Genomic DNA, 115,343 nt, shown 5'->3' on the forward strand with positions numbered 1-115,343 from the left:
TCACCCTTACCTGTGCACCGTTCCGAAAAACGGGCCATCGGCGGTTTGCTCTCTGCTGCACTGGTCGTAGGCTCGCGCCCCCCAGACGTTATCTGGCACCCTGCCCTATGGAGCCCGGACTTTCCTCCCCTTCGCCAGTCTCCCAAGGGACATCAACGAAGCAGCGGTTACCTGGCCAACTCAGGCGGCAGATTGTATAGAACTTACTTCACAGTTACCAGTGAAAATTCTTACAACCTGTCAAGATGGTGGAAAATTAATCCAAGTTCTCCAAACCCCACTTATAAAGCGCGTTTTTCTTCACGCCGTGGATCTCCGCCGCCAGCGCCGCCGCCTTCTTCAGCGGCAGCTCTGCCACCAACAGGGCCAGCGTCCGCAGGGCATCTGCCGGCAGATCGTTCTTCTCGGCACGATGACCGGCCACCAACACCACCATCTCGCCACGGATCCGGTTGCTATCCCCGTTAAGCCAATCGATCAACTCCCCCAGAGGTGCACCGTGGAACGTCTCGTAGGTCTTGGTCAGCTCGCGAGCCAGTACCACCTGACGATCAGGGCCGAGTACCGCAAGCATATCCGCCAGCGAATCCATGATCCGGTGCGGTGATTCGTAGAAAATCAGGGTGCGCTCGTCATCCGCAAGCGCTTGGAAGGTATCGCGTCGGCCTTTGCTCTTCGGTGGCAGGAAGCCCTCGAAGCTGAAACGGTCCGACGGCAGGCCAGAGGCACTCAACGCCGTAATTACCGCACATGGGCCCGGCAATGGGACAACTTTAACACCGGCCTGACGACAACGATTCACGAGATGGTATCCTGGATCGCTGATCAGCGGCGTACCGGCATCTGACACCAAAGCAATACTGGTACCGGCCTGAAGCTTCTCGATCAAGTAGTCGGCTTTTTGCTGCTCGTTGTGATCGTGAAGCGCAAAGGTGCGGGTCGAGATCGAGAAGTGAGTCAGCAAGCGGGATGTGTGGCGGGTATCTTCTGCCGCAATCAGATCGACATTCGTCAGGACATCCAGCGCACGCTGTGTGATATCTGCCAAGTTACCGATCGGAGTTGGGACGATGTACAAAGTTGCGACATCTACCGTGCATGAATTCGTATCACTCATTTGTCTAAGATCTCATCTGCAATTAATATAGAGAGTAATTTGTCACAGTTGAATGAATTCAATGATCAATTTTACCCACAAGCGTAAAAGTGTATCACGACTGTTAGCCCCTGTAGCCCTTGCCGTGCTCTTGGCTGGCTGTAGTACCCCTAACCAGCAACACGTCGTGGCCACCGATATCACAGCAACAGCAACGGACACCGCTGCCAATTACCTGATCAGAGCCGAGTCTGCAGAAGGTGTTGAGAGCATTAATTGGCACATTCTTGCCCTCAAAGCCTTCATCAAAGACGGCCAATGGAGCCAGGCAGAAAAGCAGTCCGAGCGCCTTAGCCGCATGAACCTTGACCCGCTGCAAATGGCAGAATGGCAACTAGCCCGTGCAACATTGCGCTACCAGCAAGGGCAGCCCAAGGCCGCTCTCGATTCATTGAATTTCCAGCCATGGTGGACGCTGGCCGACAGCCAGTACCGTCGCTACCACATGCTGCGCGCCGAACTGCTGCGCCAGAATAACCAGTATCTGGACGCCGCACGCGAGCGCACCCAGCTCGATCGCTTCCTTACCGGCGACAAAAAAGCAGCCAACTGGCAAAGCCTGTGGAACGACCTGTCCAACCTCAGCAACAACCAGCTCCAGCGCGCCGCCATCGGTAGCGACGAAACGGTACTGCGCGGCTGGGTACAACTGACAGTGCTGAAAAACACCTACTCCCAGAATCCCGGCAAGCTAAAAAGCATGGTTGAGGACTGGCTGGCACAGAACCCTTACCACCCGGCCAACCAATACCTGCCTGCCGACCTCGATGCGATCATGTCGCTGGAAATTGCCGAGCTCAACAATGTCGCTCTGCTGCTACCGCTGACAGGACGCTTCGAGTCATCGGGCAAAGCAGTGCGTGACGGCTTCATCAATGCCATGCTCGATGATAGCAGTCGTGACGCCAATACCGAACTGACCGTTTACGATACCGAAGCTGAGCCGATGGCCAGTATTCTGGCCAAAATGGAACGAGACGGTGTCGAGCTGGTGATTGGCCCACTACGCAAGGAAAAAATCACCGAGTTCCAACGCGCTAACAGCAGCAAAATTACTCAACTGGCCCTTAACGAGCCAGATGAAACGAACATGATCCAAAGCAACGCCTGCTATTATGCATTGTCTCCGGAACAAGAAGCCGAGCAGGCTGCTCGTCACCTGTTTGCCAAGGGGCACCAGTTCCCTATGGTTCTGGCCCCCGCGAACAGCTATGGCCAGCGCGTCAGCAACGCGTTTATCGAACAATGGCAGCAACTGACCGGTAAAACACCGACAACGCGCCAGTTCAGCTCGCGTAAGCAGATCCAGCAGGAGATCGCAGCCGTCTTCGGCCTGACCGACAGCCAAGCCCGGATCGATCAGATGAAGCAGGTACTCCGGATGGATCTCGAGGCACAACCTCGCAGCCGCCGTGATACCGATGCTGTCTACCTGATCGCCAACAAAAATGAGCTGACCTTGCTAAAGCCATTCATCGAAGTGGCCGTCAACCCGGGGATCACGCCGCCTAAGCTATATGCCAGCTCACGCAGCTACCCGACCCGCACCGGCAATACCAACGAACTGCGCGGGATCGAGTTCAGCGATATCCCGCTGCTGGTCGACGCCAATGCCGGCTTCATGGCTAAGTTTGACGAGCTGTGGCCCAACAGCTCCAATACCAACCTACGCCTGCATGCCTTCGGTATGGATGCCTACAAAATGATCCACGAGCTGCCGCAGATGCAAGTCGTCGACAACTACACCACCCAGGGGACCACCGGCCAGCTAAGCCTCGATGACCAATGTGTCGTCCAGCGCCAGCTAAGCTGGGCGATCTTCTCCGGCAATGGCATTGAACCCGTTCAATAAGCGGCAACAAGGCCAAGCCTATGAAACCATGGCGGAGCAATTTCTGCGCCGCCATGGCCTTTCCCCCATCCAGCGTAACTTCCAGTGCCGTAGCGGCGAAATCGACCTAATCATGAAGCAGCAGCATTGTCTGGTCTTCGTCGAGGTCAAATTCCGTCAGCGAACCCATTACGGTTCAGCCGCAGAAGCGGTAAACTGGCGCAAGCTACAGCGACTCAAGCGAGCTGCGCTTTTTTGGCTGCACAAGAACGGCTATCCTATTGAGCATACAGAGTTTCGATTTGATGTCGTCAGCCTTGAAGGCACACCACCCAAAATCGAATGGCTTACCAATATCCTAGTTGAAGGTTGATCCATGCTAGAGAGCATCAAAGAAAGTTTTACCGAAAGCATCCAAACCCAGATTGCAGCAGCCGAAGCCCTGCCTGATGCTATTTCCCAAGCCGCCCAAGTCATGGTGCAGAGCCTGCTAAATGGCAACAAGATCCTATGCTGCGGCAACGGGGGCTCGGCAGCCAATGCCCAGCATTTTGCCTCCTGCCTGATCAACCGCTTCGAGACAGAGCGCCCAAGCCTACCTGCGCTGGCACTGACCGCAGACACCACGACCCTGACAGCGGTCGCCAACGACTACAGTCTCGATGAAGTATTTTCAAAGCAAATCAGGGCGCTGGGCCAAGGTGGGGATATCTTATTGGTGATCTCAACCAGCGGAAACAGCAAGAACATCATCAAAGCAATGGAAGCGGCACTGACCCGCGACATGACCATTATCGCCCTGACCGGTATGGACGGTGGTGAAATGGCGGGTCTACTGGGCACTCAGGACGTCGAGATCAGGATCCCGTCTCAGCGTACCGCCCGTATCCAGGAAGGCCACCTGCTGACCGTACACTGCCTGTGTGACCTGATTGACAAGGTGCTGTTCCCGCACCACGACGTATAACGCAAAGCAAGGATACGGGATATGCGTAAATTGTTTCTTCCCCTACTGCTAGCGGTATCGATCCTCAGCGGCTGCTCCATGCTCAATCCCGATGATCCCCGCACTGCCGGACAGCAGTGGCAGGATCAGAACATCGAGATGGAAATAGCAGGACTTATCACCAAGCCGCCATTCAGGCACCAAGCCCGGGTTAATGCCATCTCTATCTCGGGGAGGGTCCTGCTGATCGGCCAGGCCGTCGACGCCCAGACCAGCCGCCAGCTCGAGCGGCAGGTCCGCGATCTCGCCCATGTCACGCAGGTTTATAACCAACTGCAAATCCGCCCGCTGCCGGAGCTGGGAGAAGTGAGCCAAGACAGCTGGCTGACAACCAAAGTCAAAGCCCAGCTGGTCGCCAGCAAGCAACTGCGCGATGTCAGTATCATTGTCGCCACGGAAGGGCAGCACGTTTACCTGCTCGGCTTCGTTACGCCGGCGCAGGCGAACATTGCCGCCGATATTGCCCGCAATGTGGCAGGGGTCAAGCAAGTGATAAAGGCCTTTGAATACCCATAGCCAAGCGTAATCAACACGCATAAAAAAACGCAGCCTTGGCTGCGTTTTTTATTATTTGACGACCCGGAGACTTGGGCGACCACGAGGACGTGGCGGCTCATCATCAGGTTCGATATCAGTCACCGTCTCGTCATCATCGCTTACTGCGCTTAGCATATCGGCCGGCATATCATCATCGAGTTCTTCTTCGACAATCATCTCCGACATATAGGCAGGCTCAGGCTCGAACATCGTGCCAGCACCATTTTCGCGGGCATAAACCGCCATCGCCGCATACAGCGGTACGATCACAGAATGCGGGCGGCCGCTGAAGCGGGCACTGAAACTAATTGCTTCGTTGCCCAGTTCTAGATTGCCAACCGCACGCGGCGCAATATTAAGCACAATCTGGCCGTCACTGACGAACTCCATCGGGACTTTAACCCCTGGCAGAGTTGCATCTACAACCAAATGTGGCGTCAGATCGTTATCCACCAACCAATCATAATATGCACGAAGCAAATATGGTCGACGCGGTGTCATGCGATCCATATCCATTACTTACCTGCCAGGCGCATTTCGCGCTCTGCTTCAGTCAGTGATGCAAGGAACGAATCACGCTCGAATACACGAGTCATGTAAGCCTTCACTTCCTTCGCGCCAGGGCCAGTCAAATCAATACCCATTGAAGGCAAACGCCATAGCAGCGGTGCCAGGTAGCAATCAACAAGGCTGAACTCTTCGCTCATGAAGTATGGGAACTCTGCAAACACAGGGGCCAGAGCCAACAGCTCTTCACGCAGCTGCTTACGCGCTTTGTCTGCGTCGTCTGCAGTGCCTTTCTGTACTTTCTCGGCCAATGTGTACCAGTTACGCTCGATACGGTACATCATCAGACGGCTGTTACCACGGGCAACCGGGTAAACAGGCATCAGCGGCGGATGAGGGAAACGCTCATCCAAGTATTCCATGATGATATTAGCCTGATAAAGCGCCAACTCACGGTCAACCAGAGTAGGCACAGAATTGTACGGGTTGAGTTCAAGTAGATCTTCTGGCAGATTGTTTGGGTCAACCAGTTCAATCTCAACACTTACACCTTTTTCTGCTAGTACGATACGCACCTGATGGCTGTAGATGTCAGAGGCATCAGAATACAGAGTCATCACAGAGCGTTTATTGGCAGCAACAGCCATCAACCCCTCCAGTATATAGCAATACACAAAAAGCAACGGAGGCCCTAGCCCCCATTGCGAGATTCTAACCCACTAGATTACCTGATCAGTGGACATCACGCCAATACTCTTTCTTCAACAATAATGTTAGTACAAAGAATACCACGATAAAGCCCATCACCCAGTAGCCCAAACGCTGGCGTTCCAGCTTCATCGGCTCGGCAGAATATTCAAGGAAATTGACCAAGTCACGTACGGCCTCGTCGTACTCCTCGTCGTTCAACTCCCCGGTGCCATCCGAGCGGATCCCGACATACTCCTCGATCTCCACCCCGTCCACCAGCCGTGTTTCGTACACCTTGCTCGGAACCCCCTGCAGCTCTTCGAGGACATGGGGCATCCCCACACTCGGGAAGACGATATTGTTAACCCCAAACGGGCGGGTGGGATCGGCATAGAACGAACGCAGGTAGGTATAGAGCCAGTCACTGCCGCGCACCCGGGCAACCATCGTCAAATCAGGAGCAGGCGCGCCAAACGAGGCTGCGGCGTAATCGGCCGGTATCGCATTGACCATCAAATCGCCAATTTTGGCATTGGGATCGAAAATCAGGTGCTCCTTCATCAGATCATCGGGGATCCCGAGATCCTCCGCCACCCGTCCGTAGCGCTGGTACTGTGTCGCATGACAGGCAAAGCAGTAGTTCATGAAGATCTGGGCGCCTCGCTGGAGCGATGCCTTGTCTGACAAGTCATTGTTCGCCGCGTCGAGCGGGACAGATGGACCCGCCGCCATAGCCAGAGCAGGCAACAGGGAAAAAAGTATCACTATCAACTTTTTCATTTGAATGTCACCCTCTCTGGTAGCGGTTTGGTCGCTTCGTTCTTGCTGTAGAAAAACAGCAGGACAAAGAACATGAAATACGCAAAGCTGAAGATCTGCGCCAAGATGGTATAGGTCGGTGTCGCTGGCAATGCGCCGAGGATCCCCAGAGCCACAAAGCTCACGGTGAACTGGGCGATATTGAACAGGTGCAACTTACTGCGATAACGGTAAGAGCGCACCTTGCAGCGATCCAGCCACGGCAACAAGAACAACGCCACAATCGATGCCCCCATCGCAATAACCCCAAGTAGCTTGTCAGGCACCGCCCGCAAAATCGCGTAGAACGGGGTGAAGTACCAGACCGGGGCGATATGCTCAGGTGTCTTGAGCGGGTTGGCCGCCTCGAAGTTAGGCGGCTCAAGGAAGTAACCGCCCATCTCTGGGTTGAAGAAAATTACATAGCTAAACAGGAAGGCAAACACGGCCACCCCGACCAGATCTTTCACCGTGCCGTATGGGTGGAACGGGATCGAGTCGATGATATCGTACTTCTTGCTGTAATAGCTGTGGAATGGGAACTGGGTCTTATACCCCTCACCCTTGCTGCCTTTGGGCAGCTTCGTCTCGATACCATCCGGGTTATTCGAGCCTACCTCATGCAGAGCCAGTACATGAAGCACGACCAGCAGCAGCAGGACAATCGGGAGAGCTATCACATGCAGGGCGAAAAAGCGGTTAAGCGTGGCACCGGAAATCACGTAGTCCCCGCGGATCCACAATGTCAGATCATCACCGATCACCGGAAGCGCACCGAACAGCGAAATAATCACCTGCGCGCCCCAATAGGACATCTGGCCCCAAGGCAACAAATAGCCCATGAAGGCTTCGGCCATCAATACCAGGAAGATCAGCATCCCGAACAGCCACAGCAATTCACGCGGTTTCTGGTAGGAGCCATAAATCAACCCGCGGTACATATGAAGGTAAATAACCACGAAAAAGGCCGAAGCACCCGTGGAGTGCATATAACGCAACAACCAGCCATATTCGACATCACGCATGATGTACTCGATAGAAGCAAAGGCCCCGTCGCCTGACGGCACATAGTTCATCGTCAGCCAAATCCCCGTCAGGATCTGGTTCACCAGGACCAGCATCGCCAGCGAGCCGAATAGATACCAGAAGTTAAAATTTTTCGGCATCGGGTATTCAGATAAATGCTTGCGGTAGGCATTCATCACCGGCAGGCGTTTTTCAAACCAATCTACTATCCCTTGCATCAGACAGCCTCCTCATCAACACCGATCAGAATGGTCCCGTCATCCAAAAACGTATGTGGCGGAACCACCAGATTCAGCGGGGCCGGTACGCCAGAAAAGACCCGGCCGGCCATATCGAACTTGGAACCGTGACACGGGCAGAAAAAGCCCGCGGAGATACCGCTGACCTGCTCACTGAAGGTATTGGGCAGGTAGGTAGGGGAACAGCCGAGGTGGGTGCAGATCCCTACGGCCAAAAAGATTTCCGGTTTAACAGAACGATATTCATTCTGGGCGTAGCCTGGCTGCTGCGGCTCCGCGGACTGCGGATCCCGCAGTTGGCCGTCATGGCTACCCAATTCACTCAAAACCGCATCGCTACGGCGGACAACCCAGACCGGCTTGCCGCGCCATTCGACGCGAACCATCTGGCCATCTTCCAACTTACTGATATCAACCTCAACCGGCGCCCCGGCTGCTTTGGCTTTGGCGCTCGGATTCCACGATTTGATAAAAGGTACGGCTACAGCGGCGGCACCTAAGCCCCCAACAACCGAAGTCGTCGCGGTCAGGAAGCGGCGTCGGCCGTTACTTACTGGCGCATTGCTCATCCAACATTCTCCCATGTGCTCCCGCGCTGGATTATTATTATTTCCTTATGCGTCCTTGGAGCTTGCGGCTAACTTTCTACGGATAGAAAACAGTAGACCTCCACCGACCCTGGTGGAGCAAGCCTGCTTAAAAAGCACTGGCTTATCACACCAAATGATAAATAAAATGACACTTTGTGACAAGATAAAGCTACTTTTTCGCAACAAATGTGAGAGGTATGTTCTTTTTGTTTTCTGAGATGATACAGAATGCTGTGATATTAAGGATTTAGAAGGGTATAACGGGCTACAAACTGCGGTGACGATAGCACATCAATGGATAGGTTGTTGCTTATATGTGACAAGAAAATCAATAGATATAAAAAAAGCCCAACCCGTAGGTTGAGCTTTTTGTGCACAGTAACCAGATAAATCTGGTGCGTAAAATTAACGCTTAGAGAACTGTGGACGACGACGTGCTTTACGTAGACCCACTTTCTTACGTTCAACTTTACGTGCATCACGAGTAACGTAACCCGCAGCGCGTAGTGCTGGACGTAGAGTCTCATCGAACTCCATAAGAGCACGAGTGATACCGTGACGGATTGCGCCTGACTGACCAGTGATACCACCACCTTTAACAGTGATGTATAGGTCTAGTTTCTCAGTCATTTCAACTAGCTCAAGAGGCTGACGAACAACCATGCGAGCTGTTTCGCGACCGAAGTACTCTTCGATGCTGCGCTTGTTGATTACGATGTTGCCAGTACCCGGTTTAATGAAAACACGAGCAGCTGAGCTCTTGCGACGACCAGTGCCGTAGTATTGATTCTCTGCCATTGTCATAATCCCCAATTAGATGTCTAGTACTTTAGGCTGCTGTGCAGCGTGGTTGTGCTCAGTACCTGCGTAAACTTTCAGCTTACGGTACATTGCACGGCCTAGAGGACCTTTAGGAAGCATGCCTTTAACAGCAGTTTCAATAACCATTTCTGGTTTCTTAGCGATCAGCTTGTCGAAGCTGATTGACTTAAGGCCGCCGATGAAGCCAGTGTGGTGGTGGTACATTTTATCTGTACGCTTAGCACCAGTTACTGCTACTTTCTCAGCATTGATAACTACGATGTAGTCACCAGTGTCAACGTGTGGAGTGTACTCCGGCTTGTGCTTACCACGTAGACGAGATGCGATTTCAGTTGCTAGACGACCAAGAGTTTTGCCTTCAGCGTCAACAACATACCAGTCACGTTTTACAGTTTCTGGTTTAGCAACGAAAGTTTTCATGCTAATTATTACCCAAAATTAAATAGTTTCACTTTACGGGAGCCAATGCTCCCCTCTGTACAGAGCCCAGTCATCACCCCTTCGAGTGGTTGGCACTCCCGGCTTTTGCCGTTACAGGTACGGTGGGTCGCAAGATTATAGGGAAGGGTGGAGAAAAAATCACCTTTTTTTGAAAAAAAATTGCGATTTTTTCTGAACCTCAGTTTTCGCCCTATAATTAGCAGTTTTCCCTCGCCTATCCGTAGATTCTCCCATCTTTTCTTGGTTTAAACCAGATGGGCGCGTGCCAGATATTCATGGCTCTGCATTTCACTCAAGCGCGAACAGCAGCGTTGAAATTCAAAGGCCAGCTTATAACCCTGATAAAGATCATTCCACGCCACCTCCGCGGAAATAATCAAAGTCACATTGCGCTCATAAAATTCATCAACCAACGCAATAAAGCGCCGTGCCGCATCATTGTGCTCCTCCCCCATAACCGTGACCCCTGAGAGCAAGACAGTATGGTAAAGCCGGGCTATCTCCATATAGTCGCTCTGGCTTCTTGGCCCTAGGCACAAGGTCGAAAAGTCAAAATGCACCACCCCGTCATGCTCCTGGCTGGCCACCAGCGGCCGCTGATTTATAACGAGGGATTTAGCCGACGCCCCTACCGTACCGGCTAATTGATTAAAATACCGGGTCATATTGTCCTTAGCGGCACCGTCTAGCGGGTAATGGTAAATTTCAGCCAACTCGAGTGTCCGGAGCCGATAATCAACGCCGCCATCAAGATTCACCACCTCGCAATGCGCCTTAATAAGGGCGATGGCAGGCAAGAAGCGCGAACGTTGCAAGCCGTTTCGATACAGTTCATCAGGCGGAATGTTGGACGTGGCAACCAAGGTGATCCCTCGCCTGAACAGCGCCTCGAACAAGGTACCCAGCAGCATCGCATCCGTAATATCAGACACAAAGAACTCATCAAAGCAGATCAGGTCTGCTTCTTCGCAAAAACGGTCGGCCACCATCTCGAGGGGATCGGACTGGGCGCCAAGCAAGCGAAGCTCATCGTGGACCCGCTGCATAAATCGATGAAAGTGCACCCGCATCTTGCGTTTTAGCGGCAGGCACTCAAAAAAGGTATCAACCAGATAGGTCTTGCCTCGGCCGACACCGCCCCAGAAATAAAGCCCCCGGACAGGCGGAGGCGACGGAGGGGCCTGGCGGAGTACGCGCTGCCATAGTGACGGGGATGGGGTTGCTCTTGGGGCCATGAGGCGATGGTAGAGCTCATCAAGGTGACGTACCGCCTCCGCCTGCGCCGGATCTGCAATGAACCCCTCTCGGGTGAGATCCTGTCTGTATTTCTGCTGTGGTGTCATCCTTTCCTTGTACTTAATCGTTTTCCTTCCATGCCCAAGATAGTAACATGACCACCAGTGAGCATGTACAGAACGCCAATCGTGGCTATACTGAAGCTCGGCCTTGCAGTTTGTAAAAGCCGACGGGTGCTTACCTTAAATCATGCAAATGATTCAGCGGCAATTCATCTTATTACTCTAGAACAGATGAACATGGCAGTCCTGCTACTGCCATCCGCCGGGCACCATCCCCAAGATTCGGGAGGTAGCCTGTCGCAGTCCCTTTACCTGAAGTCAAAAGGAGTATTTCATGGCTTGGATTTATGCGCTTCTTATCTTTATTGCCGGGGCGATTGTCGGGGCCTTCGCTGCCCGTCTGGGAAACAAAGGCCTCAAACAACAAAAAGAGCTCAAGAAAGAGCTCGACAAATCAAAATACGAACTGGAACAGTTCCGCCAGGAGTTGGTTGACCATTTTGCCCAAAGCTCGGAACTACTAGACAATATTGCCAAAGACTACAGCAAGCTCTATGAGCACATGGCAAAAACCTCAACCGAGTTGATGCCAAACCTGCCAGAGCAGGACAATCCGTTTTCCCGTCGCATCAGCACGCTAGAGTCAGTGAAAAAAACTGACGAAGCTCAAGGCCAACCTCGTGACTATGCCAATGGCGCAACCGGCCTCCTAAAAGGTGAACGGGAGCAGGTGAGCGAGACCCCTAAAGCCAGCTAAACCCTGCAATTATCCACAAAACAGCATGCTCCCTCTGGGGCATGCTGTTTTTTTATTGTACAAATTTTGGAACTAACCCGCAGTTATCGAGTCTTAGGGTTGGCAGGATTATCCCATTAATTAGACACCTGCTTAGACTTGAATCTCGGAGTTATAGTAATAATGAAAAAACCTTTGCTTGTATTAAGTGCCCTTGCACTCGGCATCAGTTCTGTTATTACCCCAATCACTGCAACGGCCGCACTGCCCCATTCCGTCAACGGCCAGCAAGTTCCAAGCCTTGCCCCGATGCTGGAGCAGGTCACCCCGGCCGTTGTCAGTATTTCAGTCGAAGGCACGCAAGTATCAAAGCAGCGCCTGCCTGAAACATTCCGTTTCTTCTTTGGCCCAGAGTTCCCCGAAGAGCAGATCCGCGAGCGTCCGTTCCGCGGCCTTGGCTCAGGGGTTATCGTCGATGCCGACAAGGGCTATATCGTCACCAACCACCATGTTATCGGGGGCGCCGACAAGATCCTTGTCCAGCTCCATGACGGCCGCGAAGTCAGCGCCGAGCTAATTGGCAGCGATGAGATGTCCGACATCGCCCTGCTCAAGCTGAGCAACACCAAAGATCTCACCGAAATCAAGCTGGCCGATTCAGACCAGATCAAAGTCGGTGACTTTGCGGTTGCCATCGGCAACCCGTTCGGCCTTGGCCAGACGGTTACCTCCGGCATTATCTCTGCGCTGGGACGCAGCGGCCTGAACATCGAGAACTTCGAAAACTTCATCCAGACCGATGCTGCTATCAACAGCGGTAACTCCGGCGGTGCACTGGTCAACCTCAATGGTGAACTGGTCGGGATCAATACGGCAATCCTCGGCCCGAACGGCGGCAACGTCGGTATCGGCTTTGCCATCCCGGTCAACATGGTGAAAAACCTAACCGAGCAGATTATTGAATACGGCGAAGTCAAACGCGGCGTACTGGGCGTACAAGGTGGGGAGCTAACCTCGGAGCTGGCTGAGGCATTCGGCTACGAAACCAACCACGGGGCATTTATCAACCAAGTTATGCCGGATTCTGCCGCAGCCAAAGCCGGGCTAAAAGCCGGCGATATCATCACCTCGGTCAACGGCAAGGAAATCCAGACCTTCGGCGAACTGCGGGCCAAGATAGCCACTATCGGCGCCGGCAAGACGGTCAAACTGGGCATTGTCCGCGACGGCAAGGAAAAGACCGTCAAAGTGACCCTACAAGGCGCAAGCCAAAACAAGGTCAAAGCCGATAACCTCCACCCGGGACTGAGCGGCGCGGAATTTGCCAACACCACCGCCAGCGACGGTATCAAGGGCGTCAAGGTCACCAATCTGCAAGAGAAATCCATGGCGGCTCGCTACGGCCTGCAGCAGGATGACATTATTCTGGGCGTCAACCGCCAGCCGGTCCGCAACCTCGGCGAGCTGCGCAAGGCACTGGAAAGCCACAGCGGCGTGTTGGCACTGGAAATCAAGCGCGGCGACGCGGTCCTCTACCTCATCATCCGCTAACCCTCACCATCAAGACAGGCAGCCCTTGGGCTGCCTGTTTCTTCACGCCGTTAATATGCTACGCCATTCTCAAAATAACGCTGAAATTTGGTATCTTGCTACGGTAATGGTAATCTCGTCGGCTATATTTAGCGGTATTCGTTTTCAAGGGAGCATACATGCTGGCGTTCTTAGGTCGATCCATATTGCTGGGTGTCGTCACGGCCATTGCCCTATTGCTCGCATTCCCTGATCTGCGCACTCAAATGCTGGCGCCAACCACCGTCCTGCCGGCCCAGCCAGACCAGACCCAACTCTCATTCAACTATGCGGTACGCCGAGCATCGCCTGCCGTCGTCAACATCTATAATCGTCGCTACAACGCCAACGACCGCCTCCAGCTCAGCACCCAAGGGCTAGGCTCCGGCGTGATCATGAGCGACAAAGGCTACATTGTTACCAATTACCATGTGGTTGCCGAGGCCGATCAGGTCATTGTCGCTCTGCAGGATGGTAGGATCCTAACCGCCCAGTTAATCGGCAAAGACCGCCGCACCGATCTCGCGGTACTCAAAATCCCCGCAGACAACCTGCCGGTGATCCCACTCAATGCCCGTTACAAACCCGCTGTAGGCGATGTGGTTTTGGCTATAGGCAACCCGTACAACCTAGGCCAAACCACCACCTACGGAATCATCTCGGCAACGGGGCGAGCAGGAATGAGCTTCTACGGCCGTCAGGATTTCCTTCAAACTGATGCCGCGATCAACGACGGCAACTCCGGCGGGGCGCTGGTCAACACCCGCGGCGAGTTAGTAGGCATTAACACCGCCTCATTCCAGCAGGCGACCGATATCGAGACCTACGGGATCTCTTTTGCGATCCCTTATGAGCTCACCCAAACCATCATGAACAAGCTCATTGCTGACGGCCGGGTGATCCGTGGCTATATCGGCCTCGAAGCGCGGGATATCAACCCGGTCATGGCCCGCCTCTATGATGCCGACCAAGTCAGCGGGATCATCGTGATGGGTATGGATCCCAACGGCCCCGCAGCCAAGGCCGGATTCAAAGTCCAGGATATCCTGGTCGAAATCGACGGCAAGCGTGTCACCGACCGACGCAATGTGCTCGATATCGTAACCGACCTTCGTCCGGGTACGCAGGTTGCCATGAAAGTCCTGCGCAACGGCCAACCCAAGACCCTCAGCGTCCTGATTGGCGACGAGCCTGAAGTCTGAGCGGCATCCAGTAATGCATTGACCAACAGTAATGCATTAACCAAATAGCAGGCATAAAAAAAGCGAGGAATCATCCTCGCTTTTTTTCATCTATCGTCAGCAATTTAGTCGCTAAAGCGCTCGATGTTCATACCCAGCGCACGGAACTTGTCTTCGATATGTTCGTAGCCGCGATCAATATGGTAGATACGATCGACGATCGTCTCACCCTTGGCAATACTGCCTGCAATCACCAAGCTAGCCGATGCACGCAGGTCTGTAGCCATTACCTGAGCGCCGCTCAGGCCGTCGGTATCACCACAGATAACCGTGTTGCCTTCAATCTCGGCACGCGCACCCATCCGGATAAGCTCAGGAATATGCATGAAACGGTTTTCGAAAATCGTCTCGGTAATAATCCCCGTCCCCTTCGCAATCAGGTTCAACAACGAGAACTGCGCCTGCATATCGGTTGGGAACCCCGGATGCGGGGCGGTACGGATATTTACAGCGGTCAGCTCGCGATCCGTCATGTCCAGACTGATCCAATCGTCGCCGGTTTCAACCTTGGCACCCGCTTCTTCAAGCTTAGCCAACGCCGCTTCCATCAATGACGGACGCGTATTGCGACACACAATCTTGCCGCCAGATACCGCAGCGGCAACCAAGAAGGTGCCAGTTTCGATACGATCTGGCAGCACTTCGTGGTAACCGCCACCTAGACGCTCAACACCTTCAATAGTAATGGTATCGCTGCCTGCGCCGCTGATCTTCGCCCCCAGCGTATTGAGGAAATCTGCCGTATCGACAATTTCAGGCTCACGCGCGGCATTTTCGATCACGGTCGTACCTTCGGCCAAAGTCGCCGCAGACATAATGGTCACTGTCGCACCGACACTAACCTTGTCCATCACGATATGGGCACCTTTCAGGCGACCATCAACGGTGGCTTTCACATAGCCTTCATCCAAGGTAATTTCGGCACCCAACTGCTCCAGGCCGTGGATATGCAAATCAACAGGACGGGCGCCAATCGCACAACCGCCAGGCAGGGAAACCTGACCTTGCCCGAAACGAGCAACCAATGGGCCGAGCGCCCAGATAGACGCACGCATGGTCTTCACCAAATCGTACGGCGCACAGTACTCGTTCACGCTACCAGCATCGACATGGACTGAACCATTGCGTGACACCTTGGCACCTAGACGGCTCAACAGCTCCATGGTCGTATCTATATCACGTAGCTTAGGTACGTTAGCGACCTCTACCGGCTCTTCTGCCAACAACGCGGCAAACAAGATTGGCAGAGCGGCATTTTTTGCACCCGAAATGGACACTTCACCACACAGCGGGCCACCGCCCTGGATTCGAAACTTTTGCATCATAACCTCTTAGGACAGCGACATTAGCTTTTTGTCACGTGCCCACTCCTCAGGAGTGTACGTCTTAATACTCAATGCATGGATTGCATTGGTCGCAATGTGCCCCATCAGCGGGCTGTAAATGGCCTGCTGTTTTTTCACGCGGTTCATTCCCTCGAACATGGCACCAACAGCGATCACTTCGTAATGGCTGCCATCACCCTTGACAATCACTTCGTCAAGCTCAAGGGCACTTTCCAGAATTTGTTTAATTTCAGAAACTTCCACAAGCATTCCTCTTGACTGCTTACGTTTTGCAAGCAGAGAACATTGATTCTACATGGCTCAGGCGAAGCAGCGTATTAAGCTGTTCCGGCACATTCAACAAGTGAAGCTCAGCCCCTTGTTGCCGGAGTTGCTGGCAAAGGTGAAGCAACATCACCATACCGGCAGAATCCACCCGGGTAACAGCGGCCAAATCCAGCGTCACCGCAGAGTCTGCGGGCATCCATTGCTGTCGCTGCTGCCAAAAAGCTGGAACTGTGTCACGTTCCAATGCCCCTGACAAGCAGTAATGGCCATTTTCCTGAACTCGCCACTCAATCTTTCGCTTACTCATTGATTTTGGGCCTCGCGGCGAATTGGCTTGGCTGCCAGTGCCTTGAGATCCTGAGTTACTGCATCAACACCTTGGCTGCGAAGCTTGCCGCTCCACTCACTCTGCTTGGTCGAAATCATACTGACGCCCTCGGCGACCATATCAAAAGCCTGCCACTGTGACGTCTTGCTGTTCTTGCGCAATTTAAAATCCAACCGGATTGGCGGACGCTGGTTATCTAGAATATCCACTCGGACAGAAACGACTTTGCGATCTGCCGGTACCGCTTTGGCCGATTCAATCTTAATATCCTGATCCGTATACTGAGTCAGCACCTGGGCATAAGAGGCCACCAAATACTCGGTAAATGCCGCAACAAAGGCGTTACGCTGCTGCGCCGTCGTCTTTTTCAAATTGGGCCCAAGCACCTTGAAGGCCGCATAGCGCGCATTGACGTAAGGTAGCAACTCCTGGCGAACAACCGTACGCAGCTGCTCAGGATTACGCTGGATCTGTACTTGTTCTGCCTTAAGGCGCGAAAACGTCTGCTTTGCGACTTGATCAATCAGGCGATAAGGGTTGCTCTGATCAACCGCCGCCAGAGTGATGCCCGGAATCATCACGATTAGCCACAAAGCATGTCTCAACCACTTCATTGTTTTCTCCCTTACTTATTTGTCACCGCCAATGCTGTAGAGCACTTGGCCAATCATATCTTCCAGTACCAACGCTGATTTTGTATCTTCAATCAGGTCGCCATCATGCAACATCTCGATATCCTCATCGACAAAACCCGGCTTAATCCCCAGGAACTGCTCGCCCAGCAGGCCTGATGTCAGAATAGCTGCTGAACTGGTTTCTGGGAAATAGCCATATTTCTTATCAATCGACAATGTTACGACCGGGACATACGTCTCGGTATCTAGCGTGATGTTAGCAACCGTACCGACGGTTACACCACCGACCTTGATCGGTGAACGCACCTTGAGCCCGCCGATATTGTCAAAATGTGCTTTTAGGGTGTAGGTTTCTGTACCACCGATGCTCTGTACGTCGGCGACTTTGAAGATCAGCACCAACAATGCTGCAATTCCAGCCAAGACAAAGCTGCCTACCCATAATTCTAGTTTTCTTGTTTGTTGCATCAGAAAATTCCTGTTGTCGTCCCTGCTGGCACTTACTGGCCCCTAAACCCTTTCTGCGGGGACCAATACGTCATATTTGTTTTTAGCTGAACATCAGGGCGGTAAGAACAAAGTCCAAGCCCAATACTGCCAATGATGAATGAACCACTGTCTGGGTCGTTGCCCGGCTGATCCCTTCGGAAGTCGGTACCGCATCGTAACCATTGAAGACCGCAATCCAGGTCACCGTCACGGCAAAAACCACCGACTTGAGCACACTGTTGCCAATGTCATAGCCCAGCTCGACAGAGGACTGCATCACCGACCAGAAACTGCCGTGGTCGATACCTTTCCAGTCAACACCGACCAGCTCGCCGCCCCAAATGGCCGCAGCGATAAACAGCATCGCCAGCAGCGGCATCGAAATAACCCCAGCCCAGAAACGCGGGGCAATCACCCGCCGTAGCGGATCCACCGCCATCATTTCCATGCCGGACAGCTGTTCGGTTGCCTTCATCAGGCCAATCTCTGCCGTCAGCGCCGAGCCTGCCCGGCCAGCAAACAGCAAGGCCGTCACGACGGGGCCGAGTTCACGGAGCAACGACAGAGCAACCATCTGGCCAAGGCTGGTTTCGGCACCAAAGTCCACCAGCACGATATAGCCCTGCAGGCTGAGCACCATCCCGATAAACAACCCCGACACCAGGATAATAGCCGCCGACATCACCCCCACCGAATACAGCTGGCGAACCAGCAGCGGGAACATTTTGCGGGGCTGGGGCTTGCTGACCACCGCGCCGTAAAGCATCAGGGTCGCTCGGCCAATCGAGCTACACAAGGCCAAGGCCCGTTGGCCTTGGCGGGCCACTAAATCCAACACCATGCCTATCGATCTCCCAAAGAGGACAAAAACAACTCATCAGCCATCGGCTTGGCTGGGTACGTAAAAGGCACGGGGCCGTCAGCATCACCGTCGAGGAACTGGCGGATCCGCGGATCCGGATCGGCGGACAGCGCCTGTGGGCTTCCCTGACCGATAACCTTACCACCGGAAAGTAAATAGACATGATCGGCAATGCTCATCACCTCGGGCACATCATGCGACACAATGATCGATGTGATCCCCAAGGCCTTGTTCAAATCGCGGATCAGCTTCACCAGTACCCCCATGGTAATGGGGTCTTGGCCAACGAATGGCTCGTCATACATAATCAACTCAGGATCCAACGCAATAGCGCGCGCCAGAGCCGCTCGGCGGGCCATACCGCCGGATAGCTGGTTAGGCATCAGCTGGGCCGCGCCACGCAGGCCGACGGCTTCCAATTTGAGCAATACCAGAGTATGCAGCAAATCGGCGGGTAACTGGGTGTGCTCGCGCAGCGGGAAGGCGACATTGTCATACACCGTCATATCGGTAAACAGCGCCCCTGACTGGAACAGCATGCTCATCTTCTTACGGGCCTGATACAGCGCCTGCCGCTTTAGAGCCGGTATATTTTCCCCTTCGAACCAGACCTCGCCGCAATCAGGCAGCAACTGGCCGCCAATCAAGCGCAGCAAGGTCGTTTTGCCGATCCCTGACGGGCCCATAATGGCCGTGATCTTGCCTTTTGGGACGTCTAGGGATACATCATCGAAAATTTTACGTTCTCCTCGAGAGAACGTCATCTGGCGGATCGACACCAGCGGTTGGCTCTGCTCCATCACGCTATCAACAAGGCTCCCCTGCCGTTCTGGGTCACCCTCGGTGCCACAACTAACAGTAATATATGAATAGAATTAGATATTTAAATTTTACGCCTTGATGATAGGTACATTATGATGCCAACTCAAGGCTATAACTGTAAGAACTCTGTTATTTATCCCGCCCACCTCGCTCGCCAAACCGCGTATTTATGCGCCAATTGCGACCTATAGCTAGCATTTTGAGTCACCAATGACATCAAACAGCGCTCTCTGTGAGCAACCTACAACACATCTGACAAGGCGGTTAATTTCTCTCTGCTTACGCTTTCTTTTTACAGGCTGAACCGTCAAAATTAACCACCTATATCTTTGGTGACGGCGTTCAACCCAACGGGCTAAGAACACCGCCACAAGATCTGTCTATTTAAATACAACAAAAGGGATAACCATGCTCGAAGCCATCGTGTTGCTTTGTATCGGTCTGACGTTACTGGTATGGAGTGCTGATCGACTTGTTTTTGGTGCGGCCGCACTTGCGAAAAACCTCGGCGTAACTCCATTGGTCATCGGTATGACTATTCTTGCGATGGGCTCTTCCGCGCCGGAGATGATGGTTTCGGCCACCGCTGCCCTTGATGGCAAAACCGATACCGCCGTTGGTAACGTACTTGGCTCCAATATCGCCAATATCGCCCTGATCCTCGGCATCACCGCACTGATCAAGCCTCTTTCGATCAGCTCCGAGATCATCCGCCGTGAATTACCGCTGATGATGGTCGTCACCCTGATTGCCGGCGGCCTACTCTGGGACAACCACCTCGGCTTCTACGAAGGTGTATTGCTGGTCATCCTGTTTGTGATTTTCTTGCTAGCCATGCTGAAAATCAGCCGCAATGCCAAGAGCAGCGGAGATCCTCTCGTTGATGAGCAAGAGTCGGAGATCCCGGAAGGCGTCAGCAACACCGCAGCCACCATCTGGACAGTGATCGGCCTGGTACTGCTGCCGTATGCCGCCAGTATGCTGGTTGACTCTTCTGTAACTATCGCCAAGCATTTTGGCATGAGCGATCTGGTGATCGGCTTGACCATCATTGCTGTCGGTACCAGCCTGCCGGAGCTGGCGGCATCGGTTGCCAGTATCTTCAAGGGCGAGGACGACATGGCTGTCGGCAACATTATCGGCTCCAATGTCTTCAACATCCTCGCTGTCATGGGGCTTCCGGGATTGCTCAACCCTTCAGAGCTCAGCCCGCTAGCGATGGATCGCGACTATTTGGTTATGCTCGGCGTATCGGTACTGCTTGTTTTGATGGCGCTGGGCAAACGCCGCCGCATTAACCGCGTTGAAGGTGCAATTCTCCTGGCTACCTTTGTCGCCTATCAAGGTTATCTCCTTTATAATCTGGCGGCCTAACGGAGATCTAAGCTATGTCAGAAACGTTTGATTATTGTGAAATTGGCCGTCGAGTGATCGATATCGAGGCCCAATCCCTGCAGCGGCTAACCCAATACATCAATGGTAGCTTTACTGCTGCCTGCGAACTCATTGCCAATGCCAGCGGCAAAGTCATCGTGATGGGAATGGGCAAATCCGGGCATATCGGCAACAAAATTGCCGCGACCCTTGCCAGCACCGGCACACCGGCATTCTTTGTTCATCCGGGCGAAGCCAGCCACGGTGATCTGGGCATGGTTGCCAAAGGGGATGTGTTATTGGCCATTTCCAACTCCGGCGAAGCATCAGAGATCCTGACCCTGCTTCCGGTAATCAAGCGCTTGGGCATCCCGCTAATCAGCATGACTGGCAAGCCCGCCTCAAGCATGGCCAAGTTGTCGCAGATCCACCTGCAGATCACCGTCGACAAAGAAGCCTGCCCGCTTGGGCTGGCTCCCACCTCCAGCACCACCGCAACGCTGGCGATGGGAGATGCAATCGCCATTGCCCTAATGGAAGCCCGCGGCTTCACCGCCGATGATTTCGCCCTGTCCCACCCGGGTGGAGCACTAGGCCGCAAACTGCTGATGCGGATCAGCGACGTAATGCACTGCGGCGAGGCCCTGCCTGTGGTACAGGAAAATGCGACCATCAAAGATGCGTTGCTCGAAGTCTCTCGCAAAGGCTTGGGAATGACAGCTATCATAGATCAGGATCAGACCCTGCTCGGGATCTTCACCGATGGCGATCTGCGCCGCCTGCTGGACAACCATGTCGATATCCACAATACGGAAATCGGTGAGGTAATGACCCGCAGCCCAGCGACCATCACGTGTGACGTCTTGGCCGCTGAGGGACTGAAGCTGATGGAAGACAAAAAAATCAATGGCCTGCTGGTCACCGATAACGGCAAACTGGTTGGGGCGCTTAATATGCATGACCTCTTGAAAGCCGGAGTGATGTAATGCAAATTGGAGCGCTTGGCTGCCCTGTATGCCATACACTGTATAATGAAACATTAGAGACCCGGCTGCTGATTTGTGATGTAGGTGCGGCCTTTTCTTATAAGTATGAGACTGTGTACAACCTGCTCCTTGAAGCCAACGGCAAATTAGATAAACATAAAGGTTTAAGCATATGACCTTACAAAGGCTACTCTCTGCCTTGCTACTGGTAGTTTGTGCATGGACCGGCTACTACCTGCTGGACAAACACTGGGAAGAAGACGTGCAGGTTGCTCCTGATGCCGAGAAGCCTCTGTTTACCGGTAATACGGTAACCAATACCTCGTATAACGAAGCGGGCCTGCGCAGCTATCAGATAGATGCCAGCTACCTAGAGCACTTCAACCAGAGTGGCAATACCGACTTTGTCGACCCCGTCCTGTGGGTCTACCGAGACGGAGATGAAACCGAATGGCGGATCAGTGCCGACAAGGCCCGCCTTGACAAGGATCACGTACTGCAGATGACCGGCCACGTTAGGGTATTCAACCTGCTGCCACAATCTGCACTCAAGGTCATCCAAACCGACAACCTGCGCCTCGATTTGATCAGTAAGGATTTCGACACCCCGGATCCGGTCAAGATTACCGGTGAACACTTCGAAAACGAAGGCATCGGCCTGAAAGGGAATATGGATCGTAGCATCGCTACCCTGTTGAATAATGTAAAAGGTAGATATGAAGCACTTTAAACTTACTACCCTGCTCTGCCTGCTGCTCTCTAGCCCTACATGGGCATTGAGCAACGATACCGAGCAGCCTATCTATATCAACTCCGACAATCAGGAACTTGATATCCAGAACAATATCGTCACCTTTACTGGCAATGTAATCTTGCGTCAGGGCAGCATTGACATCCGCGCCGACAAAGTCGTCGTGACCCGGCCTAGCGGTCAAGAGGGCAAAGAGACCATTGATGCCTACGGTGCCCCTGCGACGTTCCACCAGTTGATGGACAACGGCAAGCCAATCGACGGCGCGGCAAAGAAAATGCGCTACGAGACATCAACGGAATTCCTCAAGATGACCGATGATGCCATCCTGATCCAAGAAGGCAGCGAAATTCAAGGCAAGGTGATTAGCTACAAGATCGACGAGCAAAAACTGGTCGCCGAAAGCGGAAAGAAAAAACGCGTTACCACTATCTTGCAGCCTAACCAGCTAAACCAAAATAAGAAGTAAGCTCGACATGGCAGTATTGAAAGCACAAAACCTGGCCAAAAGTTACAGCGGGCGCAAAGTTGTTTCCGATGTCAGCCTTGAGGTTCAATCCGGCAAGATTGTCGGCCTGCTAGGCCCCAACGGTGCCGGCAAAACAACCTCCTTCTACATGATCGTGGGCCTAGTCGCCCGCGATGCCGGCTCGATCACTATCGATGACGTCGATATCAGCCTGCAACCCATGCACAACCGTTCACGGATGGGCATTGGCTATCTGCCCCAGGAGGCCTCAATCTTCCGCAAGCTGTCAGTCCACGACAACCTGATGGCAGTATTGCAGACGCGTAAGGAGCTCAGCAAAGCCGAGCGGCAGGACAAGCTGGAAGAACTGCTCGACGAGTTCAATATCCAGCACATCCGCAATAGCTTGGGGATGGCGCTCTCTGGTGGTGAAAGACGCCGGGTAGAAATTGCCCGCGCCCTGGCCGCCAACCCTAAGTTCATCCTACTCGATGAACCTTTTGCCGGTGTCGATCCTATCTCTGTGATCGATATCAAGAAAATCATCGAGCATTTACGCGATCGTGGGCTAGGCGTACTGATCACCGACCATAATGTTCGAGAAACTCTGGATGTCTGTGAACAAGCGTACATCGTCAGCCAAGGGCACCTTATCGCCCACGGCACACCGTCTGAAGTACTCAACGACGAGCACGTGAAACGAGTCTATCTGGGCGACCAGTTCCGTCTATAGTTAGTAGTAAGGACGTACCGAAGCGGACACCCTGCAGGCACGGACCAACAGTGTTGCTGGGTGTACTGCCAATAGCAAAGATAACAATTAAGGTACATAAATAACGATGAAAACCTCGCTTCAGCTCAAACTTGGTCAACAGTTGGCAATGACGCCCCAGCTTCAGCAGGCGATCCGTCTCTTGCAGCTATCGACTCTGGATCTCCAACAGGAAATCCAAGAGGCTCTTGATGCCAACCCCCTGCTTGAGCTTGAAGAGAGTGCCCATGAAACCCTCACCGGCGAAGAGCACAAAGATCGCGACAACGACGACAGTCGCGATAGCAGCGAGGCCGACTATTCAGACAGCGATGCCGAGAGCTTCGATACCTCCGAAGCCATCGAGAAGCGTGAAATGCCCGAAGATCTGCCCGTCGACACCACCTGGGACGACGTCTACAGTGCAGGCACAGGCAGTACCGGCATTGCTCTCGACGACGACATGCCCGTCTATCAAGGCGAAACCACCGAAAGCCTGCAAGATTACCTCACTTGGCAGCTAGAACTGACGCCGTTTAGCGAGACTGACCGCACCATTGCCACCGCCATCATTGATGCCATTGACGAGAAAGGCTACCTGTCTTGCTCGACAGACGACATTCTGGAGAGCCTCGGCGATGACGAAGTCGAGCTTGACGAGGTCGAGGCGGTTCTCAAACGCGTCCAGCAGTTCGACCCTCTCGGCGTAGCGGCCCGCAACCTGCAAGAATGCCTGTTGCTGCAATTGGCCACCTTCAAACCCGAGACACCATGGCTGGCAGAAGCAAAAATGCTGCTGACCGACTACATTGACCTGTTGGCCAACCGAGACTTCCGCCAGCTGATGCGCGATACCCGGCTCAAGGAAGCTGAGCTGAAACAGGTCATGCAGCTGATCCACGGACTTGACCCGCGCCCGGGTAACCGGGTGGTAAATAGCGAAACGGAATACGTCGTGCCCGATGTATCGGTATTCAAGGATCACGGACAGTGGGTCGTCACCATCAATCCAGACAGCGTACCGCGGATCCGGGTCAACGAACAGTACGCGGCGCTGAGCAAGAGCACCCGCAACACGGCCGACAGCCAGTTCATCCGCACCCACCTGCAAGACGCCAAATGGCTGATAAAGAGCTTGGAAAGCCGCAACGAAACCCTGCTCAAGGTCGCCCGCTGTATTGTCGAACATCAACAGGACTTTTTCGAATATGGCGAGGAAGCCATGAAGCCGATGGTGCTCAATGACATCGCGCTGGCTGTCGACATGCACGAGTCCACCATTTCACGGGTCACGACCCAAAAATACATGCATACCCCACGCGGTATCTTCGAACTTAAATACTTCTTCTCCAGTCACGTCAGTACCGATAACGGCGGTGAATGCTCATCGACCGCTATCCGGGCTCTGGTGAAAAAGCTGGTCGCGGCCGAGAACCAGGCCAAGCCACTGAGTGACAGCAAAATAGCGACATTATTGGCGGAACAAGGGATTATGGTGGCACGACGTACCATCGCCAAATACCGAGAATCCCTCGGGATCCCGCCGTCTAATCAGCGAAAACGCCTACTCTAAGGCGAACAAGAAGGAAGATGTCTATGCAAATTAATCTTACTGGGCACCATATTGAAATCACCCCATCCATGCGTGAATATGTGGAAACCAAGTTCGACAAACTCGAACGTTTTTTCGATAAGATTAACAATGTCCATGTCATCTTGAACGTGGAGAAGCTCCAGCAGGTCGCCGAAGCCACCCTCCATATCAACGCTGGGGAAATCCACGCCAAGGCGGATTCTGAAAATATGTATGCCGCGATTGATGCTTTAACTGATAAACTGGTACGTCAACTAAACAAACACAAAGATAAACTCAATAGTCATTAATCATGCAACTGAGTAACGTATTGAGCCTGGACTGCACCAAGAGTGCAGTCCCTTGCACCAGCAAGAAGCGCGCTCTCGAGATCATCAGCGAAATCGCGGCCCAGCATCTGGACCAAAACCCCCAGCCATTATTCGAATGTATGCTCAATCGAGAAAAGATGGGCAGTACCGGCATTGGCCACGGCATTGCGATTCCCCATGGCAGGATCAACAACAGCGATGAAGCCATTGCGGTTCTGATCCAGTGTCAGGATCCCATCCAGTTCGATGCCATCGACAACCAACCGGTCGATCTGCTCTTCGCACTGCTGGTACCTGAAACCCAATGTCAGGAACACCTAAAAACACTCGCCAGCATGGCTGAAAAACTCAACGACAAACACATCTGCAAACAGCTCCGTACCGCGCAAAGCGACGAAGAGCTTTATCAAATACTCACCTGTGATTCATAATGATCACCCTCTTTCGCCCCAACCCTGAGGAATAACAGCCATGATGTTAATGGTCGTAAGCGGTCGTTCCGGCTCGGGAAAATCTATTGCCCTTCGCGTATTGGAAGATCTCGGTTATTACTGTGTCGACAACCTGCCTGTTAACCTTTTGCCGGAATTCGTCCGAACTCTGGCTGGCAGCCAACAAAATATCGCCGTCAGCATTGATGTGCGCAACCTGCCATCCCAACCCGATGAAATCCGACATATCCTCGAGTCTCTGGGCGATGATATCGATGTCAACGTGCTTTACCTTGATGCCGACGACAAGACACTGGTAAAACGCTATAGCGAAACCCGCCGCCTACACCCACTGTCACGCTTCGATCTCGGACTGGAACAGGCAATCCTGTCGGAAAATGCCGTACTGGCACCCATCAAGGAGCGGGCCGATCTGGTTATCGACACCACCCATAAGTCAATCCATGACCTGAGCGAGATGGTCCGATCCCGAGTTCTCGGACGCGATGCGCGTGAGTTGATCATGGTATTCGAGTCTTTTGGCTTCAAATACGGGCTGCCAACTGATGCCGATTATGTGTTTGATGTTCGCTTCCTGCCCAATCCCCATTGGGTACCGGAGCTAAAACCCCTGACAGGCCTCGATCAAGGTGTCAAAGACTACCTCAGCAGCCACCCCGAAGTCGGCCAGCTGACCAATCAGATCCGCAATTTCATCGAAACTTGGCTACCGATGCTGGAAAAAAACAACCGCAGTTACCTAACCGTAGCCATCGGCTGTACCGGCGGCCAGCACCGTTCTGTCTACGTTGCCCAGCAGCTTGCCGAATACTTCCGCTATGAAGGGCACCAAGTCCAGATTCGCCACCGAACATTGGAAAGTAAGCAATGAGTAGCCTGAGCCGCGATCTGTTTATCAAGAATCGCCTCGGCCTCCATGCCCGGGCGGCAATCAAACTGGTCGAGCTAGCCCAGAGCTTCGAGGCAACCATCACCATCAGCAACGGTATCAAAACCGCCACCGCCGATAGCGTGATGGGCCTGCTGATGCTCGAGTCAGCCCAAGGGCAGCGGGTGGTCGTATCAGCTGAAGGCCATGATGCCGCCACGGCACTGGCCGCAGTCAGCGAGCTTATCGAAGCGGGCTTTGACGAGGAAAACTAAGCCACTTAGCACATCGCTCGCCCCTCTTGGTGATGAATTGATCATTTCCTCTCATATCTGATGAGACAAGCCACCTCCTATTGCGTTAAAATTCAGCTTATTGCATCGTTATACCTCATAGTCATAGCTGGCATCGGGCAGAGGACTCCTCGCGGTATAACGTCTCAGAGTCATTTGGGGTACTGCTGGCCATGGCTGACATTATTGAACAAGACAACACGCACCAAACATTACAGGAAGTCAACCAGGCCCTAGAAAACGGGATGTTTGTCCATGTCCGCCGCATGCTGCAGGAAATGGAGCCGGAAGACATCGCCCACCTGCTTGAAGCCTGCCCCCCAAAAGAACGTCAGGTCCTGTGGCAACTGACCGATCCCGAAGAGCAGGGTGATATCCTCGACGAGCTTTCCGAAGACGTCAAAGACGGTATCGTTGCCCAGATGGCACCGGACAAGCTGGCCGCCGTTACCGAAGGGATGGAGTCGGATGACGTTGCCTACGTCCTGCGTAGCCTGCCCGACGACAAATACCAAGAAGTGCTGGCGCAAATGGATGCGACCGACCGTCACCGAGTCGAAAAAGCACTGGCCTATCCGGAAGATACCGCCGGCGGCATCATGAGCACCGACTTCATCACCATCCGTGGTGATGTCAGTGCCGACGTGGTTCTGCGCTACCTGCGCATGAAGGGCGAATTGCCGGAAGCGACCGATACCCTGTACGTGGTTGACCTCAACGAAATACTGATCGGCTACCTCAGCTTGGCCACCCTCATCACCACCCAGCCCGATGTCGAGATCCATGATGTGATGGAAGATGCCGACGATGCGATTCCGGTCGACATGGACGATGGTGAGGTCGCCAACCTGTTCGAGCGCCGCAACTGGCTGTCGGCACCGGTGGTTGATGCCAACAACCATCTCGTCGGCCGTATCACCATCGATGACGTGGTCGATATTATCCGTGAAGATGCCGAGCACTCGATGATGAGTATGGCGGGTATGGACGATGACGAGGACACCTTTGCCCCCGTCGTCAAATCCGCCAAGCGCCGCAGTATCTGGCTCGGGGTCAACGTCCTTGCCGCCTTGGCTGCCGCCTCCGTCTCCAATATGTTCGAGGAAACCCTCGCACAAATGGCCTCAATCGCTATTTTGATGACCATCGTACCGTCAATGGGCGGGGTGGCGGGCAACCAGACGGTCGCCCTGGTGATCCGCGGCCTAGCCGTCGGCCACATCGGTGACAGCAACACCCGCTGGCTGCTAAGCAAAGAAGCGCGTGTCGGCCTGATCAACGGGATCCTGTGGGCGATTATCATTGGCTCCGTCGTCGTCTTGTGGAAGGGGAACTTCCTGCTCGGGGCCATTATTGCCGGGGCCATGCTCACCAACCTGCTGGTCGCTGGTATCGCTGGGGTCTGCGTCCCGATCATGCTCAAGAAAATGGATATCGACCCGGCGCTGGCAGGGGGCATGGCTCTCACCACCATCACCGATATTGTCGGCCTGTCGGTTTTCCTCGGACTAGCGACCCTCTTTTTGGTCCAATAACTAGGCCGGATCGAACCATAAAAAAAGCGAGAGCACCGGCTCTCGCTTTTTTGTATTTTCAGCTACCTCGACAGGTATTACTCACCGGCAATCTTCATCCGGTCGAGCAAAATAGAGCCGGTCTGGATCTGGCTGCGCATTTCGGTGTCGCTGCCGATAGCAACCATATTGGCCATCATATCCTTAAGGTTGCCAGCAATGGTGATCTCGCTGACAGGATACTGGATCTCGCCGTTTTCCACCCAGAAACCCGCCGCACCACGAGAATAATCCCCCGTGACAATATTAACGCCCTGGCCCATTAGCTCTGTCACCAAAAGGCCACGATCCATCTTGCGCAGCATCTGCTCGAAGCTCTCGCCGGTCGAGCTGACCAGCCAGTTGTGGATCCCGCCGGCATGGCCGGTCGGCTGGCTGCCCAGTTTACGCGCCGCATAGCTGGTCATCAGGTATGTCTGCAAAGTGCCGTCCTGAATAATCTCGCGATCATGGGTTGCCAGACCCTCACTGTCAAACGGCGTACTGGCCATCCCGCGCAGAACATGTGGACGCTCGCTGATATTCACCCAGTCAGGGAAAATTTGCTTACCTAGGTGATCAAGCAGGAAAGAGGACTTACGGTAAAGGTTGGAACCGCTGATCCCCATCACCAAATGGCCGAACAGGCCTGTTGCAATATCGGCGGCAAACATCACCGGCGCTTCGCGGGTTGATAGCTTACGAGGGTCGATTCGGCCAACGGTGCGCTCGGCGGCATGCAAGCCCACCGCTTCCGGTGTCCATAAGTCCTGAGCTCGACGGGCGCTGGTATAGCTGTAGTCGCGCTCCATCTCGCCGTTCTTGCCCTCGGCAATCACGCAGCAGCTGGTGCTGTGGCGGCTCGAGGCATAACTGGCTAGCATCCCGTGGCTGTTGCCGTATACCCGGATCCCGTAATGGCTGTCATAGCTTGCCCCGTCGCTCTGCTTGATCCGTGGATCGTAGTCCAGCGCGGCCTGCTCAGCACGAGCGGCGATCTCACCGGCATGATCCGGTTCCGGCTCGTCAGGGTGGAACAGATCAAGATCAGGAATATCCCTCGCCATCAACTCTGCCGGGCCAGGGCCGGCAAATGGGTCTTCCGAGGTATAACGGGCAATATCCAACGCTGCCGCCACAGTTTGGGCGATCGCCTCTTCACTGAGGTCCGATGTTGATGCGCTGCCTTTGCGCTGGCCACGATATACAGTGATCCCCAACGCGCCGTCGCTGTTGAACTCGACATTTTCGATTTCACACATCCGCGTCGATACACTGATCCCGGTGGTTTTGTTAATGGCCACTTCTGCGGCATCAGCCTGCATACCAGCCAGCTCAAGCGCCCGGGCTACTGCAGCTTCCAGCTGAACACGCTGCTGGGCGACCTGTTCTTTCACGTCCATCATCTAATTATCTCACCACGGACTTGCCAGCATCACAGATGTGCCACAAGCCTCTGAAAAAGGTATTACTATTAGGATAACACTGGCAGGGTGTTTTTTGCGCCCCAAAAGATGATTAAACTGGTAAAATACCCCAAAATGCAAAAGCGATGAGCCCATTATGAGCCGTAAAAACCAAAAAGCCCCTTGGGAAGAAGAAGAAGAAATCATCTGGGTAAGTAAATCCGAGATGAAGCGCGATATGGAAGCCCTACAAAAAATGGGCGAAGAGCTGGTTGAACTAAAACCAGGTGCGCTGGCAAAAATCCCGCTGGACGAAGAGCTGCTAGAAGCGGTGAAAGACGCTCAGCGCTTCAAAAACGAAGCCCGTCGCCGTCAGCTGCAGCGTATCGGCAAACTGATGCGTCAGGTTGAGATTGAGCCAATCCAGACAGCACTGGACAAACTTAACAACAAGCACTCACAAACCACTGCCCAACTGCGCAAGCTAGAGCAGAAGCGCGACAAGCTGATCGAAAACGGTGACAGCATGATCAATGCCATTATGGTTGATCACCCTGACGCTGACCGTCAGCACCTGCGCCAGCTGGTTCGTCAGGCCAAGAAAGAAAAAGAGCAGAGCAAGCCAGCCAAGGCTTACCGCGAAATCTTCCAGTACCTCAAAGAGCTGTACATCGAAGACTAAGCGTTCTGTTCGCCGTCAAAAAAAATGCCAGCATCTTCGCTGGCATTTTTTATCACTGTCGATCGGCGCTTACTGAGTACCGCCAACCGTCATCGACTCAATTTTCAGGGTCGGCTGACCGACACCGACAGGCACGCTCTGCCCTGCCTTGCCACAGACACCGACGCCGCGGTCGATATCGAGATCGTTACCGACCATCGACACCTGCTGCATTGCCTCGATACCGCTACCGATCAGGGTCGTACCCTTGATTGGCCGAGTAATCTTACCGTCTTCAATCAGGTATGCCTCAGACGCAGAGAAAACGAACTTGCCCGAAGTAATGTCCACTTGGCCACCACCAAAGTTCGGCGCGTAAACACCACGCTTCACGCTGGCAATAATCTCTTCAGGGCTGTGCTCGCCCGGCAACATGTAAGTGTTGGTCATACGCGGCATCGGCAAATGCGCATACGACTCTCGGCGACCATTGCCCGTCGGTGCTACGCCCATCAAGCGGGCATTGAGCTTATCTTGCATGTAGCCCTTAAGCTTACCCTTCTCGACCAGCACATTGTATTGGCCCGGCGTGCCCTCGTCATCGATATTGATCGAACCACGGCGATCAACCAAGGTACCGTCATCGACAATCGTACATAGGCTGGATGTCACCTGCTCACCCATCTGCCCCGAGAACATTGACGAGCCCTTGCGGTTGAAATCCCCCTCAAGACCATGACCCACAGCCTCGTGCAGCAATACGCCCGGCCAACCCGCGCCAAGAACAACGGGCATCGTACCCGCAGGTGCCTCGTCGGCATCAATATTGACCAATGCCTGACGGATAGCCTCATCGGCATAAGTCAGGGCCACGCTCTTGCCGCCGGTTTCAGTGAGGAAGTACTCGTAACCAAAACGGCCACCGCCACCCGCGCTACCGTGCTCACGCTTATCACCCTTCTCAATCAAAACACTGATCGATAGTCGAACCAACGGACGGATATCCGCAGCATACGTCCCATCGAGAGCGGCGACCAATACTTGCTCATACACACCGTTGAGGCTAACCGACACCTCGGTCGCCAATGGCTCCTTGGTCCGGATATAACGGTCGATCTCTTCTAGCAAAGCGATCTTCTGGTGCTTGTCGAAACCGTTCAGCGGATTGACCGCGGCATAGTATTCTGTCGGTACGACCGGAGTGAATGCTTTGACCTTGCCGTCGCCACCACTACGGGTGATCCCGCGCGCCGCCTTGGCACTTTGGGTCAGAGCCAGTTGGTTGATCTGATCGGAATAGGCAAAACCGGTCTTCTCGCCAGACACCGCCCGCACCCCAACACCGCGATCGATATTGAATGATCCATCCTTGATGATGCTGTCTTCTAGAACCAGCGACTCATGCCAGCAAGACTGGAAATAAATATCAGCGTAGTCGACCTCGCGGGCCGCCACTACGCCCAGTGTACGACTCAGCTCTTCACGTCCCAGCCCTGACTGGGCCAGCATTGTCTTTTCTACAGTTTCCAGTGTCATTTTTCTGCTCTTGTCATTCGGCCAAGCGGCCACTGCCACTTAGCGGTCACGTCGGCGAACAGCAAAGCGTGCATGTTCCGCCAACGGCATGTTTGTTCTGATCGCTTGGCTAAAACCAAGATCAATCTCGGCCAGCACCCCCCCGGTACCCTGGGACTGGGTGGCGACAACCTGTCCCCAGGGATCGACAACCATCGAATGCCCCCAGGTCTCGCGGGATTCATTGTGCTCCCCCCACTGCGCCGCCGCGAGGACCCAGCACTGAGTCTCGACAGCACGAGCACGGAGCAGCAGCTCCCAGTGTGCCTTGCCCGTCACCTTGGTAAAGGCCGCAGGCACCACAATAATATCAGCCCCCTGCTCGCGCAATTCACTGTATAGCAACGGGAATCGGATATCATAACAAATAGACAGCCCAATGTTGCCAAATGGCGTTGGGACGACTTTCACCGATTGTCCCGGCTCGAAGGTGTCAGATTCACGATAGGTACGGTGCATATCGGCGACGGCCACATCAAACATGTGCAGCTTGTCATAATGCGCAACCCGCTCTCCGTTATCGTCAAACAGCAAAGCGGTCGTGGTCAGGGCTCCGGAAGGCTGGCGGATCGGCATAGACCCTATCAACAACCAGATCCCAAGCTGACGGGCCATCTTCGCGACGGCCAACTGCAGCGGCCCATCCCCCAAGGGTTCGGCGTGACGGGAGTAATCTTCCTTGGTGCCAAACACCAAGCAATTTTCCGGCGTCACGACCAATTTGGCCCCTTGAAGCTGCAATCCTTTGAGCTTTCTTTCCAACTGCTTGAGATTGCGTTCGGGCTCATTGCCCGAATTCATCTGTACCAAGCCCACAACTGTCATGGCTGCCTCCTTTTGCCTCGGTAAATCCAATACCGACTATCATAATCACTGCCACCAGCAACGGTGGTTATTCCTTGCCTGTTTCCTTGCTTTTCATGGAATCAGGCACCTTGAACTCACCGGTAAAGCGAGACTGCTCGGTAACAGATGGCGATTCTATCGGTCCCTTGACGATATAATTCACCTGAGTAAAGACATCGAGTACCGGCGACAGCGCCGTGGAAATGGCAAACACATAAATCGCCGTCTGTGGCGCAACCGCAAAGGCTGTCAGCACTGGGATCCCCGAAGTGAAATCTGGGATAAATTTCACTTTGGCATCAACAGTTTCATCTACAAGATTAGCACTTCCACGGATAAACATATCACCGGCCAATGCCTGCATCTTGATATCATCAGTATAGAACTGGCCGTTCTCAATCCGACCGCTGCCTCGAATGTAGTCAAAAGCCAAGCCGTCATCGAAAATCCCTGAAAAATCGAGCTTCATCTTGCGAACAATCGAATCAATACTGAATAATCCCAGCAACCGTCCGGCGCCACCAATATCACTGATCACACCTTTGCCGGTCTCAGACTTCAGCTCGCCACTTAAGGTCTCACGATGAACCGACCATGGGGTCCCCTGCCACTGAATCGACGCATAGGAACTGAATTCAGCCCCCTGAATCCCACCGTTAATCCCAAACCGCCCCATCAAGTCCGAGCTATTGTCACCCTCGATATCGAATGCAATCTGAGTTTCGCTGCGATCACCTCGCAAACTCCAGTGCCCATCTAAATTAAGCACCGTCGAACCTGAATCAACCGTAAAGTTCTGCAACTCGAGCATATCAACACCCCGGCGCAATTTACCCGATACAGATCCCAGCTTGTACCCTTGCAGCCATGCATCATGTACCTGAACATCAAGCTCCGGCATATTGGCCATCATCGAGCGGTCAAACTCCGTCGGTGGGGTAATATCACGCTGTGGCTGATATTTGGAGCTATCTTGCTGCTCCAGCGCCGGCAGGTTAAGGTGCAGGCTGGCGATATTGATATTCCACGGGCGTCCCTTGGTACCTGACGCCCGGCCTTTGAGCTCACGGCCGTCAACGGCAATATCCCAGCGGCCGTGCTGCTGACTGATATTCAAAGCCACCCTGTTCCAATCCAGCCCGGCGAGCACCAACTGCCTGACCGAAGCCTTCACCCGGGTCGGCAGCGGCAGTTCAGGAAACGCACTGTGGGTACCGCTGGAAATACCGGTATCAACTTTATCGTGGATCTCACCAGCCAGCGCTATCCAGCGGTCGCCATCGAGCCGCTCGCTGTCGATATCCACCCCGTGGACGCCCCCTCTAGTTGGCAGCAACGTCGACTTGCCAACAGCCAACTCACTGCCTTCGATGACAATACGCTCACCTTGAAGATTGAAAATCCCCTGATAGGCCGCATCCTTGGTGATCAGCTTGCCCGTCAACTGCTGCTTATTCCCCGTAACAGCCAGCGACAGACGCTGGGGTGTTCCTGCGACATGGCTGAGCGGATATGGCAACTGGCTCGCAATCTGGGTGAGATCGGCATCGGCTGCGACCTGATAATCAAAACCGGTATCATGCAGATCCACACCGACTTTACCCTGCCAGCGGCTCAGCCCCCGGACATGCGCCAACAGGGGATCGTCTAGCTGGGCCTGGAGCTTCTCTGCCTGCCAGTTACCGCCAAAATCCACATCCACCCGGTAGCCGTCCGCGACGCTCCGCCCGGAAAATCCAAGCTCAATCGGTTGTTCCAGCATGGACGCCTTAAGTCCATCGGCTTTCACTACATCGTTGTCAAACACAATCTTGCCGCTCACGTTGTCGAGCGGGATCGGCGGCGCATCAAGAACGACGGCATTACCACTAAGAGTGGCATCCCCCCACGCCCTGACATCACTGCCATCAAACGGGATATCCAGCTTGAACCGCGAGCTGACAGGGCCACTGACTTGCACGGTCGTCAAGGCAGCCCCAACCGAGTCCACCAACGGGGTGGCGAGCATGTAATCACGTACCTGCTCACCGTCCGCCGCCACATCCACCGTCAATTGAAGGTGGCCATTCTCGCCCAGCTCGGCCCCGCCTGTGACTCGCGAAGCCGTTGCCCCCATGGTCTTGGCATGGCTGGCATCAAGGTACATCCAGTCATTTTCAAACAGCAGATCCAAGCTAAGATCCGTCAAGTCAGGCCAGGCCGTATCGAAACTGAACTTACCGCCGCGCAGCGGTACATCCGCCTGGAAAATACCGTCATGGTTCTGGTAGGGATAATCCTCGAGCTCGCCGTACCACAGCAGCTTGGCATGTTCTGCCTTACCGCCTTGTATCGCCGCAGACAGATAATCCGTCAACTCCTGACCCAATGCAGGGGCAGGCAGGTAACGCCATGTTTCCCCTACTTTGTAAGCACTGGCTTCGCCGTAAAAAGAGAGCCAAGCAGGCGCATCCGCCGGGAAATCGATCCGGAACTGGCCATCGACCTTGAGATCCGGGGTGGCAACAGCAAGGTGGTCGCTCCACAGCCGCCAGCCCTGCTTGTCCAGCTGCCAGTAGGCCGTGATATCGCCCTGCTTGATCTTGAGAGGAGCCTGAAACACTTCGCTGTAAGGCAGGGTGTCATCAGCCATACTCAATACCGCACGGCCTCCTTTCAGATCCCCGGCCACCTCGGCATTGAGCTTACCCATGCCCGGAACCAGATCCCAGTTATTGATCCCCACCTGATCAAGGCGGAATGAAAAACGAGGATCCTGCACGCCGTTACCAGACAGGCGAATATCCTTCACCAACCCACGCGGCTGTAATTGGCCAAGCATGGCCACCGTCTCTTTCCCGTCAGGAATAAACTCAGCAAACGGCCGCAACCTGGCCAGCGACAACTGGCTGATCGCCGCCTGCCACTGCCCTTCATGCCAACTCGCCGCCAACTCAAAGGCCGGCCACGCCTTGCCATCCGTGCTCAGGGCCAGCTGGTTGGTGTCAACCCGCCATCCAGAGGTACCATTGGCCAGCGCTGCAGGCTTCAAGCCCACCCGCCCCTTGGTGATTTTGAAGGTATGGGACTGCTTGCCTGACTGCCAGCGCAAGTAGCTGTCATCAAGCTGTAACAGGCTCCCGGAGGGCTTGCCGTCGGCCATCTCAAGCCACAGCTCGGCATTGATATTGCTGCCAGTGACATTGGTCTGGGTCAGCACCTTTTTGTTGAGCCACGGCGTTAAAGAGAGATTGCGGGCACGAAGATATATCTGCCCGGAGAGCTCACTGAGATGCTGCTTGGCCGATAGGTTGGCCATCACGGTCATCTGGCTGAAATGGGTATCGGCCACGCTGATGACACCCTCTGCCCGGTGCCGGTTATTCAGGGTCACCCACTTGAGCGACTCAATCGCGATGGTGATCCGCTCATCAGCCGGTGACATCAGGGTAATTTCGCTATTACGGAGGGAGAACTGTCCGAGCTGGACAAAGAGCAGCTCCTCAAGGCGGCGGATCGTCGCCAGCTGAGTCGTCTCGGCAGGTTCATCGGCAGTATTGGTATTGCCATCGCCAAACCCGCTCAAACGCGTCAAATCCAAACTGAGGCGATCAATACGCAGATCGGTAAATACCGGGCTCAGGCTTAGCAGCGAGCCCAGCATATCCAACCGCATCGACACATCACCGATGGCCACCAGCGATTGGGGCGCGTCCGGCAAATTGACACTCACCCCTTTCAGGGTCAGTGATGGTTCTAAATTACGCCACTGGCCCTCGACATGATCGACCGCCAACGACATACCTGCCTGCGCTGACGCCCATTGCCTGATCGGCTCGCGGTAATCATTGAGTTGGGGCAGCAAAAAACGCAAGGCGCTGATTGCAATTGCGGCCAGTACCAACAATGTTAGTACCAGCCACATCACGCTTCTGGCCAGACGCACGGGGAGTGTTGTCACGCCATCGCCTCGCTTACATCATCACAACGTCGAACTGTTCCTGAATATACAGCGGCTCGCCCTTGATCTTAACCTGTTTGCCGATAAAGACTTCCAACTCGGCAAGCGCATGGTACTCATCCCCGGCCAGTGCCTCGGCAACAGCAGGCGATACGTACACCACGAAACGGTCAGCATCGTAAGCCCTGTTGACCCGGGTGATCTCACGCAGGATCTCATAGCAGACACTTTCCACCGTCTTCACCGTTCCGCGCCCCTCGCAAGTCGGACAGGTATCACACAATACATGCTCGATACTTTCACGGGTTCGCTTACGGGTCATTTCCACCAAGCCCAACTGGGTAAAGCCGTTGATATTGGTTTTCACTCGGTCATAAGAGAGTGCTTGCTCCAGCGCAATCAATACCCTGCGCTGATGCTCGTCGAGTGCCATATCGATAAAGTCGATAATGATAATACCGCCGAGATTGCGCAGCCGTAGCTGGCGGGCAATCGCCTTGGTGGCCTCGATATTGGTATTGAAGATCGTCTCTTCGAGGTTGCGGCGGCCGACAAATGCCCCGGTGTTGATGTCCACCGTGGTCATCGCCTCTGTCTGATCGATAATCAGGTAGCCACCAGACTTGAGCTCCACCTTGCGATCCAGCGAACGCTGGATTTCGTTCTCGGTGTCATAGAGATCAAAGATAGGTTGCTCGCCGGCATAGTACTCCAGCTTATCGCTCAGCTCAGGAACGAATTCATCGGTAAACTCCTTGAGTTTTTCAAAACCCAATCGAGAATCAACCAGAATACTATCTAGCTCTGTACCGACAAAATCTCGCAGGATCCGCTGGGCCAGGCCCAACTCGCCATACAGCATGGATTTTGGCTTGTACTTGGCACGGCGCTCAAGCACCTTACGCCAAAGATGCTTCAAAAACGCGGCATCTTGAGCGATTTCCTCGTCCGTAGCCCCTTCGGCAGCGGTACGGATAATAAAGCCACCCAAATCGTCGCAATATTCTGAAACAACCCGCTTAAGGCGATCTCGCTCGCCTTCGCTCTCAATGCGCTGGGAAACACCAACATGGCTCGCCCCCGGCATAAATACCAGGTAACGAGACGGCAAAGTCACATCCGTGGTCAGGCGCGCGCCCTTGGTACCCAACGGATCCTTGACGACCTGTACAACAAGATCCTGCCCCTGACGAACAAGCTCGGAAATATCGCGGACCTGAAACTGCTTCTTCTCGTTTTCGGCCACACACTCGGTATGTGGGACGATATCGGAAGCGTGCAGGAATGCCGCTTTGTCCAAGCCGATATCCACGAAAGCAGCCTGCATCCCCGGCAAAACCCGGCTGACCCGGCCTTTGTAGATATTACCGACAATACCGCGCTTGGATTCACGCTCAATATGAATTTCCTGCAAGCTCCCCGCTTCGATCATCGCGACGCGGGTCTCGCTCGGAGTGACGTTTATCAGCAGCTCTGTGCTCATGGTTGCCTCTGAATTTACAAACTTAAAAACTCTTGAACCATGATGTCGGTTTCCACTAACGGTAACCCCACCACAGCATAATAACTGCCATCAATGCGCTCGACGAACTTGCCGCCAATTCCCTGAATGCCGTAACTACCCGCCTTGTCCTGAGGTTCACCGCTAGCCCAATAGGCTTCTATTTCTTGTTCTGATAGCGTTTTGAACCAGACATCGGTGATAACAAGCCGAGTGGACTGCGCCGAGCTGCTTGCCAGCGTCACCGCCGTCATGACCTGATGCTGACGCCCGGAAAGCAGAGTAAGCATCCGCTTGGCATCGTTGAAATCACGCGGCTTTTCTAGGATCGTCCCATCCACTACCACTATGGTATCCGCCCCCAGTACCGGGGCCGCGCCCGCCACGGCGGCAACGCCAGCATTGGCCTTGTCACGGGACAGGCGCTGGACGTAATCCGACGGGGATTCCCCGACTTGATGCTGCTCTTCGACATCAACAACCACACGTTCAAAGTGGTAACCAAGCTGGGTTAGGAGTTCTTTGCGTCGCGGGGAGCCTGAGGCTAAATACAATTGCGGAGTCGACATAGTAACATTCATTCGGTTTGGTCTGGGAAATCAATACGATCCATTCGTTGTGCCTTGATGGGCATGGTTACACACTAGCACCGAACAGATCGTATTGGGAATATATATTAACGAATTGAGAGCTTGCGGCGCATCCGGCGCAGCAGGAGGAACAACCACGGCCACAGCAGGAAGTTCAATACCACGGCCCACAGCCTTTCGGGATCGAACGTGATCACCGACACCAGATACTCAGCCCAGAACTCCACCAGCTTGCCACCGAGGGTCAGCAAACCGATCAGCATCGCCTGTTGCCACAGTGACAAATTACGCAAGACCTGGAAATTGAGGGCCACGATATAGCACAGGACCGACATCATCAGCCCGCGCACCCCGAGGGTCGAGCCCAGCATCAGGTCCCAGAGCAAACCGAGCACCAGTGCGGTACCGACATTGACTCGGTGCGGCAGGGCCAGCACCCAGTAAAAAGCCACCAATATCACCCAAGAAGGACGAAACGGCTCAAGCTCACCAGGCCACGGTGCGGCCTGCAAAATCAAAGCCACGAGGAATGAGAGCCAAATCCACACGCGACCGTTCGCTTTACTGTGCGTCACTGTTCATTTCTCCTGCACTCAAGGTCTCGCGCGCGGTCGGCCACACCAACAGCAGATAACGTAATCGGTCAAACTGCACTGTCGGGCGGGCCTTGATCTGGGCAAATGGGCGTTTGTTGTCGAACGAAAACTCAGTGACATGGGCTACCGGATAACCTTCCGGATAGCGCCCGCCGAGACCAGAGCTCACCAGCAGATCACCGACCTGAATATCGGTACTGCTCGGCACATGCTCAAGCTGGATCTGGTCAACCAAACCACTGCCAGAGGCAATCACCCGGATATCGTTTCGAACAACCTGCACCGGAATCGCATGGGTCGGGTCAATCAGCAGCAGCACCCGGCTGTTGTGGGCACCGACATAGGACACCTGACCGACAATCCCTTTTTCGTTGATCACCGGTTGGCCTTCGTAAACACCGTCAACCCGGCCCTTGTCGATCATCACCTGATGGCTGTACGGATCCGAGTCCACCGCCATCACCTCGGCAATCAGTTTCTTTTCGTCACGGACAAACGGCGAGCCCAGCAACTCACGGAGCCGCTGGTTTTCCTGTTTCAACTGTTCAAGCAATAGCACGTCGCTTTGCTGCACCAGCAAATCACGCTGTAGCAGTTTGTTTTCGGCAAGCAGGCGCTGGTGAGTGCTGAATTGGCCGGAAACACCGTCAAGCATATCGCGCGGCAGGTTAGCGGCGTACTGCAAGGGGGCTATGGCAGAGTTGAGCAGGTAACGAACATTCGCAAAGGCGTCAAGACGACTGTCGGCTAGCATAAGGCCAACCGACAGCAAAATAGCAAGAAACAGGCGCAGTTGCAGGGAGGGGCCCCTGCCAAAGATAGGTTTCATGTAACACTATAACCTGTTTGTAGAAATGCCCGGGCGGGCATTATTCATCGCTAAACAGATCGCCACCGTGCATGTCGATCATTTCCAGAGCCTTGCCGCCGCCACGGGCAACACAAGTCAGCGGCTCTTCGGCCACAACCACTGGAATACCGGTTTCTTCGGTCAACAAGCGATCCAGATCACGCAACAGCGCACCACCGCCAGTCAGAACCATACCGCGCTCTGAAATATCAGACGCCAGCTCAGGCGGGCACTGCTCAAGGGCAACCATCACGGCAGAAACAATACCGGTCAGTGGCTCTTGCAATGCTTCCAGAATTTCGTTGGAGTTCAGCGTGAAGCTACGAGGCACACCTTCAGCAAGGTTACGGCCGCGGACTTCGATCTCACGGACTTCGTCACCCGGGTAAGCCGAACCGATTTCGTGCTTGATGCGCTCAGCGGTCGCCTCGCCGATCAGGCTGCCGTAGTTACGGCGTACATAGTTGATGATCGCCTCGTCGAAACGGTCACCGCCGATGCGTACTGACGACGAGTAAACAACACCGTTTAGTGAGATCACAGCAACTTCGGTCGTACCACCACCGATATCGATCACCATAGAACCCGTTGCTTCCGATACCGGCATGCCAGCACCGATTGCAGCCGCCATTGGCTCATCGATCAAATACACTTCACGCGCACCAGCACCCTGGGCAGATTCGCGGATTGCACGACGCTCGACCTGGGTCGAACCACAAGGTACCGCAACTAAAACTCGTGGGCTTGGGCGCAGCAGGCTATTGTCGTGAACCTGCTTGATAAAATGCTGTAGCATTTTTTCTGTCACGTAGAAGTCGGCAATCACACCGTCTTTCATCGGACGAATCGCAGCAATATTACCCGGAGTACGACCCAGCATTTGCTTTGCCGCATGGCCTACTGCGGCCACACTTTTGGTTGCGCCGGCACGATCCTGACGGATCGCGACAACAGAGGGTTCATCAAGAACGATGCCCTGTCCCTTGACGTAAATGAGGGTATTGGCGGTACCCAGGTCAATTGACAGGTCATTAGAAAACATGCCACGAAGTTTTTTAAACATAGTCTTCGGCTAATCCTGCAAGCTCAGAAATTCGTTAAATTGCGCTAAATGTATCAGGGGGGGCGGATCGAGACAAGGCAAGGATTGTCAAACCTGCCACAGATCGGCATTTTATTTAGTTAAGCAGCCCATTAATGCCCTTTTCCCCCCGATATATGATGCGGTCATTCCCTCGGTATGCCCCAAAAGTAACCACTGCTGATGGATTTTCATCCCCCAACCCACGCCAGTTAAACAGTAACCAGGGCTGAGACTGCTCCCCAGCATAACCTTTTTCACACGCTATGTCCGGATCATTGCTGACGGCCTTTTTCGGGTTAGCGTCAACTAACTTCTGCCAAAAACGCGCCTGCTCGCGGTAACCTCTTGTTGGATCAGGAATCGCCGTCAAATCACCCGCCATGGCAGCCCCTTTCTCAACCTGTCCTTTACCCTCGATTTTCGATTGGCTCTTTATCGCCACCGACTGAGCGAGGAGCTGGCGGCAGCTGTACTGGCCATCGAACCGGGAAACGTCATCATCTTTGTTGGTCACAAATTCAGTACCATTCCAGTACTCTACCCGCAGCGGGATCGTCAGATCGCTATCGGCACGTCCAGCAACATCATCCAGCACCATCCGGCCATAACGGGTGGCAAAACGGGCGAACTGCTCGGCACTGCGAGGCTCGCCGCAATCCTGCCCGGCACCGCAAGCGACCACTTCCATATTCGGCTGCGCCAATACCGGACAACCAACCTGCTGGCACTCGCTTGCCGACATCTCCTGCGGCAATACCCCCATCGCAACCTCATACGGACCATCAGGTGCAGTAGACCTCCCGCCGGCCAGTACCGCCGGGGAGGCCAGCAAGCGGCCAAACAGCAGCAGGCTATCAGGAACAATCACGCTATCCCGCTGCCACATCTGGCCCCAATTCTTTGGCCAACCGCCAAAATCGATACGGTCAGTCAGCCGGTTCGGCAACAGATAATCGACTCCGGTATCAACCGCTTCCACCTCGACACCCACTTGATTTTTATCGGCAAAATAACCGTAGTTGACCGTTGGCTGCTTCTGGGCATTCTGGGCCTGCACCCTCAGCATCCCGCGGAACGGCTGATCCATGTAGACAAAGCTCTGATCCTGCGGATAAGCAGTACCACTTTGTGCTTCGACTACTTTGAAATACTTGGGATAAAAACGGCCAACCGGACGATAGCCCATGTTCATATCCATCCCTAAATAATCAGCTTGGGTATCAGCCTGCAGCAACACGCTCCCGACCTCGCTCCAGCGTGCCGAAAACGGGGTGTCTTCGAGGGATTGGTTCGTTAAAGACTGGTTTTCGACAAACAGCTGGCCAGCACTTGCTCCGGCTACCCTCGGCGAGTGGGGCTGGATACCCTCTCCTGCAGGAATTGACAACTCGACGCTCGTGCCCGGCGAGCCGGAAGCCATGAAATTAGCCGTTATCGGCCGCCCGCACATCTGCGAGCTGTCAACCGTCCCTCTAGCATTGCCCTGCGCGTCGATATCCGACTTGCCAGCATCTACCGGCAACCAAATCACTGGCTTGGCTTTGGTTTCAAATTGCTCGCCAGCGGCAACAAAGGCATTTCCCTTAACAGATGTCCCCGTGGCACTCTGGATCGGCTTGGCTTCTCCGCCTGCGTTGCACAGGGCAAAGGTATAGGGCCGTGACCAAACGGCCTGGCTGCCTTCAAGGCGCTGCCAGTTACCGAGATCACGCATGCTGGCTCGGCGTGATCGCGGAAGGATCTCGCAACCATCCAGCGTACACTTGGGATCAAACAGGGTCAGCATGGTCTTGCCTGCATCAAGGTAGCGCAGCTGCGCCTTGGCCCTGCCTTGATTGAAATCCAGTTTAATCGCCTCGGTTTTCCAGTCATCGCTCTTTGGCGCTGCCAGCTCGACAGAATCCCGACCCGTCGAGGGGGCATCATAACGGGTCGCCAATGTCAGTGTCCGCTCACCTTGGTAGCCAACAGCCACCTCGTTGCTCTGCGGCGAAGAGCAAGCCATTGCCTTGATCTCGATATCCACCGGACGCCCTGCAACAACGGGCAAATGCTCATCCGCAATCACAAACTTGAACGGCACGAAATTGTATAGGCCGCTATCGCTCTTGTCCTTGTCATCGGCGAGGGTTGCCGTCACCGACACCTTGCCAATCTTGTCGCTCTTGAGCCATAACGCCAGATGGCCATTGTCATCAACGGCCAGTGAGTGGGCCTGGCTGGCATCAAGCCGGCTTCCCGTCCCGCCACTTTCCTGTTTATACCAATAGGCCTTGCCCGGCGTACTCAGCGATGTAGCGATATCAACCTCGCCCTTGTAGCCCTTTGCCGGCAAGCCTTCTTTGTCCGTCACCTGAAACTCAACCTTCTGCCGATCGCAGGTCAGCGAGAAATCCTGCTCCGGGGTTACATCGATAAAATAATCCTTGGCCGGAGGCGGTGAGAAACAGTCACTCTTTCCATAAATAACGGTACTTGGCAGAGTCGAACTACTGTTCATAACCAAAAAAGACGTCGTCACGGCACCGGTAATAGAGGTCACCTGACACGTATCCGTATTCATCCCGATACAATGGCCACCGTCTATCTCGACTCTATCTTCGGCATACAGCAGGCCAACAAGAGAACTTCCCTTAGTCAGGCTCACATAGCCCCAATTGGCCCCTTTCCCCTTATAGTCATACACCCGTAGTGAGTCGGGAACCCCGTCAGCAGGGGATAGCGAGGAGAAATCGCTTAATGACATATCCTTGGTGTAAATCACGACATCCCCATGGGTCACTATTTTACTGCGCTTTGAAACCATTACCGTTTCAAACCAATAGGTCCCGGTATAGAGGTGCAGCGTTGAGCCGTCAGAGACACTCAAAGACTTGATTTTATGCCCCTCACCGTTTTGCAATGTTTCCGTCTTTGCGTGCCCCAAAGCAAACTGAGCGTATTCTTTGGCCTTCGGGAAATGAGGTGCATAATAATTTGGTGATGACGTTGACTGAAAAGTGCCTAAGTCCAGCTTTTTTGCCCATCTGTTGGGCTGCTGTGAAGAAGGGAAGCGGCACGATTTGAAATCACAGGCTTCCAGCCCCCGACCCGGCATATTGTGCCCGGTCTCCAACGGGAACCAGAGATAATGATCCTCCCCTTCAACATAGGTCCCTGTGATCAGCGCTTTGTGGCCAAGATAAGCCTGCGTATGGTTGCCTTGCCATGTCTGAGCTGGGCCAGTAAAAGCCTCGCAATAATTGCGGATCGGTGGTTCCGGGGGCTGCGGCGCCTGACACTGGAAGCCCGTCACGGCATTGCCCAACGCCTTGATCCCAATTCGGGTACTATGAAGCGATGAGAGATCGGCCCAACGCTGCTGGAGAAGCTTCCAATTTCCCTGCTCCCAGATGTAATACTCCAACATACCGGCCTTCTGGCTGGCATTGCCGGAATGGATATATTTAAGCCAGACTTTATAGTTCCTGCCACGCTGAATATGATCATCGGCAATCACGGCATGCAGCTTGGTATTGAGCTCGTCACTCCACAACGGCAGCTCACGTTTGCCACTGCTTTGCTGGGCCATCACGGTTTCGTACAACCGTGCCTGATCGATCATGAACGTCACATCAAACGATGCCTTGCTGCTGGCAAAGCAGCTATTGATTGCGGCCAAAGCCTGAAACGGAGCCATACCTGCAATGGTCAAGCATAGCGCGAGAAATAAGGGTCTAATCATGCGATTCAACATCCTTGGCCCACAACTCCTGAGTGCGGGAAACGGCAAACTTGCCGGTTCCGCAGCGGGCGGTGGTTTCCAGTTTGAATTTGTAGCTCGGTGACGGACTATCGCCATAAGGGATCTTGGTACAAGTCAGTACTAACGACTGGCACTGAAAGCGTGCGGCTGGTAGCTGACCGGTATACTGACGGCAAGCGTCAGCATCAGCCAAGCGACTACCCAGCGGGAACAACTTACTCATCATATATTCGTTGCCCGAATGGGCGGCATACCAAGCCCGGCTGGCAAGGATCTCACGGGTCGTGGTGTCCTGCCCCGACCAATCGATTCGGATCAATGCCGCTGCCATCACTGCCATCACGGTGATCACAAAGATCGCCACCATCAACACGCTGCCACGTTGCCTGCTATAAAACATTCATCACCTGTACCGTATGCTGATAGGAGTAACGCTCCCGGCTCTGAGGATCGCTCAGTACCATCTTGATATGTGCCATCCCATTGCTGTTCATACCCGCCCCGCTCGCGGTAAATGCCACCGATTCGACATCCTGTGCGATTAGCGTATCAGTGGACGGCTGCGCATTGTCACCAACCAAGCGGTAGAGGCTATGGGTGGCAGACTCAAAACAGTAACTGACCTTGTCACGGTAGGTATAAAAACGCTTCCCCGGCGAACGAGACTGCAGAGGCACGGCAAGCTGCACATTCAATACTTCCGGTTCGCGGGTTTTGGCAACACCCAATACACGGTCCCGTTTGGCGTCATACTGACTCGCAGACCCCAACCCGACTGCCGCCCAACTGTCCCCATCGATCGCCAGCCAGTCAGCCTCGCTGCCCAGCACCGGCGTCACCGCCAAGCTCTGCTGGGATGGTTCATACAGGTAAAAACCCGACAAACGAACGGGATAGAACGTCAGGCACTGGCCACTCTGGCGGGTCGCCAAACTATTTGGCGCGGCATGGCGGATCTCGCGGCTCATTTTCTCCAGGGCGAAGCGAGCTACCAGCTGATGCTGATCCCGGCTCACCGTCTGAACATAGCCCTCAACCCCGAGCTGAAGATATGCACCAATACCGAGCCCAATAACCCCGAGGACAACAAGGGCAATCACCATTTCAAACAGGGTAAACCCGCGCTGCCGCCGCAATAAACGCGCCATCAGTAATTACTCCGGAAGGCGGAAAAATCATATGTGCCATGACGTCCGGTATCGACCTGCAAGGTGATTCGCTTGTGCTGATGAGGATAATCAGGGCTTGGTGTATTCATACTGGCGTCATAGCCGACTGCGACATCGACGGTCATATTGAGGTAGCTATCTGTCGACTCGCCGTCACTGTGCAGCAGGCTCTCAATCGGCCCCCGCCACGGCTGCTGCGAATAACGGGTAGCGCATAAGGCACGCTCCCCCCAGCAGCCCTCGAAGTCATCAACATCGTTGGCCGCCGCCACATTGAGCCGGGAACTGGCGCTTTCGCCATCACGATACGTCTCACCACTATCAGGGCCGAATTTAGCTTCATCCGTACATTTTGCGGCACCAAATGCCGTCTCGTCACAGCGTACCGTATTGTCGGTGGGCAGCCCGCTGTTCTCATCGAACTGACGGGACAATATCGTATTGTAAAAGGCATTGGCGATGGCGGCAGCGCGCGCCTGATAATAGGGCCTGGCCGATTGCTCAGCCTGAGGGAACAAAAAGCTGCTCAACGTCACCATGGCAATACTAAGGAGCACCATCGCCACAATCCCTTCGATAAGCGTAAAGCCGGACTGACGGCGCATAGAGGGCAGGCAAGGAGATGGTAAGCTGGTGTTATTCGGCATAGACGTAGCCTTCTTTGTTCATCGCCATCACCGCCTGCTCACCCGAGCGGTTGCCGCCAAACACAAAACGGCACCCTCGCAGGCAGAGCCTCTGGGGAGTGTTGCCGGCATCAAGATAGTAAGGCTGCCCCATCAGGTTGAACATCATGCTATTCACCCCGTCAGGCAAGCCAGTAACAGAGAGTGCCAAATTGTCGCTGGCGCCGGTCAGGGGATGGACGAACCCAGCACAGCTAACTGGCGATCCGAAATAATCAGCAGAGACAACCAATTGGCGGCAGTCCTGCCCCAACTCGCTATTCATGCTGGCAACTTGGATTTGGCGGGTCATGGCAATCGCCTGATCACGATTGAGGTAGGGATCATAGCTACTGCGTCCGATAAGCCGCGTAGCCGCGACAACAGAGATAATGCCGATAAGGACTATCACCACAATCAGCTCAACTAGGGTAAAACCGCGAGGCGTACGGGCCATAACTCATCCCGAAGAAAAAAGACGATAAGAATTATTTCCTCAAACACTCGACATTCTCCACCAAGCACTTGAGGAAATAGAGCCCCGCAGGGCTCTATCAAACCAGGAATTAACAGCCTGACTTTTCGACAGTAACCGTTGGCTCACCCGCTTTTTCTTGAGCTTGAACGTATTCAACGTAGCATTTTGAAGCCTTGATACCCGCTACATCATCCGTTGCCAGTTTCAGGGCACTCAACGTGTAGTAGGCAGCAGTGTTTGCCGTATCATAGTCAGCACGCCATTCACCCTGATGCTCAGCAGTCGCGCCCTCTTTCGCCTTGTACAGGTCCAGTTTCAATGCCGCAGTCATACCATTAGCAGTTGCTGTCGGGTAACCGTAAATCGTGTTGATGTCATCAACTATCACGGCTGTCGAAGACTGATCCTTGCCCTCAACAGCCGCCTTGCCGAACACGATACCGGTCGCACCGTTCATGGCGCCTTTAAGGCCTTCCAGCGTCGACCCGCGGGCATCGCCTTGCAAGTTCAAAAAACGCGGCGCAGCTGTCACAGCCAAGATACCGAGGATCACAATCACCACAACCAATTCAATCAGCGTAAAGCCGCCTTGACGTTTCATACTTCTCTCCTAACAAGGATTTTATTATTAACAACACGAGAAAATAGCTATCACTATCCACTCTATTTCCTCAATACCCGCAAGAGGCCGACACTGAGGAAATAGAGCCCCGAAGGGCCCTATACAATGATTAACAGCCAGTCTTAACCACTTCGACCTTAGCTTCTTCAATCGTTTGGTTTGGAGCTGTGCCAGTTTGTTTCGCTTCGGTGTACTTAACATAACATTCTGTCGCTTCCACCTTGGCGACATCCGTCGCTTCATTGCCCAGCGTAATCGCATTCAGAGTGAACAATGCAGTTCGAGTCTGACCTGATGTATTGTCGAAAGCCGCCTTCCACTCATTGGTATCAAGTTTCAATGCTTTCTGGATACCCGTATTTTGTGCAGTAGGGTAACCAAAACTTGTAGTGATTCCATCAACATCAACAGCTGTCGATGAACCGTCAGCCTGCTCCTTACCTTCAATCGCCGCCTTGCCGTAGACAATGCCTGTCGCGCCGTTGATCGCGCCCTTAAGGCCTTCCAGCGTCGAACCACGGGCATCGCCCTGCAGGTTCAAAAAGCGCGGTGCAGCTGTCACAGCCAAAATACCGAGGATCACAATCACCACTACCAATTCAATCAGCGTAAAGCCGCCCTGACGTTTCATACTTCTCTCCTAACAAGGACTTTATTATTAACAACAAAAACAAACAGCGACCTGCACCCAGCATCCATTGCCGGGCAGGCTCGCTATTTACTCAATATATCCGCTCATACCTACGCGCAGGCAGGCAAACACTAACAGCCCGCGTGGTACACGGTGACCGTTGGCTCGACAATTTCCCGTGAAATCCGGTGAGCCTGACTGTACTCGACATAGCAGTGTGTCGTTTTAATCTGCTCGAAATAGCTGCCAGCCACCTTACTCGTGTCCGTTAGCACCGGCTCAAGCGCCTTCAAGGTATATACCACTTGGGGCGTTCCATTCTCGACACCACGAACCTGGCTTGCCTTACCATAGGCCACACTCCATTCATCATCGGTGTCTAGCATCAATGCCCGGGTCATCCCGTCTTCTTCGGCAGCCGGGTACCCAAAGGCAATACGTGTTCCTTTGCTGTCATCGCCCAGTGCGGTGCTTGGCAACTGCTCTTTCCCCTCTAGCGCCGCCTTGCCAAAGACAATACCGCTCGCTCCGTTGATCGCCCCTTTCAGGCCATGCAACGCCGCCTTGCGGCCGTCGCCCTGCAAATCAAGGAAACGCGGCGCAGCCGTTACGGCCAAAATGCCGAGTATCACGATTACTACGACCAACTCGATCAGCGTAAAACCACCCTGACGCTTCATCCCAATCACCTTCATTGACATGCGAACTAGATTGCAGCCTGACGAATTTCAGTACGAACCTGCCCCTTGGCAGGCTGATAGGTAAAGTAATGACCTGACGTCACATTTGCTATGCCGTCACTGCCCTTAACCTTCGAGGCCAATTGGTAATAGCGGCACGCTTTCTGGTTATCGATAGTGGTCAAATCGGTATAGAACAGGTAGTCATCATCCGCCGCCTGTTTGCTATCGCTAGTCACCCGTGGCGGGTTCTGCAATAGGTTATCCAGCAACGAGACGCAGTCAGCAACCACCATGCTATCGATGGCCTTGTTGTCCAGCGAGACTGGATAGCCAATACGCGGTTTGCCATCATCACTTTCCATCGTCAGGTAGAAATCGGTACCGTCATAATCCACCATGCTGCGGCCATCATTTTTTGGGCGTCCATAAGCTTCCCATTGGGCACGCACCGACATTACCGCCGTGGCATAGCCACCGGCGATCCCCTCAATGGAGGCCTTCTTGGCTTCATCAGTCACATTCATAAAACGCGGCAACGCCGCCACAGCCAGCAAGCCGACAACAATAATCACAACAACCAATTCAACCAAGGAAAAACCCGACTGCTTGTTCATGACAACCTTATCTCCATATACCGATAACAAAGCACCGCAGCCGGGCTGGCCGCAAAATAACCACGATACCGCTTGTCAAATATGCATCACTTTCTTGGGTGATGCGTCAAAAAAATGTTGCTGTATATTGTCTCATTTTCATAAAAAATTTCCAGCCATTTCCCGGGACTCACCTCATAAAAACATGAATTGTAAGGCTCTGTATTGGAAATCTTTTTTTCCACCACACGTAGGTATTCAGGTACATTTTCACGGGAGGAGAGCAACTGCCAGGTTAATGGACAGTCAATTTCTTGTCGTATGCGTATAATTGGCCATCCCCGTTGGGTATGACCATAATGAATACCATCGGTTTCAGACTGCTTGGGGTGCCCCTCAAGCTCCCACTGCTGACGCAGCGCCGAGGCGCTGTGAATAATGGTGTTGGCCATCGTCTGCAGCTGAACTTTCTCCGCTTCGCGGTAAACCTTGTGCCATTCGACCAGTAACGCGGCCACCAGCAACAACGCCACCGCACAGTACAAGAAATAGACTTGTCGCCGGCGCAGATTGTATTCAAACGCCCCGCGCGACATCGAGCAGTCCCCACATCGGCAAGAAAATACCCAGCGCCAGAATCAGTACCATAATCGCCACGACAAACAACAGAATAGGCTCAATACGGGCCGTCAGGGTCTTGAGGTCATAGTCCACTTCCCGATCATAAAAATCCGAGACTTCCAGCAGCAGCTCATCGACCTGACCGGTCTCTTCGCCTACGGCAATCATCTGCATGACCAATGGGGTGAAGACCCCTGAGTGATTGGCTGTTGCCGCAATCCCGCCACCAGATTCGATCCCGTTTTTCATCTCGACCAGACGGCTTTCTAGATAACGGTTGCCCAGTGATTCAGCCGACATTTGCAACGCGGTATTGAGCGGGACCCCGCCCCGGATCATCAGCGAGAAAGTACGGGAAAAACGTGATAGCTGGGCCCGGTTGACGATATCGCCCACAATGGGCACTTTCAGCCGCCAACGGTCCCATGTCTCGCTCCCGGCCGGTGTCCTACGCCATATCCGGATCCCCAGCCACGCGGCCACGCTGCCACCGAGCATCAGCGGCCAGTAATGAACGAAGAAATTTGAGCTGGCGATTAACATCCGGGTGGGAAGCGGCAGCTCGACACCGAAACGGCTGAACATCGAGGCAAACTGCGGTATCACCTTGATATTGAGGATGGTCATCGCCAGCATGATGGCGCTAACCACAAACAGCGGGTAACGCATCGCCGACTTGATCCGGCGACGGGTTTCCATCTCCTGTTCAAAATAAAGAGCGAGCTGCAACAGGGTCTCATCAAGCCTACCCGTATTCTCGCCCACCTGGATCATCGAAATGAACAAATCGGAAAATACCCGGGGGTGCTGGCGCATCGCAGCCGATAGCGACTTGCCGTTGGTCATTTCCACCACAACAGCTTCCAGCGTCGCCTTCATCAACGGGTGGCTGGTACTTTGCCCCAGCCCTTTCATCGAACGCAGCAAGGGGACCCCGGCCTTGGTCAGGCTATAGAGCTGACGACAAAATATCACCAGGATCTCAAGCGGCACGCTGGCCTTGAAAAACTCAGCCCAGTTATGTGCAGCCTGACGGCTCTTTACCCGACGAATTTCCAACGGAATGATCCCCTGACGGATCAACAAGTCCGCCGCCGATCCCTCATTGGCAGCCTCTATCTGGCCACGTTGGATTTCACCCTTGCTACCCCGGCCGCGATATTTGAATACAGCCATTATCTATCCTCACTACTCACAGAGAACAACCGTCATACTCTTCCCCCTCACCGAGGAGCAATACTTCGTTGAGGCTGGTTATACCCTCGGTAGCTAACTCCATCGCCGACTCAATCAGCGGCTTGTAACCCTCACTGGTGCGGGCAATTTGGGTAAAGCGCACCGCATCACCGCCGCGCAGGGCATCCATCATCGCCGGGGTCATTTCCAGCAGCTCAAAGACCCCAACCCGCCCCTTGAAACCGGTGAAGTTGCAGCTCTGGCACCCATAGCCATGATACAGCTGGGCATCGGCATGGTTCGGGAAACGCGCCCTGAGCCACTGCAGCTGCGCCTCGTCCGGATCATAGGGCGTACAGCAATCACGGCAGATCCGGCGAACCAGCCGCTGTGCCAATACCGCGCGAACCGCACTGGCCACCAAGTAACCTGGGGCTTCCATGTCCATCATCCGCAATGCACTGTCGACCGCATCGTTGGTGTGCAAGGTCGACAATACCAAGTGGCCGGTCAATGCCGATCGAAGGCCGATTTCCACGGTTTCCTGATCACGCATCTCACCAACCAAAATAATATCGGGGTCCTGACGGAGGAATGTACGCAGGATCGACGAGAACGTCAGGCCGATCTTGCTGTTAACCTGCACCTGATTGACCCGCGGCAACCGGTATTCCACCGGATCCTCGGCCGTAATCAGCTTCTTGCCCGGCTGGTTGAGCTCATTGAGCGCCCCGTAAAGGGTGGTCGTCTTGCCAGATCCCGTCGGCCCGGTCACCAGAATCATCCCGTGCGGGCGGCGCAGCTGGCGCCGGAAACGCTGAAGGATCGCCGCCGGCATCCCGATTTCCTCCAAGCTCAGGATCCCCGCTGACTGGTTGAGCAGTCGCATAACCACCGACTCTCCGTGCTGGACCGGCATGGTCGAGACACGGACATCAACCGAATTGCCGCGTACCTTGACGTTGAAGCGCCCGTCCTGCGGCAGACGCTTCTCGGAAATATCCAACCCGCTCATCAGCTTCAGTCTCAGCACCAATGCCGAAGCCACCCCGGACTCATTGAGCAAGGTCTCATGCAGAACGCCGTCGATCCGCTGGCGGATCCGCAGCACCTTGCTGTCCGGCTCGATATGAATATCCGAAGCACCAACCTGAATCGCATCCTCGAACAGCGAGTTAATCAACTTAACAACCGTGACTTCCTCGTTGCCATCGTCATCGAGCCCAAAACCGAAGTCATTTTCATTCTGATGCTCGGCCTGCAACTGCTCAGCAAAGGAGACAATTTCCTGAGTCCGGCGGTAGTAGCGGTCAAAGGCCGCGATCAACTGCCGCTCCGGCGCAATAACCAACTCGACACGGTACTGGCTAAGCTGGTTGTATATCGCCTCTTGGGCCGACAAGTCGGCAGGATCACTCATCGCAACCCGCACCGTATCGTCATTCAACCCCACGGCCAATGCACGCAGGCGACGGGCATGGACCTCTGACAGCAAGGCCACCGCTTCGGTATCGACGCTTAGCCGGGTCAAGTCGACCAGCGGGATGTCCAGCTGACGCGACAAAAACTGCAGCAACTGCTGCTCGGTCAGGATCCCCATGCTGATGAGGGTATCCCCCAGCTTGCGGCCGGATGCCTGCTGCTGGTTCAGCGCCTGCTCCAACTCCGACTGGTTGATGATCCCTTCTTCAACCAACAAGTCGCCCAGACGTTTTCTAAGACGGATTGCCACGGTTACCCCTCCGAACTGGCCAATACATTCAGCCGCTGCTGAATAAACTGTTGTGATTGTGATGATATTCGCCCCATCAGCAATGCCTGCTGATAGGCCTGCTCGGCTTTTGTACCATTGCCGCCACGCTCCAATGCAATACCCAGCCCCATCCACCAGCGACCATCATAAGGCTCAAGTTCCACAAGCCTCTGGTAGCTACTCAGGGCAAGATTGTTGCTCTTGAGCTGCTGGGCCAATGCCCCGCGCATCGCGAGATAGCCACTATCCGGCTGGGCAGGCAAGACAGCCAACACATTGAGCGCAGCTTGCTGCTGCGACTCACTGACCAGCAACCGAGCCAGCGTCAGGCGCAATACCGGCTGCTGGCTGTCATAGCCAAGACCTTCTTGCAAAATAGCCAGTGCACGGCGGACATCGCCCCGCCCGTAATACAAGGCTGCCAATTTTTGGCGGGCTTCGGCCCAATCAGGGCGATAGGACAATGCCGCTTCGTAATAGTCCGCCGCCTTGCGGCTGTTACCTTCCTTCATAGCTTTTTCCGCTCGGCCAAACTCCACATCTGCCAGCTGCGCGGGCGTCAGGGCCACGGTTTCTATCACCAAACCGCTTTCCGGCTCATCCCCCGCATCAGCTTCACTCCGCGTTCCACCAGCTGGCTGGACGGCCTTAGCTGAAACGGCAGCTGCCTTAACCCGAGCTTCTTTGGAAGGCGCTTTTTTCTCTGGCGGTACCGCCGGGGCTACCGCAACAGCAGAAGCGGGGCTGGCAGACTCCGGCGGAGGTGGTAAGACGATTGGGGCCAGCTCGGTGACGCTGGCAATCGCCGGGGTACTATCCTCAGGTTCACCGCGAGCCAGTGCGACCTCTTCCACTGGCGTCTGCTCCGAGATCTTCCGAACATCAGGCGTTGCGGAAGATACCATCGGGCCCACGTCCTTTTTCGCAGGCTCGGGAACACGCTCCCCATCTGTATGGGACGCAATGGCAACGGGGGCAGGCGTGGGGGCCGACACAGCCGCCACCGGCTGGCTACCGAACCACCAGCCCACACATCCCGATGCGAGCAAACCGGTGCAGGCTAACGCCAACCAGTATCCGTAACGGCGAGTAGGAAGCGGTGCAATATCTGCCGGCTCCAGCGACGAGCCCATGCTCGCAGGCTGCTGCCGACTCAATGTTTGTAATTTCTTGTTCAGTTCACTCATGGGTTCTTATTGCCATCCCCATAAAATCGGATACGTCCAGCGAGGCTGGCGTGCTCCCAATGTATCTCGAATTGCCAGCAGAACATCACGGCGGGTGATCTGTTGACGCTTATCACTGCATGCAGCTATCAGTGCCTTATGGCACAACTGGTTAATGAGTCTCGGAATGCCTCCACTCGCCCGCCAAATGGCTTTAGCGGCAGAATACGGGAATAAAACGGGGGATGCCCCAACCCCGGCCAGACGAAAACGGATATAGGCCACGGTCTCGGCATGGGTAAGGGGGCGCAGAGCGCTACGAAATGTGATCCGCTGACGGAACTGGCGCAAATGGTGACTCGCCAACCGCTCATCAAGCTCCGGTTGGCCCAGCAATATAATTTGCAGCAACTTCTCATGCTCGGTTTCAAGATTACCCAACAATCGGATCACCTCAAGAGCATCATCCGGCAGAGCCTGGGCTTCATCAATAAGCACGACGACCGACCGCCCCTCGGCCTTGCGCGCCAACAGCCCCTGCTGCAGGCGATCGGCCAACAGGGCACTGTCACCGTCGGTGGCCAGGCCGAGCTCACGGGCCAATGCAATCCGCAGCTCGTAGCCACTGGCAGCCGGGGTCGGCAGGTAAGCAAGCTCACAATGCTCGGGGAGCCGCCCCATCAACATCCGGCAAACCAGAGTTTTGCCCGTTCCGACCTCGCCGGCGATCTGAATGATCCCCTCGCCCATAGAAAGAGCGGCAAGGGTCGTTTCAATCGCCTCGAGATGCGGTGGAAGGGCATGGAACAATGCAGTATTGGGCGTCAACCCGAAAGGTGCCGCCCCCATACCGAAGTGAAACAGATACATGGCTTACCCCTTAGGGAACCATTCTTTTACCAGCGCCCGCGAGCGCTCAATCTCTTTTTGCCAGGTCTGCTCGCCAACCACGGTCGGCTTGAGCAGGATCACCAGCTCAGTTTTGGTATCAATTTTATTGATATTGCGGAATAGGTGGCCAAGCGCCGGGATATCCCCGAGCAACGGCACCTTGCTCACCTGATCGTGGGTTGCTGATTTCATCAGGCCGCCGATCACCACAACATCCCCGGACTGAGCGTGGATCACCGAATCCGACTCGCGGATCGAGCTCTTGGCCAGAGGAAGTTGGTAAGTACCGAACGTATCGCCGAGGGTGATATCCTTGACTTCGGTCACCACATCAATAACCGCAGGGTGAACATGCAGCAGCACCCCGCCTTGATCGTCAATTTGCGGTGTCACATCCAGAGAGATCCCCGAGAAGAACGGCGTCAGCTCAACATCGGGTGATGCCGTACCGCCATCGCTGTTTACCTCGCCACCGGAAATATCGGTCACGAAGTACTGATCATTACCCACTTTGATCACCGCCTTCTGGTTATTGGCGGCCGTTACCCGAGGGCTGGACAGCACGTTCAAGTCACCCTGTGTATCCAAGAAACTCAACACCGCATCGAAGTTACCATCGGAAATCGTGACATTGGTCTGCCCGCCCAGCAAATTGGCAATTTCACTGCCGCCTGGCAGTACCTGTGGAATAATATTGCCCGCGACATCTTTGACAACCTGCCCGGTGCCAAAAGTAATATCCGTCCCGCCAATACTCTTGGTGATATTGCTCCAGTTGATCCCCTGCTGATAACCGTCACTCAAGGTCACTTCCATGATCTTGGCTTCCAGCACCACCTGACGCTTGAGGCGCTGCTGCGAGATCCCGAGAAACTCTTTGACCTCGCGCAGTTCATTGGGATAAGCACGTACCGAAATCAGGCTGGCCTGCGGCGACACGACGATGCTGCGACCATTGCCGGTACCAATCATCGCCTGAACCGCCTTCTCGAGCTGGACCCAGAAATCACTCTCGGATACCGTTTCGATTGTGGTACCGCCCGTCGTCGTCGACGAACCATTATTCGAATTGTTGTTATTGTCGCTGTTGCTACCGCCCTCCGACGAATCGCTCCCCGATGACCCCGAATCGCTATTGGTCAGCGAACCGGTGGTCAACGTAGTCAGAGAGACACCGCGGCGCTTGAGCTGGAGGTAGTCGACAGGGATCACCTCGGTGCGCAGGGTAGCCGGGAAAACTTGGATAATATTGCCCTTGCGGGTAATGCTGTAACCGTAAATGTCCGACACAACATCCAGCACTTCATCGAGTGTCACATCCCGCAAACTAAGGGTGATTTTCCCCTTCACGTCCGGATGCATCACCATATTGAACGGCGTCCCCTTCACCAGGCTACCGAAAAAGGCCTTGGCATCGACATTACGGGCATTGACGCGAAAACGCTTCTCCAATGCCACAGGGCTGACATACTCGCTGCCATCCAGACTCGGCATCAGATCATCACTGACCGAGGCTGGCAAATCCATCAATGGCCGGCTATTTGCCTCGTTTGCCGCTTGGTTGAGCGCCTCTTTGATTTCCACCGGATTACGGTGGCCCATCGAACACCCCACCAAGGAGACGATGGCCGCAGCCACAACTAATACTCGCATCTTAATCACTTCGTTTTATTCTGACTTTATATTCTCTGCAAACAGGTCGAGGCGCCACTGCCGCCCTCCCCGGCTTACGACCACAGATTCGTCCCCGATTGCCGACACGACATACCCGTTTACCCGGCCCCCCAGCCCGACACTCTGACCACTGAGGATCACGGTACATGCCTGCCCGTCACAGAAGATCCCCTGTAGGCTCGGCAAACGGGCATGGGTTACCACCTGCGTACGCTTGGGAGCCTGCCAACCCAACGGGGCGGTAGGATCCTGACTCTCGCGGGCCTGTGCTGGCAACCCGCACAGGCCGCACAGCACCACAACCGGTATAATGTTCTTAACCACCGATAAAATCCCTACTTTCACCTAGCGTATACACCACCAGCTCCACATCAGCCCATGGGTAGCCATTGACCTTGTAATCAAGGCTCTGCCAATAGTATTTCACCGGCAGCGACTCCAACTGATTCAGGTAATCAACCACATCAAAATAGCGACCGCGCAGGATCAATTTGACCCGGTGAATATAGAACCCGCCTTGCTCGCCGCTTTGCAGCTGCTCTGGCGGCAGCGATGAGAGCGCAACCAACTTCAGGCGTTCTGAGTGAGCCAATACCTTTTCCAGCAAAACTGGCATCTCGGCCGGCGAAACCAAACTGCCCACTCGCTCTGCCAATTGGGTATCCAACTCGGCATTTTCGGCATTGAGACGGCGGATCCGGGTATCCAGTTCCTGATCGGGATCTTGCTTGAGCCGACGGTTCACCAACAACAACTGGTTATCGCTATTGGTTACGGCCTGGCTGAGCATCACCAACCGCTGCTCGGCATGATCCAAGCTCTGAATCTGAGGCTCGATGACCGCCACAAAACCGATGAACAGCACAGCAACCCACCCCGTCAAGGCGATAAGCCCCTGCTCACGCCGGGTCAGTCCGTCGAATTTCTCGCACAACTGCTGCCACATATTCATGACTGGCCTCCTTGCGAATTATGGGCGGGCTCACGATCGGAAAAGAGCGTGAATGTCACACCATTTTTCCGATCCCGCCCCAGTGAAAACTGCTGGAAACGTCGCTCGGACAAGGCCTTGTACTGATCAAACTGTTGTAGCCAAACAGGCACGGCGTCCGGTGTCCGGGCCATACCCTCAAGATCCATATTGGCTCCAGATACCCGGATATGTGACAGCGAAATATTGCCATTGGCCGCCAACGAAAGTTGCTCCATCATTGCGCCATAACCTACCTTGAGGCTTTCATCATGCATGGCGATAGAGTTCAATGCCATCTGCTTCGATGCCAGGCTTTTCTCTAGCCCGGCGGCCATGTCTACCTTGATTTGACTCGGCAAGTGCTTCGCGAGTGCTTCCTTCGCCCGAGCCAGAGCCCCATTAGCGCTATCGAGCAAACGCTGTTCGGCCAGCAATCGCTGTTGCTGCTGATAATTTTGCCATGAGAACCAGCCTGCACACGCGGCTAGAATAACAATCGCAATCCCCCACCCTGCCGCCAAATTCGACAAGGTGATCAACTCGGTTTTCGGCTTGAGGCTATCACTGAACAAATTGATATTCGATTGCTCGGCCGAGTGCAGGCCTGCATAGGCGACCCGCAGGGCATTACTCGACAGCAGTTGCTCCTCCAGTGAAAGAGCGGCGACCTTCACGTTCAAACGCTCGCCGAGAGCTGTCGCCAGTAAGGCGTCATCCTCGCCGTCGCAGGCAACCAGCACCTGAGTAACAGGGACATCACGTAACTGGGCACTGAGGAAATCAAGCGAGCGCTGTAACTCCAAAGCCAAGCCATCAAGTTGCATCACGTCGGATGGGGCGGGATCGGATTTGGCCACCGGGGCAGCGAAACCACGTAGCTGGCGCTGGAAACACAACACCTGCTGTTTGAAAGCCATCAGTTGCAAGTTGCCCTTGCCACGGCGCTGGAGTAATAACTGGGTGTGTCCGGGTGAACCAAACTGCCCCCAAACCACTTCCTCAACCGAGATCCCCTTGAGCTCGCAACCAGCCTCGCGAAGGCTCTGAACCAAAGACTCCACCAGATTTTTGTTAGCAACAAAAACCTGTAACCGCTCCTTGAGTGGCGAGACAAAGCCATCAGCAACCAGCTCCGAAGGCGAGTCGTTGACTAAGTCCTTGACCAGAAACGGCAAGGCTGTCGGATATTCTTCTCTGGGCAATTCCGGCTTTTCGATCAACAGACTCTGATAACGGCCATGCCCGAGAACAAGCTGGACATGCTCCCCCTTCAGCGAATGGCGCTCTGCCAATTCTCGAACGGCCATAGGCCAGCCCGTGCTATCACGAACACTGTACTCATCAACCAGCCAGGCACCATCTTGACGGCACACCAAAGCGACGGTATCGGAAAATAACGCCATCGATACAGTCGCCTGCTGTCGCGGCTGCTTAATGAATTTATTTAGAATTGATTTCAACGTGAAGACTACCAGCGCAAAAAGAAATACAGCCCGCCTAATCCTTCATGGATATAAATGCAGGGACGTCAATATTTTGACCGTGCTAATCAAATAGTAACAATTAAAATAATGTTTTTATATGATTATTAATAACGTATTTCACATGATATTTTAATATTAAGAACTTACTTTCTATTTTCCGCGCTTATTTCCGCTGCAAAATATCGTCCCTGCCCACCCTTAATTCCCAACTGGGTTAGCACCTGCCATTCCTTTTTATTTTCGACCCCGACAGCGATAACCTGAGCCCGGGTATCGGCGCTTGCCCCCAGCATACTGCGGACAAATAGCTGGTTCTCCTGACGCAGGTTAATCTCCTTGACCAGCCCACGATGGAGCTTGATGTAATCCGCCTGAATGTCCTTGATGTAATGGGTGCTAACAATAGTACGACCCGCCTGATCAACGACCAACTTGCAACCGAGCCCGCCAAGCATCCTAGCCACCGGGCGCATGGCGTCAAGGTTCTTGACCAACGCCCCTTCCGGGATTTCCAAATAAAGACGGTTCAATACCGTACGCGGCGTCTGCAGCAACTCATCACGAAGCCATTTGACAAAATGCTTATCAAGCAAAGCATTGACACTGAGGTTCACCGACACGGCTTCGGCAACCGGCTCGGTCCTTAGTTTTTCCAACACTTTCCCCACCACAGCCCGATCCATTCTGGCGCTGAAGCCAACCTGCTCGACTGCCGTCAAAAAACGCGAGGCCTTAATCAGCATACCGTTTTCATCTTTGATCCGGGCCAGCATTTCCCGATGCAGAATACTGCCGTCCAGCATGACCACCGGTTGCTGGTAGAGGATTGGCCCGCCGCTGGAGAACACAGCATCGAGCAAGGTGCGCCAACGAACACTGCCCCGGGCATCTTCAAACTGCTGATCCTTGCGAAAGGCATACCAGCTATTGGTTCCCTGCAGCATGGCACTGCGCAGAGCCATGTCGGCCTCATCCATGATCCGCCCGCGGCGCTCGCCGCTGGCACAGAATGTCATGCCGATATGGCACCAGTTTTCGCTATCCAGCGGGGTGGGCGGCACCAATCGGTCCAGTGCATTCATCATTGTACCAACGAACTGTTTCACCTCCTTGCCCGACTGCTGCGGTAGCAAGATCGCAAACTCGGCGTCGAAATAGCGGGCCAGTACCGTCTCCGGATAGCGTTGAACTAAGTTGGACAACACAACCCCGACATCCTGAATCAACTCATCGGCCGCTTCCTTGCCTTTTTCCGCCAGCAGCTCGTCCCAGTCGGCGATCCGGATCAGCAGCACGGCACCGTGGGCCTCCTGATCCTGAAGCATTGACTGAAGCCGACTGTCGAACATCACCCGATTGGCTGCGCCAGTCAACTGGTCAAGAAAAGTGTGGGTGCGGATAAAGGTATCGAACCGGCTTCGCTCCTGACGGGCATCCTTGAGCTCGGCAATCATCTGATCCAGCGCCAAGCTCGCCGTTGCCGGCCATTCCTGCTCATCCCCCACCGCAAAGTCATCCACTTTGCCGGCCAGGATCATCCGCCCTCGCTCTTCGAGCAACTCCGAACCGTGGAGCTGACGCCGCAGCCAATCAAGCCCCCATACCAAGCCGAAAATAATCAACGCGATAGCAAGGCTAATCGAGGACATCGCACCGATCGAATAAGTGAACTCGGTATAGGGCGGGAGTGACTTGAGGGAGACATAAAAGCCGGGATTATGCGCCAATTCGTAATGGCTGGCATGAAGAATCGATGGGTCGGGCAGCTTTTTCAGCCCCTTGAAGGTGTATACAATGCCGCTTTCACTACCAATTTCCAGCTCAACAACATTGCTCGCCTTGAGCAACTTCGGCAGCCAGCGGGACATGGATGACGCCCCCTGGGGCTCTGCCATTTCTTGGTCGATCACCCCGACAACGCCATCGAGGTAGTGGGTGAGGTAATCCTGTCCCAACTTACGAAAACTGACGGCACCGCCCACAAAAATAATGAACATGGCACAAATTACAATTAACGTTACAAAAGCTACCAAGCGATTGGTTAGCCTCATTCCAGAAGCTTTTCTCATATACCCGCTATCTACACGATTAAAAGGAGGCAGTTCAACATGCCGAGCATGCTTAAATCCATAACTTAAAAATAACATCCATTGTTTTACCGTGTCAGTGCCCCACCCTACAAATTAGCAATTTATTCATTCCTCAGTGCCATTTCAGGCCAACAAATACCAGCATGTAAGCTGCGTGCGCATCAAAGCCATGATAATGTATGGAATATAACGCCGGAGCCGAGTAATAGAATGGATTGGATCACCTGCACCAACAGTTTTGTCATGGTCGTCAACGAAGGGTCGCTAGCCCAAGCCGCCACCAAACTAAACACCTCAAGCTCGGCCTTATCCAAGCGCCTTTCCTGGCTAGAAAAGCAACTCGGCGTCCAGCTTCTCAAACGCACCACCCGCAGCCTGACCATGACCGATGCCGGTAGGCTTTTCTACCAACGCAGCGCGCGCCTGCTCGACGATTGGCACCAGATGCTGGCCGAAACCACATCCACCTACGGCGAAGTCAGCGGCGTCCTGCGGATCGGCGCCCCGCTGGCAACCGGCAGCCGCCTGCTAGTCAACTACTTGGCCGAGTTCACCCAAAGCTATCCGAATATCCAAATTGAGCTCCATACCATCACCCCCGGACAACTTCCGGATCTCAATCTCGATCTCTTTATCAGCAAAGAGCTGGCGGATTTCAATTCATCGAGCTACATCGCGACCAAGCTCTTCAGCTTCCAGACCGGATTCTACGCAGCCCCGGCCTACCTTGACGGCAAGCCCGCCATCGAAAGCCCCGAGCAGCTCATCCAACACAATTGCCTGCTGTTCGGAAGCCACGGCCATGAGCAGGAACACCTGTTCGAAAATGATATTCGCCTACGCCTCAAAGGCAACTTCACCACCCAAAACCCTGAAGCCCTCGTCGCTGCCGCCGTGGCCGGGATGGGGATCATTCTTGCCAGTGCAAACACCGTAAAACGCGAACTCAGCAAAGGGTTGCTCGTGCCCGTCTTGCCGGGCCTGAAACAACCGCTCCTCTCGGCCTACGCCTATTACCCAAAGCTGGAATTCAACCACGTCAAGACCAAGCTCTTCATAGACTTTATCAAGGCCAAAGCCGCCGCCGGAAACCTCCGCTGAGGCTAGGCCCGATCAGATGGTATGTGTCTTAACGAAAATACCACTTGATAATAATTCTCGTTTGCATTTAAATTGCTTCTATACTTTCCTATAATGCAGAGACAGAGATTGATATGGCACCTATCCAACAGGCTCTAGAAAGGGCATTACCCAGGCAACACCGGTTAACCTACAAGCGGCTGCTCCTGCCAATGATCCTACTGGCCTTGCTGGTCGCATCCGACGGCACCCGCGAACTGACCGTCAATGTACTCGCTGATGCCTTCTGGCAGGTTGCCGCCTACGTGGCCGCAACGCTGGCAATCTACCATGCTATTTCCGCCAAACTGAGCCAAGGCAATAACTCCCTTTCCCTCTTGTTGGAAAAAAGCGCCCGCTTCCAGGTGATCTTTGCCTCAGCGATGGGTGCGCTGCCCGGCTGCGGCGGGGCCATTGTCGTCATCACTCAATATGTCAGAGGCAAGCTCAGCTTCGGAGCCGTCGTTGCTGTCCTGACCGCAACCATGGGGGACGCCGCCTTCTTGTTGCTTGCCGCGAAACCCTCAACCGGACTAATGGTCGTTGCCCTCGGCTTTGTTGTCGGCCTACTTTCCGGCTGGCTGGTCGACGCCATCCACGGCGAGCACTTCATGCGGCCAGACAACATCCGGCAAGCAACGAATACCTGTTGCGATAAAAACCACCCACCGGCACTGAACCAGCCTGGCGTCCGCCTTCAGGGCAAATTCTGGCAATGGATGCTCTTGCCGGCGATCACTATTGCCATCATGGGATCGCTCCAGATCGATACCGATCTGGCCTTTGGCCTTCCCGCCGGCACAACGGCCATCGCAGGTGCCGCCGCCGCCGTGACAGCCATGCTGCTATGGGCGATAAGCCGTGATGTGACCGACTATGAATCCGCAGTTTCCGAAGATCCCAAGCTCCGTACCGCCAACCTGTTCCAGCGCGTGGCCCAAGATACCAACTTTGTCACTAGTTGGGTGATCGCCGCCTTCTTACTGTTCGAACTGACCCTGTACTGGAGTGGTTTGGATCTGGCCAAACTGTTTTCCAACTGGGCCCTGCTGCTGCCATTGATGGGGGTGGCTATCGGCCTGCTTCCCGGCTGCGGCCCGCAAATTCTGGTGACCAGCCTCTACCTCTCGGGGACCGTCCCGCTCTCGGCCCAACTCGGCAATGCCATCAGCAACGACGGGGACGCCCTGTTCCCGGCCATCGCCCTGGCACCAAAGGCAGCCCTCGTGGCCACCGTATACTCGGCCATCCCGGCACTGCTGGTTGCCTACGGCTATTTCTTCTTGTTCGAATAATTTGTCACAGACAAAAAAAGCCCCGCAATGCGGGGCTTCTTGTGTTCAGTCTTGCATGGATCAGAACGGAATATCGTCGTCAAAATCCATTGGTGGCTCGTTATACTGAGGCTGAGGAGCAGCCTGCTGTTGTGGCTGCTGCGGCGCAGACTGCTGCTGAGGTGCGTAGCTCTGCTGCTGGGCTGCTGGCTGCTGAGGCTGACCCCAACCACCTTGTTGCTGCTGGCCACCCATAGGTGCGCCCTGACCGCCCTGACGACCGCCAAGCATTTGCATCACGCCGTTAAAGCCCTGAACCACGATTTCAGTCGTGTACTGATCTTGGCCTTGCTGGTTCTGCCATTTACGGGTCTGAAGCTGACCTTCGATGTAGACCTGAGAACCTTTGCGCAGGTATTCGCCTGCCACTTCAGCAAGTTTGCCAAACAGCGCAACACGGTGCCACTCGGTTTTCTCGCGCTGCTCACCGGTGTTCTTATCGCGCCATGTCTCAGAGGTAGCAACAGTAATATTTGCTACTGCACCGCCACTTGGCATATAACGGATTTCTGGATCATTACCCAAGTTACCCACTAGGATAACTTTGTTGATGCCACGACTGGCCATAGTTCTCTCCAATCTCTTGATCGGCGCCGGTAACATTCCCGTACACCGTTATTGAAAGTTTATACTTAATCGCGCAGTCTACCATTTTCCCCCTGAATCGAATAGGGCTGAGCCTAGAGATTAAGAGAGAAATACAACGAGGATCTGCAAGAAAACTGTGCTGCTATTGCAACCACATTACTGTGCATTTATACAGCTTTTTCTTTTCCGGATCTAGGGGCTGTGCAATAATGCCGCATTCACATACGAATCAATAATAAGTATACGATATGGATAAAATCGAAGTCAGGGGTGCCCGAACCCATAACCTCAAGAACATTTCCCTCACGCTGCCCCGGGATCAGCTGATCGTGATCACGGGCCTGTCGGGTTCAGGGAAATCCTCCCTTGCCTTCGATACCCTGTATGCCGAAGGCCAACGCCGCTACGTTGAGTCCCTGTCGGCCTATGCCCGCCAGTTCCTGTCACTGATGGAAAAACCCGATGTCGACCATATCGAAGGTCTCTCCCCCGCGATCTCCATCGAGCAGAAGTCGACATCCCACAACCCCCGCTCAACTGTCGGTACCATTACCGAAGTCTACGACTACCTGCGCCTGCTGTATGCCCGTGTCGGTGAACCGCGCTGCCCAACCCACAACACGGAGCTGGCCGCCCAGACCGTGAGCCAGATGGTAGACAAAGTGCTGGAGCTGCCTGAGGGCAGCAAAATGATGCTGCTGGCCCCGATCGTCAAAGAGCGCAAGGGCGAGCATGTCAAGACACTGGCAAACCTCGCGGCCCAAGGCTATATCCGCGCGAGGATCGACGGCGAGGTATGTGATCTGTCCGATCCACCGACGCTGGAGCTCCACAAGAAACATACCATCGAAGTCATAGTCGATCGCTTCAAGGTTCGCGATGATCTCCAGCAGCGGCTGGCCGAATCCGTCGAAACCGCACTGGAGCTGTCCGGCGGTACCGTCGTGGTCAGCCCGATGACCGCAGGCGAGCACGATGAGATCATCTTTTCGGCCAACTTTGCCTGCCCTCACTGCGGCTACAGCATGGCTGAACTTGAGCCGCGCCTGTTCTCGTTCAACAACCCGGCCGGTGCCTGCGGGACCTGTGACGGCTTGGGCAACCAGCAGTTTTTCGATCCCGAACGAGTGGTTCAAAACGGCGAACTGAGCCTGGCCGGTGGGGCAATCCGCGGCTGGGACCGCCGTAATTTCTACTACTTCCAGATGCTCGGCTCGCTGGCCGAGCACTACGGCTTCGATATCGAAGCTCCCTACAATGAGCTGCCGGCCAAAATCAAAGAGGTCGTGCTGAAAGGATCGGGCCGAACCGATATCGAGTTCAAATACATCAATGACCGTGGTGATATCACGGTACGCCGCCACCCGTTCGAGGGGATCCTCAACAACATGGAGCGCCGCTACCGCGAAACCGAATCCAACGCGGTACGCGAAGAGCTGGCCAAATTCGTCTCGACCAAGCCGTGCGGCAGCTGCGGCGGCTCGCGCCTGCGTCTAGAGGCCCGCCATGTGTTCATCAACGATACCGCCCTGCCCGCCGTAAGCGAGATGAGTATCAGCGAAGCCATGGCATTTTTCAGCCAGCTTGAGCTGACCGGCCAGAAAGCCCAAATCGCCGAGAAGATCCTCAAGGAAATCAATGATCGCCTCAGCTTCTTGGTCAATGTTGGCCTCAACTACCTTAACCTGTCGCGCAGTGCCGAGACCCTCTCCGGCGGCGAAGCCCAGCGGATCCGCCTTGCCAGCCAGATTGGCGCAGGCCTAGTCGGTGTCATGTATGTGCTGGACGAGCCCTCTATCGGCCTCCACCAGCGCGACAACGAACGGTTGCTCAAAACTCTGACCCACTTACGCGATCTCGGCAACACCGTCATCGTGGTTGAGCATGACGAAGATGCGATCCGCACCGCCGACCACATCATCGACATCGGCCCCGGGGCCGGAGTCCACGGCGGCAGCATCATCGCCGAAGGGACGCTTGAAGACATTCTGTCCAACGAGCAGTCACTGACCGGCCAGTATCTCAGCGGTCAAAAAGCCATTGCCGTGCCCGAACACAGAATCGAAATGGATCCCGAGCGCACCGTCAAGCTGCTCGGCGCTACCGGCAACAACCTGAAGAACGTCGATATCGAGATCCCGGTCGGCTTGCTGACCTGTGTGACCGGGGTATCCGGCTCGGGAAAATCCACCCTGATCAACGATACCTTCTTCACTATTGCCCACCAGCACCTCAATGGGGCAACCACCGGTCAGCCGGCTCCTTACCGAGAAATCCGCGATCTGGAGCATTTCGACAAAGTGATCGACATCGACCAAAGCCCGATTGGCCGTACGCCGCGCTCGAACCCTGCAACCTACACCGGGATCTTCACCCCGATCCGCGAGCTGTTCTCCGGCACCCCGGAATCACGTACCCGTGGCTATAAGCCGGGCCGCTTCAGCTTCAACGTCAAGGGCGGCCGCTGCGAAGCCTGTCAGGGTGACGGGATGATCAAAGTCGAAATGCACTTTCTGCCGGATGTCTATGTGCCGTGCGATGCCTGTAAGGGCAAGCGCTACAACCGCGAGACTCTGGAAGTCCGCTACAAAGGCAAAACCATCGATGAGGTACTGGAGCTGACCGTCGAGGATGCGCGAGAGTTCTTCGACCCGGTGCCAGCCATCGCCCGCAAGCTGCAAACCCTGATGGATGTCGGCCTGTCCTATATCCGCCTCGGCCAAGCCGCCACGACCCTTTCCGGGGGCGAGGCCCAGCGAGTCAAGCTCGCCCGCGAGCTATCCAAACGAGACACCGGCAAGACGCTGTATATCCTCGACGAGCCGACAACCGGCCTCCACTTCCATGATATTCAGCAACTGCTCAATGTCCTGCACCGGCTACGCGACCACGGCAACACCATCGTGGTGATCGAGCACAATCTCGATGTCATCAAAACAGCCGACTGGATTATTGACCTAGGGCCGGAAGGCGGCAGCGGCGGCGGCGAGATTATTGCCTGCGGCACCCCCGAACAGGTGGCAACCGTAGAGGGATCTCACACGGCACGGTTCCTGAAACCGTTGCTACCCACTGTAAGCACAGTAAAATAACGGGATAAGACAATAACAAAATGACAAACCGGGCCTTGGCCCGGTTTTCTCTCGAATGGAAACGCAATGACAGTGTTGTACGTAAAAGGCACCCAGATGGCAGACAAAGGGATCAGCAAGCCCTTGATCAAGCCGTTTCTGGTCGCACTAGGCTGCTTGTTCCTGCTGACAATGCACTACTTCCAGCCGCATCCTGCAGGGACAGGGCTCGCCCTTCCTTCCAATGCCATGAGCTGGATCCCGCTAAGCCTGGCGCTCGGCGTCGGTCTGCTGGAAATCAGCCGTCAGCGTATCTGGCGCTATTCCAGACTGACCGTCGTCCTGCTGATCAGTTGCCTGCTGCTCACCCTGCCCCTTGCCTATCCGCAAGCCAATCCTGTTCAGGCATTACCTCGCTTGCTGGGTCTGTGGAGCGGGATGCTGCTGTTTATCGCTCTCCAACAATTTGCCTTCAACCTGAAGCAGCGTCAGGCCCTGCTTTGGATGCTCTTGATCGCTATCTGGATGCAGGCCGTCTGGGGCTGGGTACAACTGATCCTGCAATCGCCGTTCAGCCCTTTCGCTTCTCTTGCGGACCTCAGCCTCAACCCTGCTGGTATCTTTCCCAACAACACTACCATGGCCAGTTTTCTTGCTACCGGCTTGGCTCTGTCGGCCTATCTGCTGGCACGTATTCCGATGTACCGCGGGAAATGGTCATGGCGGCAGCTTTTTTTACTCCTGACCCCTGTCGTCACCATTCCGCTGCTGGTTATTCTGAGTTCCACGACCGGCTGGCTTGCCGCGGTGATCGCTAGCTGTCTGATGCTTCCCTATCTACGCCACTTTGCCGCCAGGGCACAAGGCCGGATGTGGTTTTTGATGGTAATGCTCGGCCTAAGTATTGCCTTGCATATCGGTACCCAAATCGAGTGGACCCCGCCTGATGACAGCCAGACTCTAGCCGGTCTCCCCGTGAGCCATCTATCACAAGCGGTCGCAATGCTAGAAAACCAGCCATTGACCGGCTACGGCTACGGCACATTCACCACCAACTACCTGCTACAAACTGCTCAGTGGCACCAGCTTGACCCAAGCCAGCCAGCTGGATTACCCACTCTCCACCATCCTCACAACGAGCTGTTGTTCTGGGCGGTAGAAGGAGGCATCGTTCCGCTCCTCGGTATTTTCCTTGCGACGGCAGCTGTACTGTTTAAAGTAAAGAAAGCCCGCCACGGCACACGGCTTGCCTTGTTGGGGCTGTTTTTCCCCATAGTGCTGCATATCCAGCTAGAGTACCCGTTCTACTATTCACTGGTTCACTGGATCACCTTTGTTATCCTGATCTACTGGGTCGATAACCTGACAGCCAAATACCATAAGACGCCCTTAAAACATATCGTGCCTATTCGCGTCTCAGCATGGGTATTGCCGCTGATCGTGACAACGTTCATGACCACTTCGCTATATTCGGGGCAACTGCTTAGCCGTTTCGAAAATAATCCCGAGGGCAACATTGACCTGCTGCTCAAAGTCAACAACCCCTGGGCATGGCAAAACCGTTACGAATGGGATCTCTATCAAGCCCAATTGCAAATCGGAATGGCCAACGATAACGACCAATTGGTTAACGAGTTTATCCACTGGGCAAACATAAAAGCCAAAACATGGACTCGCCCGAAACTCTACCGTCAGCTTATCGTGGCCTATACCTTCATCGACAAGCCTGAACTGGCCGAGCAGGTACGCCTAGAAGCCATCTACCTCTTCCCGTTAGAGGATTTCACCCCAGCCAAAGATGGTGCCCATAAGCCCCTGGCCCGATAAAAAAATGGCAGCCGATCTCTCGGCTGCCATTTTCTCCCTACTGTTGGTGGCGTTACTTCAGCACGCTCTCCAATGCCCGCAGGCACAACGCAATATTCTCGCTACGGGCTGCATACCCCATCAGGCCAATCCGCCATGCTTTGCCCGCCAGCGCCCCCAGTCCGGCACCGATCTCCAAGTTATAGCGTTCGAGCAATAATTTCCGCACGGCGGCATCATCCACCCCGTCCGGGATATACACCGCATTCAGCTGCGGCAGGCGATAGGGCTGTTCGACAACGAAGGCAATACCCAGCTGTTCCAGCCCCTCTCGCAGTTCATTATGCATATCACGGTGGCGCTGCCACGCATTCTCCAGCCCCTCGTTGTACAGGATTACCAGAGCTTCATGCAGCGCATAAAGACTGTTGACCGGGGCGGTATGATGGTAGCTACGCTTGCCCTCACCGCTCCAGTAGCCCAACACCAGGCTCTGATCCAAAAACCAGCTCTGGACCGGGGTCTTGCGCGACTGGATCTTGGCCACTGCACGCTCTGAAAACGTCAGAGGCGACAACCCCGGCACGCATGACAGGCACTTCTGGCTCCCCGAATAAACAGCATCAAGCTGCCATTCGTCCACCAGCAGCGGAACACCACCGAGCGATGTCACCGCATCGACTATCGTCAGGCAGCCGTGCTCTCTGGCCAGCCGAGCAATCACTTCGGCATCGCTCAGCGCACCAGTTGATGTCTCGGCATGAACGAACGCGACAATCACCGCATCGGGGTGAGCCTCCAAGGCTTGTTCAACCAGTTCTGGATCAACCGGCTCTCCCCACGCATTATCGACCATGACCGCGATCCCGCCACAACGCTCGACATTTTCCCTCATTCGGTCGCCAAACACCCCGTTACGGCAAACAATCACCTTATCGCCGGGCTCGACCAAATTGACGAAACACGCCTCCATACCCGCACTGCCGGGGGCTGATACCGCGATAGTAAATGGGTTCTGGGTTTGGAAGGCATACTGTAGCAACTGCTTTAGCTCATCCATCATCCCGATGAACAACGGATCGAGATGGCCGATTGTCGGCCGGCTCAATGCCTGCAGCACCTGCGGGGAAATATCTGACGGGCCAGGTCCCATCAATGTCCGTTGCGGGGGGTAGAAACTGGTTTTAGTCATGCTTGGTCCTCCCTGACGTTCTTCGGTCAGCCTTGGTTATAGGGTTCAATATGACTATATCAGCTCCCCCGCCAATATGCGTATATCTATGCATCCGTCTTGCTGTTGAATACCCGCGCCAATACTTTCGTCAATACATGCCGGCTCGCCAGTTCCCCTCGAAGATAAGTGTATTTATGAACAGAATATTGATAGCAGCCAAACCCAGACACTTTTTTGCATTTTTTTTGCTTATTCTTCCCTGCAACCAATTGACAAAGGGCTAGAAAATCAGCTTCAATACAGATCGTTTTTTGTTCATCCCGAAATCGTGATTTTTCGGGGGCAGACAGAAGAGGAGCGTTACCCAGGTATCGATGATTGCGGGGCCCCACCCCAAAGCAATCTTGAGAGGGGGAGTAACGCCGAGATATGGCATGACAGGGGGCATGGCATATCGGCTTTGGAGGTTGAATCCTTCTGGCTGTCACCTTCCAACCTATGGTACAGGAAGGTGAGGAGCTTCTGGTTGTTGTACCGTTCGACGTCTACATCCTACCTAATTGCTCCGACTGTATGTCGGGATCTGATCCCGAGTCCCCCCTGGTAATTGATTGTTCTATTTCATACTGGGAGACTCATTGTGAGCTTTGTAGAAAATAACTTTACTGTTCCTCCACCGATTACCGTAGCGAAATTTGGCGGCACCAGCGTAGCCGATCATGCCGCCATGAGCCGAAGTGCCACTATCATCAAGGATAATCCTGCCGCTAAGGTAGTGTTGATTAGTGCATGTTCTGGCGTAACCAACCTGCTGGTTGAACTTGCAAACGGACTTGCCGATAACGAGCAGCGCTCCAAACGGCTACAACAACTACGAACGATCCACCAAGACATCATCGACCAATTGGCCCATCCTGAAACGGTCACAACCCAGGTCGAACAACTTATTAGCCATATTGCTAAATTAGCAGAGCAAGCCGCACAAAAGCCGTCAGTACAACTGACTGACCAGCTTGTCGCCCATGGTGAATTGCTCTCTACCCACTTGTTTACCCAAATTCTCAACGAAATGGGGGCGAGCGCCCTACGTTTCGATATCCGTGACGTCATGCGGACCGACAGCCAGTACGGCAAAGCCGTACCTGAGGTCGACACCATTCGACAACTTGCCGACCAGCATCTTCAGCCTATTTTGAAGACAGATACGATTATCGTATCACAGGGCTTTATCGGGGCCGACGAATCTGGCGTCACGACGACCTTGGGCCGTGGTGGCAGCGACTACAGCGCAGCGTTGATCGCCGAAGCCATCGGTGCAGAAATCCTAGAGATCTGGACCGATGTCCCGGGGATGTACACCACTGACCCTCGCATTGCAGCCAACGCCAAGCCGATCAAAGAGATCAGCTTCTGCGAAGCCTCCGAAATGGCAAACTTCGGCGCTAAGATCCTTCACCCGTCAACCTTGCTCCCGGCTGTGCGCCAGCAAATCCCTGTATTTGTCGGCTCCTCCAAAGCCCCTGAACAAGGCGGAACATGGATTCGCCAGAGTGTCACCGATGCTCCGAAATTCCGAGCTCTGGCTCTGCGCTGCAACCAGACGATGGTCACCCTGACTAGCCTGAACATGTTCCATGCTTACGGTTTCTTGGCCGAGGTATTCAGAATCCTGGCCGAATACAAAATCTCGGTGGATCTCATCACAACATCTGAAGTCAGCGTTTCCCTAACGTTGGATCAAACAGATACGTGCGGCGGCGCACCTCGCCTGCCAGAAGCCGCAATGGAAGCCCTGAGCAAACTTTGCCGGGTTGAGGTAGAACAAGATCTCTGCCTCGTTGCTCTGATCGGCAATGATCTGGGCGACGCCCCAGGCGCTGCAACCCAAGTATTCAGCCGACTGGAAAAGTACAGCCCTCGGATGATCTGCTTTGGAGCCAGCACCCACAACTTGTGCTTCCTGGTCAAAACAGCCGAGTCACGCGAAGTGGTACAGACCCTTCATCAGGGCCTGTTTGAATAAGCTGAACCTTGATGAAAAAAAGGCACTCCCAGAGTGCCTTTTTTGATCTTTCACAATCAACCGAGGTTTGGCCCCAGCCATTTCTCGGCCTCGGCCAAATCCCACCCCTTGCGATCAGCATAGCTGTCACGCTGGTCAGCCTGGACCTGGGCAACCGCAAAGTAACGAGACTCAGGATGAGAGAAATACCATCCCGATACCGAAGCCCCCGGCCACATTGCATAACTGCTCGTCAGCGACATGCCAATCGCCTCTTCAACCCCGAGCAAATCCCACAAAGCGCCTTTCTCGGAATGCTCTGGGCAGGCTGGGTAGCCAGGTGCTGGCCTGATCCCCTGATATTTTTCCCGAATCAAATCATCGTTGGTCAGGCTCTCTTGCGGCGAATAGCCCCAAATTTCCGTCCTCACCCGCTCATGCAGATACTCGGCAAATGCTTCTGCCAACCGATCAGCCACGGCTTGGATCATAATCGCGTTGTAATCATCCCCCTGTGCCTTGTAAGCATCAGCCAGTTCACGCTCGCCAATCCCCCCAGTGACCGCAAATGCCCCGATCCAATCAGGTTTTCCGCTTTCTTTCGGGGCAATATAATCTGACAGGCAATAGTTGGGACCTTTAGGTTTGTCGGTCTGCTGGCGCAAATGATGCAGCACCCTCGCAACGGTCTCCCGGCTTTCGTCGGTATAGACTTCAATATCATCCCCCACACTATTCGCGGGAAACAAGGCACACATCCCCCTTGCCTGAAGCAATCCCTCTCGCTCCACTCTGTCGAGCAAGGCATTGGCATCAGCAAACAGACGGCGGGCCTCCTCACCGACTTCATCATGGTCAAGGATCGCCGGGTATTTCCCCATCAGCGACCAGGTCATAAAGAAAGGGGTCCAGTCTATATAACGGCGCAAGGTCGCCACATCCATATTATCAAACACCTGAATCTCCGGCTGGGCCGGTATCGGGGGGGTATAGCGACCCCAGTCAATCGCAACCTTGTTGTCGCGAGCCGCATCAAGGCTGATTGGCTTGGTCCGCGGTTTTTTGCGGTTATGCTGATCACGAACCCTGTCATAATCAAGATCTAACCGCTCAACAAAAGCAGGCCGCAATTCATCAGAAAGCAAAGAGGTACACACCCCGACAGCCCGCGAGGCATTGTTGACGTAAACCACGGGCTGACGGTAGTTTTGCTCGATCTTCACCGCAGTATGGGCTTTAGACGTCGTCGCACCGCCAATAAGCAGAGGCAAGTCGAACCCTTGCCGCTCCATTTCCTTGGCAACATGGACCATTTCATCCAATGAAGGGGTGATCAGCCCCGACAAACCAATAATATCGACATTTTCTTCCTTGGCGACTTTGAGGATCTTCTCGCAAGGCACCATCACACCAAGATCAATAATCTCGTAGTTATTGCACTGCAAAACCACTCCGACAATATTCTTGCCGATATCGTGCACATCCCCCTTCACCGTCGCCAGCAGGATCTTGCCGTTCGAGCTCCCCGCCTGCTTCTCTGCATTGATAAAGGGCTCCAAATGGGCCACCGCTTGCTTCATCACTCGGGCAGACTTCACCACCTGCGGCAAGAACATCTTACCCTCACCAAACAGATCGCCGACCACATTCATACCATCCATTAACGGCCCTTCAATAACCGACAACGGCTTGGCGGCATTCACCCGGGCCTCTTCAGTATCAGCAACGATGAATTCGGTGATCCCTTTGACAAGGGCATGCTCCAAGCGTTTCTCTACAGGCCAAGTACGCCATTCTAGTGCCGAGGCATCCTCCTCTTTCCCTACCCCCTTGCCCGCATATTCGGCCGCAATATCGAGCAAGCGCTCGGTGCTATCACTCCGCCTATTAAGCACCACATCTTCAACGGCTTCACGCAGTTTATCAGGCACGTTATCGTAGATTTCTAGCTGGCCTGCGTTAACGATCCCCATATCCATGCCGTTTTTGAAACAATGGTAAAGGAACACGGCGTGGATAGCCTCGCGCACGTAATTATTACCGCGGAATGAGAAGGAAACGTTGGAAACCCCGCCGGAGATCATGGCATATGGCAGGTCGCGCTTGATATCCGCCACAGCCTCGATAAAGTCGACGGCATAATTATTATGTTCTTCGATCCCTGTCGCCACGGCAAAAATGTTGGGGTCGAAGATAATATCTTCTGGCGGGAAGCCAACCTCATCGACCAAAATCCGGTAGGCTTGGGTACATATTTGCAGCTTTCGCTCGCGAGTCTCGGCCTGGCCAACCTCATCAAATGCCATTACGATCACCGCGGCACCATAGCGGCGGATCAGTTTTGCCTGCTCGACAAACTTGGCTTTGCCTTCCTTCAATGAGATGGAGTTGACAATACCTTTACCCTGAATGCACTTCAGGCCCGCCTCGATCACCTCCCATTTGGAGGAGTCCACCATGATCGGGACTTTAGAGATTTCCGGCTCGGAGGCACACAAGTTGAGAAAGCGCACCATGCACGCTTTCGCATCCAGCATCCCCTCATCCATGTTGATATCGATGATCTGCGCCCCGTTTTCCACCTGCTGGCGGGCAACTTCGAGGGCCTCGTCATAGAGCTCCTCCTTGATCAGGCGCTTGAAGCGCGCCGATCCCGTCACATTGGTTCGCTCGCCAACATTGAGAAACAATGTCTCCTTCTCGATGGTCAACGGCTCCAACCCAGAAAGCCGGCAAGCAATAGGGATCTCAGGCAAGGGGCGGGGGGACAGTCCACGAGTCGCCTCGTACATATGGCGGATATGCTCGGGCGTGGTTCCGCAGCAGCCCCCTATCAGGTTAATAAAGCCACTTTGGGCCCATTCGGCAACATGGCTCGCCATCTCTTCGGGCGAAAGATCATATTCACCAAACGCATTAGGCAACCCGGCATTAGGGTGAGCCGACACATAAGTTTCCGATATTCGCGATATTTCTTCGACATAAGGACGAAGCTCATCCGGCCCCAGCGCGCAGTTCAGGCCAAAGGAAATCGGGTTTACGTGGCGTAGGGAATTGTAAAAGGCTTCCGTCGTCTGCCCGGATAACGTCCGCCCCGAGGCATCGGTAATGGTTCCGGAAATCATCACAGGTAAGCTCTCACCACGCTCGTCAAACACAAGATCGACGGCAAAAGCACAGGCCTTGGCATTGAGGGTATCGAAAATTGTTTCGATCAAAATAATATCGGCACCGCCATCGAGCAGGGCCCGAGTCGATTCAGCATAGGCCTCAACCAGTTGGTCAAAGGTAACATTACGGTAACCGGGATCGTTGACATCCGGAGAAATAGAACACGTCCGGTTGGTAGGACCGAGCACCCCGGCAACGAAGCGTGGCTTATCCGGCGTTTGCGCCGTCCATTCGTCGGCTGCTTGCCGGGCCAATCTGGCAGCCTCGAAATTTATCTCGGCGCTGAGGCTCTCCATTGCATAATCAGCCATCGCAATGCTGGTCGCATTAAATGTATTGGTTTCGAGGATATCGGCCCCGGCCTCTAGATAGGCACAATGGATATCCTTGATAAGTTGTGGCTGCGTCAGAACCAGCAGATCATTATTGCCCTTGAGATCCGACTGCCAGTCAGCAAAACGCGTCCCGCGATAGTCATGTTCCTCGAGTTTATAACTCTGGATCATGGTTCCCATGCCGCCATCGATGATCAATATCTGCTCATTCAGGCGCTTCTGTAATTGTTCCTTGCCCATCACCACCACATTACTTCCTTATTTCATGTTACAGCTTTTTCACATCCTACCACAGCAACAATGGAAATCTAGATGGCTAAATGGTGTTTCACTTGATTAAATATTAACTCACTAAAATAAAATAATAATGGCTATTGAAGCACGTTAGATTTATATTTTGTCACACTTTCGCCCTTTACAATCCACAACCTCCGAGGTCCTAGGATGTCCGTCTATAGCACCCTCTGCTTTCTAGCTGCCGCCGCCATGCTGATAGCGTTTATCAACAGCAAAATCGGCAAAATGCAATCAACGATCGCCATTACTGCTGGCGCCCTGATCCTTTCACTTATTATTATCGTCGCTGGCCAAAACGGTTGGTTCCACCTCGAAAGCATAGCTGCGGATCAACTCGGAAAAATTGATTTCGAAAGCTTCTTGCTCAAAGGGATCCTCGGCTTTCTTCTATTTGCCGGAGGGTTGGGGATCAAACTTCCCCACCTCAAAGATCAAAAATGGGAAATCACCACCCTCGCCCTGTTTGCCACCCTTTTCTCCACCTTCTTTATCGGCTTCGCCCTCTGGGGTATTTGCCAAGGGCTGGGTATCCAATTTGACCTTATTTACTGCCTGCTCTTTGGTGCCCTGATCTCACCTACCGACCCGATTGCTGTTCTGGCCATTGTCAAAAAGCTCAATGCCCCAAAGCGCATTTCGACTCAAATCGAAGGCGAGTCATTGTTCAATGACGGTTTCGGCCTCGTCATCTTCGTGACACTCTTCACGATTGCCTTTGGCAACGAAGCACCCACAGCCATGGGTGTCGGTAAATTATTCTTGCAAGAGGCTATCGGTGGTATCGCCTACGGCTTTGCCCTCGGTTTGATTTTCCACTACTTGATCAGTGCCACCAATGACCACTCAATGGAACTACTACTGACATTAGGTATCCCAACTGCCGGATATGTTCTGGCAGATGTCCTGCATGTCTCAGGTCCGCTGGCCATGGTCGTATCGGGGATCATGATCGGTAACTGGACCCGCTATATCGGCTTTTCTAAAGAGAGCGAGGATCACCTCGACCACTTCTGGGAATTGGTGGATGAATTCCTCAACGGGCTGCTGTTCTTGCTGATTGGTATGAGCATGCTGCAATTTGCCTTCCACCAAGAAGACTGGATCATGATGGTGATTGCCGTACCACTCGTTCTATTGAGCCGCTACCTGAGCGTCAAGCTCTCTTATGTCGGTTTCAACCGCTACCGTGACTACAATCCGCTGTCAGTCAAAATCCTCACTTGGGGTGGCCTGCGTGGTGGCCTTGCACTGGCCATGGCGATGTCGATCCCAGCAGGGATCATGGTTATCCCGGACAAGCAAATCGATGTCCGTGAGATTATTCTTGTGATGACCTATGCCGTGGTGGTGTTTTCTATCCTGGTGCAAGGCTCAACAATCACACCTCTCATCCATAAAGCGAAACAATGGGAAGCCAAGCAGAACGCTTGATCCTGTTCATTCCCCCCGATAAAAAAGACCTGCCATGGCAGGTCTTTTTTTGTCTCTACTGTCCCCAATGAACTATTCATCCTTGGTGAAGCGCTCTTCAGAAAAATGCTCAAGGTCATACGGTGTTTGCTGATAAACACAGTAATTTAGCCAATTTGAAAACAGCAAATGGCCGTGGCTACGCCAACTAGCAACCGGTGGTAATTCAGGGTTATCGTCAGGGTAGTAATTAAGAGGCAAATTAGGCTCCATGCCTTCACCTGCATCTCTTGTGTACTCGTTATGCAAGGTCAGAGCATCATATTCGGGATGGCCTGTCACAAAAACATTGCGTTTGTCTTTGGTCGCAGCCAGGTAAACACCAGCCTGAGAGGATGTCGCTAAGATATCCAAATCGGTATGATTTTCTAAATACTCAGGCGAAAAATCGGCATATCGGGAATGTGGGGCAAGAAAATTGTCATCAAATCCTCTCACAATCGGATTGCGGCAATCATGAACCTGATGCCAATAGACACCAGAAAGTTTCTCCTTGCGGGTTCGCTTAGGTAAGTCATAAAGTAGCTTCAGGCCAGCTTGAGCAGCCCAGCACACAAACAAGGTCGAAGTCACATGAGTACGAGCCCAACTCATGATGGCCTGGATTTCTTCCCAATACAGTACATCCTCAAACTGTACCAACCCTAGCGGTGCACCTGTCACGATTAGGCCATCAAAATTACGGTTCTTAACCATCTCAAACTGACGATAGAACGTATCTAAATGCTCTGTTGGCGTATTCTTGGTGGGACGATTATCGATACGTAAAAGCTCAACATCCACCTGCAAAGGGGTATTGGATAATAGCCTGAGAAATTGAGTTTCCGTCTCAATTTTCTTCGGCATCAAATTCAGCAACAATACCTTCAAAGGACGAATTTCCTGACTCGCAGCCCGGGTTTCTGACATAACAAAAATATTCTCCCCACGAAGAATATCCGTTGCGGGCAGTTGATCAGGAATTTTGATCGGCATGGTGTTCACTCCTTAAACATAGCCTCGGACACCAAAGGGATGTTTAGACGTCCAGATATCTAAATAAACTATAAGAGAATAACAGTTACCGCAAGAGAAAACAGATAAAAAGAATTAATGTTCGGGAAGATTACTTCGAAAAAATTCATACTATGAAGTGAAAATGAGGGGAGCAGAAACGAGAAAACCCAGCCGAAGGCTGGGTTTTGAAAGGGTGTTCAGCAATGACCTACTCTCACATGGGGAGACCCCACACTACCATCGGCGCTACAACGTTTCACTTCTGAGTTCGGCATGGGATCAGGTGGGACCATTGTGCTATTGTCGCTGAACAAAATGCGTGGTGCTGATACCCAGATTTGAACTGGGGACCTCACCCTTACCAAGGGTGCGCTCTACCGACTGAGCTATATCAGCACGTATTCTGTTTTGAAACCCGCAATCTGCGAATTTCTAAATTTTGAGCCTGGCGATGTCCTACTCTCACATGGGGAGGCCCCACACTACCATCGGCGCTGTTACGTTTCACTGCTGAGTTCGGCATGGGATCAGGTGGGTCCATAACGCTATGGTCGCCAAGCAAATTCTGTTGAATATATTCCGCTGGCTATAAAGCTCGCTAGCTACGTTAAATTGCTCTCTCGCTCAGTCATTTAGCAGGCTAAACTCCTTCACTCGACTCACAACTTGTCTTGCTATCGAACTTTATCCCGGCGCTACCTCTGGTAGGCGGAATATCTTCATAATCTGGGAAAGTTAACTAGTGTCTCAAGCACTGCATTCAAGTGCTCGTGGAGTCCGATAAAACCCCTTGGGTGTTGTATGGTTAAGCCTCACGGGCAATTAGTACAGGTTAGCTCAACGCCTCACAGCGCTTACACACCCTGCCTATCTACGTCGTAGTCTCCAACAACCCTTCAGGATACTTAAAGTATCAGGGATGACTCATCTTGAGGCTCGCTTCCCGCTTAGATGCTTTCAGCGGTTATCGATTCCGAACTTAGCTACCGGGCAATGCGTCTGGCGACACAACCCGAACACCAGAGGTTCGTCCACTCCGGTCCTCTCGTACTAGGAGCAGCCCCTCTCAATCATCCAGCGCCCACGGCAGATAGGGACCGAACTGTCTCACGACGTTCTAAACCCAGCTCGCGTACCACTTTAAATGGCGAACAGCCATACCCTTGGGACCGACTTCAGCCCCAGGATGTGATGAGCCGACATCGAGGTGCCAAACACCGCCGTCGATATGAACTCTTGGGCGGTATCAGCCTGTTATCCCCGGAGTACCTTTTATCCGTTGAGCGATGGCCCTTCCATACAGAACCACCGGATCACTATGACCTGCTTTCGCACCTGCTCGAACCGTCATTCTCGCAGTCAAGCGGGCTTATGCCATTGCACTAACCTCACGATGTCCGACCGTGATTAGCCCACCTTCGTGCTCCTCCGTTACTCTTTGGGAGGAGACCGCCCCAGTCAAACTACCCACCAGGCACTGTCCGTACCCCCGATAAGGGGGCGACGTTAGAACATCAACACTACAAGGGTGGTATTTCAAGGACGGCTCCACAGATACTGGCGTACCTGCTTCGAAGCCTCCCACCTATCCTACACATGTAGGGTCAATGTTCAGTGCCAAGCTGTAGTAAAGGTTCACGGGGTCTTTCCGTCTAGCCGCGGGTACGCAGCATCTTCACTGCGATTTCAATTTCACTGAGTCTCGGGTGGAGACAGCGTGGCCATCATTACGCCATTCGTGCAGGTCGGAACTTACCCGACAAGGAATTTCGCTACCTTAGGACCGTTATAGTTACGGCCGCCGTTTACCGGGGCTTCGATCAAGAGCTTCGCTTGCGCTAACCCCATCAATTAACCTTCCGGCACCGGGCAGGCGTCACACCGTATACGTCATCTTTCGATTTTGCACAGTGCTGTGTTTTTAATAAACAGTTGCAGCCACCTGGTATCTGCGACTTCCGATAGCTCCATCCGCGAGGGACTTCACCGTCAGAAGCGTACCTTCTCCCGAAGTTACGGTACCATTTTGCCTAGTTCCTTCACCCGAGTTCTCTCAAGCGCCTTGGTATTCTCTACCCGACCACCTGTGTCGGTTTGGGGTACGATTCCTTGCTATCTGAAGCTTAGAGGCTTTTCCCGGAAGCATGGCATCAATGACTTCAGCACCGTAGTGCCTCGACGTCGTATCTCAGCCTTGAGATGGTCCGGATTTGCCTAAACCATCAGCCTACATACTTGAACCTGGACAACCGTCGCCAGGCCCACCTAGCCTTCTCCGTCCCCCCATCGCAATAGCAAGAAGTACGGGAATATTAACCCGTTTCCCATCGACTACGCCTTTCGGCCTCGCCTTAGGGGTCGACTCACCCTGCCCCGATTAACGTTGGACAGGAACCCTTGGTCTTCCGGCGAGGAGGTTTTTCACCCCCTTTGTCGTTACTCATGTCAGCATTCGCACTTCTGATACCTCCAGCGCCCCTTACAGGACACCTTCAGCGGCTTACAGAACGCTCCCCTACCCAATGTGAACAAGTCACATTGCCGCAGCTTCGGTGTATCGCTTAGCCCCGTTAAATCTTCCGCGCAGGCCGACTCGACCAGTGAGCTATTACGCTTTCTTTAAATGATGGCTGCTTCTAAGCCAACATCCTGGCTGTCTGAGCCTTCCCACATCGTTTCCCACTTAGCGATAACTTTGGGACCTTAGCTGGCGGTCTGGGTTGTTTCCCTCTCCACGACGGACGTTAGCACCCGCCGTGTGTCTCCCGGATAGTACTTACTGGTATTCGGAGTTTGCAAAGGGTTGGTAAGTCGGGATGACCCCCTAGCCTTAACAGTGCTCTACCCCCAGTAGTATTCGTCCGAGGCGCTACCTAAATAGCTTTCGGGGAGAACCAGCTATCTCCGAGTTTGATTGGCCTTTCACCCCTAGCCACAAGTCATCCGCTAATTTTTCAACATTAGTCGGTTCGGTCCTCCAGTAAGTGTTACCTCACCTTCAACCTGCCCATGGCTAGATCACTCGGTTTCGGGTCTAATCCTAGCAACTGAACGCCCAGTTAAGACTCGGTTTCCCTACGGCTCCCCTATACGGTTAACCTTGCTACTAAAATTAAGTCGCTGACCCATTATACAAAAGGTACGCAGTCACAGGACAAGCCTGCTCCTACTGCTTGTACGTACACGGTTTCAGGTTCTATTTCACTCCCCTCACAGGGGTTCTTTTCGCCTTTCCCTCACGGTACTGGTTCACTATCGGTCAGTCAGGAGTATTTAGCCTTGGAGGATGGTCCCCCCATGTTCAGACAGGATAACACGTGTCCCGTCCTACTCGATTTCACTGTAAAGGCACCGTCGGCTACGGGGCTGTCACCCTGTATCGCCACGCTTTCCAGCGTGTTCGCCTAGTGCCAATTCAACTTAAGGGCTAATCCGGTTTCGCTCGCCGCTACTGCCGGAATCTCGGTTGATTTCTTTTCCTCGGGGTACTTAGATGTTTCAGTTCCCCCGGTTCGCCTCACAATGCTATGTATTCACATTGAGATAACTGCTTATGCAGCTGGGTTTCCCCATTCGGAAATCCAAGACTCGAGTGGCTCTTACTGCCTCGTCTTGGCTTATCGCAAGTTAGTACGTCCTTCATCGCCTCTGACTGCCCAGGCATCCACCGTGTACGCTTAGTCACTTAACCATACAACCCCAAGAGGTTTCGTATGTTCAAACAACCAAGGTTGTCTATCTGAGTTGTGATAGACGTTGTTTTGCCGGACTTCTCTTCTTTTATTCCACTTTTGAAAAAGTGGAGACAAAAGCCAAGACACTTGAATGTGTGTTGCTTGAGAACTCGTTCTCGTTCCGAAGAACGAAAACATTTAGTGTGATCTTTCGATCACTTACTAGTCAGCTTTCCAGATTGTTAAAGAGCATGTGTTGCCTTGCGGCATCCACTTTCTAACGACACTTGCCAGGCAAGTATGTTTAGAAAGTGGCGTCCCATAGGGGAGTCGAACCCCTGTTACCGCCGTGAAAGGGCGGTGTCCTAGGCCTCTAGACGAATGGGACACGTCGTCTTTACTTTCAACCAAGCAATCTGTGTGGACACTGCGTCAAAAGCGCAGTCATATCGTTAAGGAGGTGATCCAGCCCCAGGTTCCCCTAGGGCTACCTTGTTACGACTTCACCCCAGTCATGAACCACACCGTGGTAAACGCCCCCCCGAAGGTTAAGCTATCTACTTCTGGTGCAGCCCACTCCCATGGTGTGACGGGCGGTGTGTACAAGGCCCGGGAACGTATTCACCGTGGCATTCTGATCCACGATTACTAGCGATTCCGACTTCATGGAGTCGAGTTGCAGACTCCAATCCGGACTACGACGTACTTTGTGGGATTCGCTCACCATCGCTGGTTGGCCGCCCTCTGTATACGCCATTGTAGCACGTGTGTAGCCCTACTCGTAAGGGCCATGATGACTTGACGTCGTCCCCACCTTCCTCCGGTTTATCACCGGCAGTCTCCCTGGAGTTCCCGCCATTACGCGCTGGCAAACAAGGATAGGGGTTGCGCTCGTTGCGGGACTTAACCCAACATTTCACAACACGAGCTGACGACAGCCATGCAGCACCTGTCTCAGAGTTCCCGAAGGCACCAAAGCATCTCTGCTAAGTTCTCTGGATGTCAAGAGTAGGTAAGGTTCTTCGCGTTGCATCGAATTAAACCACATGCTCCACCGCTTGTGCGGGCCCCCGTCAATTCATTTGAGTTTTAATCTTGCGACCGTACTCCCCAGGCGGTCTACTTAACGCGTTAGCTCCGAAAGCCACTCCTCAAGGGAACAGCCTCCAAGTAGACATCGTTTACGGCGTGGACTACCAGGGTATCTAATCCTGTTTGCTCCCCACGCTTTCGCATCTGAGCGTCAGTCTTTGTCCAGGGGGCCGCCTTCGCCACCGGTATTCCTTCAGATCTCTACGCATTTCACCGCTACACCTGAAATTCTACCCCCCTCTACAAGACTCTAGCCTGCCAGTTCCAAATGCTATTCCGAGGTTGAGCCCCGGGCTTTCACATCTGGCTTAACAAGCCGCCTGCATGCGCTTTACGCCCAGTAATTCCGATTAACGCTCGCACCCTCCGTATTACCGCGGCTGCTGGCACGGAGTTAGCCGGTGCTTCTTCTGTAGGTAACGTCAAACAATGCCGCTATTAACGACACTGCCTTCCTCCCTACTGAAAGTGCTTTACAACCCGAAGGCCTTCTTCACACACGCGGCATGGCTGCATCAGGGTTTCCCCCATTGTGCAATATTCCCCACTGCTGCCTCCCGTAGGAGTCTGGACCGTGTCTCAGTTCCAGTGTGGCTGATCATCCTCTCAGACCAGCTAGGGATCGTCGCCTAGGTGAGCCGTTACCCCACCTACTAGCTAATCCCACCTGGGCCAATCTTGGCGCGAGAGGCCCGAAGGTCCCCCTCTTTGGTCCGTAGACGTTATGCGGTATTAGCCATCGTTTCCAATGGTTATCCCCCACACCAAGGCATGTTCCCAGGCATTACTCACCCGTCCGCCGCTCGTCATCTCCAAAAGCAAGCTTTTGGAATGTTACCGCTCGACTTGCATGTGTTAGGCCTGCCGCCAGCGTTCAATCTGAGCCATGATCAAACTCTTCAATTAAAGTTTTTGTGTTTCCGAAGAAACGGCTCAGTGATTACTGATAAATTGACTGTGCCGGTATTGCTACCGATTTGGTCACTCAGTTCACTGATTTAAATCTTTTGACTAAATCTTTTCACGAGTGCCCACACAGATTGCATGGTCAAATTGTTAAAGAACAATATTTTCAACTAGCCAACCCTTTATATTCAAAAGATTACCTCGCTGAACAGGCTGACTATCTTAGCAAACCAAAATCATGTGTCAAACACTTTTTTCACTCTGCTTTTCAACCTTGCCGACCAGTCATCTTGTTACGTTGTCCGTGTCGGTGAGGCGGCATTATAGGGAGAGAATAATTATTGGCAAGCATAAAAAACAAAAAAAATATCAACCGCACAAAATACAACCCAACACAGCAAGTGTGGGTTGTTTTTAAAGCACGATACTTAATATATCCCGGTAGACCGCCTTTATCCGTCGGCTGCTGGGTTGCAAGCAAAACACAACTAACTCCTGGCATGCCGATACGTAATAGGATTTTTTCAGGCGATTATATTCAGCCTTTCCCGTCAGCCAGCGTAAGTAGCCAGCTAGTATGGCTATTGGGTAGTGACGGATTTTCGGGCGATGCTTATTCAAAATCAGCTTCATCGCGTTAAGACGCTTGTCATGATCCCGGCTGATGGCATCTCCTCTATCCGAGATGTAATGGCATAATTTACTATTCAGCCCTCCTACTTCCCCTCTATCCGCTAATTTTAACCACAAATCCCAATCTGAAGCAGACTTCAAATGGGGGTCAAATCCTCCGACATCGGATAAGGCTTGCTTCTTCGCCATAACGGTACTGGTACCCACCACATTTTCGGCATACAGCAAAGGCATGAAGAAAGGAAATACAAATGACGATTCAGCACTAAGAAGTTTTTTACGAAAACGAGGCCAGTACTCAAAACACCCAATAATAGGTTGCCCTTCTTCTGTCATATGCATGTAATCAGTAAAACTACATACCAACGCTGGGTATTTTTGGTGTAGCGCTATCTGTTGGGATAATTTGTTTTCCAGCCAGTAATCGTCAGCATCAAGAAAAGCGACTAGCGCATTAGAGCAGTATTCAATCCCATAATTTCTTGCCTTCGATACCCCAGCCCGTTCGGTAAAGAGTAATTTGACATCGGCTTGTTGTGCCAACCATTCTCGCGAACCATCATTAGAACCGTCATCAACCACAATGATCTCGACCGGCACATTTTGCATCCGGATACTCTCGAGTGCCCTCGGCAACGTTTGTAGACAGTTAAAATTCGGGATCACCACACTCACTTCTGTTTTTGAGTTCATCACATCCACCTTCAAATCATCTCTCACATGACTCGGATGCAATCCACACGCCAATACGTGTTGGCATCAATATTGGATAGAAATATTGGATAGATAAGTACAGCCGAAACTCTCAGACAGAATGCGACACATCACTACATACGTTTGTTAGAAACAGCAGTGAGGATGGAACAATGAAGAAAATTGGTTATGTGATCCCTATCTTCCCAACGTTATCCGAAACATTTATTGGGGTAGAGATGCGAGCAATGAAAGCATTGGGACACTCTGTCCAGCCTTACGCCTTCAACTCGGGAGAATATTACCAAACAGCTGACGAGGAACTTAAACAGCACTGCCGCTATCTGTCATCCGCCCCCAAATACCCAATGGGAAAACTCTGGAATTTTTTCCGGTGCCATAAATTCATCACGCAACAACATGGATTTAACTACCTATCACTCCTTAGACAAGGATTACAGTTGGCTCATTTAGCCAAAAAAGACAACTGCAAACACCTTCATGCCCACTTTGCCTGGCACAGTGCCGCAACAGCCATCGTGGCAGCCAAATTGCTCGACATTCCCGTCTCTTTTGTTGGCCACGGCGCAGATATCTACGCCTCGCCACAAGACATTGACAGCAAGTTACAGGCAGCCGATTTCATCTGCGCGGTTACCAAAGAAATGCAAATTGAACTGCAAGCTGCAACAGATCGTCCCGTATTGCACATCCCCTGCGGAATTGATTCGGCCTTATACCCACCTCTAGCACCTGATTGGGCCCCCAAGAAAGACTTTCTGTTTATCGGGCGATTAGTAGAAAAAAAAGGGCTAGACACATTGATCAAAGCATTAAGCCTACTGCCCCCCGATACCACCTTGGACATTGTCGGTGATGGCCCGTTACGCTCTCAGCTACAGCAATTGGCCCAGCAACAGGGAGTCACTCGGCAGATTCACTTTTTAGGCAGCCAAGATGCTGCATGGTACAGGCAACATGCCAATAATTATAAAGCGTTAGTTGTCCCTTTTACTGTCGCCCCCAACGGTGACAAAGACACTGGCCCACTGGTTATCAAAGAGGCGATGGCTCTGGGGCTGCCTGTCATCACGACAGATCTGGCTGGCTGTAGTGAAATTCTTGCCAACCAATATGGCTATCAGGTCCCCATGGACGATCACACGTCTCTGGCCCAGACGATGACAGCTCACCGACTTGAACCAATAGACAAGCTCACCTCGCTCAGAGAAAAAGCCTTTAACCAAGTCATGGCACAATTTACCGCCCACTCCCAGGCCCAAAAACTCTCGGCTCAGGTGAATGCATTATGACCCCAGCGATGACAATGGGGGTATACGCTATTGGCCTGATAAGCAGCAAGCTTATTGCATTAGCTCTGCAACCTTTTGTGACCCAATGGTTGGGCCCGGAGCAATTTGGCCGACTCGATGTGCTTATCACCTTGGGCTGTTTACTGACAATCATCATGTCTTTTGGGATCAGTGATGCCATTTATCGTTTTGCTCATGACCAGCCAGATCAAAATGAGATTTTCCGTAGTGCGCTGGGACTTCTGCTCTCTATCGCTGGCGGACTGACAGTTCTCGCCCAGCTATCAGTACCTTGGTTACAGCAACTCCTTCCCGGCCAACCACCGTCATTTGCCTTGCACTGCTTACTAGCCTCATTGTTTATCAATACATTATGCTGTGTTCCTTTGGCCATTTTACGGATCCGTAATCAGGCCAAACTCTTTGTTGGCGCACAAGTCATCTTCACCCTTACTCAAGGCTTGGGTATCGTACTATTGGCCCGGCCCTATGGGGTTAATGGGGTCATGGCTGCCAGTCTCATCGCACAGATAGTGCAAGTTGCCATCTTAGCCAGACATTTTCCCACGCCAAAACTGGGTCACCTCACACTCTTCTTTCGGTATGGGCGGGCTATTACACTCTCTGGCGTACTTAGTTTTGTTGTCATCGGCGCTGAGCGCTGGGCTATTGCTGATACATTAGGCCTTAGCTTGTTGGCACCGTATGCCGTTGCCATGCAATGGGCTATTGCTGCGAGCCTGTTACTCGAACCTTTTGGCCTATGGTGGTATCCCAAGCGCTTTGGCTTAGTCAGCACAGCAAGCGAACGTCAACAAGCTGCCACCATCAGCGTAATAGGCTGCCAACTAAGCTGCCTGGTTGCAGCAGGGATCATCACGGTCGGATCTCGTTTCTTGCTTTGGTGGCTTCCTAACGATTTTCACGCCAGTGCCGACATGCTTCCATTGCTTGGAATCATGATGATGTTCAAACATGCCAGCACCTTGCTCAACATCGGTTGCTATCATCAAACAGACGGCAAAAGTGTGGTACTTATAGGTATATTCAGCGCCTGCTGCGCAGTGGGGATATTGCTATTCATCCTTCCTTCGTACGGACTTTATGCTTTTATTGGTGCCGGTATAGGGCTCCAGCTATTACGCCTAGGCTTATTTTATTATTTCAGCCAATCTTACCTGCCCCTGCCCTATCCTCTGCGTCGGTTAACCGTTAGCTATAGCTTGATCATTCTATTGCTGACAGCTTATTACCTATTGTCTCCTGTCTACGAAATGCTATGCATACTGTTATTGATCGTCCAAATTAGCTGGCCTTTAGGACGGGAAAAACTAACAAATAATCGCCAAAAGAAAATTGATAGTTCACTAAAGACGGGGTGAGCCGGATGAACAAGCATAAACAGTGGCTCCTCGCTCTAGGCAGTTGCGGCACCATCTTCTGCTTCTGGATGTATCAAGGCAACCTTGTGCTACTGGTGAGCTTGCTCTTTGCTTTACCCCTTATCATCAACCAGGCTTTTCTCATTTGTGTTGGGTTTATTATTTTCTCCTATTTCAGAATCCATGAAGCCTTTCCTCTGTTGATACCGTTGAAAATCCCCCAGCTCTTGGCCCTGGCGAGTCTAGCTGGGCTGGGCTGGCAATTCTGGCTGCAAAGAGAGACGATCAATTGGCACCGATTGCAAACCTTATTCTTGCTGTTCAGCTTCTGGGTTTTGATATCTTGCCTCTTCGCGAGTAACCGTGCCGAAGCCTTCGCCAGCTTCAATGGCAACTTTATTAAAATTGTGATTATGGTGTTCGCTATCAGCTGGCTACCACAACGACTGCCTCAGCTCACGATCATCCCTTACCTTTTATTGTTCAGCGGGCTTCTGATCGGGGGCTTGGCCTTATTCAATAAAGCCAATGGTATCGGCCTTGTCGAAGGGACGAGAGTCACTATCGGCAGGGATATAGGATCAATGCTCGGCGATCCCAATGACTTGGCATTGGTACTTCTATTTCCGGTCTCATTTGCCATGACCTATAGCTTCCACGGTCCCAAGTGGCAAAGAGCCTTATCTGTTTCCGTACTGGTTATAATGATAATGAGCGTACTGGCGACCCAAAGCCGAGGGGGGTTACTGGGTATCGCCTGCGTACTCTTTGCGATGACCCTAATGAAAAGCCGCTCTATTGTATTGCCCTCGATTATCAGTGGGATTGGGTTGCTGGCTTTGATTGTCCTGGCAGGGATCAGCGACCGGAGCTCTGGTGGCGCGGCTGAGTCTGGGATTGATGAGTCCGCAATGGGGAGAATTTATGCCTGGCAAGCAGCCTGGAACATGGCGATCAGTAACCCGTTCACGGGCGTTGGCCTCAACAACTTCTATTACAACTACTATTTTTATTCCCCGCACTGGGACGGCAAGAATCACGCGGTACACAGTACTTGGCTTCAAATACTTTCTGAAACAGGTTTCGTGGGATTGGTACTATTCCTGCTTATGGTTATTGGTGCCCTGCAAGTCAGTTACCGGCTTCTCAAGCGGCTTGAGCATCATAAAATCAAACCTCTGGCACAGGGGCTGTGGCTCGGCACTTTATCATTTTGTGTCAGCGGTACATTCCTAACCCAAGGTACTACCTGGCCCTTGTACATTTTGATCGGGCTGCTATTGGCTTTAGACCGACTTACCTTGAATAAGGAGGCAAATTATGCGCGCACTTGTTAAGGCCCTTCTGCCGCCCAGCCACTTCGCCATCTTGAAAAACACCGTGCAACGACTTCGCGGCAGCTACATACCTTGTATCCCGCTTTTTCATCACAGTTTGTACCACCTCCATCTAACCGTGAAAAAAAGCCTTCATTGCATTTTGCAAAAAGGTTACTTCACCCCGATGTTTATCTCACGCTTGGATAATCGTCCCCGCCACCTGCAACTAGACTGTGGCATGCCTCAGATCCTTGGCCCATTGAAGATTTATTTAGGCGAACAGTGCCGACTGTCAGGTATCGCAACTTACTGCGGCCGTTCGTGGGGCAAGCAAACACCTCTGCTCATCGTCGGTAACAATGTCGATATTGGCTGGCAGAACATCCTCGCGGTTGGCGGTACCATCCGCATCGACGACAACGTCAGGCTGGCCAGTAAAGTTTTTCTCGCCGGATTTCCCGGCCATCCGCTAGACCCTATCGCCCGGGCCCAAGGTAAGCCGGATACCGAGCAACAAATCGGGGATATCCACCTATGCCGTAATGCATGGCTCGGTACCGGCGTGATGGTCATGGCCGGCGTCACGATAGGGGAAGGCAGCGTTATCGCCGCAGGCAGCGTGGTAACCCAAGATATTCCCGCCGGTGTATTGGCAGGCGGCAACCCGGCGAAAATCATCAAACAGTTAGGGTATTAAAATGGAATTTCTCGTTTTCGGCGAAGACTGGGGACGCCATCCGTCCAGCAGCCAACATTTATTGCAGGCTATCGTGCAGCGGTATGATGTTCACTGGATCAACTCCATCGGCTTGCGCCAGCCAACCCTTAACCTCCGAGACCTCAAACGAATCTGGGAGAAAGTGACAACTCGAAGCCGCCATACCGACACAGGACAAAACACACATACCGCAAAGCCCACCACTGTCATCAAGCCATTGGTATGGCCAATGGCGCAACACGCAATACTCAAAGCACTTAACAGCCATCTCTTGAAAAGACATCTATCCCCAAAGACATGCCAACGTATCGTATGGGCGGCGCTGCCCAGTGCTATAGATTACCTTGATATCTGCGACAGTGATCTAGTGGTTTATTATTGCGGGGATGACTTTGCCGCACTGGCAGGGGTAGATCATCAACTGGCCATCAACGCCGAGCAACGTCTCATCGCCCGGGCCGATATCATTTTTGCCTGCAGCCCAACACTAAAAGCAAAATTTCCCGCCAGTAAAACCGTTCTGCTACCGCATGGTGTACATTTGTCGCAATTTGCAAAACCGTCCCCCTGTCCAGACGATATAGACCCATCCCGACCGAGTATTGGTTTTTACGGCAGCCTGAACAACTGGCTTGATCAAGGGCTGATTACCACTCTCGCGCAGGCTCGGCCCAATACCAACTTCTACTTCATTGGGCGCCAAGATGGCGATACAAAAATACTTCGCCAACAAGACAATATCATCCTATTACCAGCAAAACCCCACCACCAGCTAGCCAGCTACCTGCAACACTGGACGATGGCAGTCCTCCCCTTTGTTGATAATGCGCAGATCCGGGCATGTAACCCGCTCAAACTCCGGGAATACCTGGCTGCAGGCTGCCCCGTTATCAGTAGCAACTTCCCGGCAACCACCCCCTACAAATCAGTGATAACCACTGCCACCAGTACAACCGAGTGGCTAGATGCGATTGACCACTACAGCCAATGGACGCCTTCACAAAGGCAGAACTATTCACAGCGCGCCTATCAAGCCGTGGCCAATGAACGTTGGGAATACCGAGCCTCGCAAGCCATTGAGATTATTAAAAGTCGCCTGTCCCGCTAAAATCCGGCCGGTTACACCATGCCAATTATTTCAGACGCAAGATGACAACTTATCTAACTTCGGGCACTTTTTTTGCTACATATACATAATGTTGCAAATTGAAAAAGGCCGAGAAAATAATGAGGAATATAATAATAGTCATCTGCTGCCTATGGATATTTGGCTGTGCATCACAGCCAGAGCAAACGACTCTGACGCTTTTTTTCAGCCCCGAACAAGTCTCTCTGACGGCTGAGCAACAACGTAAGATCAATGAATTTTTAGCCAATAACCCCTACCACCAGCTTGTCGCCAAAGTAGCCCCGGCCAATTTGGCCAATCCTTTTGATGCTCTACTACAGGGGCAAAAGCGTATTAAGGCAGTGAGCAATCTATCGAACAGCCAGAATATCCCCCTTCATCTGGACTATGCGCCTAACCAGACTGTCGATACCCTGATATTGCAAAGGCAATCACCATGAGAGCCAGCCTCTTTGCCAAACTGTACCCCCTACTACAGGCCTTGTGGAATCATCGCTACCTGCTCTTGCTCCCCGTGCTTATCATGCCACTGCTCATGACCTCAGGCGGGGCGCTAAAAGCCAAACGCTACTATGCCCAAACCACGATTCTGGTACAGGAAGCCGCGATGCTGAACCCGTTCTTGGAAGATTTATCGATCTCGATGAATCTGCAAAAGCGCATCAAGGCACTACGGGTTTTGCTCCACAGCCAGTTCGTCCTCGAGCAGGTCGTACTGGAACTCAAGCTCGCATCGGCCCATAACCCTAGCCAGCTCAATACCGTTGTCAGCCAACTCAATAGCAATCTCAGCGTCAACTTGATTGGTAATGATTTAGTGCAACTGGGACTGAACTGGCACACCCCGAAAGAGATGCCTGAAATTCTCAATAAACTCTCCGAGCTATTCCTCGATAAACTCCGGGCCCCGGGCCGAGCGTCGATAGATGGCTCTGAGCTTTTTCTGCAACAGCAACTCGAAGCGACGTTAATCGATTTAGAAAATGCCGAAAGTGCCTTGGCGACATTTAAATCAAACAATGCCGGGAACCTCCCCCAGCTACAGGGAAGCCGGATCCAAAATTACGCCAAAATAAACACCCTGATCCAAGAAACCCGGCTTGAACTACTCAATGCCAAAGCCCAGCGGGATAACTTCTATAACCGCCTAGCCAGCACCAATCCTGTTATCGGCATGCTTGAAACAGAAATTGTCAAAGCAGAGGCCGAACTGGCCATACTCAGGGCCAGCTATACCGACCGTCACTCCTCGGTAAAAGCCGTACTTCGCCAACTACACCGCCTCAAACAAGAACGCGCTAACCTCGTTGATCAGCAGCAGTCACTCAATGCTCAGGAGATTAGCCAACTCTGGCAACGTATCGCCAGCAATGCTCAGCAACTCGAGAATACCAACCAGCCGATCCTAATCAGCCAGTTCGAGCAGCTACAGCAGGCAGAGAGCCTAATCCATTCGCTAGAAGGAGAGCTCAAGTTACTAGAGTCTCAGGCATCACGCTTGCAAAATAAGCGGGCCGAATTTGCCCAGCTAGAGAAAGAACTGACCGTGTTGCAGCGCAACTATGACGTCAAAGCCAAGATATATAACCAGCTGCTAGAACGTTACGAAATGGCGAAGGTCACCGGCCAGCTAGGGCGTTTCGAAGAACCGAACAAACTCAAGATCATCTCCCGCCCCAGCATTCCAAGCCAACCATTGAATTGGCCCTGGTGGCTCAATTTCACGACAGGTATTTTTGCCGGCCTAGGGATTGGGCTGTCACTGATTTGCGCCGTGCAGCTACTCGATACCCGCCTGTATCAAAGCCAACACATTATCCGCTTAGCCAACGCTCCGGTATTAATTCGGATCCCTTACTTTTCCGAGGAAAGATTATGACTACCACTACCTTACAGGTTGTCCAGCATTTACGTCCCGGGGGGATTGAACGACTTGTACTCAACCTCGTGCGATTCGCAGCCCCTGATAATCAGGTATATGTGGTTGCGCTAGAAGGCGATAAAGAACAGGCTATCGAACAATGGCCCGAATTAGCGCCACTTTCAGAACGCCTGTATTTCCTCGGCAAACCTCACGGCCGTGATATGAAAACCGTTTTCAAATTGCGACGCCTTATCCAATCGCTGAATGCCAACGTCATTCACTCCCACCATCTTGGTCCGCTACTGTATAGCCGCGCTGCCAGTTTAGGACTAAGGGGGATCACCCATATCCAAACCGAGCATGACAGCTGGCATTTGGAGGATCCTAAACAGCGCCTACTCACCCGTCTCCTTCTGGCAGGCAGTAAGATCCTAATTATCGCTGACGCACCGCGTATTGCCGATCATCTCAAGGCCCATGGGATCACCACCGATCACGTCATTATCAATGGGATTGATACACAGCGCTATACGCCGGGACAAGCGGCGCAAGCAAGGCTCCACCTTCGGCTCCCGCCCGATAAGCTGATAATTGGATGTGCCGGTCGTCTAGTACCGGAAAAAGGGATCGACACCTTACTTGAGGCACTGGTGGCATTACCAGAAAATTACCATGTCGTCATCGCCGGTCACGGTCCGGAACGAAGTGAGTTGGAACGCCTCGCACAACAGCTAAGGCTTTCCGAACGTGTCCATTGGCTGGGCAACTGTGACAATATGCTGAACTTCTACCGTGCGATTGATCTTCTCTGTATGCCATCCCGCCAAGAGGGGCTCCCCTTGGTACTGCTCGAAGCCCAAGCCTGTGGCAAACCGGTGATTGCCTCTGATGTTGGCGCCATTCCCGACTTGATCTGCCCCCACAGTGGTCGCCTGATCCCTGCGGGACATCCCACACTGCTCGCCCATGCCTTGTTCGACAAACTTCGCGTGCCCATCCATGACTGCCAACAAACTGCCCACTATATTCGCCGCATCGCCGATGTTCGGAAGATGACGGCATCCTATGAATCGCTCGCTAAACGATCAGGATAATGGAGATCACCATGACTATCAGTTGGATGATATTAATCGCAATGACCATGGTAATAATTTACCACCATGTCATTTATACCGGTTTGATGCTCTTTCTAGGACGAAAAGAACCCTCACCACCAGCAGGATCATCTGAATCTCCCTCTGTCGCAATTCTCATCCCAGCCCACAACGAAGCCAACTTTATCGAAGCCAAGCTGGCCAACTTATTGATGCTGGATTACCCGCCCGAAAAGCTCTCTATTTGGATTTGTTGTGATGGCTGCAGTGATAATACCGCAGAGCTAATCAAAGAGTGGGAGAACAAATTTGCCAACGCGGGTATTGCACTGAAATGCATCGTTGAGGCTGACAATAAAGGCAAGGTAGTACGTATCAATCAGCTGCTCGGCCTAGTGAAAGGCAAAGTGGATTTAATCGCCATGTCCGACGTCTCGGCACTGATTTCCATTGATGCCCTGACCCAAGCCGCCGATAGCTTTACTGACCCCAAAATAGGGGCTCTGGCCTGTAACTACCTCTTGGCCGAAGCTACCGACGGTGAGCAGCAATACTGGCACTGGCAAAACTCAATTCGCCAAACCGAATCGACGCTCGGCAGCGTCATGGGGGGCAACGGAGCCTTCTATATTGTCCGGGCACCGCTATTTTCCACCTTGCCGGAAGATACTATTAATGATGATTTCATACAGACGATGCTGGTAATAAAACAAGGCTATCAGGTTCAATTTAATCGCTATATCAATAGCGTCGAACTCTCTCCGTCAACCGCTCAAGATACCTACCAACGCCGGCAGCGCATCGGTGCTGGCAACCTGCAGCAATTACTCCGCTGCCGTTTCATTTTCCGTCGCACCTATCATGGTGCGCGCTGGCTATTTACCTCGGGCAAGGCGCTGCGGACGATCATGCCATTTATATTGATCAGCTATTTCCTCTTATCTTTCACCTTGGCGCTCAAGGGCTCAGCGGTTGCCCTGTGGCTAACAGCCATACAGGCAACGGGCTACATGGCTGCAGCCCTGCCCCTGTTCGGCCTGCATAGCAAGGTGACGGATAAACTGCATTACTTTGTCAGCAGTTATGCCGCGTCGTTGATCGGGATGATACGTTATTGCATGGGTCACTTTAACAATGGCTGGCGTCACCTGCCGCCATTATCTAGCTATCAGTCCCTCTCCACCCAACTCCTCAAGCGTACGAGTGATCTCTTGCTGGCCACCACTGGTATCGTCTTGACCTTACCGCTATGGCCGTTAATTGCCTTATTGATCAAAATCGACTCTCCCGGTCCGGTGTTCTACCGCCAAATGCGGGTGGGCAGGATCAGTGAGGAGCAGGTCGAACTGTTTGAGGTCATCAAGTTTCGCTCTATGTCCCACAATGCAGAATCAAAATCAGGTGCGATTTGGGCACAACGGAATGACCCCCGCATAACCCGCATCGGCAACTTCCTCCGTACCACCCGACTGGATGAAATCCCGCAGTTCATCAATGTCATCAAAGGGGATATGGCCCTCATCGGTCCTCGCCCGGAACGGCCTGAATTCTGTGGCACTTTGCAAAATGCATTGCCATTTTACCTCGAGAGAACGGCAGGCTTAAAACCAGGGATAACGGGGCTGGCTCAAGTCAATCAGAATTATGATGCCAGCCTCGATGACGTCAAAAACAAGATTATCTGGGATCACGCCTATGCCTTGGCGCTTAGCTCTCCGCTGCAGTGGATCAAAATGGATCTGTTCATCATTTTCAAAACTATTTACATCATGGTGAGCAAACGTGGGCAATAATTGGCATAGCACTTGTATTAATAGAAGAAAAACATCACGAACCCAAAAGGCCCGTTATGAAGCCAGCCATAAATAACGCCAACATAGGTCTAACACTGCCAAATGAGTTTGATGCCCACTTGGCCAAACAGATGGAACCCGAGTTTGAAGCGCTCAGCCAAACCGATAGCCATGAGCTGATCATCGATATGACGCAGGTACAATTTATTGATTCCTGCGGTATCGGGGCCATCGTATTCCTTTACAAACGGTTAAAGATCAGGGGGAAACCATTAAGCCTGCTCAATGTGAACGGCCAGCCCCGACAGCTGATGAAAATGTTGCGGATCGACAAGGTGATCCCTTTGATCACCTCTGGGGAGTAACACCAGGATGGGAAAACTCTTAAGCCTATTAATCATGTTCCTCTTGAGCAGCTGCGCCACATGGCCGACAACCAGTGACACCCCTTATTCTGCACCGGACGTTGATCAATGGCACGAGCTTGAACACCATGGCTTCGAGCTCCAACTACTGGCAACCCGGGGCGCCAAGCTTTGCCTGCCGGGGCAATACCAGCGGCTTGCCAACCTCCATGACAAAGCCGGCCAAGAACACAAGGCAGGCTTTACCGATGATGCCGATATCACCCTGCTGACCTACCAAACCCAGTTTGCCAAAATCCAACGCCAGATGGACTGGCTCGAGCACCACACCGAGTGTCTGGATACCCGTTACTCTGAGATCCAGCTGCGGGACCAATTCCTGCTCTTGATGCGGGTCGACAACCAATTTGCCTTCAACCGGGTTAAGCTGCTTCCCGATTACCAAAATGCGTTGCGACGTGCTGCTGCAATCCTAAAACGCCAAGAGCACTGGCAGCTAGAGCTAACCGGCCATACCGACACCATAGGTACCGAGCAGAGTAACTACCAACTTGGCATGCGCCGGGCAGATACCGTGCGGCGCTACATGATTGAACAGGGTGTCGACTCGCACCAAATTTCCATTTTCAGTGCTGGTGAAAAAGAGTCGTTCGAAGATCCCAATTCACGTACCCAGCGACTCAGCAACCGCAAGGTTGAAGCCCGAGTATTGGTTGACCACCATACCCGCTCCCCACACCGGGTGTATTCCCTCAGTGACTGGCATGCCGTCAAAGAACAGTTAACCCCAGGTTCGCTATGATCCGGTTGCTGCTGCTCTTACTCAGTACACTCATTGTCACCCCGGTATGGGGAGATACCCTGACACCCGGCGACCGGGTCTTTATCCAGCTACCCGGGGAACGCGACTTCGACGAACCATTCACCATTGATGATCAGGGCCAAATCCGACTGCCTGAAATCGGGCTGGTCCCCATCGAGGGGTTGACCCAGCCACAAGCCGAGCAACGCCTGCGCGAAAGGCTCACGACCGTTTATCGCAATCTCGACGAGTTCAAGCTCAACATCCTCGAGCAAGTCCTGCGGGTGCAAGTTCTCGGTTATGTCGAGGAGCCCGGGATGATATCGCTAAAACCCGGTGCCAATGTCCAAATGGCGATTTCCGCCGCTGGCGGAGCCCGGCCCGGTGCCCAGCTCGATCAATTCAAGTTGATCCGAAACGGCAGCCCCCTGCAATTTAATTACAAAGCCTACCTCGACGATGGCGACCCGGCCAAGCTACCCGCGTTGCAGGGCGGGGATACGATTTTTGTCCCCTCCTCGCCGCTGCTCGGCAATGTCGAGGTAAATTTTGATGCCGCATCGCTGACCAAAGGCGGAGATGCCGACGAACAGCAAGGGATCACCATTTTCGGTGAATTACGCAATCCCGGAACCTTCAGCTTTAAACCGGGCATGACAGTCGTCGATGCCGTGATGCGCGCCGAGGGGGTCACCCGGTACGCGGATGTGACCAAGATCCGGGTGATCACTGACAATATCCCCTACCAATTCGACCTGAAGGCTTACCTAGACAGCGGTGATACCAGCAACCTGCCGCCCATCAAGCCCGGTACCACCATTTTCGCCCCGATAGAAGTCGAAGACATCAACACCACCTCGCGTACCGTGTATGTCATGGGTGAGGTCAAATCACCCGGTGCCTACGAAAGCTCGCCGGGCACCGGCTTCATCGATGTTCTGGCCAACGCCGGCGGGCCGACCCGCTTTGCCGATACCACCCAAATCAAGCTGCTAAGCAACACCAAGGCTGCGATGAGTATCAACCTTGTCAAATATACCCAGACACCGGCACTTTACCCGCTGCCTGACATGATGCCGGGCGATGTCATCTTCATTCCGGAAAAAATCGACTTCAATGAAAAGTCGTGGCTGAAAGTAACTAACGACCGGGCAATAAAAATCATCGGCGCAGTCAATAACCCTGGCCGCTTCGAATGGAATGACACCATGAGCTTTATGGATCTGCTGGCCCATGCCGGTGGCCCCAAACAACAAACCAACCTGTCGAACATTCGTATTGTGCGCGAAGGGGCCGGCAGCGACGAAGAGCGGGTGACCACGTTCAATTTCGAAGCATTCACCAAACAGGGCAAGCCACAAAACCAACTACCGCAATTAAAGGCCGGCGATACCATCATCTTCGATGAGCTCCCCCACGACCCGACTGACAATAAGGCCAGCTGGCTTCGCCAATCTGCCCAGGACTCCATTTATATCTTCGGCCAAGTTGGTGCGCCGGGGCGCTATGCATTCAACGGCGAACAAGGGTTCCTCGATATATTGTCCGCTGCCGACGGCCCGACCGGGGAAGCCGATATACAAGATGTGCTGATCACCCACCGTAACGGCAAGACCACCAAGGTAACCCGTTTCAACCTCGCCCGTTATTTCAAAACTGGCAATGAGGCTCTGCTGCCGAAGGTTGTTGCCGGCGATGTGATTTTTGTCCCGCAGGTAGATACCGTCGCCGACACGGAAGCGGTCAAGGTTATGGGGGCGGTTAAATCCCCCGGCCGCTTCAACTGGAATGTCAGCATGACCTTCCTCGATGTACTCGCCATGGCGGGCGGGCCGCTGCAGCAGGCCAATATCACCAATATCCGTATCATCAAGGAAAACCGCCAGTCGCAAGACAACGTGCTGTACTTCGACCTCGACAATTTTATCAATGAAGGCGGCAGCTTTACTGCCCTGCCCCGGCTAGCGGCCGGTGATACCATCGTCATCGACGAGCTGCCCCACGACCCGACTGACAACAAATCCAGCTGGATCCGCCAATCGGCCGATGATTCCATCTATGTGTTCGGTCAGGTCGGTGCACCGGGACGCTATGCCTTCAACCGCGAGCTGGGCTTCCTTGATATCCTCTCGGCAGCGGATGGCCCCAATGGCGATGCCGACCTTCGCCAAATCCGGATCAGCCACCGGAATGACAGTACAGCCAGGGTGACCCGGCTCAACCTATCCCTGTATTTTGAAACCGGCGACGAAACCCTCATCCCGAAAATCGTGCCCGGCGATGTTATCTACGTGCCGAAACTGGAAGGGAACTGGCTCGATAAGCCTGCCGGGCAAGTCGTGCGGTTAATGGGCTCGGTTAATAAACCCGGTCGCTACCCCTTCAACAGCCAGATGAATATTCTCGATTTGCTGGCAGAAGCCGGAGGCCCAACCGATAACGCTTATATCGAGCGGATCATGATCGTCAATACCTCTTGCTGTGGTGACAAAGCCCAGACATTCAACCTGCGTGACTATGTCATCGACCCAGCCCGTTACCCGCTACCGCTATTGCGGGCAGGCGACACTGTCTATGTCCCCAACCTCGATGACTCCGTCGGCGAAAAATGGCGCCAGGGCCTACGAGATGTATTGGGTATCGTCACTTTAATCGCCTTGGGGGCAACATTATGAAACCGTGGCTCAGTGGGGAATATGATCAACTCTTTCACCAGCTCCATCAGCACAATGCGCGGGTGATCACCCTCGCTGGCGCCTCAAGCCACTGCGGCACGTCCACCCACTGCAACTGGTTAGCCCGTCGCTGTGCCGAAGATCACAAGGTATTACTGATCGACCTTGATCTTACCGGATCCGGCCAAGGCTATTCATCCAAACCGTGGGACAGCAATGGGGATGCCGTCATCCAGCTGACCGAAAAACTGGACTTACTGCCGCGTCCAAGTGAGGCGCAGACCATCTTGGAACTGCGCCAAATGACGTCATTCCAACAAGCTCTTAACCGCTGGAAGCAGGATTACCACTATATCCTTTGCGATGTCGGTACCATTGCCCATGGTAATTGGCGAAACATGCCGATCAATGCACTTAGCGATGCAACAATCCTCTGCCTTGCCGCGGCCAAAACGACCGAAAGTGAGCTGCTGACCTGCATCAGCAAACTTGAGCAAAACGGCATTTCCTTGCTGGGCACGCTAATCAATGATCAATCCAACCCGTCACTCGCAGAAGAAATAATCCGAGTGCTGAATGGAAAAGCGCGATGGGTACCACAGCGGCTAAAACGTAAACTCATCAATTACTTGCAAAGTAGCCCGCTATTACAAGGAAAATACCAGTAATAACGCAAATAGCGCAGGCCCCACCTAGGATGAGCCGACATGAATCAGATTTTATTCCAACGACAGTTTGATCTGAGCTACGAGAACCTTGCCCACATTCGCCAGACACTGGATGAAAGAGCCTCTTTGCTTCACCTCTCCCCCGATCAGCTCCAAGGTATCAAACTAGTCTGCAGCGAGTACTGCACCAATTTGCTTGATCACCAAGAAGTACCGGCAACTCGATGTACCCTCAGCTACGGCAAGTTTTCCGGTCAATACCGATTCGCCATTCACGATAACGGCTCGCCCTGGCCTGGGCAAACCCAGTACCTATCAGAGGCCGAGTTACCCGATCTCCCGTGTGAATCAGGAATGGGACTTGCCATAATAAAGGCCACATTCCCTGAATTTAGCTATCAAATCTTACCTGATCACAACAAAATTGAGTTTACACTCCCTTTATCATCCTCCCGCAAACATCTGGTCATTGTTGATGACAGCCTCAGCCAACTCACCATGCTAACGCACTATCTTGATAAAAATTATCAGCTCTCTATTTTCAGTCAGGCAGATGATGCGTTGAAATGGTTGGAGGCCAATCACTGTGACTTAGTCCTCACCGACTTATGGATGCCGAATATCAACGGCTTGGAGTTTCGACAGCAGGTGGGGGAGCTCCGCCACCACCGTTTATTACCCTTTATTTTTCTCTCAGGCGACACCTCGGCAGAAACCATAACGGCGGTCACCCAGTCAGGAATTGATGACTTCCTGACCAAGCCCATCAACAAGCGGCACCTACTACAAGTATTGGATAGGGTACTCAATCGACATCACCATCTACAGCAAGCGTTTGAAGACAACCTATTGCAGCAACTCGAAAATACAGCGCCGCCGAGGGATGGGCACAGAACAACATCAATCACTGTTGGAAAACTCAACGTTCAAATAAGCCAGCAACCGAAGATCAGCGGTGACTTTTTTATAAATCAAACACTTGCAGATAAATCAGAAATCATGATCCTTGGCGATCTCATGGGGCATGGCATCGTCGCCAAAGCCAACGGCGGAATTTGCTACGGACTGCTCCAAGGACTACTGCTCAACCCCGACCAAACCCCAAAGCAGTTATGCAAGCAGCTTAACCAGTACCTTTACCACACCCTGCCCTGTAGCCTCGTATGCTTGCTTGTTATTCATATCAGTATGGAAAATACCGTTACCCTCTACAACGCAGGAATGCCAAAACCCATCATCTGTGAGAATACCTGCCAGCATATCGATGAGAGTATGGGGCTTTTAGGGTTGTTTGATACATTGCAAATGGAAACCAGCCAGCTAACAATCGGGCCTAATGACAGCTTACATAGTTACAGTGATGGCTTGCTAGACTCTGTGCTCCCCGAGCAAGAACGGCAAAACCTTGTACGTATGTCGATCACAGAGCGCCATCAATATTTGTGGCAACGCAGCCCCGAGAACAATGCGGATGACCGCACCTTAATCACCCTAAGCTATAGTGGCTAAACGTCTGGAGATGATCACAGCTAGGCCAAGCGGTAGATCTTCGCCAGCTCCGGCCAACACGCTTCGGCACTGAAATGTGCTTTCACTCTCTGCTGCTGATAGTGTGATAACGCCAGCCATGACCCACCACCTTCGCGCTCAAGATCTATAACCCTTGTGCTCAGTGACAGCCAGTCGCTCTCTGCAACGATACAATCGCTCTTCAGCAAAGAGCACATCTCGCCAACATCCGTCGATAAAACCACAACGCCATTCTCCATCGCCTCTAGTGCAACCATCGGCATTCCCTCAGCCCGCGATGGAATAAGTAAGACATCCAGGTGTTGCCAATACGGCGCCATCGACGGCACTGAACCGTGCCATGTCAGTGCTTCGCCCTCCAATAAATGAGCTTGCTCACCATCACCAAAAACATGGCATTCACAATCGGGTAATTGGTGGCTTAGCAAGACGAAACGATCAATGGCTTTTTCATGGCTAAGCCGCCCGACGAATCCTACTTGCAAAGTGGCATGACGATCCCGTTTTATCATTTCCTTTTGGCAATGAACAAAATTGCGCTGCAATTTGCAAGGGAATAACTGGGCTTTCCTAATTTGCTCACTAACCGCGAGGTTATCGGAAAGACCTGCGGTACAGCGGTTGATCCATTCATAACAAGCAAGCCTGCCAGATAACCGCTCACCCGCATGGAAAGTCGTAACAACATGAAAGGGGGCAAATAGAGAAAAAAAGCGAGAGATGATAGAGGCTTTGTATCCATGGGCATGAACGACATCAGAGCCTTTTAAACGCCGGAAAAAAGCAGTTACAGAGGAATCAGACAGGAAGCGATAGGGAATACGGTGTAATTTGAGTTGATCGTACTGTGGATGTGATGGGTAGTGCTGGAGAAATACAACTTCAACCTCGACCTGTTGCGACTGAAGCAGCATTGCCAATTGCTGAATATGGCTTTCAACGCCGCCAAACCCAGAACTATCGACGAGCAGGTAAATCATGCACTCACTCTCTTGTTAATCTAGGAAACAAGAAAATCAATGCATAAAAAAAGCCGAGTCTTACGACTCGGCTTCTTTTTTATTTAACGAGCTTTTGCTTATTCAGCAGCAGCTTCTTCCTGAGCTTCAGGACGGTCTACTAGCTCGATGTAAGCCATAGGGGCTTTATCGCCAGCACGGAAACCGCATTTCATGATGCGAGTGTAACCGCCTGGACGCTGAGCAAAACGTGGACCCAGTTCGTTAAATAGTTTCGCAACAACTTCGTTGTCACGAGTACGTGCGAATGCAAGACGACGGTTAGCAACACTGTCAGTCTTAGCTAGTGTAATCAATGGCTCAATTACGCGACGCAGCTCTTTTGCCTTAGGCAGGGTAGTCTTGATAAGCTCGTGACGTACCAGAGAGCTAGCCATGTTGCTAAACATAGCCTTGCGGTGGCTGCTGTTGCGGTTGAGTTGACGACCACTCTTACGATGGCGCATGACCTAATCCTTCTAACTAGATATCAGTAACTATTAATCTTCAGCGATAGATGCTGGCGGCCAGTTTTCTAGGCGCATACCTAGAGACAGACCACGTGAAGCCAGCACGTCTTTGATTTCTGTCAAAGACTTCTTACCAAGGTTAGGCGTTTTAAGAAGCTCAACCTCAGTGCGCTGAACGAGATCACCGATGTAATGGATCGCTTCTGCTTTCAGACAGTTAGCAGAGCGAACAGTTAGTTCAAGATCGTCTACAGGACGCAGTAGGATCGGATCGAACTCCGGCTTCTCTTCTTTCTCTTCAGGAACTCGTACATCACGAAGATCTACGAATGCATCCAATTGCTCAGCTAGAATAGTAGCTGCACGACGGATAGCTTCCTCTGGGTCAAGAGTACCGTTGGTTTCCATATCGATTACAAGCTTGTCAAGGTCAGTACGTTGTTCAACACGTGCTGCTTCAACTGCGTAAGCGATGCGGTCAACTGGGCTGAATGTTGCATCAACCAGTAGACGACCAATTGGACGCTCGTCTTCTTCTGTGTGAATACGAGCAGACGCCGGTACGTAGCCACGACCACGCTCTACCTTGATGCGCATGCTGATATCAGCATTGTCATCAGTAATGTGGCAGATTACGTGCTCTGGGTTCGCAATCTCAACATCACCATCATGGGTGATGTCACCTGCAACAACAGGGCCTGCACCAGATTTATTCAGAGTAATGATTACTTCATCCTTACCCTCAACCTTAACGGCTAGGCCTTTAAGGTTTAGAAGGATCTCAAGGATATCTTCCTGAATACCTTCTTTGGTGCTGTACTCGTGCAACACGCCATCGATTTCTACTTCAGTTACGGCACAACCCGGCATTGAAGATAGAAGAATACGACGTAGCGCATTACCAAGAGTGTGGCCGAAACCACGCTCTAGTGGCTCAAGAGTTACTTTGGCATGCGTACTGCTAACTTGTTCAATATCAACAAGACGCGGCTTAAGAAATTCTGTTACAGAACCCTGCATTGTGTCCTCTCTTAACTGTAGCCTTACTTAGAGTAAAGCTCGACGATCAGGTGTTCGTTGATGTCGGCAGACAAATCAGAACGTTCTGGAAGACGCTTGAAAGTACCTTCCATCTTGCTGTTGTCTACTTCGACCCAAGTCGGTAGTTCACGCTGAGTAGCAACTTCAAGAGCCGCTTTGATGCGTGCTTGGTTCTTAGCTTTCTCGCGAACGCTAACAACGTCGTTAGCCGCTACCTGGAAAGAAGGAACGTTTACGACTTGACCGTTAACTAGAATCGCTTTGTGGCTTACCAGCTGACGTGCTTCTGCGCGAGTTGCGCCAAAGCCCATGCGGTAAACTACGTTGTCTAGACGACCTTCAAGAAGCTGAAGCAGGTTTTCACCTGTGTTGCCCTTGATGCGAGCCGCTTCTTGGTAGTAGTTACGGAATTGCTTCTCAAGTACGCCGTAAGTACGACGAACTTTCTGCTTCTCACGAAGCTGAACGCCGTAGTCAGATAGACGACCGCGACGAGCACCGTGCATGCCAGGTGCATTATCAATTTTACACTTGGTATCAATCGCGCGTACACCAGACTTAAGGAATAAGTCAGTGCCTTCGCGACGGCTAAGCTTCAGCTTAGGACCCAAATATCTTGCCATGTTCTTTCTCCAGTTTTCCTAGAAACGTTATACGCGACGTTTCTTAGGTGGACGACAACCGTTATGAGGGATCGGAGTCGCATCAACAATGTTAGTGATACGGAAACCCGCAGCGTTAAGCGCGCGGATAGTAGACTCACGACCTGGACCTGGGCCCTTAACCATAACTTCTAGGTTCTTAACGCCATACTCTTTGGCCATTTCGCCAGCGCGCTCAGCAGCAACCTGTGCAGCGAACGGAGTTGACTTACGAGAACCACGGAAACCTGAACCACCGGCAGTAGCCCAAGACAGAGCGTTACCCTGACGGTCAGTGATGGTCACGATTGTGTTGTTGAAAGAAGCATGAATGTGCGCAACGCCATCAGCTACTTGCTTGCGTACGCGCTTACGAGCGCGAGTTGGTTGTTTAGCCATTGTACTCTACCTTCCGATTATTTCTTGATCGGCTTGCGCGGACCCTTACGGGTACGTGCGTTGGTTTTAGTACGCTGTCCACGTAGTGGTAGACTGCGACGATGACGAAGACCACGGTAACAACCAAGATCCATTAGGCGCTTGATGTTCATGGAAACTTCACGACGTAGATCACCTTCTACAGTGTATTTAGCTACACCATCACGCAGTAGATCGATCTGCTCTTCAGTTAGTTCACTGATCTTAACACTTTCAGCAATACCCACTTCAGCTAGGATAGCTTTTGAGCGAGTTTTACCAATACCGTAAATCGCAGTAAGAGCGATTACAGAATGTTTATGATCAGGAATGTTAATGCCTGCAATACGGGCCACTATTCACTCCTAGTACTTTTCAAGAATTACCACTGCAAAGCCCGTCTAGGATACGCAGCGGCGGAACAATTCTTTTGCACACACAAAAGATTGGTTGGCTAATTTAGCCAACCTACCTTAAATTTGCAAGAAATATTTCTGCTAATTAGCCTTGGCGCTGTTTGTGCTTTGGCTCACTGCAAATTACACGCACAACACCGTTGCGCTTGATAACTTTACAGTTACGGCAGATTTTCTTAACGGAAGCACGAACTTTCATTGCTAAACTCCGTAAATGGGATCTTAACGGCCAGAGCCCTTAAGATTAGCCTTTTTCAACACAGACTCATATTGTTGAGACATCAGGTGTGTCTGAACTTGAGCCATGAAGTCCATAATGACTACAACTACGATAAGTAGTGAAGTACCGCCAAAATAGAAGCGGACATTCCATGCAATCATCATAAACTCGGGGATCAGACAGATAAAGGTAATGTACAGAGCACCAACCAAAGTTAGGCGAGTCATCACTTTATCTATGTATTTTGCGGTCTGCTCTCCCGGGCGAATACCAGGTACGAACGCACCAGACTTCTTCAGGTTATCTGCTGTTTCACGCGGGTTGAAAACCAGCGCCGTATAGAAGAAGCAGAAGAAGATAATCGCAGCTGCATAAAGCATTACATACAGTGGCTGACCTGGGCTTAGTGCCAATGAAATGTCACTTAGCCAAGTTAGCTTGTCATTCTGACCGAACCACTGAGCCAGTGTACCCGGGAACAGAATAATACTAGATGCAAAGATTGCTGGAATTACCCCTGCCATGTTGATTTTCAACGGCAGATGCGTGCTTTGCGCAGCGAAGACACGACGGCCCTGCTGACGCTTGGCGTAGTTAACAACGATACGACGCTGACCACGCTCCATAAACACAACAAAGTAAATTACAGCAAACGAAATAACTGCAATTAACAGTAGAAGAAGAACATGCAATTCGCCTTGACGCGCTTGCTCCACTGTCTGTCCAATAGCCGGCGGCAAACCTGCAACAATACCTGTGAAGATGATCAGAGATATACCGTTACCTATGCCACGCTCTGTAATTTGCTCACCCAACCACATCAGGAACATGGTACCGGTAACCAAACTAACAACCGCAACGAAGTAGAATCCTAGGCCAGGATTAACGACAAGGCCTGGGATCATACTTGGTAACCCTGTTGCAATACCAATTGCTTGGAAGGTTGCCAAAACAAGCGTGCCGTAACGGGTATACTGGCTAATCTTACGACGGCCAGACTCCCCTTCCTTCTTCAATTCGGCCAGTGCCGGATGAACAACCGTCAGCAACTGAACAATGATCGATGCCGAAATATACGGCATGATACCCAGTGCTAAAATGGAAGCACGCTCAAGTGCACCACCAGAGAACATGTTAAACAGTTCAATGATGGTGCCCTTTTGCTGTTCGAACAGATCGGCAAGTACAGCAGCGTCAATACCAGGAATAGGCACAAAGGAGCCTGCTCGGAAAATTAAGATCGCACCTAATACGAATAGTAGGCGAGACTTAAGCTCTGCTAGTCCACTTTGGGCGCTACGAAAATCTTGTCCTGGTTGTTTAGCCATCTGTACCTCATCCTCGAGTTAATTATTCCTCGATTTTACCGCCTGCAGCTTCGATAGCAGCTTTAGCGCCTTTAGTCACGCGTAGACCTTTAACTGTTACAGCGCGAGCAATTTCACCAGAAAGAACGATTTTTGCGAAAGCAATGTTCTTAGTGATGATGTTCGCAGCCTTAAGAGTTTCTAGGCTTACTACGTCACCTTCAACACGCGCTAGCTCAGCTAGACGAACTTCAGCTGTTACCAAGCTCTTACGAGAAGTAAAACCGAATTTTGGTAGACGCTGTTTCAAAGGCATTTGACCGCCTTCGAAGCCTGGACGTACAGAACCACCTGAACGTGATTTCTGACCTTTGTGACCACGGCCACAAGTTTTGCCCAGACCTGAACCGATACCACGACCTACGCGCTTCGCAGAAGGCTTAGAACCCGCAGCCGGTGATAGAGTATTCAAACGCATTCTGATTACTCCTCAACTTTAACCATGTAGTAAACTTTGTTGATCATGCCGCGTACGCAAGCAGTATCTTCAAGTTCAACAGTGTGGTTGATACGACGAAGGCCTAGGCCCAGCAAAGTAGCTTTATGCTTCGGTAGACGACCGATAGAGCTCTTTGTCTGTGTTACTTTAATAGTCTTAGCCATGTCGATTACTCCAGAATTTCTTTAACAGAAAGACCACGCTTAGCAGCGATCATTTCTGGAGAGTTCATGCCACTCAAACCATCAATAGTCGCGCGAACGATGTTGATTGGGTTTGTAGAGCCGTATGCTTTAGCTAGAACGTTGCGAACACCCGCAACTTCTAGTACTGCACGCATTGCACCGCCGGCGATGATACCAGTACCTTCTGAAGCAGGCTGCATGTACACTTTAGAACCAGTGTGTGCGCCTTTAACAGCGTGGTGTAGAGTACCTTCGTTCAGTGCAACATTAATCATGTTGCGACGTGCTTTTTCCATCGCTTTTTGGATCGCAGCAGGAACTTCACGTGCCTTACCGTAACCGAAACCAACGCGACCGTTACCGTCACCAACAACAGTTAGTGCAGTAAAGCTGAAAATACGACCACCTTTAACCGTCTTAGATACGCGGTTAACAGCGATCAGCTTTTCATGCAAATCTGATTGAGTTTTTTCGTTAGCCATCTTCCGCCTACCTTAGAATTTCAGACCAGCTTCACGAGCAGCTTCTGCTAGTGCAGCCACACGGCCGTGGTATTGGAAACCAGAACGATCGAATGCAACGCTAGAAACGCCTTTTTCAATCGCGCGCTCAGCAATAGCTTTACCTACAGCTGCAGCAGCGTCTTTGTTACCGGTGCTCTTAACTTGCTCACGGATCGCTTTTTCTACTGTAGAAGCGGCTGCGATTACTTCAGAACCGTTTGGTGCGATAACCTGAGCGTACACGTGACGTGGAGTACGGTGTACAACCAGGCGAGTTGCACCCAGTTCAGCAATCTTACGACGTGCACGGGTCGCACGACGGATACGAGATGCTTTCTTATCCATAGTGTTACCTTACTTCTTCTTAGCTTCTTTAGTACGCACATTTTCATCTGCGTAACGAACACCTTTGCCTTTGTAAGGCTCAGGACTACGGTAAGCGCGAATGTCAGCAGCTACTTGGCCAACTACCTGCTTATCAGTACCAGTTAGTACGATTTCAGTTTGAGTTGGGCACTCAGCTTTGATGCCAGCTGGAAGTTCGTGCTCTACTGGGTGAGAGAAACCAAGAGTCAGAGCTACAGCGTTGCCTTTGATAGCAGCACGGTAACCTACACCCTTAAGAACAAGCTTCTTAGTGTAACCTTCAGTAACACCAACAACCATGTTGTTAACTAGTGCACGAGCAGTACCTGCTTGCGCCCAAGCTTTCTCGAAACCTTCACGAGGACCGAAAGTGATCTGGCTCTCTTCCTGGGAAAGAACTACTGCTTCATGGATAACGCGAGTTAGTTCGCCTTTTCCACCTTTAACAGTGATTTCCTGACCGTTAAGCTTAACTTCTACGCCGGCAGGAATTACTACAGGTGCTTTTGCAACACGAGACATTTCCTACTCCTATTATGCTACGTAGCAGATAATCTCACCGCCAAGACCCGCTTTGCGAGCAGCGCGGTCGGTCATCAGACCCTTGGAAGTGGACACAACAGCAATACCTAGACCGCCCATAACTGACGGAAGCGCATCTTTTTTCTTGTAGATGCGTAGGCCAGGGCGTGAAACGCGCTGGATTTGCTCGATAACTGGGTTAGCTTCGAAGTACTTAAGTGTAACTTCTAGCTCAGGCTTAACTTCACCAGAGATGGTGTAGTCAGCCACGTAACCTTCTTCTTTAAGCAGTGCTGCGATAGCAACTTTTAGCTTAGAAGATGGCATTTTTACAGCAACTTTTTTCGCTGCCTGACCGTTGCGAATGCGGGTCAGCATATCCGAAATCGGATCTTGCATGCTCATAAGTCAATTACTCCGTGATTCTAATTGGGTAACAAATTACCAGCTAGCTTTACGCAGACCCGGAATCTCGCCTTTCATGCAAGCTTCACGAACCTTGATACGGCATAGACCGAACTTACGTAGGTAGCCGTGTGGACGACCAGTCTGGTTACAGCGGTTACGCTGACGAGACTTAGCAGAATCACGTGGTAGTGACTGAAGTTTAAGCACTGCATTCCAGCGATCTTCTTCAGACGCATTCACGTCTTTGATTAGAGCTTTAAGCGCCGCACGCTTCTCAGCGAACTTTGCTACTAGCTTTGCACGTTTTACTTCACGTGCCTTCATGGATTCTTTAGCCATTAGTAACCCTTACTTTTACTTACGGAATGGGAAGTTAAAAGCAGATAGCAGAGCACAAGCTTCTTCGTCAGATTTCGCAGAAGTCGTGATTGTGATGTCTAGACCACGTACACGATCAACTTTATCGTAATCGATTTCTGGGAAGATAATCTGCTCACGAACGCCCATGCTGTAGTTACCACGACCGTCGAATGATTTCGGGTTTAGACCACGGAAATCTCGGATACGAGGTACAGCAATTGAAATTAGACGCTCGAAAAAGTCCCACATACGTTCGCCACGTAGAGTCACTTTACAGCCAATAGGGTAGCCCTCACGGATCTTAAAGCCAGCAACAGACTTACGAGCTTTTGTGATCAGCGGCTTTTGGCCAGAAATGGCGGCCATATCTGCTGCTGCATTCTCAAGAAGCTTCTTGTCGTTGATCGCGTCACCCACACCCATGTTAAGTGTGATTTTCTCGATCCTTGGGACTTGCATGATGCTCTTGTATTCAAACTTTTCAGAAAGCTCGCTTACAATAGACTCTTTGTAGTAATCATGCAGTTTCGCCATAGTACTACTCCAAAATTACTTAATAGTTTCGCCAGTCGACTTGAAGAAACGAACTTTTTTGCCGTCTTCAAATCGGAAGCCTACACGGTCCGCTTTACCTTCACCGTTTACGATTGCAACGTTAGAAGCGTCAATTGCTGCTTCTTTTTCAACGATGCCACCTTGGATGCCCATAGCCGGTACAGGCTTCTGGTGCTTCTTAACAAGGTTGATACCTTCAACGATTACTTTACCGGTTGCTAGAACCTTAGATACTTTACCTTTCTTACCTTTGTCTTTACCAGTAAGAACGATAACTTCGTCGTTACGACGGATTTTAGCTGCCATTTGAATTACTCCTTACAGTACTTCAGGCGCTAGTGAAACGATCTTCATGAACTTATCACCACGAAGCTCACGAGTCACAGGGCCGAAAATACGAGTACCGATTGGTTGCTCAGTTGTGTTGTTCAACAGTACGCAAGCATTACGGTCAAAACGAATGACAGAGCCGTCTGGACGACGAACGCCTTTACGAGTGCGCACAACCACCGCTTTCAGTACATCACCCTTTTTAACTTTACCGCGAGGAATTGCTTCCTTAACAGTAACTTTGATGACATCACCGATATGTGCATAGCGACGGTGTGAACCACCCAGAACCTTAATACACATTACGCTACGTGCGCCGGAGTTATCGGCTGCATCAAGCATACTTTGCATTTGGATCATGTTAGTGCTCCGCTAATTTTAAACATCTAGACCCATCACGGGTCGCTTTGCCTTTTTAACAAAGGCGGCGAATGATAACACTCTTTTTGCCGATTGAATAGACAAAAAATAAACGGCCCCAAATTTTTTCGGGGCCGCTGTGCTATATCGTAGTTAAGTTCGCTTAACCGCGAGCTTTTTCTACAACGCGTACCAGAGTCCAAGATTTGTTCTTAGACAGTGGACGGCACTCACGAATCTCAACAGTGTCGCCTAGACCACACTCGTTGTTCTCGTCGTGCGCGTGAAGCTTAGTCGTGCGAGTGATGTACTTACCGTAGATTGGGTGTTTCACCTTACGCTCGATAGCAACAACGATAGACTTGTCCATCTTGTCGCTTACTACGCGACCAAGCTGAGTACGAATTTTCTCGCTCATTATGCGTCCGCCTTCTCAGTCAGAACGGTTTTAACACGTGCGATATCGCGACGTACAGCTTTTAGAGTGTGAGTCTGCTGAAGCTGGCCAGTTGCAGCTTGCATGCGCAGGTTAAACTGCTCACGTAGCAGGTTCACAAGCTCAGCATTCAGTTCTTCAACGCTTTTAGCGCGCAGATCTTGTGCGTTCATCACATCACCGCCTTAGTTACGAATGTTGTCTTGATTGGTAGCTTACGTGCAGCAAGATCGAATGCTTCACGAGCTAGTGTTTCAGAAACACCATCCATTTCGTATAGAACTTTACCTGGTTGAATCTGTGCTACCCAGTACTCAACGTTACCCTTACCTTTACCTTGACGAACTTCAAGAGGCTTAGATGTGATTGGTTTGTCTGGGAATACACGAATCCAGATTTGGCCCTGACGTTTGATATGACGAGTCATAGCACGACGTGCCGCTTCGATCTGACGAGCAGTTAGGCGACCACGGCCAACAGCTTTAAGACCAAATGTACCGAAGCTTACATCAGTACCGTTCGCTAGACCGCGGTTACGACCTTTAAAAGTCTTGCGGAATTTAGTGCGTTTAGGTTGCAGCATCAATAAACTCCTTATTTACGGCCTTTGCGCTGCTTCTTAGGCTTGTCAGCCTTTGGCTCTTCAACCGGCATACCGCCTAGAACTTCACCTTTGAAGATCCAAACTTTAACGCCGATAACACCGTATTGGGTGTGAGCCGAAGAAGTTGCGTAATCAATGTCAGCACGAAGAGTGTGTAGAGGCACACGGCCTTCACGGTACCACTCAGTACGTGCGATTTCAGCGCCGCCTAGACGACCGCTTACTTCAACTTTGATACCTTTAGCGCCAAGACGCATAGCGTTCTGAACTGCACGCTTCATAGCGCGACGGAACATAACACGACGCTCTAGCTGAGACGAAATGCTGTCTGCAACTAGTTGACCGTCTAGCTCTGGCTTACGTACTTCAGCGATGTTGATCTGAGCTGGAACACCAGCGATCTTAGCAACGCGAGCGCGTAGTTTCTCTACGTCTTCACCTTTCTTACCGATTACAACGCCTGGACGAGCAGTGTGAATAGTTACACGGATGCTCTTCGCTGGACGCTCGATAACGATGCGTGATAGTGAAGCTTTTGCTAGTTCCTTAGTAAGGAACTGACGTACCTTGAAGTCGCCGTCTAGGTTGTCAGCGAAATCTTGGCTGTTAGCAAACCAAGTGGTATTCCAAGGCTTAACGATGCCAAGACGAATACCATTAGGATGTACTTTTTGACCCATTGCTTTCTCTCCTAGTCTCTTAGCGGTCTGCTACAACAACAGTGATGTGGCTAGAACGCTTCAAGATGCGATCGGCACGGCCTTTAGCACGAGGCATAATACGCTTCATGACTGGACCTTCATCAACGAAGATTTTAGCTACTGATAGATCATCAATATCTGCGCCTTCGTTGTGTTCTGCGTTAGCGATAGCTGACTCTAGAACTTTCTTGATTAGATCAGCAGCTTTTTTGTTGCTGAAAGTCAGAATTTCTAGTGCTTGTGCAACTGGCTTACCGCGCAGTTGATCAGCAACCAAACGTGCTTTCTGCGGTGAGATGCGAGCAAAGCGATGTTTAGCGATAGCTTCCATTACCTATACTCCTCTTAGCGCTTCTTAGCTTTCTTATCCGCAGCGTGACCGCGGTAAGTACGTGTTGGTGCAAATTCGCCTAGCTTGTGACCGATCATTTCTTCAGAAACGAAAACAGGAACGTGCTGACGACCATTATGGACAGCGATGGTCAAACCGATCATCTGAGGGATGATCATTGAGCGACGGGACCAAGTCTTAACAGGCTTCTTGTCACCGCTTTCCACCGCTTTCTCTACCTTCTTCAGCAAGTGCAGGTCAATAAAAGGACCTTTCTTGAGAGAACGTGGCATGGCTTATCCTCTGATATAAATTACTTGTTACGACGACGTACGATGTACTTGTCGGTACGCTTGTTCTTACGAGTCTTGTAACCCTTAGTTGGAACACCCCAAGGTGTAACTGGGTGACGACCACCAGAAGTACGGCCTTCACCACCACCGTGTGGGTGGTCAACTGGGTTCATTACAACACCACGTACAGTTGGACGAACACCGCGCCAACGTGAAGCACCAGCTTTACCTAGTTCACGTAGCATGTGTTCTGCGTTACCAACTTC

At 52.7% G+C, this 115,343-nt stretch carries 114 protein-coding genes, 2 tRNA genes, 4 rRNA genes, 1 other RNA gene and 1 riboswitch (1 of these 122 running past the window's edge); of the genes, 40 read left to right on the forward strand and 81 right to left on the reverse strand.

Annotated elements, in window-relative coordinates:
- Positions 1–183, reverse strand: an RNA gene (gene rnpB / locus ACSF8X_RS00005) — RNase P RNA component class A; the annotation flags it as partial.
- A gap of 73 nt (positions 184–256) precedes the next feature.
- The gene (gene rsmI, locus ACSF8X_RS00010) at positions 257–1,117 is read right to left on the reverse strand and encodes a 16S rRNA (cytidine(1402)-2'-O)-methyltransferase (RefSeq protein ID WP_500850420.1); all 861 of its coding nucleotides are present in this window, start codon (positions 1,115–1,117) and stop codon (positions 257–259) included.
- Between the two features lie 61 nt (positions 1,118–1,178).
- Here rsmI and ACSF8X_RS00015 point away from each other — a divergent pair, with 61 nt between their 5' ends.
- The 4 genes from ACSF8X_RS00015 to ACSF8X_RS00030 are packed head-to-tail and all read left to right on the forward strand — an operon-like array spanning position 1,179 to position 4,509.
- On the forward strand, positions 1,179–3,008 hold the full coding sequence (locus tag ACSF8X_RS00015; protein WP_500850421.1) for a penicillin-binding protein activator: 1,830 nt from the start codon (positions 1,179–1,181) through the stop codon (positions 3,006–3,008).
- Positions 2,986–3,360: a YraN family protein gene (locus ACSF8X_RS00020; RefSeq protein ID WP_047878582.1), complete on the forward strand. Its 375-nt coding sequence runs from the start codon at positions 2,986–2,988 to the stop codon at positions 3,358–3,360. Before ACSF8X_RS00015 ends, ACSF8X_RS00020 begins: the two co-directional genes overlap by 23 nt.
- Positions 3,361–3,363: 3 nt before the next feature.
- Complete coding sequence (locus ACSF8X_RS00025) at positions 3,364–3,954, forward strand: phosphoheptose isomerase (protein ID WP_047878581.1); 591 nt, start codon at positions 3,364–3,366, stop codon at positions 3,952–3,954.
- 21 nt (positions 3,955–3,975) lie between these two features.
- Positions 3,976–4,509: a BON domain-containing protein gene (locus ACSF8X_RS00030; protein WP_500850422.1), complete on the forward strand. Its 534-nt coding sequence runs from the start codon at positions 3,976–3,978 to the stop codon at positions 4,507–4,509.
- A 51-nt stretch (positions 4,510–4,560) separates the two neighbouring features.
- Here the strand turns inward: ACSF8X_RS00030 and sspB are convergent, their stop codons facing one another.
- From sspB to zapE, 8 genes are all read right to left on the reverse strand, one after another.
- Entirely contained in the window at positions 4,561–5,046 is a 486-nt protein-coding gene (sspB, locus tag ACSF8X_RS00035; protein ID WP_047878579.1) for a ClpXP protease specificity-enhancing factor, read from the reverse strand.
- Entirely contained in the window at positions 5,046–5,684 is a 639-nt protein-coding gene (sspA, locus tag ACSF8X_RS00040; protein WP_047878578.1) for a stringent starvation protein SspA, read from the reverse strand. Before sspA ends, sspB begins: the two co-directional genes overlap by 1 nt.
- Positions 5,685–5,769: 85 nt before the next feature.
- Positions 5,770–6,507 carry a cytochrome c1 gene (locus tag ACSF8X_RS00045; RefSeq protein ID WP_500850423.1) on the reverse strand — a complete coding sequence of 246 codons (738 nt, stop codon included), beginning with the start codon at positions 6,505–6,507 and terminating at the stop codon, positions 5,770–5,772.
- Positions 6,504–7,769, reverse strand: coding sequence for a cytochrome b (locus tag ACSF8X_RS00050; RefSeq protein ID WP_047878576.1), 1,266 nt, complete (start codon positions 7,767–7,769; stop codon positions 6,504–6,506). Before ACSF8X_RS00050 ends, ACSF8X_RS00045 begins: the two co-directional genes overlap by 4 nt.
- Positions 7,769–8,359 carry a ubiquinol-cytochrome c reductase iron-sulfur subunit gene (gene petA, locus ACSF8X_RS00055; protein WP_047878670.1) on the reverse strand — a complete coding sequence of 197 codons (591 nt, stop codon included), beginning with the start codon at positions 8,357–8,359 and terminating at the stop codon, positions 7,769–7,771. Before petA ends, ACSF8X_RS00050 begins: the two co-directional genes overlap by 1 nt.
- Before the next feature lie 426 nt (positions 8,360–8,785).
- Positions 8,786–9,178 (reverse strand): 30S ribosomal protein S9, encoded by a 393-nt coding sequence (gene rpsI / locus ACSF8X_RS00060; RefSeq protein WP_047872725.1) that lies wholly within the window; start codon positions 9,176–9,178, stop codon positions 8,786–8,788.
- Between the two features lie 15 nt (positions 9,179–9,193).
- Entirely contained in the window at positions 9,194–9,622 is a 429-nt protein-coding gene (gene rplM / locus ACSF8X_RS00065) for a 50S ribosomal protein L13 (RefSeq protein WP_047878575.1), read from the reverse strand.
- A 266-nt stretch (positions 9,623–9,888) separates the two neighbouring features.
- The gene (gene zapE / locus ACSF8X_RS00070) at positions 9,889–10,986 is read right to left on the reverse strand and encodes a cell division protein ZapE (RefSeq protein ID WP_500850424.1); all 1,098 of its coding nucleotides are present in this window, start codon (positions 10,984–10,986) and stop codon (positions 9,889–9,891) included.
- A gap of 289 nt (positions 10,987–11,275) precedes the next feature.
- Here zapE and zapG point away from each other — a divergent pair, with 289 nt between their 5' ends.
- The 3 genes from zapG (at position 11,276) to degS (ending at position 14,448) form a co-directional block, all read left to right on the forward strand.
- Positions 11,276–11,698: a Z-ring associated protein ZapG gene (gene zapG, locus ACSF8X_RS00075; protein WP_047878573.1), complete on the forward strand. Its 423-nt coding sequence runs from the start codon at positions 11,276–11,278 to the stop codon at positions 11,696–11,698.
- Between the two features lie 162 nt (positions 11,699–11,860).
- The gene (locus tag ACSF8X_RS00080) at positions 11,861–13,228 is read left to right on the forward strand and encodes a Do family serine endopeptidase (RefSeq protein WP_500850425.1); all 1,368 of its coding nucleotides are present in this window, start codon (positions 11,861–11,863) and stop codon (positions 13,226–13,228) included.
- Positions 13,229–13,386: 158 nt separating this feature from the next.
- The gene (degS, locus tag ACSF8X_RS00085) at positions 13,387–14,448 is read left to right on the forward strand and encodes an outer membrane-stress sensor serine endopeptidase DegS (protein ID WP_047878571.1); all 1,062 of its coding nucleotides are present in this window, start codon (positions 13,387–13,389) and stop codon (positions 14,446–14,448) included.
- A gap of 104 nt (positions 14,449–14,552) precedes the next feature.
- Here the strand turns inward: degS and murA are convergent, their stop codons facing one another.
- The 7 genes from murA to mlaF all read right to left on the reverse strand — a co-directional run bounded on the left by murA (position 14,553) and on the right by mlaF (position 19,214).
- A complete protein-coding gene (gene murA, locus ACSF8X_RS00090; RefSeq protein WP_047878569.1) occupies positions 14,553–15,809 on the reverse strand; it encodes a UDP-N-acetylglucosamine 1-carboxyvinyltransferase in 1,257 nt (418 codons plus the stop codon).
- Positions 15,810–15,818: 9 nt separating this feature from the next.
- Positions 15,819–16,082 (reverse strand): BolA family iron metabolism protein IbaG, encoded by a 264-nt coding sequence (gene ibaG, locus ACSF8X_RS00095; protein WP_420835123.1) that lies wholly within the window; start codon positions 16,080–16,082, stop codon positions 15,819–15,821.
- A 13-nt stretch (positions 16,083–16,095) separates the two neighbouring features.
- Positions 16,096–16,407 carry an STAS domain-containing protein gene (locus ACSF8X_RS00100; RefSeq protein ID WP_500850426.1) on the reverse strand — a complete coding sequence of 104 codons (312 nt, stop codon included), beginning with the start codon at positions 16,405–16,407 and terminating at the stop codon, positions 16,096–16,098.
- Entirely contained in the window at positions 16,404–17,042 is a 639-nt protein-coding gene (gene mlaC / locus ACSF8X_RS00105; RefSeq protein WP_047878567.1) for a phospholipid-binding protein MlaC, read from the reverse strand. The genes ACSF8X_RS00100 and mlaC overlap by 4 nt, the downstream gene beginning before the upstream one ends.
- Before the next feature lie 15 nt (positions 17,043–17,057).
- Positions 17,058–17,531: an outer membrane lipid asymmetry maintenance protein MlaD gene (mlaD, locus tag ACSF8X_RS00110; protein ID WP_047878566.1), complete on the reverse strand. Its 474-nt coding sequence runs from the start codon at positions 17,529–17,531 to the stop codon at positions 17,058–17,060.
- A gap of 82 nt (positions 17,532–17,613) precedes the next feature.
- Positions 17,614–18,393 (reverse strand): lipid asymmetry maintenance ABC transporter permease subunit MlaE, encoded by a 780-nt coding sequence (gene mlaE, locus ACSF8X_RS00115; RefSeq protein ID WP_047878565.1) that lies wholly within the window; start codon positions 18,391–18,393, stop codon positions 17,614–17,616.
- Positions 18,394–18,395: 2 nt separating this feature from the next.
- Positions 18,396–19,214 (reverse strand): phospholipid ABC transporter ATP-binding protein MlaF, encoded by an 819-nt coding sequence (mlaF, locus tag ACSF8X_RS00120; protein WP_500850427.1) that lies wholly within the window; start codon positions 19,212–19,214, stop codon positions 18,396–18,398.
- Positions 19,215–19,644: 430 nt separating this feature from the next.
- On the opposite strand from mlaF, the gene ACSF8X_RS00125 reads away from it, so the two are divergent.
- The 12 genes from ACSF8X_RS00125 to mgtE all read left to right on the forward strand — a co-directional run bounded on the left by ACSF8X_RS00125 (position 19,645) and on the right by mgtE (position 28,620).
- On the forward strand, positions 19,645–20,610 hold the full coding sequence (locus tag ACSF8X_RS00125; protein ID WP_047878563.1) for a calcium/sodium antiporter: 966 nt from the start codon (positions 19,645–19,647) through the stop codon (positions 20,608–20,610).
- 14 nt (positions 20,611–20,624) lie between these two features.
- Positions 20,625–21,596, forward strand: coding sequence for a KpsF/GutQ family sugar-phosphate isomerase (locus ACSF8X_RS00130; protein ID WP_500850428.1), 972 nt, complete (start codon positions 20,625–20,627; stop codon positions 21,594–21,596).
- Positions 21,596–21,772, forward strand: coding sequence for a hypothetical protein (locus tag ACSF8X_RS00135; RefSeq protein ID WP_157037807.1), 177 nt, complete (start codon positions 21,596–21,598; stop codon positions 21,770–21,772). Before ACSF8X_RS00130 ends, ACSF8X_RS00135 begins: the two co-directional genes overlap by 1 nt.
- Positions 21,769–22,326, forward strand: a complete 558-nt coding sequence (lptC, locus tag ACSF8X_RS00140) for an LPS export ABC transporter periplasmic protein LptC (protein ID WP_047878561.1) — start codon at positions 21,769–21,771, stop codon at positions 22,324–22,326. The genes ACSF8X_RS00135 and lptC overlap by 4 nt, the downstream gene beginning before the upstream one ends.
- Positions 22,313–22,816: a lipopolysaccharide transport periplasmic protein LptA gene (lptA, locus tag ACSF8X_RS00145; RefSeq protein ID WP_047878560.1), complete on the forward strand. Its 504-nt coding sequence runs from the start codon at positions 22,313–22,315 to the stop codon at positions 22,814–22,816. The genes lptC and lptA overlap by 14 nt, the downstream gene beginning before the upstream one ends.
- A gap of 7 nt (positions 22,817–22,823) precedes the next feature.
- Positions 22,824–23,549 (forward strand): LPS export ABC transporter ATP-binding protein, encoded by a 726-nt coding sequence (gene lptB, locus ACSF8X_RS00150; RefSeq protein ID WP_047878559.1) that lies wholly within the window; start codon positions 22,824–22,826, stop codon positions 23,547–23,549.
- Between the two features lie 106 nt (positions 23,550–23,655).
- Positions 23,656–25,140, forward strand: a complete 1,485-nt coding sequence (locus ACSF8X_RS00155; protein ID WP_047878558.1) for an RNA polymerase factor sigma-54 — start codon at positions 23,656–23,658, stop codon at positions 25,138–25,140.
- A 23-nt stretch (positions 25,141–25,163) separates the two neighbouring features.
- Entirely contained in the window at positions 25,164–25,451 is a 288-nt protein-coding gene (gene hpf, locus ACSF8X_RS00160; protein WP_047878557.1) for a ribosome hibernation promoting factor, read from the forward strand.
- A 2-nt stretch (positions 25,452–25,453) separates the two neighbouring features.
- Complete coding sequence (ptsN, locus tag ACSF8X_RS00165) at positions 25,454–25,903, forward strand: PTS IIA-like nitrogen regulatory protein PtsN (protein ID WP_047878556.1); 450 nt, start codon at positions 25,454–25,456, stop codon at positions 25,901–25,903.
- Between the two features lie 40 nt (positions 25,904–25,943).
- A complete protein-coding gene (rapZ, locus tag ACSF8X_RS00170) occupies positions 25,944–26,795 on the forward strand; it encodes an RNase adapter RapZ (RefSeq protein WP_500850429.1) in 852 nt (283 codons plus the stop codon).
- On the forward strand, positions 26,792–27,067 hold the full coding sequence (locus ACSF8X_RS00175; protein WP_047878554.1) for an HPr family phosphocarrier protein: 276 nt from the start codon (positions 26,792–26,794) through the stop codon (positions 27,065–27,067). The genes rapZ and ACSF8X_RS00175 overlap by 4 nt, the downstream gene beginning before the upstream one ends.
- A gap of 191 nt (positions 27,068–27,258) precedes the next feature.
- Positions 27,259–28,620 carry a magnesium transporter gene (gene mgtE / locus ACSF8X_RS00180; RefSeq protein WP_047878553.1) on the forward strand — a complete coding sequence of 454 codons (1,362 nt, stop codon included), beginning with the start codon at positions 27,259–27,261 and terminating at the stop codon, positions 28,618–28,620.
- 77 nt (positions 28,621–28,697) lie between these two features.
- Here the strand turns inward: mgtE and pmbA are convergent, their stop codons facing one another.
- Positions 28,698–30,041 carry a metalloprotease PmbA gene (pmbA, locus tag ACSF8X_RS00185; RefSeq protein WP_047878552.1) on the reverse strand — a complete coding sequence of 448 codons (1,344 nt, stop codon included), beginning with the start codon at positions 30,039–30,041 and terminating at the stop codon, positions 28,698–28,700.
- A gap of 160 nt (positions 30,042–30,201) precedes the next feature.
- Here pmbA and yjgA point away from each other — a divergent pair, with 160 nt between their 5' ends.
- Positions 30,202–30,726 carry a ribosome biogenesis factor YjgA gene (gene yjgA, locus ACSF8X_RS00190; RefSeq protein ID WP_500850430.1) on the forward strand — a complete coding sequence of 175 codons (525 nt, stop codon included), beginning with the start codon at positions 30,202–30,204 and terminating at the stop codon, positions 30,724–30,726.
- 69 nt (positions 30,727–30,795) lie between these two features.
- Here the strand turns inward: yjgA and tldD are convergent, their stop codons facing one another.
- The 27 genes from tldD to csrD all read right to left on the reverse strand — a co-directional run bounded on the left by tldD (position 30,796) and on the right by csrD (position 62,080).
- On the reverse strand, positions 30,796–32,241 hold the full coding sequence (tldD, locus tag ACSF8X_RS00195) for a metalloprotease TldD (protein WP_047878550.1): 1,446 nt from the start codon (positions 32,239–32,241) through the stop codon (positions 30,796–30,798).
- A 39-nt stretch (positions 32,242–32,280) separates the two neighbouring features.
- Positions 32,281–33,105 (reverse strand): carbon-nitrogen hydrolase family protein, encoded by an 825-nt coding sequence (locus ACSF8X_RS00200; RefSeq protein ID WP_500850431.1) that lies wholly within the window; start codon positions 33,103–33,105, stop codon positions 32,281–32,283.
- A gap of 67 nt (positions 33,106–33,172) precedes the next feature.
- Positions 33,173–37,066 (reverse strand): YhdP family protein, encoded by a 3,894-nt coding sequence (locus ACSF8X_RS00205; protein WP_500850432.1) that lies wholly within the window; start codon positions 37,064–37,066, stop codon positions 33,173–33,175.
- 13 nt (positions 37,067–37,079) lie between these two features.
- A complete protein-coding gene (rng, locus tag ACSF8X_RS00210; RefSeq protein ID WP_047878547.1) occupies positions 37,080–38,549 on the reverse strand; it encodes a ribonuclease G in 1,470 nt (489 codons plus the stop codon).
- A 14-nt stretch (positions 38,550–38,563) separates the two neighbouring features.
- Entirely contained in the window at positions 38,564–39,136 is a 573-nt protein-coding gene (locus tag ACSF8X_RS00215; protein ID WP_047878546.1) for a Maf family protein, read from the reverse strand.
- 107 nt (positions 39,137–39,243) lie between these two features.
- On the reverse strand, positions 39,244–39,732 hold the full coding sequence (mreD, locus tag ACSF8X_RS00220) for a rod shape-determining protein MreD (protein ID WP_047878545.1): 489 nt from the start codon (positions 39,730–39,732) through the stop codon (positions 39,244–39,246).
- Entirely contained in the window at positions 39,719–40,582 is an 864-nt protein-coding gene (gene mreC, locus ACSF8X_RS00225) for a rod shape-determining protein MreC (protein WP_047878544.1), read from the reverse strand. Before mreC ends, mreD begins: the two co-directional genes overlap by 14 nt.
- 40 nt (positions 40,583–40,622) lie before the next feature.
- Entirely contained in the window at positions 40,623–41,666 is a 1,044-nt protein-coding gene (locus tag ACSF8X_RS00230; protein ID WP_047878543.1) for a rod shape-determining protein, read from the reverse strand.
- A 115-nt stretch (positions 41,667–41,781) separates the two neighbouring features.
- On the reverse strand, positions 41,782–45,411 hold the full coding sequence (locus ACSF8X_RS00235; RefSeq protein WP_500850433.1) for a DUF6701 domain-containing protein: 3,630 nt from the start codon (positions 45,409–45,411) through the stop codon (positions 41,782–41,784).
- Positions 45,404–45,832, reverse strand: a complete 429-nt coding sequence (locus tag ACSF8X_RS00240; RefSeq protein WP_047878541.1) for a hypothetical protein — start codon at positions 45,830–45,832, stop codon at positions 45,404–45,406. The genes ACSF8X_RS00235 and ACSF8X_RS00240 overlap by 8 nt, the downstream gene beginning before the upstream one ends.
- The gene (locus ACSF8X_RS00245; RefSeq protein WP_500850434.1) at positions 45,822–46,580 is read right to left on the reverse strand and encodes a PulJ/GspJ family protein; all 759 of its coding nucleotides are present in this window, start codon (positions 46,578–46,580) and stop codon (positions 45,822–45,824) included. The genes ACSF8X_RS00240 and ACSF8X_RS00245 overlap by 11 nt, the downstream gene beginning before the upstream one ends.
- On the reverse strand, positions 46,580–47,248 hold the full coding sequence (locus ACSF8X_RS00250) for a type IV pilus modification PilV family protein (RefSeq protein ID WP_500850435.1): 669 nt from the start codon (positions 47,246–47,248) through the stop codon (positions 46,580–46,582). The genes ACSF8X_RS00245 and ACSF8X_RS00250 overlap by 1 nt, the downstream gene beginning before the upstream one ends.
- Positions 47,238–47,723, reverse strand: a complete 486-nt coding sequence (locus ACSF8X_RS00255) for a prepilin-type N-terminal cleavage/methylation domain-containing protein (RefSeq protein ID WP_053062425.1) — start codon at positions 47,721–47,723, stop codon at positions 47,238–47,240. The genes ACSF8X_RS00250 and ACSF8X_RS00255 overlap by 11 nt, the downstream gene beginning before the upstream one ends.
- 109 nt (positions 47,724–47,832) lie before the next feature.
- Positions 47,833–48,345, reverse strand: a complete 513-nt coding sequence (locus tag ACSF8X_RS00260) for a type II secretion system protein (protein WP_500850436.1) — start codon at positions 48,343–48,345, stop codon at positions 47,833–47,835.
- Between the two features lie 130 nt (positions 48,346–48,475).
- Entirely contained in the window at positions 48,476–48,997 is a 522-nt protein-coding gene (locus ACSF8X_RS00265; protein WP_500850437.1) for a type II secretion system protein, read from the reverse strand.
- Positions 48,998–49,128: 131 nt separating this feature from the next.
- Entirely contained in the window at positions 49,129–49,677 is a 549-nt protein-coding gene (locus ACSF8X_RS00270; RefSeq protein ID WP_500850438.1) for a type II secretion system protein, read from the reverse strand.
- Between the two features lie 26 nt (positions 49,678–49,703).
- Positions 49,704–50,294, reverse strand: coding sequence for a prepilin-type N-terminal cleavage/methylation domain-containing protein (locus ACSF8X_RS00275; protein WP_047878536.1), 591 nt, complete (start codon positions 50,292–50,294; stop codon positions 49,704–49,706).
- An 86-nt stretch (positions 50,295–50,380) separates the two neighbouring features.
- On the reverse strand, positions 50,381–50,869 hold the full coding sequence (locus ACSF8X_RS00280) for a hypothetical protein (RefSeq protein WP_500850439.1): 489 nt from the start codon (positions 50,867–50,869) through the stop codon (positions 50,381–50,383).
- Positions 50,850–52,070 carry a type II secretion system F family protein gene (locus tag ACSF8X_RS00285; RefSeq protein ID WP_500850440.1) on the reverse strand — a complete coding sequence of 407 codons (1,221 nt, stop codon included), beginning with the start codon at positions 52,068–52,070 and terminating at the stop codon, positions 50,850–50,852. The genes ACSF8X_RS00280 and ACSF8X_RS00285 overlap by 20 nt, the downstream gene beginning before the upstream one ends.
- Positions 52,071–52,086: 16 nt before the next feature.
- Entirely contained in the window at positions 52,087–53,802 is a 1,716-nt protein-coding gene (locus ACSF8X_RS00290) for a GspE/PulE family protein (RefSeq protein WP_047878533.1), read from the reverse strand.
- A gap of 2 nt (positions 53,803–53,804) precedes the next feature.
- Positions 53,805–55,010, reverse strand: a complete 1,206-nt coding sequence (locus tag ACSF8X_RS00295; protein WP_500850441.1) for a tetratricopeptide repeat protein — start codon at positions 55,008–55,010, stop codon at positions 53,805–53,807.
- Positions 55,011–55,016: 6 nt separating this feature from the next.
- Positions 55,017–55,859 carry an ExeA family protein gene (locus ACSF8X_RS00300; RefSeq protein ID WP_500850442.1) on the reverse strand — a complete coding sequence of 281 codons (843 nt, stop codon included), beginning with the start codon at positions 55,857–55,859 and terminating at the stop codon, positions 55,017–55,019.
- Positions 55,860–55,862: 3 nt separating this feature from the next.
- On the reverse strand, positions 55,863–57,533 hold the full coding sequence (gene mshL, locus ACSF8X_RS00305) for a pilus (MSHA type) biogenesis protein MshL (protein WP_047878530.1): 1,671 nt from the start codon (positions 57,531–57,533) through the stop codon (positions 55,863–55,865).
- A gap of 15 nt (positions 57,534–57,548) precedes the next feature.
- Positions 57,549–57,878: an MSHA biogenesis protein MshK gene (locus tag ACSF8X_RS00310; RefSeq protein ID WP_500850443.1), complete on the reverse strand. Its 330-nt coding sequence runs from the start codon at positions 57,876–57,878 to the stop codon at positions 57,549–57,551.
- Entirely contained in the window at positions 57,871–58,506 is a 636-nt protein-coding gene (locus ACSF8X_RS00315) for an MSHA biogenesis protein MshJ (protein WP_500850444.1), read from the reverse strand. The genes ACSF8X_RS00310 and ACSF8X_RS00315 overlap by 8 nt, the downstream gene beginning before the upstream one ends.
- A complete protein-coding gene (locus ACSF8X_RS00320) occupies positions 58,503–59,930 on the reverse strand; it encodes a PilN domain-containing protein (RefSeq protein WP_500850445.1) in 1,428 nt (475 codons plus the stop codon). Before ACSF8X_RS00320 ends, ACSF8X_RS00315 begins: the two co-directional genes overlap by 4 nt.
- 224 nt (positions 59,931–60,154) lie before the next feature.
- Positions 60,155–62,080, reverse strand: coding sequence for an RNase E specificity factor CsrD (gene csrD / locus ACSF8X_RS00325; protein ID WP_500850446.1), 1,926 nt, complete (start codon positions 62,078–62,080; stop codon positions 60,155–60,157).
- 231 nt (positions 62,081–62,311) lie between these two features.
- On the opposite strand from csrD, the gene ACSF8X_RS00330 reads away from it, so the two are divergent.
- Both ACSF8X_RS00330 and ACSF8X_RS00335 read left to right on the forward strand, forming a co-directional pair.
- On the forward strand, positions 62,312–63,202 hold the full coding sequence (locus ACSF8X_RS00330; protein WP_047878526.1) for a LysR family transcriptional regulator: 891 nt from the start codon (positions 62,312–62,314) through the stop codon (positions 63,200–63,202).
- Between the two features lie 113 nt (positions 63,203–63,315).
- The gene (locus ACSF8X_RS00335) at positions 63,316–64,515 is read left to right on the forward strand and encodes a putative manganese transporter (RefSeq protein WP_500850447.1); all 1,200 of its coding nucleotides are present in this window, start codon (positions 63,316–63,318) and stop codon (positions 64,513–64,515) included.
- Between the two features lie 60 nt (positions 64,516–64,575).
- Here the strand turns inward: ACSF8X_RS00335 and ACSF8X_RS00340 are convergent, their stop codons facing one another.
- A complete protein-coding gene (locus ACSF8X_RS00340) occupies positions 64,576–65,121 on the reverse strand; it encodes a single-stranded DNA-binding protein (RefSeq protein WP_047878524.1) in 546 nt (181 codons plus the stop codon).
- A 269-nt stretch (positions 65,122–65,390) separates the two neighbouring features.
- Here ACSF8X_RS00340 and uvrA point away from each other — a divergent pair, with 269 nt between their 5' ends.
- Positions 65,391–68,234 carry an excinuclease ABC subunit UvrA gene (uvrA, locus tag ACSF8X_RS00345; protein ID WP_500850448.1) on the forward strand — a complete coding sequence of 948 codons (2,844 nt, stop codon included), beginning with the start codon at positions 65,391–65,393 and terminating at the stop codon, positions 68,232–68,234.
- A gap of 66 nt (positions 68,235–68,300) precedes the next feature.
- Positions 68,301–70,040: a PglL family O-oligosaccharyltransferase gene (locus ACSF8X_RS00350; RefSeq protein ID WP_500850449.1), complete on the forward strand. Its 1,740-nt coding sequence runs from the start codon at positions 68,301–68,303 to the stop codon at positions 70,038–70,040.
- 52 nt (positions 70,041–70,092) lie between these two features.
- Here ACSF8X_RS00350 and ACSF8X_RS00355 read toward each other — a convergent pair whose 3' ends face one another.
- Positions 70,093–71,211: a pyridoxal-phosphate-dependent aminotransferase family protein gene (locus tag ACSF8X_RS00355; protein ID WP_500850450.1), complete on the reverse strand. Its 1,119-nt coding sequence runs from the start codon at positions 71,209–71,211 to the stop codon at positions 70,093–70,095.
- A 324-nt stretch (positions 71,212–71,535) separates the two neighbouring features.
- Positions 71,536–71,723: riboswitch (Lysine riboswitch) on the forward strand.
- A 110-nt stretch (positions 71,724–71,833) separates the two neighbouring features.
- Between ACSF8X_RS00355 and lysC the strand changes: the two genes are divergently transcribed.
- Positions 71,834–73,216, forward strand: a complete 1,383-nt coding sequence (lysC, locus tag ACSF8X_RS00360; RefSeq protein ID WP_500850451.1) for a lysine-sensitive aspartokinase 3 — start codon at positions 71,834–71,836, stop codon at positions 73,214–73,216.
- A gap of 56 nt (positions 73,217–73,272) precedes the next feature.
- Here the strand turns inward: lysC and metH are convergent, their stop codons facing one another.
- Positions 73,273–76,941, reverse strand: a complete 3,669-nt coding sequence (gene metH / locus ACSF8X_RS00365) for a methionine synthase (RefSeq protein WP_500850452.1) — start codon at positions 76,939–76,941, stop codon at positions 73,273–73,275.
- A gap of 204 nt (positions 76,942–77,145) precedes the next feature.
- Between metH and ACSF8X_RS00370 the strand changes: the two genes are divergently transcribed.
- On the forward strand, positions 77,146–78,429 hold the full coding sequence (locus ACSF8X_RS00370; RefSeq protein WP_047878519.1) for a cation:proton antiporter: 1,284 nt from the start codon (positions 77,146–77,148) through the stop codon (positions 78,427–78,429).
- Positions 78,430–78,501: 72 nt separating this feature from the next.
- Here ACSF8X_RS00370 and metA read toward each other — a convergent pair whose 3' ends face one another.
- The 8 genes from metA to ACSF8X_RS00410 form a co-directional block, all read right to left on the reverse strand.
- A complete protein-coding gene (metA, locus tag ACSF8X_RS00375) occupies positions 78,502–79,443 on the reverse strand; it encodes a homoserine O-acetyltransferase MetA (RefSeq protein WP_047878518.1) in 942 nt (313 codons plus the stop codon).
- A 216-nt stretch (positions 79,444–79,659) separates the two neighbouring features.
- Positions 79,660–79,775: ribosomal RNA gene (gene rrf, locus ACSF8X_RS00380) — 5S ribosomal RNA — on the reverse strand.
- 9 nt (positions 79,776–79,784) lie between these two features.
- A tRNA-Thr gene (locus tag ACSF8X_RS00385) sits at positions 79,785–79,860 on the reverse strand.
- A gap of 47 nt (positions 79,861–79,907) precedes the next feature.
- A 5S ribosomal RNA gene (gene rrf, locus ACSF8X_RS00390) occupies positions 79,908–80,023 on the reverse strand.
- A gap of 242 nt (positions 80,024–80,265) precedes the next feature.
- Positions 80,266–83,155 (reverse strand): 23S ribosomal RNA (locus ACSF8X_RS00395).
- A gap of 295 nt (positions 83,156–83,450) precedes the next feature.
- Positions 83,451–83,526: transfer RNA gene (locus tag ACSF8X_RS00400), tRNA-Glu, on the reverse strand.
- A gap of 65 nt (positions 83,527–83,591) precedes the next feature.
- Positions 83,592–85,136: ribosomal RNA gene (locus ACSF8X_RS00405) — 16S ribosomal RNA — on the reverse strand.
- The 16S, 23S and 5S rRNA genes sit together here with 2 tRNA genes alongside, the layout of an rRNA operon.
- A gap of 414 nt (positions 85,137–85,550) precedes the next feature.
- Positions 85,551–86,462 (reverse strand): glycosyltransferase, encoded by a 912-nt coding sequence (locus ACSF8X_RS00410; protein WP_500850453.1) that lies wholly within the window; start codon positions 86,460–86,462, stop codon positions 85,551–85,553.
- Positions 86,463–86,635: 173 nt separating this feature from the next.
- Between ACSF8X_RS00410 and ACSF8X_RS00415 the strand changes: the two genes are divergently transcribed.
- The 14 genes from ACSF8X_RS00415 to ACSF8X_RS00480 all read left to right on the forward strand — a co-directional run bounded on the left by ACSF8X_RS00415 (position 86,636) and on the right by ACSF8X_RS00480 (position 103,093).
- Positions 86,636–87,775 carry a glycosyltransferase family 4 protein gene (locus ACSF8X_RS00415; RefSeq protein ID WP_047880917.1) on the forward strand — a complete coding sequence of 380 codons (1,140 nt, stop codon included), beginning with the start codon at positions 86,636–86,638 and terminating at the stop codon, positions 87,773–87,775.
- Entirely contained in the window at positions 87,772–89,157 is a 1,386-nt protein-coding gene (locus ACSF8X_RS00420; protein ID WP_500850454.1) for a lipopolysaccharide biosynthesis protein, read from the forward strand. Before ACSF8X_RS00415 ends, ACSF8X_RS00420 begins: the two co-directional genes overlap by 4 nt.
- 5 nt (positions 89,158–89,162) lie before the next feature.
- A complete protein-coding gene (locus ACSF8X_RS00425; protein WP_500850455.1) occupies positions 89,163–90,494 on the forward strand; it encodes an O-antigen ligase family protein in 1,332 nt (443 codons plus the stop codon).
- Positions 90,478–91,173, forward strand: coding sequence for an acyltransferase (locus tag ACSF8X_RS00430; RefSeq protein WP_500850456.1), 696 nt, complete (start codon positions 90,478–90,480; stop codon positions 91,171–91,173). The genes ACSF8X_RS00425 and ACSF8X_RS00430 overlap by 17 nt, the downstream gene beginning before the upstream one ends.
- A 1-nt stretch (position 91,174) precedes the next feature.
- The gene (locus ACSF8X_RS00435; RefSeq protein ID WP_500850457.1) at positions 91,175–92,302 is read left to right on the forward strand and encodes a glycosyltransferase; all 1,128 of its coding nucleotides are present in this window, start codon (positions 91,175–91,177) and stop codon (positions 92,300–92,302) included.
- A 119-nt stretch (positions 92,303–92,421) separates the two neighbouring features.
- Positions 92,422–92,763 carry a hypothetical protein gene (locus ACSF8X_RS00440; RefSeq protein WP_500850458.1) on the forward strand — a complete coding sequence of 114 codons (342 nt, stop codon included), beginning with the start codon at positions 92,422–92,424 and terminating at the stop codon, positions 92,761–92,763.
- The gene (locus ACSF8X_RS00445; protein ID WP_047880913.1) at positions 92,760–94,202 is read left to right on the forward strand and encodes a GumC family protein; all 1,443 of its coding nucleotides are present in this window, start codon (positions 92,760–92,762) and stop codon (positions 94,200–94,202) included. The genes ACSF8X_RS00440 and ACSF8X_RS00445 overlap by 4 nt, the downstream gene beginning before the upstream one ends.
- Positions 94,199–95,281 (forward strand): glycosyltransferase, encoded by a 1,083-nt coding sequence (locus ACSF8X_RS00450; RefSeq protein ID WP_500850459.1) that lies wholly within the window; start codon positions 94,199–94,201, stop codon positions 95,279–95,281. The genes ACSF8X_RS00445 and ACSF8X_RS00450 overlap by 4 nt, the downstream gene beginning before the upstream one ends.
- An 11-nt stretch (positions 95,282–95,292) precedes the next feature.
- Positions 95,293–97,074: a sugar transferase gene (locus ACSF8X_RS00455; protein ID WP_500850460.1), complete on the forward strand. Its 1,782-nt coding sequence runs from the start codon at positions 95,293–95,295 to the stop codon at positions 97,072–97,074.
- A 56-nt stretch (positions 97,075–97,130) separates the two neighbouring features.
- Positions 97,131–97,439 (forward strand): STAS domain-containing protein, encoded by a 309-nt coding sequence (locus ACSF8X_RS00460; protein WP_500850461.1) that lies wholly within the window; start codon positions 97,131–97,133, stop codon positions 97,437–97,439.
- Between the two features lie 7 nt (positions 97,440–97,446).
- Positions 97,447–98,241, forward strand: a complete 795-nt coding sequence (locus tag ACSF8X_RS00465) for an OmpA family protein (RefSeq protein WP_047880910.1) — start codon at positions 97,447–97,449, stop codon at positions 98,239–98,241.
- Positions 98,238–100,916, forward strand: a complete 2,679-nt coding sequence (locus ACSF8X_RS00470) for an SLBB domain-containing protein (protein ID WP_500850462.1) — start codon at positions 98,238–98,240, stop codon at positions 100,914–100,916. Before ACSF8X_RS00465 ends, ACSF8X_RS00470 begins: the two co-directional genes overlap by 4 nt.
- The gene (locus ACSF8X_RS00475) at positions 100,913–101,584 is read left to right on the forward strand and encodes a P-loop NTPase family protein (protein ID WP_500850463.1); all 672 of its coding nucleotides are present in this window, start codon (positions 100,913–100,915) and stop codon (positions 101,582–101,584) included. The genes ACSF8X_RS00470 and ACSF8X_RS00475 overlap by 4 nt, the downstream gene beginning before the upstream one ends.
- Before the next feature lie 39 nt (positions 101,585–101,623).
- Positions 101,624–103,093 (forward strand): response regulator, encoded by a 1,470-nt coding sequence (locus ACSF8X_RS00480; protein WP_500850464.1) that lies wholly within the window; start codon positions 101,624–101,626, stop codon positions 103,091–103,093.
- A gap of 20 nt (positions 103,094–103,113) precedes the next feature.
- Here ACSF8X_RS00480 and ACSF8X_RS00485 read toward each other — a convergent pair whose 3' ends face one another.
- The 25 genes from ACSF8X_RS00485 to rplB all read right to left on the reverse strand — a co-directional run.
- Positions 103,114–104,094: a glycosyltransferase family 4 protein gene (locus tag ACSF8X_RS00485; protein ID WP_500850465.1), complete on the reverse strand. Its 981-nt coding sequence runs from the start codon at positions 104,092–104,094 to the stop codon at positions 103,114–103,116.
- A gap of 98 nt (positions 104,095–104,192) precedes the next feature.
- On the reverse strand, positions 104,193–104,579 hold the full coding sequence (gene rplQ / locus ACSF8X_RS00490; protein WP_027251964.1) for a 50S ribosomal protein L17: 387 nt from the start codon (positions 104,577–104,579) through the stop codon (positions 104,193–104,195).
- 33 nt (positions 104,580–104,612) lie between these two features.
- Positions 104,613–105,602: a DNA-directed RNA polymerase subunit alpha gene (locus ACSF8X_RS00495; RefSeq protein ID WP_047880905.1), complete on the reverse strand. Its 990-nt coding sequence runs from the start codon at positions 105,600–105,602 to the stop codon at positions 104,613–104,615.
- A gap of 23 nt (positions 105,603–105,625) precedes the next feature.
- On the reverse strand, positions 105,626–106,246 hold the full coding sequence (rpsD, locus tag ACSF8X_RS00500; RefSeq protein ID WP_047880904.1) for a 30S ribosomal protein S4: 621 nt from the start codon (positions 106,244–106,246) through the stop codon (positions 105,626–105,628).
- 27 nt (positions 106,247–106,273) lie between these two features.
- Positions 106,274–106,663: a 30S ribosomal protein S11 gene (rpsK, locus tag ACSF8X_RS00505; protein ID WP_036817716.1), complete on the reverse strand. Its 390-nt coding sequence runs from the start codon at positions 106,661–106,663 to the stop codon at positions 106,274–106,276.
- A 17-nt stretch (positions 106,664–106,680) separates the two neighbouring features.
- The gene (gene rpsM, locus ACSF8X_RS00510) at positions 106,681–107,037 is read right to left on the reverse strand and encodes a 30S ribosomal protein S13 (protein WP_047880903.1); all 357 of its coding nucleotides are present in this window, start codon (positions 107,035–107,037) and stop codon (positions 106,681–106,683) included.
- 145 nt (positions 107,038–107,182) lie between these two features.
- Positions 107,183–107,296, reverse strand: a complete 114-nt coding sequence (rpmJ, locus tag ACSF8X_RS00515; protein WP_000868186.1) for a 50S ribosomal protein L36 — start codon at positions 107,294–107,296, stop codon at positions 107,183–107,185.
- A gap of 23 nt (positions 107,297–107,319) precedes the next feature.
- Positions 107,320–108,645 (reverse strand): preprotein translocase subunit SecY, encoded by a 1,326-nt coding sequence (secY, locus tag ACSF8X_RS00520; protein WP_047880902.1) that lies wholly within the window; start codon positions 108,643–108,645, stop codon positions 107,320–107,322.
- Positions 108,646–108,667: 22 nt separating this feature from the next.
- Positions 108,668–109,102, reverse strand: coding sequence for a 50S ribosomal protein L15 (rplO, locus tag ACSF8X_RS00525; RefSeq protein WP_047880901.1), 435 nt, complete (start codon positions 109,100–109,102; stop codon positions 108,668–108,670).
- A 5-nt stretch (positions 109,103–109,107) separates the two neighbouring features.
- Entirely contained in the window at positions 109,108–109,287 is a 180-nt protein-coding gene (gene rpmD / locus ACSF8X_RS00530; protein ID WP_047876503.1) for a 50S ribosomal protein L30, read from the reverse strand.
- 5 nt (positions 109,288–109,292) lie between these two features.
- Entirely contained in the window at positions 109,293–109,790 is a 498-nt protein-coding gene (gene rpsE / locus ACSF8X_RS00535; RefSeq protein WP_047880900.1) for a 30S ribosomal protein S5, read from the reverse strand.
- A gap of 12 nt (positions 109,791–109,802) precedes the next feature.
- The gene (gene rplR / locus ACSF8X_RS00540) at positions 109,803–110,156 is read right to left on the reverse strand and encodes a 50S ribosomal protein L18 (protein ID WP_047880899.1); all 354 of its coding nucleotides are present in this window, start codon (positions 110,154–110,156) and stop codon (positions 109,803–109,805) included.
- Positions 110,157–110,165: 9 nt separating this feature from the next.
- Positions 110,166–110,699: a 50S ribosomal protein L6 gene (gene rplF, locus ACSF8X_RS00545; RefSeq protein WP_047880898.1), complete on the reverse strand. Its 534-nt coding sequence runs from the start codon at positions 110,697–110,699 to the stop codon at positions 110,166–110,168.
- Positions 110,700–110,711: 12 nt separating this feature from the next.
- Positions 110,712–111,104, reverse strand: a complete 393-nt coding sequence (gene rpsH / locus ACSF8X_RS00550) for a 30S ribosomal protein S8 (RefSeq protein WP_039465402.1) — start codon at positions 111,102–111,104, stop codon at positions 110,712–110,714.
- A 36-nt stretch (positions 111,105–111,140) separates the two neighbouring features.
- Positions 111,141–111,446 (reverse strand): 30S ribosomal protein S14, encoded by a 306-nt coding sequence (gene rpsN, locus ACSF8X_RS00555; RefSeq protein WP_047880897.1) that lies wholly within the window; start codon positions 111,444–111,446, stop codon positions 111,141–111,143.
- 15 nt (positions 111,447–111,461) lie between these two features.
- Positions 111,462–112,001 carry a 50S ribosomal protein L5 gene (rplE, locus tag ACSF8X_RS00560; protein WP_047880896.1) on the reverse strand — a complete coding sequence of 180 codons (540 nt, stop codon included), beginning with the start codon at positions 111,999–112,001 and terminating at the stop codon, positions 111,462–111,464.
- Positions 112,002–112,016: 15 nt separating this feature from the next.
- Entirely contained in the window at positions 112,017–112,328 is a 312-nt protein-coding gene (gene rplX / locus ACSF8X_RS00565; protein WP_047876497.1) for a 50S ribosomal protein L24, read from the reverse strand.
- Positions 112,329–112,340: 12 nt separating this feature from the next.
- Positions 112,341–112,712 carry a 50S ribosomal protein L14 gene (gene rplN / locus ACSF8X_RS00570; RefSeq protein WP_047876496.1) on the reverse strand — a complete coding sequence of 124 codons (372 nt, stop codon included), beginning with the start codon at positions 112,710–112,712 and terminating at the stop codon, positions 112,341–112,343.
- Between the two features lie 163 nt (positions 112,713–112,875).
- Positions 112,876–113,130 (reverse strand): 30S ribosomal protein S17, encoded by a 255-nt coding sequence (gene rpsQ, locus ACSF8X_RS00575; RefSeq protein ID WP_047880895.1) that lies wholly within the window; start codon positions 113,128–113,130, stop codon positions 112,876–112,878.
- The gene (rpmC, locus tag ACSF8X_RS00580) at positions 113,130–113,321 is read right to left on the reverse strand and encodes a 50S ribosomal protein L29 (protein ID WP_047880894.1); all 192 of its coding nucleotides are present in this window, start codon (positions 113,319–113,321) and stop codon (positions 113,130–113,132) included. Before rpmC ends, rpsQ begins: the two co-directional genes overlap by 1 nt.
- Positions 113,321–113,731, reverse strand: coding sequence for a 50S ribosomal protein L16 (gene rplP / locus ACSF8X_RS00585; protein ID WP_047876493.1), 411 nt, complete (start codon positions 113,729–113,731; stop codon positions 113,321–113,323). The genes rpmC and rplP overlap by 1 nt, the downstream gene beginning before the upstream one ends.
- Before the next feature lie 11 nt (positions 113,732–113,742).
- Positions 113,743–114,432, reverse strand: coding sequence for a 30S ribosomal protein S3 (rpsC, locus tag ACSF8X_RS00590; RefSeq protein WP_047880893.1), 690 nt, complete (start codon positions 114,430–114,432; stop codon positions 113,743–113,745).
- A gap of 19 nt (positions 114,433–114,451) precedes the next feature.
- On the reverse strand, positions 114,452–114,784 hold the full coding sequence (rplV, locus tag ACSF8X_RS00595; RefSeq protein ID WP_047880892.1) for a 50S ribosomal protein L22: 333 nt from the start codon (positions 114,782–114,784) through the stop codon (positions 114,452–114,454).
- 14 nt (positions 114,785–114,798) lie between these two features.
- A complete protein-coding gene (rpsS, locus tag ACSF8X_RS00600; RefSeq protein WP_007469141.1) occupies positions 114,799–115,077 on the reverse strand; it encodes a 30S ribosomal protein S19 in 279 nt (92 codons plus the stop codon).
- Between the two features lie 20 nt (positions 115,078–115,097).
- Positions 115,098–115,343 carry the final stretch of a 50S ribosomal protein L2 gene (gene rplB / locus ACSF8X_RS00605; protein ID WP_047880891.1) on the reverse strand. 579 nt of this gene lie beyond the right edge of the window, so the window shows 246 of its 825 coding nt (coding positions 580–825); the start codon falls outside the window, past its right edge; the stop codon is at positions 115,098–115,100.

It is taken from the genome of Photobacterium panuliri, from assembly GCF_059920555.1.

Coding starts and splice junctions, on each gene's coding strand:
- degS (WP_047878571.1), top strand. CDS start 13,387: ATGCTGGCGTTCTTAGGTCGATCCATATTGCTGGGTGTCGTCACGGCC.
- rplE (WP_047880896.1), bottom strand. CDS start 112,001: ATGGCGAAACTGCATGATTACTACAAAGAGTCTATTGTAAGCGAGCTT.
- tldD (WP_047878550.1), bottom strand. CDS start 32,241: ATGACACTGGAAACTGTAGAAAAGACAATGCTGGCCCAGTCAGGGCTG.
- rng (WP_047878547.1), bottom strand. CDS start 38,549: ATGAGCACAGAGCTGCTGATAAACGTCACTCCGAGCGAGACCCGCGTC.
- rplR (WP_047880899.1), bottom strand. CDS start 110,156: ATGGATAAGAAAGCATCTCGTATCCGTCGTGCGACCCGTGCACGTCGT.
- mreC (WP_047878544.1), bottom strand. CDS start 40,582: ATGAAACCTATCTTTGGCAGGGGCCCCTCCCTGCAACTGCGCCTGTTT.
- ACSF8X_RS00475 (WP_500850463.1), top strand. CDS start 100,913: ATGAAACCGTGGCTCAGTGGGGAATATGATCAACTCTTTCACCAGCTC.
- rplV (WP_047880892.1), bottom strand. CDS start 114,784: ATGGAAGCTATCGCTAAACATCGCTTTGCTCGCATCTCACCGCAGAAA.
- ACSF8X_RS00255 (WP_053062425.1), bottom strand. CDS start 47,723: ATGGCCCGTACGCCTCGCGGTTTTACCCTAGTTGAGCTGATTGTGGTG.
- rpsK (WP_036817716.1), bottom strand. CDS start 106,663: ATGGCTAAACAACCAACTCGCGCTCGTAAGCGCGTACGCAAGCAAGTA.
- ACSF8X_RS00300 (WP_500850442.1), bottom strand. CDS start 55,859: ATGTATCTGTTTCACTTCGGTATGGGGGCGGCACCTTTCGGGTTGACG.
- rpmJ (WP_000868186.1), bottom strand. CDS start 107,296: ATGAAAGTTCGTGCTTCCGTTAAGAAAATCTGCCGTAACTGTAAAGTT.
- ACSF8X_RS00015 (WP_500850421.1), top strand. CDS start 1,179: ATGATCAATTTTACCCACAAGCGTAAAAGTGTATCACGACTGTTAGCC.
- murA (WP_047878569.1), bottom strand. CDS start 15,809: ATGCAAAAGTTTCGAATCCAGGGCGGTGGCCCGCTGTGTGGTGAAGTG.
- ACSF8X_RS00265 (WP_500850437.1), bottom strand. CDS start 48,997: ATGAAACGTCAGGGCGGCTTTACGCTGATTGAATTGGTAGTGGTGATT.
- rpsC (WP_047880893.1), bottom strand. CDS start 114,432: ATGGGTCAAAAAGTACATCCTAATGGTATTCGTCTTGGCATCGTTAAG.
- hpf (WP_047878557.1), top strand. CDS start 25,164: ATGCAAATTAATCTTACTGGGCACCATATTGAAATCACCCCATCCATG.
- ACSF8X_RS00130 (WP_500850428.1), top strand. CDS start 20,625: ATGTCAGAAACGTTTGATTATTGTGAAATTGGCCGTCGAGTGATCGAT.
- ACSF8X_RS00355 (WP_500850450.1), bottom strand. CDS start 71,211: ATGACTAAAACCAGTTTCTACCCCCCGCAACGGACATTGATGGGACCT.
- rpsS (WP_007469141.1), bottom strand. CDS start 115,077: ATGCCACGTTCTCTCAAGAAAGGTCCTTTTATTGACCTGCACTTGCTG.
- ACSF8X_RS00240 (WP_047878541.1), bottom strand. CDS start 45,832: ATGTTTTATAGCAGGCAACGTGGCAGCGTGTTGATGGTGGCGATCTTT.
- ACSF8X_RS00455 (WP_500850460.1), top strand. CDS start 95,293: ATGACTATCAGTTGGATGATATTAATCGCAATGACCATGGTAATAATT.
- rplO (WP_047880901.1), bottom strand. CDS start 109,102: ATGCGTTTGAATACTCTATCACCGGCTGCGGGTTCTAAGCCTTCTGCG.
- lptB (WP_047878559.1), top strand. CDS start 22,824: ATGGCAGTATTGAAAGCACAAAACCTGGCCAAAAGTTACAGCGGGCGC.
- ACSF8X_RS00335 (WP_500850447.1), top strand. CDS start 63,316: ATGGCACCTATCCAACAGGCTCTAGAAAGGGCATTACCCAGGCAACAC.
- rplP (WP_047876493.1), bottom strand. CDS start 113,731: ATGCTGCAACCTAAACGCACTAAATTCCGCAAGACTTTTAAAGGTCGT.
- mlaF (WP_500850427.1), bottom strand. CDS start 19,214: ATGGAGCAGAGCCAACCGCTGGTGTCGATCCGCCAGATGACGTTCTCT.
- rplQ (WP_027251964.1), bottom strand. CDS start 104,579: ATGCGCCATCGTAAGAGTGGTCGTCAACTCAACCGCAACAGCAGCCAC.
- ACSF8X_RS00430 (WP_500850456.1), top strand. CDS start 90,478: ATGCGCGCACTTGTTAAGGCCCTTCTGCCGCCCAGCCACTTCGCCATC.
- ACSF8X_RS00045 (WP_500850423.1), bottom strand. CDS start 6,507: ATGAAAAAGTTGATAGTGATACTTTTTTCCCTGTTGCCTGCTCTGGCT.
- rapZ (WP_500850429.1), top strand. CDS start 25,944: ATGATGTTAATGGTCGTAAGCGGTCGTTCCGGCTCGGGAAAATCTATT.
- pmbA (WP_047878552.1), bottom strand. CDS start 30,041: ATGGACGTGAAAGAACAGGTCGCCCAGCAGCGTGTTCAGCTGGAAGCT.
- rplF (WP_047880898.1), bottom strand. CDS start 110,699: ATGTCTCGTGTTGCAAAAGCACCTGTAGTAATTCCTGCCGGCGTAGAA.
- rpmC (WP_047880894.1), bottom strand. CDS start 113,321: ATGAACGCACAAGATCTGCGCGCTAAAAGCGTTGAAGAACTGAATGCT.
- ACSF8X_RS00350 (WP_500850449.1), top strand. CDS start 68,301: ATGACAGTGTTGTACGTAAAAGGCACCCAGATGGCAGACAAAGGGATC.
- ACSF8X_RS00200 (WP_500850431.1), bottom strand. CDS start 33,105: ATGACAGTTGTGGGCTTGGTACAGATGAATTCGGGCAATGAGCCCGAA.
- lptC (WP_047878561.1), top strand. CDS start 21,769: ATGACCTTACAAAGGCTACTCTCTGCCTTGCTACTGGTAGTTTGTGCA.
- lptA (WP_047878560.1), top strand. CDS start 22,313: ATGAAGCACTTTAAACTTACTACCCTGCTCTGCCTGCTGCTCTCTAGC.
- metH (WP_500850452.1), bottom strand. CDS start 76,941: ATGGGCAAGGAACAATTACAGAAGCGCCTGAATGAGCAGATATTGATC.
- ACSF8X_RS00470 (WP_500850462.1), top strand. CDS start 98,238: ATGATCCGGTTGCTGCTGCTCTTACTCAGTACACTCATTGTCACCCCG.
- zapG (WP_047878573.1), top strand. CDS start 11,276: ATGGCTTGGATTTATGCGCTTCTTATCTTTATTGCCGGGGCGATTGTC.
- ACSF8X_RS00480 (WP_500850464.1), top strand. CDS start 101,624: ATGAATCAGATTTTATTCCAACGACAGTTTGATCTGAGCTACGAGAAC.
- ACSF8X_RS00330 (WP_047878526.1), top strand. CDS start 62,312: ATGGATTGGATCACCTGCACCAACAGTTTTGTCATGGTCGTCAACGAA.
- rplM (WP_047878575.1), bottom strand. CDS start 9,622: ATGAAAACTTTCGTTGCTAAACCAGAAACTGTAAAACGTGACTGGTAT.
- ACSF8X_RS00235 (WP_500850433.1), bottom strand. CDS start 45,411: ATGATTAGACCCTTATTTCTCGCGCTATGCTTGACCATTGCAGGTATG.
- rpsD (WP_047880904.1), bottom strand. CDS start 106,246: ATGGCAAGATATTTGGGTCCTAAGCTGAAGCTTAGCCGTCGCGAAGGC.
- secY (WP_047880902.1), bottom strand. CDS start 108,645: ATGGCTAAACAACCAGGACAAGATTTTCGTAGCGCCCAAAGTGGACTA.
- ACSF8X_RS00410 (WP_500850453.1), bottom strand. CDS start 86,462: ATGAACTCAAAAACAGAAGTGAGTGTGGTGATCCCGAATTTTAACTGT.
- ACSF8X_RS00275 (WP_047878536.1), bottom strand. CDS start 50,294: ATGAACAAGCAGTCGGGTTTTTCCTTGGTTGAATTGGTTGTTGTGATT.
- rpsH (WP_039465402.1), bottom strand. CDS start 111,104: ATGAGCATGCAAGATCCGATTTCGGATATGCTGACCCGCATTCGCAAC.
- rpsE (WP_047880900.1), bottom strand. CDS start 109,790: ATGGCTAACGAAAAAACTCAATCAGATTTGCATGAAAAGCTGATCGCT.
- ACSF8X_RS00260 (WP_500850436.1), bottom strand. CDS start 48,345: ATGAAACGTCAAGGCGGCTTTACGCTGATTGAATTGGTTGTGGTGATT.
- ACSF8X_RS00485 (WP_500850465.1), bottom strand. CDS start 104,094: ATGATTTACCTGCTCGTCGATAGTTCTGGGTTTGGCGGCGTTGAAAGC.
- ACSF8X_RS00125 (WP_047878563.1), top strand. CDS start 19,645: ATGCTCGAAGCCATCGTGTTGCTTTGTATCGGTCTGACGTTACTGGTA.
- yjgA (WP_500850430.1), top strand. CDS start 30,202: ATGAGCCGTAAAAACCAAAAAGCCCCTTGGGAAGAAGAAGAAGAAATC.
- ACSF8X_RS00460 (WP_500850461.1), top strand. CDS start 97,131: ATGAAGCCAGCCATAAATAACGCCAACATAGGTCTAACACTGCCAAAT.
- mlaC (WP_047878567.1), bottom strand. CDS start 17,042: ATGAAGTGGTTGAGACATGCTTTGTGGCTAATCGTGATGATTCCGGGC.
- rpmD (WP_047876503.1), bottom strand. CDS start 109,287: ATGGCTAAGACTATTAAAGTAACACAGACAAAGAGCTCTATCGGTCGT.
- ACSF8X_RS00320 (WP_500850445.1), bottom strand. CDS start 59,930: ATGGCGTTATTTTCCGATACCGTCGCTTTGGTGTGCCGTCAAGATGGT.
- ACSF8X_RS00370 (WP_047878519.1), top strand. CDS start 77,146: ATGTCCGTCTATAGCACCCTCTGCTTTCTAGCTGCCGCCGCCATGCTG.
- ACSF8X_RS00450 (WP_500850459.1), top strand. CDS start 94,199: ATGACTACCACTACCTTACAGGTTGTCCAGCATTTACGTCCCGGGGGG.
- ACSF8X_RS00175 (WP_047878554.1), top strand. CDS start 26,792: ATGAGTAGCCTGAGCCGCGATCTGTTTATCAAGAATCGCCTCGGCCTC.
- ACSF8X_RS00025 (WP_047878581.1), top strand. CDS start 3,364: ATGCTAGAGAGCATCAAAGAAAGTTTTACCGAAAGCATCCAAACCCAG.
- ACSF8X_RS00135 (WP_157037807.1), top strand. CDS start 21,596: ATGCAAATTGGAGCGCTTGGCTGCCCTGTATGCCATACACTGTATAAT.
- ACSF8X_RS00080 (WP_500850425.1), top strand. CDS start 11,861: ATGAAAAAACCTTTGCTTGTATTAAGTGCCCTTGCACTCGGCATCAGT.
- ACSF8X_RS00445 (WP_047880913.1), top strand. CDS start 92,760: ATGAGAGCCAGCCTCTTTGCCAAACTGTACCCCCTACTACAGGCCTTG.
- mgtE (WP_047878553.1), top strand. CDS start 27,259: ATGGCTGACATTATTGAACAAGACAACACGCACCAAACATTACAGGAA.
- ACSF8X_RS00100 (WP_500850426.1), bottom strand. CDS start 16,407: ATGAGTAAGCGAAAGATTGAGTGGCGAGTTCAGGAAAATGGCCATTAC.
- mshL (WP_047878530.1), bottom strand. CDS start 57,533: ATGCGAGTATTAGTTGTGGCTGCGGCCATCGTCTCCTTGGTGGGGTGT.
- ACSF8X_RS00440 (WP_500850458.1), top strand. CDS start 92,422: ATGAGGAATATAATAATAGTCATCTGCTGCCTATGGATATTTGGCTGT.
- rpsN (WP_047880897.1), bottom strand. CDS start 111,446: ATGGCTAAAGAATCCATGAAGGCACGTGAAGTAAAACGTGCAAAGCTA.
- ACSF8X_RS00425 (WP_500850455.1), top strand. CDS start 89,163: ATGAACAAGCATAAACAGTGGCTCCTCGCTCTAGGCAGTTGCGGCACC.
- metA (WP_047878518.1), bottom strand. CDS start 79,443: ATGCCGATCAAAATTCCTGATCAACTGCCCGCAACGGATATTCTTCGT.
- ACSF8X_RS00495 (WP_047880905.1), bottom strand. CDS start 105,602: ATGCAGGGTTCTGTAACAGAATTTCTTAAGCCGCGTCTTGTTGATATT.
- rsmI (WP_500850420.1), bottom strand. CDS start 1,117: ATGAGTGATACGAATTCATGCACGGTAGATGTCGCAACTTTGTACATC.
- ACSF8X_RS00030 (WP_500850422.1), top strand. CDS start 3,976: ATGCGTAAATTGTTTCTTCCCCTACTGCTAGCGGTATCGATCCTCAGC.
- csrD (WP_500850446.1), bottom strand. CDS start 62,080: ATGAGAAAAGCTTCTGGAATGAGGCTAACCAATCGCTTGGTAGCTTTT.
- sspA (WP_047878578.1), bottom strand. CDS start 5,684: ATGGCTGTTGCTGCCAATAAACGCTCTGTGATGACTCTGTATTCTGAT.
- rpsQ (WP_047880895.1), bottom strand. CDS start 113,130: ATGAGCGAGAAAATTCGTACTCAGCTTGGTCGCGTAGTAAGCGACAAG.
- mlaE (WP_047878565.1), bottom strand. CDS start 18,393: ATGGTGTTGGATTTAGTGGCCCGCCAAGGCCAACGGGCCTTGGCCTTG.
- rplX (WP_047876497.1), bottom strand. CDS start 112,328: ATGGCAGCTAAAATCCGTCGTAACGACGAAGTTATCGTTCTTACTGGT.
- ACSF8X_RS00270 (WP_500850438.1), bottom strand. CDS start 49,677: ATGAAGCGTCAGGGTGGTTTTACGCTGATCGAGTTGGTCGTAGTAATC.
- ACSF8X_RS00465 (WP_047880910.1), top strand. CDS start 97,447: ATGGGAAAACTCTTAAGCCTATTAATCATGTTCCTCTTGAGCAGCTGC.
- ACSF8X_RS00215 (WP_047878546.1), bottom strand. CDS start 39,136: ATGTCGACTCCGCAATTGTATTTAGCCTCAGGCTCCCCGCGACGCAAA.
- zapE (WP_500850424.1), bottom strand. CDS start 10,986: ATGACACCACAGCAGAAATACAGACAGGATCTCACCCGAGAGGGGTTC.
- ACSF8X_RS00435 (WP_500850457.1), top strand. CDS start 91,175: ATGGAATTTCTCGTTTTCGGCGAAGACTGGGGACGCCATCCGTCCAGC.
- mlaD (WP_047878566.1), bottom strand. CDS start 17,531: ATGCAACAAACAAGAAAACTAGAATTATGGGTAGGCAGCTTTGTCTTG.
- ACSF8X_RS00245 (WP_500850434.1), bottom strand. CDS start 46,580: ATGGCGCGTTTATTGCGGCGGCAGCGCGGGTTTACCCTGTTTGAAATG.
- ACSF8X_RS00420 (WP_500850454.1), top strand. CDS start 87,772: ATGACCCCAGCGATGACAATGGGGGTATACGCTATTGGCCTGATAAGC.
- sspB (WP_047878579.1), bottom strand. CDS start 5,046: ATGGATATGGATCGCATGACACCGCGTCGACCATATTTGCTTCGTGCA.
- ACSF8X_RS00155 (WP_047878558.1), top strand. CDS start 23,656: ATGAAAACCTCGCTTCAGCTCAAACTTGGTCAACAGTTGGCAATGACG.
- ACSF8X_RS00295 (WP_500850441.1), bottom strand. CDS start 55,010: ATGAGTGAACTGAACAAGAAATTACAAACATTGAGTCGGCAGCAGCCT.
- ACSF8X_RS00280 (WP_500850439.1), bottom strand. CDS start 50,869: ATGTCGCGCGGGGCGTTTGAATACAATCTGCGCCGGCGACAAGTCTAT.
- ACSF8X_RS00020 (WP_047878582.1), top strand. CDS start 2,986: ATGGCATTGAACCCGTTCAATAAGCGGCAACAAGGCCAAGCCTATGAA.
- ACSF8X_RS00415 (WP_047880917.1), top strand. CDS start 86,636: ATGAAGAAAATTGGTTATGTGATCCCTATCTTCCCAACGTTATCCGAA.
- petA (WP_047878670.1), bottom strand. CDS start 8,359: ATGAGCAATGCGCCAGTAAGTAACGGCCGACGCCGCTTCCTGACCGCG.
- ibaG (WP_420835123.1), bottom strand. CDS start 16,082: ATGCTTGTGGAAGTTTCTGAAATTAAACAAATTCTGGAAAGTGCCCTT.
- ACSF8X_RS00050 (WP_047878576.1), bottom strand. CDS start 7,769: ATGCAAGGGATAGTAGATTGGTTTGAAAAACGCCTGCCGGTGATGAAT.
- ACSF8X_RS00285 (WP_500850440.1), bottom strand. CDS start 52,070: ATGGCTGTATTCAAATATCGCGGCCGGGGTAGCAAGGGTGAAATCCAA.
- rpsI (WP_047872725.1), bottom strand. CDS start 9,178: ATGGCAGAGAATCAATACTACGGCACTGGTCGTCGCAAGAGCTCAGCT.
- ptsN (WP_047878556.1), top strand. CDS start 25,454: ATGCAACTGAGTAACGTATTGAGCCTGGACTGCACCAAGAGTGCAGTC.
- ACSF8X_RS00315 (WP_500850444.1), bottom strand. CDS start 58,506: ATGAATATGTGGCAGCAGTTGTGCGAGAAATTCGACGGACTGACCCGG.
- uvrA (WP_500850448.1), top strand. CDS start 65,391: ATGGATAAAATCGAAGTCAGGGGTGCCCGAACCCATAACCTCAAGAAC.
- ACSF8X_RS00230 (WP_047878543.1), bottom strand. CDS start 41,666: ATGTTTAAAAAACTTCGTGGCATGTTTTCTAATGACCTGTCAATTGAC.
- ACSF8X_RS00250 (WP_500850435.1), bottom strand. CDS start 47,248: ATGCCGAATAACACCAGCTTACCATCTCCTTGCCTGCCCTCTATGCGC.
- rplN (WP_047876496.1), bottom strand. CDS start 112,712: ATGATCCAAATGCAAAGTATGCTTGATGCAGCCGATAACTCCGGCGCA.
- ACSF8X_RS00340 (WP_047878524.1), bottom strand. CDS start 65,121: ATGGCCAGTCGTGGCATCAACAAAGTTATCCTAGTGGGTAACTTGGGT.